79 protein-coding genes, 3 pseudogenes and 1 riboswitch (1 of these 83 cut by a window edge) are annotated in these 88,550 nt (G+C 63.1%); of the genes and pseudogenes, 38 read left to right on the top strand and 44 right to left on the bottom strand.

What is annotated here, in order from left to right; genetic code table 11:
• Positions 1–24: 24 nt before the first annotated feature.
• Genes LB568_RS19040 through LB568_RS19030 form a run of 3 tightly spaced genes read left to right on the top strand, consistent with a single transcriptional unit; the run spans position 25 to position 4,442 of the window.
• A complete protein-coding gene (locus tag LB568_RS19040) occupies positions 25–510 on the top strand; it encodes an endonuclease domain-containing protein (RefSeq protein ID WP_224730980.1) in 486 nt (161 codons plus the stop codon).
• The gene (locus LB568_RS19035; protein ID WP_224730975.1) at positions 507–3,077 is read left to right on the top strand and encodes a GcvT family protein; all 2,571 of its coding nucleotides are present in this window, start codon (positions 507–509) and stop codon (positions 3,075–3,077) included. Before LB568_RS19040 ends, LB568_RS19035 begins: the two co-directional genes overlap by 4 nt.
• 9 nt (positions 3,078–3,086) lie before the next feature.
• Positions 3,087–4,442: a M24 family metallopeptidase gene (locus LB568_RS19030; RefSeq protein ID WP_224730974.1), complete on the top strand. Its 1,356-nt coding sequence runs from the start codon at positions 3,087–3,089 to the stop codon at positions 4,440–4,442.
• Here LB568_RS19030 and LB568_RS19025 read toward each other — a convergent pair.
• Complete coding sequence (locus tag LB568_RS19025; protein ID WP_224730973.1) at positions 4,407–5,234, bottom strand: phosphate/phosphite/phosphonate ABC transporter substrate-binding protein; 828 nt, start codon at positions 5,232–5,234, stop codon at positions 4,407–4,409. The two genes, LB568_RS19030 and LB568_RS19025, sit on opposite strands and share 36 nt — an antisense overlap.
• Before the next feature lie 85 nt (positions 5,235–5,319).
• Positions 5,320–6,330: a fatty acid desaturase gene (locus tag LB568_RS19020; RefSeq protein ID WP_224730972.1), complete on the bottom strand. Its 1,011-nt coding sequence runs from the start codon at positions 6,328–6,330 to the stop codon at positions 5,320–5,322.
• A gap of 229 nt (positions 6,331–6,559) precedes the next feature.
• On the opposite strand from LB568_RS19020, the gene LB568_RS19015 reads away from it, so the two are divergent.
• Both LB568_RS19015 and bmt read left to right on the top strand, forming a co-directional pair.
• A complete protein-coding gene (locus LB568_RS19015; RefSeq protein ID WP_224730971.1) occupies positions 6,560–7,417 on the top strand; it encodes a helix-turn-helix domain-containing protein in 858 nt (285 codons plus the stop codon).
• Positions 7,418–7,547: 130 nt separating this feature from the next.
• Positions 7,548–8,570 (top strand): betaine--homocysteine S-methyltransferase, encoded by a 1,023-nt coding sequence (bmt, locus tag LB568_RS19010; protein ID WP_023763404.1) that lies wholly within the window; start codon positions 7,548–7,550, stop codon positions 8,568–8,570.
• Positions 8,571–8,585: 15 nt separating this feature from the next.
• On the opposite strand, the gene LB568_RS19005 is transcribed toward bmt, so the two are convergent.
• The 7 genes from LB568_RS19005 to LB568_RS18975 form a co-directional block, all read right to left on the bottom strand.
• Complete coding sequence (locus tag LB568_RS19005; protein ID WP_224689917.1) at positions 8,586–8,855, bottom strand: hypothetical protein; 270 nt, start codon at positions 8,853–8,855, stop codon at positions 8,586–8,588.
• 135 nt (positions 8,856–8,990) lie between these two features.
• Positions 8,991–9,686 carry a glutamine amidotransferase-related protein gene (locus tag LB568_RS19000; protein WP_140576178.1) on the bottom strand — a complete coding sequence of 232 codons (696 nt, stop codon included), beginning with the start codon at positions 9,684–9,686 and terminating at the stop codon, positions 8,991–8,993.
• A gap of 158 nt (positions 9,687–9,844) precedes the next feature.
• Positions 9,845–12,001, bottom strand: coding sequence for a YfbK domain-containing protein (locus LB568_RS18995; RefSeq protein ID WP_224730970.1), 2,157 nt, complete (start codon positions 11,999–12,001; stop codon positions 9,845–9,847).
• 2 nt (positions 12,002–12,003) lie between these two features.
• Positions 12,004–12,564: an RNA polymerase sigma factor gene (locus LB568_RS18990; RefSeq protein WP_224730969.1), complete on the bottom strand. Its 561-nt coding sequence runs from the start codon at positions 12,562–12,564 to the stop codon at positions 12,004–12,006.
• Positions 12,565–12,633: 69 nt separating this feature from the next.
• Positions 12,634–13,371: a dienelactone hydrolase family protein gene (locus tag LB568_RS18985; RefSeq protein WP_224730968.1), complete on the bottom strand. Its 738-nt coding sequence runs from the start codon at positions 13,369–13,371 to the stop codon at positions 12,634–12,636.
• 105 nt (positions 13,372–13,476) lie between these two features.
• Entirely contained in the window at positions 13,477–14,157 is a 681-nt protein-coding gene (locus tag LB568_RS18980) for a hypothetical protein (protein ID WP_224730967.1), read from the bottom strand.
• A gap of 97 nt (positions 14,158–14,254) precedes the next feature.
• The gene (locus LB568_RS18975; RefSeq protein ID WP_224730966.1) at positions 14,255–15,829 is read right to left on the bottom strand and encodes a trimethylamine methyltransferase family protein; all 1,575 of its coding nucleotides are present in this window, start codon (positions 15,827–15,829) and stop codon (positions 14,255–14,257) included.
• 290 nt (positions 15,830–16,119) lie between these two features.
• On the opposite strand from LB568_RS18975, the gene LB568_RS18970 reads away from it, so the two are divergent.
• The gene (locus LB568_RS18970; protein ID WP_013894984.1) at positions 16,120–16,818 is read left to right on the top strand and encodes a corrinoid protein; all 699 of its coding nucleotides are present in this window, start codon (positions 16,120–16,122) and stop codon (positions 16,816–16,818) included.
• A 100-nt stretch (positions 16,819–16,918) separates the two neighbouring features.
• Here the strand turns inward: LB568_RS18970 and LB568_RS18965 are convergent, their stop codons facing one another.
• Entirely contained in the window at positions 16,919–17,053 is a 135-nt protein-coding gene (locus LB568_RS18965; RefSeq protein WP_013894983.1) for an entericidin A/B family lipoprotein, read from the bottom strand.
• 65 nt (positions 17,054–17,118) lie between these two features.
• On the opposite strand from LB568_RS18965, the gene LB568_RS18960 reads away from it, so the two are divergent.
• Complete coding sequence (locus LB568_RS18960) at positions 17,119–17,763, top strand: DUF1638 domain-containing protein (RefSeq protein WP_224730965.1); 645 nt, start codon at positions 17,119–17,121, stop codon at positions 17,761–17,763.
• Here LB568_RS18960 and LB568_RS18955 read toward each other — a convergent pair.
• Positions 17,760–18,683, bottom strand: a complete 924-nt coding sequence (locus tag LB568_RS18955; RefSeq protein WP_224730964.1) for an NAD-dependent epimerase/dehydratase family protein — start codon at positions 18,681–18,683, stop codon at positions 17,760–17,762. The genes LB568_RS18960 and LB568_RS18955 overlap by 4 nt on opposite strands.
• A 150-nt stretch (positions 18,684–18,833) precedes the next feature.
• Here LB568_RS18955 and LB568_RS18950 point away from each other — a divergent pair, with 150 nt between their 5' ends.
• The 9 genes and pseudogenes from LB568_RS18950 (at position 18,834) to LB568_RS18910 (ending at position 27,698) form a co-directional block, all read left to right on the top strand.
• Positions 18,834–19,409 (top strand): DUF4893 domain-containing protein, encoded by a 576-nt coding sequence (locus LB568_RS18950; RefSeq protein ID WP_140576169.1) that lies wholly within the window; start codon positions 18,834–18,836, stop codon positions 19,407–19,409.
• A gap of 114 nt (positions 19,410–19,523) precedes the next feature.
• A complete protein-coding gene (locus LB568_RS18945; protein WP_013894979.1) occupies positions 19,524–20,306 on the top strand; it encodes a formyl transferase in 783 nt (260 codons plus the stop codon).
• 305 nt (positions 20,307–20,611) lie between these two features.
• The gene (locus tag LB568_RS18940; protein ID WP_023763393.1) at positions 20,612–20,914 is read left to right on the top strand and encodes a virulence factor; all 303 of its coding nucleotides are present in this window, start codon (positions 20,612–20,614) and stop codon (positions 20,912–20,914) included.
• Positions 20,907–21,536, top strand: coding sequence for a methylenetetrahydrofolate reductase C-terminal domain-containing protein (locus LB568_RS18935; protein ID WP_224730963.1), 630 nt, complete (start codon positions 20,907–20,909; stop codon positions 21,534–21,536). The genes LB568_RS18940 and LB568_RS18935 overlap by 8 nt, the downstream gene beginning before the upstream one ends.
• On the top strand, positions 21,533–22,624 hold the full coding sequence (locus LB568_RS18930) for a methylenetetrahydrofolate reductase (protein ID WP_013894976.1): 1,092 nt from the start codon (positions 21,533–21,535) through the stop codon (positions 22,622–22,624). Before LB568_RS18935 ends, LB568_RS18930 begins: the two co-directional genes overlap by 4 nt.
• A gap of 81 nt (positions 22,625–22,705) precedes the next feature.
• On the top strand, positions 22,706–23,680 hold the full coding sequence (locus LB568_RS18925) for a methyltetrahydrofolate cobalamin methyltransferase (RefSeq protein WP_140576166.1): 975 nt from the start codon (positions 22,706–22,708) through the stop codon (positions 23,678–23,680).
• Positions 23,681–24,054: 374 nt separating this feature from the next.
• Positions 24,055–26,123: pseudogene (locus LB568_RS18920) on the top strand (ASKHA domain-containing protein).
• 177 nt (positions 26,124–26,300) lie between these two features.
• Positions 26,301–26,486, top strand: coding sequence for a hypothetical protein (locus tag LB568_RS18915; protein WP_224730962.1), 186 nt, complete (start codon positions 26,301–26,303; stop codon positions 26,484–26,486).
• 258 nt (positions 26,487–26,744) lie between these two features.
• Entirely contained in the window at positions 26,745–27,698 is a 954-nt protein-coding gene (locus LB568_RS18910; RefSeq protein WP_224730979.1) for an alpha/beta hydrolase, read from the top strand.
• Between the two features lie 26 nt (positions 27,699–27,724).
• Here LB568_RS18910 and LB568_RS18905 read toward each other — a convergent pair whose 3' ends face one another.
• Entirely contained in the window at positions 27,725–28,624 is a 900-nt protein-coding gene (locus LB568_RS18905) for a LysR substrate-binding domain-containing protein (RefSeq protein WP_013894970.1), read from the bottom strand.
• 223 nt (positions 28,625–28,847) lie between these two features.
• Between LB568_RS18905 and LB568_RS18900 the strand changes: the two genes are divergently transcribed.
• The 3 genes from LB568_RS18900 (at position 28,848) to LB568_RS18895 (ending at position 30,761) form a co-directional block, all read left to right on the top strand.
• Positions 28,848–29,033 carry a hypothetical protein gene (locus LB568_RS18900; protein ID WP_013894969.1) on the top strand — a complete coding sequence of 62 codons (186 nt, stop codon included), beginning with the start codon at positions 28,848–28,850 and terminating at the stop codon, positions 29,031–29,033.
• A gap of 339 nt (positions 29,034–29,372) precedes the next feature.
• Positions 29,373–29,507: a hypothetical protein gene (locus LB568_RS33520; RefSeq protein WP_013894968.1), complete on the top strand. Its 135-nt coding sequence runs from the start codon at positions 29,373–29,375 to the stop codon at positions 29,505–29,507.
• A 315-nt stretch (positions 29,508–29,822) separates the two neighbouring features.
• Positions 29,823–30,761, top strand: coding sequence for a GlxA family transcriptional regulator (locus LB568_RS18895; protein ID WP_412033919.1), 939 nt, complete (start codon positions 29,823–29,825; stop codon positions 30,759–30,761).
• 16 nt (positions 30,762–30,777) lie between these two features.
• On the opposite strand, the gene LB568_RS18890 is transcribed toward LB568_RS18895, so the two are convergent.
• The 15 genes from LB568_RS18890 to LB568_RS18820 form a co-directional block, all read right to left on the bottom strand.
• Positions 30,778–31,575 (bottom strand): ABC transporter ATP-binding protein, encoded by a 798-nt coding sequence (locus LB568_RS18890; RefSeq protein WP_023763384.1) that lies wholly within the window; start codon positions 31,573–31,575, stop codon positions 30,778–30,780.
• On the bottom strand, positions 31,572–32,345 hold the full coding sequence (locus tag LB568_RS18885; protein ID WP_013894965.1) for an ABC transporter permease: 774 nt from the start codon (positions 32,343–32,345) through the stop codon (positions 31,572–31,574). Before LB568_RS18885 ends, LB568_RS18890 begins: the two co-directional genes overlap by 4 nt.
• Positions 32,346–32,445: 100 nt before the next feature.
• Positions 32,446–33,396, bottom strand: coding sequence for an ABC transporter substrate-binding protein (locus LB568_RS18880; protein ID WP_224730961.1), 951 nt, complete (start codon positions 33,394–33,396; stop codon positions 32,446–32,448).
• Positions 33,397–33,558: 162 nt separating this feature from the next.
• Positions 33,559–33,897: a peptidase inhibitor family I36 protein gene (locus LB568_RS18875; protein WP_224730960.1), complete on the bottom strand. Its 339-nt coding sequence runs from the start codon at positions 33,895–33,897 to the stop codon at positions 33,559–33,561.
• Positions 33,898–33,990: 93 nt separating this feature from the next.
• Positions 33,991–34,839 carry a DUF1194 domain-containing protein gene (locus LB568_RS18870; RefSeq protein ID WP_224730959.1) on the bottom strand — a complete coding sequence of 283 codons (849 nt, stop codon included), beginning with the start codon at positions 34,837–34,839 and terminating at the stop codon, positions 33,991–33,993.
• 91 nt (positions 34,840–34,930) lie between these two features.
• Complete coding sequence (locus tag LB568_RS18865) at positions 34,931–37,492, bottom strand: GcvT family protein (protein WP_224730958.1); 2,562 nt, start codon at positions 37,490–37,492, stop codon at positions 34,931–34,933.
• Between the two features lie 148 nt (positions 37,493–37,640).
• Entirely contained in the window at positions 37,641–38,399 is a 759-nt protein-coding gene (locus tag LB568_RS18860) for an FkbM family methyltransferase (RefSeq protein ID WP_224730957.1), read from the bottom strand.
• Positions 38,396–39,628: a hypothetical protein gene (locus LB568_RS18855; RefSeq protein ID WP_224730956.1), complete on the bottom strand. Its 1,233-nt coding sequence runs from the start codon at positions 39,626–39,628 to the stop codon at positions 38,396–38,398. The genes LB568_RS18860 and LB568_RS18855 overlap by 4 nt, the downstream gene beginning before the upstream one ends.
• 22 nt (positions 39,629–39,650) lie before the next feature.
• On the bottom strand, positions 39,651–41,081 hold the full coding sequence (locus LB568_RS18850) for an aspartate aminotransferase family protein (protein ID WP_224730978.1): 1,431 nt from the start codon (positions 41,079–41,081) through the stop codon (positions 39,651–39,653).
• Positions 41,082–41,177: 96 nt separating this feature from the next.
• A complete protein-coding gene (locus LB568_RS18845) occupies positions 41,178–42,185 on the bottom strand; it encodes an NAD-dependent epimerase/dehydratase family protein (RefSeq protein ID WP_224730955.1) in 1,008 nt (335 codons plus the stop codon).
• Positions 42,182–42,649 (bottom strand): EamA family transporter, encoded by a 468-nt coding sequence (locus tag LB568_RS18840; RefSeq protein WP_224730954.1) that lies wholly within the window; start codon positions 42,647–42,649, stop codon positions 42,182–42,184. Before LB568_RS18840 ends, LB568_RS18845 begins: the two co-directional genes overlap by 4 nt.
• Positions 42,650–42,737: 88 nt before the next feature.
• The gene (locus tag LB568_RS18835; protein ID WP_224730953.1) at positions 42,738–44,087 is read right to left on the bottom strand and encodes an FAD-binding oxidoreductase; all 1,350 of its coding nucleotides are present in this window, start codon (positions 44,085–44,087) and stop codon (positions 42,738–42,740) included.
• Positions 44,088–44,089: 2 nt separating this feature from the next.
• Positions 44,090–45,523, bottom strand: a complete 1,434-nt coding sequence (locus LB568_RS18830; protein WP_224730952.1) for a UbiA family prenyltransferase — start codon at positions 45,521–45,523, stop codon at positions 44,090–44,092.
• 227 nt (positions 45,524–45,750) lie between these two features.
• A complete protein-coding gene (locus LB568_RS18825) occupies positions 45,751–46,014 on the bottom strand; it encodes a hypothetical protein (RefSeq protein WP_214470436.1) in 264 nt (87 codons plus the stop codon).
• A 145-nt stretch (positions 46,015–46,159) separates the two neighbouring features.
• Positions 46,160–48,649 (bottom strand): mechanosensitive ion channel family protein, encoded by a 2,490-nt coding sequence (locus LB568_RS18820; protein ID WP_224730951.1) that lies wholly within the window; start codon positions 48,647–48,649, stop codon positions 46,160–46,162.
• Between the two features lie 198 nt (positions 48,650–48,847).
• Here LB568_RS18820 and LB568_RS18815 point away from each other — a divergent pair, with 198 nt between their 5' ends.
• The 5 genes from LB568_RS18815 (at position 48,848) to LB568_RS18795 (ending at position 55,624) form a co-directional block, all read left to right on the top strand.
• The gene (locus LB568_RS18815) at positions 48,848–50,107 is read left to right on the top strand and encodes a sarcosine oxidase subunit beta (protein WP_224730950.1); all 1,260 of its coding nucleotides are present in this window, start codon (positions 48,848–48,850) and stop codon (positions 50,105–50,107) included.
• A 25-nt stretch (positions 50,108–50,132) separates the two neighbouring features.
• Entirely contained in the window at positions 50,133–50,429 is a 297-nt protein-coding gene (locus LB568_RS18810; protein ID WP_224689726.1) for a sarcosine oxidase subunit delta, read from the top strand.
• On the top strand, positions 50,426–53,449 hold the full coding sequence (locus LB568_RS18805) for a sarcosine oxidase subunit alpha (RefSeq protein ID WP_224730949.1): 3,024 nt from the start codon (positions 50,426–50,428) through the stop codon (positions 53,447–53,449). Before LB568_RS18810 ends, LB568_RS18805 begins: the two co-directional genes overlap by 4 nt.
• Positions 53,442–54,029, top strand: coding sequence for a sarcosine oxidase subunit gamma family protein (gene soxG, locus LB568_RS18800; protein WP_013894948.1), 588 nt, complete (start codon positions 53,442–53,444; stop codon positions 54,027–54,029). The genes LB568_RS18805 and soxG overlap by 8 nt, the downstream gene beginning before the upstream one ends.
• Before the next feature lie 152 nt (positions 54,030–54,181).
• The gene (locus LB568_RS18795; protein ID WP_013894947.1) at positions 54,182–55,624 is read left to right on the top strand and encodes an MFS transporter; all 1,443 of its coding nucleotides are present in this window, start codon (positions 54,182–54,184) and stop codon (positions 55,622–55,624) included.
• A gap of 22 nt (positions 55,625–55,646) precedes the next feature.
• Here the strand turns inward: LB568_RS18795 and LB568_RS18790 are convergent, their stop codons facing one another.
• Positions 55,647–56,351 (bottom strand): nitroreductase, encoded by a 705-nt coding sequence (locus tag LB568_RS18790; RefSeq protein WP_041164821.1) that lies wholly within the window; start codon positions 56,349–56,351, stop codon positions 55,647–55,649.
• A 166-nt stretch (positions 56,352–56,517) separates the two neighbouring features.
• On the opposite strand from LB568_RS18790, the gene LB568_RS18785 reads away from it, so the two are divergent.
• Genes LB568_RS18785 through LB568_RS18765 form a run of 5 tightly spaced genes read left to right on the top strand, consistent with a single transcriptional unit; the run spans position 56,518 to position 64,125 of the window.
• The gene (locus LB568_RS18785) at positions 56,518–57,117 is read left to right on the top strand and encodes a helix-turn-helix domain-containing protein (RefSeq protein WP_140576132.1); all 600 of its coding nucleotides are present in this window, start codon (positions 56,518–56,520) and stop codon (positions 57,115–57,117) included.
• A 21-nt stretch (positions 57,118–57,138) separates the two neighbouring features.
• Positions 57,139–59,592, top strand: a complete 2,454-nt coding sequence (locus LB568_RS18780) for a GcvT family protein (protein WP_013894944.1) — start codon at positions 57,139–57,141, stop codon at positions 59,590–59,592.
• A complete protein-coding gene (locus tag LB568_RS18775; protein ID WP_013894943.1) occupies positions 59,589–60,488 on the top strand; it encodes a homocysteine S-methyltransferase family protein in 900 nt (299 codons plus the stop codon). The genes LB568_RS18780 and LB568_RS18775 overlap by 4 nt, the downstream gene beginning before the upstream one ends.
• Positions 60,488–61,669: a pyridoxal phosphate-dependent aminotransferase gene (locus LB568_RS18770; RefSeq protein ID WP_013894942.1), complete on the top strand. Its 1,182-nt coding sequence runs from the start codon at positions 60,488–60,490 to the stop codon at positions 61,667–61,669. The genes LB568_RS18775 and LB568_RS18770 overlap by 1 nt, the downstream gene beginning before the upstream one ends.
• Positions 61,666–64,125, top strand: coding sequence for a GcvT family protein (locus LB568_RS18765; RefSeq protein WP_013894941.1), 2,460 nt, complete (start codon positions 61,666–61,668; stop codon positions 64,123–64,125). The genes LB568_RS18770 and LB568_RS18765 overlap by 4 nt, the downstream gene beginning before the upstream one ends.
• A gap of 148 nt (positions 64,126–64,273) precedes the next feature.
• Here the strand turns inward: LB568_RS18765 and LB568_RS18760 are convergent, their stop codons facing one another.
• The 7 genes from LB568_RS18760 to LB568_RS18730 all read right to left on the bottom strand — a co-directional run bounded on the left by LB568_RS18760 (position 64,274) and on the right by LB568_RS18730 (position 71,345).
• Positions 64,274–64,861, bottom strand: coding sequence for an NAD(P)H-dependent oxidoreductase (locus LB568_RS18760; RefSeq protein ID WP_013894940.1), 588 nt, complete (start codon positions 64,859–64,861; stop codon positions 64,274–64,276).
• Positions 64,861–65,442, bottom strand: a complete 582-nt coding sequence (locus LB568_RS18755; RefSeq protein ID WP_013894939.1) for an NAD(P)H-dependent oxidoreductase — start codon at positions 65,440–65,442, stop codon at positions 64,861–64,863. The genes LB568_RS18760 and LB568_RS18755 overlap by 1 nt, the downstream gene beginning before the upstream one ends.
• A gap of 286 nt (positions 65,443–65,728) precedes the next feature.
• Positions 65,729–67,132, bottom strand: coding sequence for an FAD-binding oxidoreductase (locus LB568_RS18750; RefSeq protein ID WP_013894938.1), 1,404 nt, complete (start codon positions 67,130–67,132; stop codon positions 65,729–65,731).
• Positions 67,132–68,433, bottom strand: coding sequence for a cytosine deaminase (locus LB568_RS18745; RefSeq protein ID WP_013894937.1), 1,302 nt, complete (start codon positions 68,431–68,433; stop codon positions 67,132–67,134). The genes LB568_RS18750 and LB568_RS18745 overlap by 1 nt, the downstream gene beginning before the upstream one ends.
• 237 nt (positions 68,434–68,670) lie before the next feature.
• Positions 68,671–69,516 carry an ABC transporter permease gene (locus tag LB568_RS18740; RefSeq protein WP_013894936.1) on the bottom strand — a complete coding sequence of 282 codons (846 nt, stop codon included), beginning with the start codon at positions 69,514–69,516 and terminating at the stop codon, positions 68,671–68,673.
• The gene (locus LB568_RS18735; protein ID WP_224730948.1) at positions 69,503–70,327 is read right to left on the bottom strand and encodes an ABC transporter ATP-binding protein; all 825 of its coding nucleotides are present in this window, start codon (positions 70,325–70,327) and stop codon (positions 69,503–69,505) included. The genes LB568_RS18740 and LB568_RS18735 overlap by 14 nt, the downstream gene beginning before the upstream one ends.
• Positions 70,328–70,340: 13 nt before the next feature.
• On the bottom strand, positions 70,341–71,345 hold the full coding sequence (locus LB568_RS18730; RefSeq protein ID WP_224730947.1) for an ABC transporter substrate-binding protein: 1,005 nt from the start codon (positions 71,343–71,345) through the stop codon (positions 70,341–70,343).
• A 266-nt stretch (positions 71,346–71,611) separates the two neighbouring features.
• Between LB568_RS18730 and LB568_RS18725 the strand changes: the two genes are divergently transcribed.
• Both LB568_RS18725 and LB568_RS18720 read left to right on the top strand, forming a co-directional pair.
• Positions 71,612–71,995, top strand: a complete 384-nt coding sequence (locus tag LB568_RS18725; RefSeq protein WP_013894933.1) for a RidA family protein — start codon at positions 71,612–71,614, stop codon at positions 71,993–71,995.
• A 55-nt stretch (positions 71,996–72,050) separates the two neighbouring features.
• Positions 72,051–72,854, top strand: a complete 804-nt coding sequence (locus LB568_RS18720; RefSeq protein ID WP_224730946.1) for a creatininase family protein — start codon at positions 72,051–72,053, stop codon at positions 72,852–72,854.
• Between the two features lie 4 nt (positions 72,855–72,858).
• Here the strand turns inward: LB568_RS18720 and LB568_RS18715 are convergent, their stop codons facing one another.
• Together LB568_RS18715 and cobD are read right to left on the bottom strand one after the other, a co-directional pair.
• Positions 72,859–73,368: a tyrosine phosphatase family protein gene (locus LB568_RS18715; RefSeq protein WP_140576116.1), complete on the bottom strand. Its 510-nt coding sequence runs from the start codon at positions 73,366–73,368 to the stop codon at positions 72,859–72,861.
• Positions 73,365–74,411: a threonine-phosphate decarboxylase CobD gene (cobD, locus tag LB568_RS18710; protein WP_224730945.1), complete on the bottom strand. Its 1,047-nt coding sequence runs from the start codon at positions 74,409–74,411 to the stop codon at positions 73,365–73,367. Before cobD ends, LB568_RS18715 begins: the two co-directional genes overlap by 4 nt.
• Here cobD and cbiB point away from each other — a divergent pair.
• The gene (gene cbiB, locus LB568_RS18705) at positions 74,410–75,378 is read left to right on the top strand and encodes an adenosylcobinamide-phosphate synthase CbiB (protein ID WP_224730944.1); all 969 of its coding nucleotides are present in this window, start codon (positions 74,410–74,412) and stop codon (positions 75,376–75,378) included. The genes cobD and cbiB overlap by 2 nt on opposite strands.
• 35 nt (positions 75,379–75,413) lie before the next feature.
• Here cbiB and cobO read toward each other — a convergent pair whose 3' ends face one another.
• The 4 genes and pseudogenes from cobO to LB568_RS18685 all read right to left on the bottom strand — a co-directional run bounded on the left by cobO (position 75,414) and on the right by LB568_RS18685 (position 77,538).
• Positions 75,414–76,028, bottom strand: coding sequence for a cob(I)yrinic acid a,c-diamide adenosyltransferase (gene cobO / locus LB568_RS18700; RefSeq protein WP_224730943.1), 615 nt, complete (start codon positions 76,026–76,028; stop codon positions 75,414–75,416).
• A gap of 1 nt (position 76,029) precedes the next feature.
• Positions 76,030–76,577, bottom strand: a pseudogene (gene cobU / locus LB568_RS18695) (bifunctional adenosylcobinamide kinase/adenosylcobinamide-phosphate guanylyltransferase).
• Entirely contained in the window at positions 76,570–77,343 is a 774-nt protein-coding gene (locus LB568_RS18690; protein ID WP_224730942.1) for a CbtA family protein, read from the bottom strand. Before LB568_RS18690 ends, cobU begins: the two are co-directional and overlap by 8 nt.
• 15 nt (positions 77,344–77,358) lie before the next feature.
• The gene (locus tag LB568_RS18685) at positions 77,359–77,538 is read right to left on the bottom strand and encodes a CbtB domain-containing protein (protein ID WP_013894925.1); all 180 of its coding nucleotides are present in this window, start codon (positions 77,536–77,538) and stop codon (positions 77,359–77,361) included.
• 35 nt (positions 77,539–77,573) lie between these two features.
• A riboswitch (cobalamin riboswitch) is annotated at positions 77,574–77,772 on the bottom strand.
• A gap of 143 nt (positions 77,773–77,915) precedes the next feature.
• On the opposite strand from LB568_RS18685, the gene LB568_RS18680 reads away from it, so the two are divergent.
• On the top strand, positions 77,916–79,139 hold the full coding sequence (locus tag LB568_RS18680; protein WP_224730941.1) for an aromatic ring-hydroxylating oxygenase subunit alpha: 1,224 nt from the start codon (positions 77,916–77,918) through the stop codon (positions 79,137–79,139).
• Between the two features lie 3 nt (positions 79,140–79,142).
• On the opposite strand, the gene LB568_RS18675 is transcribed toward LB568_RS18680, so the two are convergent.
• Positions 79,143–80,342 carry an MFS transporter gene (locus LB568_RS18675; RefSeq protein ID WP_013894924.1) on the bottom strand — a complete coding sequence of 400 codons (1,200 nt, stop codon included), beginning with the start codon at positions 80,340–80,342 and terminating at the stop codon, positions 79,143–79,145.
• 236 nt (positions 80,343–80,578) lie between these two features.
• Here LB568_RS18675 and LB568_RS18670 point away from each other — a divergent pair, with 236 nt between their 5' ends.
• A complete protein-coding gene (locus tag LB568_RS18670; protein ID WP_224730940.1) occupies positions 80,579–81,577 on the top strand; it encodes a heparan-alpha-glucosaminide N-acetyltransferase in 999 nt (332 codons plus the stop codon).
• Entirely contained in the window at positions 81,574–82,050 is a 477-nt protein-coding gene (locus tag LB568_RS18665) for a methyltransferase family protein (RefSeq protein WP_224730939.1), read from the top strand. Before LB568_RS18670 ends, LB568_RS18665 begins: the two co-directional genes overlap by 4 nt.
• Before the next feature lie 213 nt (positions 82,051–82,263).
• On the opposite strand, the gene LB568_RS18660 is transcribed toward LB568_RS18665, so the two are convergent.
• The gene (locus tag LB568_RS18660) at positions 82,264–82,650 is read right to left on the bottom strand and encodes a MerR family transcriptional regulator (protein ID WP_006203215.1); all 387 of its coding nucleotides are present in this window, start codon (positions 82,648–82,650) and stop codon (positions 82,264–82,266) included.
• Between the two features lie 433 nt (positions 82,651–83,083).
• On the opposite strand from LB568_RS18660, the gene LB568_RS18655 reads away from it, so the two are divergent.
• Both LB568_RS18655 and LB568_RS18650 read left to right on the top strand, forming a co-directional pair.
• Complete coding sequence (locus LB568_RS18655; protein ID WP_224730938.1) at positions 83,084–84,841, top strand: ATP-binding protein; 1,758 nt, start codon at positions 83,084–83,086, stop codon at positions 84,839–84,841.
• 162 nt (positions 84,842–85,003) lie between these two features.
• Positions 85,004–86,497: pseudogene (locus tag LB568_RS18650) on the top strand (putative bifunctional diguanylate cyclase/phosphodiesterase); the annotation flags it as partial.
• 200 nt (positions 86,498–86,697) lie between these two features.
• On the opposite strand, the gene mgtE reads toward LB568_RS18650, so the two are convergent.
• Positions 86,698–88,110 carry a magnesium transporter gene (mgtE, locus tag LB568_RS18645; RefSeq protein WP_013894920.1) on the bottom strand — a complete coding sequence of 471 codons (1,413 nt, stop codon included), beginning with the start codon at positions 88,108–88,110 and terminating at the stop codon, positions 86,698–86,700.
• A gap of 373 nt (positions 88,111–88,483) precedes the next feature.
• Here mgtE and LB568_RS18640 point away from each other — a divergent pair, with 373 nt between their 5' ends.
• On the top strand, positions 88,484–88,550 hold the 5' end (the start) of the coding sequence (locus tag LB568_RS18640; RefSeq protein WP_023779197.1) for a LuxR C-terminal-related transcriptional regulator. Its footprint extends 602 nt past the window's final position; 67 of the gene's 669 nt are visible here — the first part of the coding sequence; the start codon lies at positions 88,484–88,486; the stop codon falls past the right edge of the window.

Here is an 88,550-nt window from a genome sequence, read left to right as displayed (position 1 = left end):
CCTCTCCCTCCGGAGGGGGGAGAGGTGGCGCCGCGAAGCGGCGACGGAGTGGGGGAATCCGCCCGTGAAACCCGCAGCCGCCGCAAGATGGGCACCACTCAACGCGCGCGAAAGCTGAGGCAAGGCGGCAATCAGGCTGAAGCATTGCTCTGGCTCCAACTGAAAGCCCGTAAGCTTGCGGGCTATCGTTTCACCCGCCAATTCTCCATCGGCCCTTTCTTCGCAGACTTCGCTTGCCGCGAAAAATGGCTCGTCGTCGAGATCGACGGCTCACAACACGCCGGCAGTTCCTCTGACCGCCGCCGCGACGATTTCATGCGCGCCGAAGGCTATTCGATCTTGCGTGTCTGGAGCCACGACGTCCTGAAACATCGTACTCCCGTCTGTGAAACCATTCTTGCCGCGCTTGATGGCAGGCTGGCGGAAAACGTCGCCGTATCCGACCTACGCTTTGTCCTCACGCCGCGCTCACTCGATTCAATCTCTCTAAAAACGGACCTATCTTCATGAAATCCCATGTAAAAGCGGTTGTCATCGGCGGCGGCGTCGTCGGCTGCTCGGTTCTTTACCATCTGGCCAAGGCCGGCTGGACCGACATCATGCTGATCGAGCGCTCGGAGCTCACTTCCGGCTCGTCCTGGCACGCGGCAGGCGGCTTCCACACGCTGAACGGCGACCCCAACGTCGCCAAGCTGCAGGCCTACACCGTGCAGCTCTACAAGGAGATCGAGGAAATCTCGGGCCAGTCCTGCTCGCTGCATCTGACCGGCGGCGTGATGATGGCCGACACGCCCGAGCGCATGGATTTCCTGCGCCTGGCCCACGCCAAGGGCCGCTATCTCGGCATGGACACCGAGCTGATCACCCCTTCCGAAGCCAAGGCGATGTTCCCGCTGATGGACGAGACCAACTTCGTCGGCGCCATGTGGGATCCGGTCGAAGGCCATCTCGATCCCTCGGGCACGACGATCGCCTATTCCAAGGCGGCCAAGAAGCTCGGCGCGGAGATCGTGCTGCGCAACCGCGTCGTCGACCTGACGCAGCAGCCCGACGGCACCTGGAACGTCGTCACCGAACAGGGCACGGTCCACTCCGAGCATGTCGTCAACTGCGGCGGCCTGTGGGCGCGCGAGATCGGCCGCATGGTCGGCGTCGAACTGCCGGTGCTGGCCATGGAGCACATGTACCTGCTCACCGAGCCGATGCCCGAGGTCGAGGAATTCAACAAGTCGACCGGCCGCGAAATGATCGGCGTACTCGACTTCAAGGGCGAGATCTACACCCGCCAGGAGCGCAACGGCATCCTGCTCGGCACATATGAAAAAGCCTGCAAGCCGTGGTCTCCGGTCAACACGCCCTGGGATTTCGGCCATGAACTGCTGCCGCCCGATCTCGACCGCATCGCGCCGTCGCTGGAAATCGGCTTCAAGCATTTCCCCGGCATCGAGAAGGCCGGCATCAAGCAGATCATCAACGGCCCCTTCACCTTCGCGCTCGACGGCAACCCACTGGTCGGCCCGGTGCAGGGCCTGACCAATTTCTGGTGCGCCTGCGCCGTCATGGCCGGCTTCAGCCAGGGTGGCGGCGTCGGTCTCGCTCTGTCGAACTGGATGGTCCATGGCGATCCCGGCTTCGATGTCTGGGGCATGGATGTCGCCCGCTTCGGCGAGTGGGCCGGCCTGCGCTACACCAACGCCAAGGTGCGCGAAAACTATTCTCGCCGCTTCTCCATCCGCTTCCCCAATGAGGAATTGCCGGCGGCGCGCCCGGCGCAGACGACGCCGCTCTACGACACGATGCTGGCCAACAACGCCGTCATGGGCGATAGCTGGGGTCTGGAAACGCCGCTCTGGTTCGCACCGAAAGGCAAGGAGCCCAAGGATATCGTTTCCTTCCACCGCTCCAACGATTTCGGTCCGATCGGCGAGGAAGTGCGCGCCACGCGTGAGCGCGTCGGCGTCACCGAGATCGCCAATTTCGCTAAATACGAAGTTTCGGGCCCGGGCGCGGAAGAATTCCTCAACCGGCTGATGACCAACCGCATGCCGAAAACCGGCCGCATCGTGCTCACCCCGATGATCAACGAATTCGGCAAGCTGATCGGCGACTTCACCATCGCCAAGGCGGGAGACGACCGCTTCATGATCTGGGGCTCGTCGGCAGCGCAGAAGTACCATATGCGCTGGTTCGAAAAGCACCTGCCGAAGGACGGGTCCGTACGCATCCACCGCTTCGACCAGACGCTGGTGGGTCTATCGATCGCCGGCCCAAAATCGCGTGACCTCTTGCAGAAGCTTGTCGATGTCGACATCTCGACCAAAGCCTTCCGCTTCATGGATTTTCGCGAGATGGCGGTCGGCGGCGCGCCCTGCATGGTCAACCGCATCACCTACACCGGCGATCTCGGCTACGAAATCTGGATGGCGCCGGCCTATGAGCGGCTGGTCTACAAGGCGATCAAGGACGCCGGCGAGGAATTTGGCCTGGTCGATTTCGGCATGCGCGCCCTGCTTTCCATGCGCCTCGAAAAGAACTTCCCGACCTGGTTCCGCGAACTGCGCCCGATCTACGGGCCGTTCGAAGGTTCGATGGACCGCTTCATCAAGCTGGAGAAGAACGACTTCATCGGCCGCGAGGCCGCCGCCAAGGAACAGGCGGAAGGACCGAAGCTGCGCCGTGTCTCCTTCATCGTCGATGCCGCCGATGCCGACGTGATGGGCGACGAGCCGATCTGGGCCAAGGTCAGCAAGGATTTTGGCACGGTGGAAAAGCCGCACGGCTACGGCGCGCCGCGCTTCGACGACAAGGGCAAGGAAGTGCGTGGCTCCAAGGCCGCGGAAGGCGCCTCCGCCGTGCGCGGCATTGTCGACGGCGACTGGCGCGTGGTCGGCTGGGTGACGTCGGGCGGCTATGCCCACTATGTCCGGATGTCGATGGCGCAAGGCTATGTGCCGGCAGCCCTTGCCGAGGACGAAAGCGCCGGGCTGTTCGAGATCGAGATCCTCGGACACCGCCGGCCGGCACGCATCAATGTCGAGGCGCCGTTCGACCCGAGCGGCGAGAAGATGCGGAGCTGAGGTCCGACCATGGACAGCGCGGGGCCAAAAGGCGGCTTCGGCCGCCACCGTAAGATCATGCCCTTCGAGCCGGGCTCGATCGAGGCCCTGCGCGACGCCTCCCGCCAGAAGGCGGCTTCACTCAACCAGCATCTGCTGGGCTATGGCCCCCAGGCAGAGGCTGAATGGGCAGCGGCAGGCATTGCCGCGCCAGACCTGCCGGCGATGCGCCAATACCGGCTGGAATGCATCCGCGCCGAGTTGAAGCGCCGTGGCTATGCCGGCGCCCTGCTCTACGATCCGGTCAACATCCGCTATGCGACCGACTCGACCAACATGCAGCTATGGGTCGCGCACAACCCGACGCGGCATTGTTTCGTTGCCACCCAAGGTCCGGTGGTGCTGTTCGACTATTTTTCCTGCGAGCATCTGTCCGACCATTCCGGTGTCGTCGACGAGGTGCGGCCGGCGGTGTCGTGGATCTATCTCTACAGCGGCGAACTGACCGAGCAAAAGGTGCGCCGCTGGGCCGCCGGTATCGCCGACCTGGTCAGGGAACATGGCGGCGGCAACAACCGCATCGCGGTCGATCACATGAATCCGGAAGGCGTCAAGGAACTCGCTCGCCTCGGTATTTCGATCGGCAATGGCGAAGCGGTGATGGAAAACGCGCGGCTGATCAAATCGCCTGACGAAATCCTCGCCATGCGCCGCGCCATCGTTGCCTGCGAGGCCGCGATGGGCGAGATGGAACAGGCATTGACACCCGGTATCTCCGAGAACGAACTGTGGGCGGAACTGCATCGCGGCAACATTGCGCGCGGTGGCGAATGGATCGAGACACGGCTGCTGGCTTCAGGCCCGCGCACCAATCCCTGGTTCCAGGAATGCTCCTCGCGCAAGATCGAGGCGGGCGACCTCGTCGCCTTCGATACCGACCTGATCGGCCCCTACGGCTTCTGCGCCGACCTGTCGCGCACCTGGCTGTGCGGCGATGCAGAACCTTCGAACGAGCAGCGCGATCTGTTCCGCATCGCCGCCGATCAGATCCAGCACAACACGCAACTGATGCAGCCCGGCATCTCGTTCCGCGATCTTGTCGACCGCTCGGCGGTGCCGCCGGGAGACTGCTTCCCGACCCGCTATGGCGTGCTCTATCACGGCGTCGGCCTTGCCGACGAATACCCGACCTTGCCGCATGCCAGCGACTGGACTCCGGACACGCCGGATGGCGTTCTGGAGCCAGGCATGGTGCTCTGTGTCGAAAGCTATATCGGCAGGCTCGGCGGCCGCGAGGGCGTCAAGATCGAAGAGCAGATCCTGATCACCGAGACCGGGAACGAGCAGCTTTCAACCTACCCGTTGGATGCGAGGCTGCTCGGCTAACCCTACAAGGGCCTCACGCATTGCTTTGATCGTTTTTTCCGGTGTTGTCCTGGCGGTGATAAAGGGCAGGCCCTTGCGCCGTGCCGTCCAGCCGACGATCACGACCTTGCGCGCCGCCGGCTCGAAACGCTGCGCCAGCGCCCAGCTTTCACAGTCGATCGCCGCGATATCCGCCCTGCCCTCGGCCACAGTGACGATCGAGCCGCGATGGGCGCCGCTTTCGCTGCGCGACGAGAAGATGTCGAGGCTTTCGCCAGCTGCTTCCAGATCACGCGTCAGCGCGATGATGCCCGACATGGAATCGAGACTGTTGAAGGTGAAGCGCTTGCCGCGGATCAGATCGAGCGGCAGCAAGGCCTTGCCATCCGCCGGCGATCGCACTTCCGGCCCTTCACCTGTCCGCATCACCAGCGCGCTGGAATAAAGCTCGCCCTGCCCGCCCTCATAGGCGTCGTAGCTCGGCTGGCCGACCACCTGCACATGACGGGACAGGCCAAGCTCCATCGGACCCCAGCAGGTTTGCGCGAAGAGGAGCGCCGGATGCAGCCATAATTTATGGAAATCAAGCTCGTCCGCAGGCAATGTCGCCGGATCCGGCGCGATCAGTTTTCCCTCGGCGTCGCGGATGCCGCCCAGTACCGTCGGCAACTCGCCATTGCGACGAACGATCGTCGACGGCGCGTCGATGCCCCTCTGCCGGAAGACATCGCGCAACCCTGCCCACTGCGCGTCGACTTCGCCACGCACTTCCGGCCAGTCATACATCGGCAAGGCCGCAACCAATTCACTCATGCCGGTATCCGACCACTATGTCTGGGGCAGAAGGCAACTGACCATAGCCAGTCTAGCAGGCAGCCCAGGGCTGCCGCAAAAGAATTCATTCCTTGGGCGGCTCGGCGGGCACCGGCGCGGTGCCGAGCCCATTGATGTTGCGCGCCCGGATACGCGGCTTGAATGCCCTGCCCGGCTCCGGCGCGCGCCGCAGCACCGGGTGCACGATCGGCTCCTTGGCCTTGAAGGCATAGGCTTTGATCAGCGCAAAATAATTGGCGTAGGCATAGCCATTGTTCATCCGCAGCCATTCGTCACGACGCTCGCGGAACAGCTGAGGCAGTCTGTACCAGGCCACCGTCGGGGTCTTGTGGTGGACGAAGTGCAGATTGTTGTTGAGGAACAGGAACGACAATGGCGAGCGCTCGATGATGACCGTGCGGCCTTCCGGATGCTCGGACCATTGATGCTCGGCGAAAGTGCGGATCGCGATCAGCGACTGGCCGAGCCAGACCGGCGCCAGAATGTAGAGCCACAGCGGAATACCGAAGCCGAACTGCACGATCGGCGCCACGATGGCGAGGCCGACCGCATGCAGCAGCCAGGCTTTACGGATCGCCTTGTCGCCGGCAATCATACGCTTGGCGTCGTCGATGAAGAAGCCGATGCAGGACAGCCAGGGACCGAGGAAGAAACGGCCGACCATCGTGTTGTTGATCTTGAGCAGGAACTTCATCGTCGGCGGCAAATCGTCATGATGCCACAGCGCCTGATAGTAGCTTTCCGGATCGTCGAGTGGATCGGTTAGCCGCTCATCGGCGTGGTGGCGCAAGTGAAGCGTCTTGAAGCGGCGGAACGGCCAGACCAGACCGATCGGCAGGAAGACGAAGGCCTCGTTGATCGATGCGCTGCGCGACGGATGGCCATGCAGGACTTCGTGCATGATCGACGACTGCAGTGCCAGGATGAAGCCAAGGACGGCGAGTGCCAGGATGGGATAAGACGGCCAGAGCAGGAAACCGATGGCAAGCCATGTCCCGTAACAGAAGAAAGCGAGGACCACGGTTGGCCATTCGATGGCCGGTGCGTTGCGTCGCTTGATGCTCTTGCCTGTCATGCTATCGACCACTGCCCCTCAGTCGCCGGAACCCCCAATGGTTCCTGACAGCATAGTGTCAGGAGAAGCGATTCCACTCAACGAGACAAAGTGTACAAAATGTTGCCATTGCGCATTTTTGACCGCATATGTTATACATTGTAAACAGCATTACGGATTCATTTACGCCTGAGACGCCGGTTCGGCCGCTTTGGCGCAAATTTTTCCTCCTGATTCGCGGAGTGCAGCGATGGACAAACGGGACCTGTCAGCAATCTTTCGGGAGCGTCTGAAGCTGCTCCTGACACGCTCCGACCTCAACCAGTCGGCTTTCGCGACCGCTGTCGGCATCGATCGCTCGGCATTGTCGCAGCTGATGTCGGGCGCCTCGACGCGCCTGCCGCGGGCCGAGACGCTGCTCAACATCGCCGCCGAATTCAAGGTGTCGCTCGACTGGCTGCTGGGCTTAAGCCAGGACGAAGGCGTCACCGGTGAAATCCGCGAAAGCCTGGAGATCGAGGAGGCACCCGACGGTTTCGACCGAACGCTGCTCGCCAAATGGTTCGCCGAGGCCGCGGGCACCAAGATCCGCTATGTGCCGGCCGGCATTCCCGACCTCCTGCGCACGCGTGCGCTGGTCGACTATGAGGCCAATATCACCAACAGGAGCCGTCTGGCGCAGGCCAGCGAGACGCAATACCGCATCGAATACAACCGGCGCCCGGAAACCGACATGGAAGTCTGCATGCCGCGCCACACGCTGGAGATTTTCGCGCGCGGCCTAGGCGTCTGGGACCGCTTTCCGGAGGCTGACCGCCGGCAGCAGCTCGCCCATATGGCGACGCTGCTTGACGATCTCTACCCGACCTTCCGCCTGTTTCTCTATGACGGCCGCATGCGCTATTCGATCCCGCTCACCATCTTCGGTCCTTATCGCGCCGCCATCTATGTCGGCGACATGTATGTGGTGCTGAACGCCACACAGCCGGTCCAGGCGCTGACCCGGCACTTCGACAATCTGATCCGAGCCGCCGACATCAACCCGCATGAGGCAGCAAGCTTCGCGCGCAATCTGGCCGGCATGGCGTTCCCGTCAGGCATTGTCTGATCACAGCCACGCCGTGAGCGGGCCCATCGCCACCAGCAATTGCTACCGGCGGGCTCACCGCTATTTCATTGACTAGACATAAAGACTTCTTTATATCCTTATTCGAATTCGAAACACGAAAGCCAATCCAATGACGACGACCAACCCGATCGATGCGCTGCTGGCTGAAAAAGGCGTGCTGCTGGCCGATGGCGCCACCGGCACCAATTTGTTCGCCATGGGTCTGGAAGCCGGCGAGGCGCCGGAGCTGCTGAACGAGACGGCGCCCGACACCATCACCAGCCTGCACCAGAACTTCGTCGATGCCGGCGCCGACATCATCCTCACCAACTCCTTCGGCGGCACCCGTCACCGGCTGAAGCTGCATCATGCGCAGGACCGCGTGCATGCGCTGAACAAGCGCGCCGCCGAGATCGCCCGTGCTGTCGCCGACAAGGCCGGCCGCAAGGTGATCGTCGCCGGCTCCGTCGGCCCGACCGGCGAATTGCTGATGCCGCTTGGCGCCATGACCTATGACGAAGCGGTGGACGCCTTCGCCGAGCAGATCGAGGGTCTCAAGGAAGGCGGCGCCGAAGTCGCCTGGATCGAAACCATGTCGGCGCCCGACGAGATCCGCGCCGCCGCCGAAGCGGCGATCCGTGTCGGCCTGCCCTACACCTACACCGGCTCGTTCGACACCGCCGGCCGCACCATGATGGGCCTGCTGCCGAAAGACATCCACGGCGTCACCGACGGCTTGTCGCAATCGCCGCTCGGCGTTGGCGCCAATTGCGGCGTCGGCGCCTCCGATATCCTCGCCTCGCTGCTCGATATGACCGACGCGAAGCCGGAGGCGACGGTGATCGTCAAGGGCAATTGCGGCATTCCCGAATTCCGTGGCGCCGAGATCCACTATTCCGGCACGCCGGAGCTGATGGCCGATTATGTCCGTCTCGCCGTCGATGCCGGCGCCAAAATTGTCGGCGGCTGCTGCGGCACCTCGTTCCAGCACCTTGCCGCGATGCGCAAGGCGCTCGATGCGCATACCAAGGCGGATCGTCCGACAGTTGAGAAAATTGTCGAGCGCATCGGCCCGATGCGCAACAAGGTGGCGACGGAAAACACCGCCGAGACCAGCGAAGCCCGCCGCGAGCGTCGCCGCAGTCGCGCCTGACTTTGTCGGGTTCGATTATTCGCTGTTGTCGGCGTAGCTCGACTGCGCCGACTTGAAATCAACCACATTGTCGCCGTGCATCGTCATCAGCGCGCCGGATGCAGCCGGGTCGGTGATCTGCTCCAGCATGACGCGGAAGCGGTCGTTGGTCAGCGCCGACATGGCGGTGTTGCGCGCCTGCGCGACATCATCGCTGATGCGTCTGGATTCGGATGATGGGGCTGATGAAACCGCCGAAGCGTCCCGTGCCGGCGGTGTCGAGTTGGCGATAGTCCTGATCTGCAATTCCGGCTCCCTCAAGCCCCGTAGACATGGCCGATGTAACGTGAGGGGTGTTGCGATCCGGTACCGGAAATCGAGTGCAATTTAACGATCCGGCAGATAGTGCCAACCCAACGGCATCACCCTTCTCGAAGGCAGCTAAATCAATGGCGGAAAAAGCGTCCGCAGGAAGCCATTGAACCAGGCGGCTTGCTCTGCATCGTGCAGGCTCATGAGATGGTCCTGCTCCTCGCGCGTCTGTGCGCCCGGCTTGTCATAGTTCGCGCCAGGACGGTTCTGCACGCGCCCAAAACCGGTCGGTGTGACTTCCGCATGGAATTGCAGACCGTAGACCTTGTCGCCGATACGGAAAGCCTGATTGGGAAACAGGTCGCTCGAGGCAAGGTGCTGTGCGCCCTTCGGCAATTCGAAGCCATGCCAGTGTGACTGTGTCACATGGATCGGCGCGGGCAGGAAATCTTCGGCTCCCGCGGTCGGATAAAGTGGATAGCAGCCAAATTCATGCACCCCGCTTGTCGGCGGACCGACTTGGGCACCGCGATGCCAGGCTATCTCCTGCGCGCCCTGGCAGATGCCGAGCAAGGGGATATCGGCATTCATGCAGAAGTCGATAAATCGGTACTCATCCAGCAAGAACGGATGCAGCGACGTGTCGTAGACATTGTACATGCCGCCGTAGACGACGCCGCCTGCGACACCTTCATCGGCATCCAACGTCTCTCCTGCATAGGCTCGACGCAACACAGGCTCGTAACCGTTTTGTGAGAGATAGGCGAACACACGATCGTCAGCGGGTTCGTCGCTGTGCCGCACCAGAACAACGCGTTTCTTCATGGTTCTGCCTCCCCCGCCAGAATGGTTGGCGCAAGACCGTGGCGCAACCGAAAAAGGCCGGCAAGGGAATGAACCCCTCGCCGGCCTGCCTCACCCGCCCGTAGCCGGTTCCCCGTATCAGAACGACCCCCGTCTGAAAGGAACCGGCTGTATTGCCACTACCGGTTACCGCCCAGCGCCGAGGCAAGGCGCACAAGCGAAAGGAACTCGGACCTGTACCCAAACGGGTCGGCTCCTCGGGCGGTGGTGGCAATCTCCATGATCTTGTCGTAGCCGAACTTCGCGGTCGCATCCTCGTCGCGCAGTTTTTGGCCGAAGGCCGCGACGGCGACGGAGAAGCGCTGGTCGGTGCTGGCCTGGTCGAAGGACGCGACCTCGTTGGCCGAGGTCACCGGCGTGGTGATCAGCTTCGAGACGTCTTCGTTCGGCAGCTTGTAGCGGATCTTGACGAAGGCATACTCGTCCGCATTGGCGACGCCGCCATTGTTCACCCCCGCCTGCCCGTAGCGCAGCGGATCGATCTGCTCGCCGCCGCTGCCCTTGGGCGTGATCTCGTAGATCGCGGTGACCGAATGGCCAGAGCCGATATCGCCGGCATCGACACGGTCATTGTTGAAATCCTCGCGATTCAGCGCCCGGGTCTCGTAGCCGATCAGCCGGTATTCCGAAACCTTGTCGGGATTGAACTCGACCTGGATCTTCACGTCCTTGGCGATGGTGAACAGCGTCGAGGAGGCATCCTCGACCAGCACCTTTTCGGCCTCGGCCAGCGTATCGATATAGGCGGCCGTACCGTTGCCGTTCTGAGCGATGGTCTGCATCATCTCATCGTTCAGATTGCCGCGGCCAAAGCCGAACACCGACAGGAAAACCCCGGTCTTGCGCTCCTGCTCGATCAGCCGCTTCAGGTCGTCATCATCGGTCTGACCGACATTGAAGTCGCCGTCGGTGGCAAGCATCACGCGGTTGACGCCATCCTTGATGAAGGACTGCTGGGCAAGCTTGTAGGCTTCCTTGATGCCGGCCTCGCCGGCGGTCGAGCCGCCCGGCTGCAAATTGTCGATGGCATTGAGGATCTTGTCCTTCTCGGCAATTTTCGTCGGCATCAGCACGGTGCCGGCATCACCCGCATAGGTGACGATCGAGATGGTGTCGTCGGCCTTCAGCTTGCTGACCAGCAGCCGGAACGCAGACTTGAGCAGCGGCAGCTTGTCCGGTTCGTCCATCGAGCCCGAGACGTCGATCAGGAACACCAAATTGGCCTTCGGCTGCTCGGCCGGCTTGACGTCAAAGCCCTTGATGGCGACGTGCATCAGCTTGGTGTGCGTGTTCCACGGCGTCGGCATGACACTGACGGTCGAGTTGAACGGCGTCGTGGCGGAGTCCGGGCCCTTCCAGTCATAGGGGAAGTAGTTGATCATCTCCTCGACGCGCACCGTGTCGGCCTGCGGCACGAAGCCTTCCTTCAGCGAACGGCGCACGAAGGAATAGGAGGCGGTGTCGACATCGATCGAGAAGGTCGAGACCGGATCCTCCAGTGCCGCATGCACCGGATTGGTCTTGAAATCCTGGACGCGGTCGCGGTTTTCCTCATGCGGCGCGATCTGATCGGCCGGTGCGGTGGCAGGTTGTTGCGGCGTCATCAGCTTGGACTCGGCGGCAGGCATGCGGGCGATCCGTGACGTGGTGCCATCTGCCTGTGGAGGTGGCGTCAAGGACATGATTACTCTTTGGCCGCCGCTCCGCGCCGGTGCCGGTTCAGCCGGCGCAACCTGTCCCTGGGCATTCTGCTGCGCCAAACCTCCAGCAACAGTGGGTTCGGATTTCGGCGGCGATGCCGGTGCCACAAGGGCATCCGTCGCATCGCGGCTTTCCACATCCGCGTCCGCCTTCTTGTCTTTCTCCGGCGAGCTCGTTGCGAGCGGCCCGTTGACCGCCTGATCTCCCGGCGCCTGCTTGGCCAACGGCTTCACGGTCGCCGGCTTGTCGGCCAGCGTCTCGGTGATCTTCTCGTCGCCGCCGAATTCAGGCGGCTGTTCCCTCAGGAGATGGAAGGTGGCGTATCCGGCGATCGGCAGGGCGACGAGCCCGGCAAGGGCCGGCGTGGCAATGAGTTTCTTTTGCATGATCTCGCTCCAGAGCTTTTGTGCTCGCTCTGTGAGACGAAGACCGCCAGCCGATCCTTGGGTGACGGTGGAAATATTTTCCTGATCATAGGCACGCATGGCGGCTTCGAAGGCACGTGCCTTCGCGTTCTCGCTGGGCGCCGGTACTGCTGCATCGCGCAGTCTTTTGAGTTCGTTGTCGTCGACCATGGTCACACTTCCCCGGCCGAACGCATCAGCGTCTTCAGCCGTTTCTTCGCTTCATGGATGTGCCAGGAAACCGTCGTCTCCGAGATCGCCATCGCCTCCGCGGCGGCCGCGTGGTTCAATCCCTCGCCATAGACCAGCAGCACCGCGTCGCGCTGCTTGTCCGGCAGTTGCCGCACCGCTGCCCACAGAGCCTCGGCGGGATCCTCGCTCTCGGCCAAGGCCTCGCCGGAAATCAACGCATGAATGCCGTAGGCCTCGGTCTTGACCGTCTCGCGCGCGCTCTTGCGCATCATGTCGCGCGCGGCGTTCATCGTCACGGAATAGAGCCATGTCGTGAAGGCGCCGCCGCCGCGATAGTCGCGGATCGCCTTGCCGAGCCGCACGCAGACTTCCTGGGCGATGTCTTCAGCATCCGCCTTCTTGCCGCACCAACGATAGGCGGCCCGATAGACGAAGTCGTAGTGACGCTCCAGCAATGTGCCGAAAGCCCCCCTGTCTCCGCCCTTCGCCCGCCCGATCAATTCGGCGTCGGAGGCTTCGCTCTCATCCAGCATCATCGCCATCATTTGCCTGTTGGACGAAGGCTAATGGCTGATCCTTGGGGTGATGCAAAGATTTTTTTGGCCGCGGTCCTAGCCCAGCGTTTCCGCAAACAGGGTTGTCAGCCGTTTCCAATGCCGCTCCGCGCCGGCAGCATCAAAGACGCTGTGGTCCGGCACGCACCAGCCATGCGCCATGCCGACATAGTTCTCGATCGTATGATCGACTTCCGCTGCTCTGAGCGCCTCCTCCAGCCGCCCCGACTGTTCCGGCGGGAAACTCCTGTCGATACCGGCCGTGCCGACATAGACACGCGCCTTGATCGAGGCCGCCTTGCGATGCGGGCTGTCGGCGGCGTCGCTGGCCAGATTGCCGCCATGGAAGCTCGCTGTCACGGCGATGCGATCGGGGTAGCTCGCGGCCGCGTTCAGCGCCCGCGCGCCGCCCATGCAGTAGCCGATTGTCCCGACCGGCCCGGTGACGCCTTCCGCGGCGAGCGCATCGAGGAAGGCGCCGCTGTCGCGGATCGTCATCTCCTGCGTCGTGCCGCTGATCAGCGCCGTCAGCGCCGTCTTGGTATGCTCCACGGAAAAAGCGGTCTTGGCATCGAAGGGTCCGTAGGGTGCATTGCGATAGAACAGGTCGGGCACCAGCACCGCATAATCTTCGTTCGCCAGCCGCTCGGCCATGCCGTCGAGCGCTAGCCGTGGCCCGAACGCGTCCATATAGAGCACGACGCCGGCCTTGGCCCGAGAAGCGTCCGCCGGGCGGAACAGCGCTGCCTTGGCAATGCCATCCCCGGTTTTGATCTTAAGGTCCTGCTTCGTCATCGCCTGCTCCGCTCAGTGTCGAGCGATACATATCGGCGCCGGGCGGATGGGCAAGGCGCAACCAAGCCGGAGCGTTCAAGATTTCGTGCGGCATGCCGCCTGGATCTACAGGCGTGCAAACGCAGCCATGTGGAAGGCCTGGACTTCGGGAGGATAGCGATAGGACGTGCCATAGGGGCAGGCATTGCGGTCCAGGCAACCGCCGCCGCGGCACGGCCCGCCATTCGCTCCCCGCACATGCGCCAGGCAGGCCTGGTGGGCGAACCCTTCCGCGGAATAAGCGTCGACCGGACAGGATTTCAGGCACGGTTTCTCGACACAGCTGTCGCAAAGATGGATCGCGTCGTTGTGCTCCGGAAGCGCGATCTCGTCCTCGAACAGCAAAGCGCCGCGATAGGCATGCCAAAGCCCGTATTGCGGGTGCATGAGGATGCCGAGCGGCGACGGCTTCAGCCCCTCCGCCCGCATTGCCCATTGCTGGAATGGCAAATAAGGCTTGTCCGAGGGCGAAACAGCCCGAGCACCGAATGCCTCCGCCACCGCGCCGATCACCTGGCGCGACCAGGTGTCGAGCGGATTGGCGATTTGCCGTGGCTGCTGCTCGCACCAGCGCAGGAAATGCGGCCAAGGGGCCGCCCCCGCCTGCCCCACCAGCAGTACGGACTTTGCCGGCGCGCCCGAGACGCCATCGGGTGCCTCGTCGCTGTTCGCAAAGGCAAAGCCACCACGCAGGATGAGGCCATTGGCGCCAAGCGCGGCCGTGATCTCCTCGATCATGCCGCGCACAAGATCATTCCTTTTTGACCGGATCGGAGAACGCGCTCCGCCAGACTTCCTTGTGGATGATGTTGGCGACTTTAGCCCCGCCTGACTCGGGCTCCTTTCAGGTGAAGGCGTCGGGCATCGACCCCTTCTTCTTGGCGATGAAGTCCCTCAGAGCCTCGTCGATACTCGGATCGAGATGCGGCGCCTCGTAGCTTTCCAGCCAGCGGCGCGCGAGTTCGTTGGCGCGCTGCGGCGCGGTCTTCTCCCCCTCGGCCAGCCACTGCTCATAGGAATTGTTGTCGGCGATGTTGGAGCGGTAGAAGGCGGTCTGGAAATTCGCCTGCGTGTGGTCGCAGCCGAGATAGTGGCTGCCCGGCCCGACCTGGCGGATGGCGTCCATCGCCTGGCCGTTCTCCGACAGGTCGACGCCCTCGGAGAATTTCTGCGTCATGCCGAGCTGGTCGATGTCCATCATGAACTTCTCGTAGCAGGACGCCAGCCCGCCTTCGAGCCAGCCGGCCGAATGCAGCACGAAATTGGTGCCGGCCAGGATGGTCGAGTTCAGCGTGTTGGCACTCTCATAGGCCGCCTGTGCGTCCGGGATTTTCGAGGCGCAGAGCGAACCGCCGGTGCGGAACGGCAGGCCGAGGCGGCGTGCGAGCTGTGCCGCGCCGTAGGAGACCAGCGATGGCTCCGGCGTGCCGAAGGTCGGTGCGCCCGACTGCATCGAGATCGACGAGGCGAAGGTGCCGAACAGCACCGGCGCGCCCGGCCGGATCAGCTGCGTGAACGATGCGCCTGCGAGCACCTCTGCCAGGACCTGCGTCAGCGTGCCGGCAACCGTCACCGGGCTCATCGCGCCGGCCAGGATGAACGGCGTGACGATGCAGGCCTGGTTGTGGCGCGAATAGACCTTGAGCGCGCCCAGCATGGTCTCGTCGAACACCATCGGCGAGTTGGCGTTGATCAGGCTGGTCAGCACAGTATTGTTCTCGACGAAATCGTCGCCGAACACGAGCTTGGCCATGGCCACCGTGTCCTCGGCGCGCTCCGGCGCGGTCACCGAGCCCATGAACGGCTTGTCGGAATATTTGATGTGGCTGTAGACCATGTCGAGGTGGCGCTTGTTGACCGGCACGTCGACAGGCTCGCACACCGTGCCGCCCGAATGGTGGATCGACGGCGCCATATAGGCGAGCTTCACGAAATTCCGGAAATCCTCGATCGTCGCATAACGCCTGACGCCGTCGAGGTCGCGCACGAAGGGCGGTCCGTAGACCGGCGCGAACACCGTGGCATTGCCGCCGATCTGCACCGAGCGCTCGGAATTGCGGGCATGCTGGGTGTAGACGGACGGCGCGGTCTTCAGCAGCGAACGGCAGAGACCTTTCGGGAAATGCACGCGCTCGCCCTTGACGTCGGCGCCCGCCTCTTTCCAAAGCTGCAGCGCTTCGGCGTCATCGCGAAAAATGATGCCGATTTCTTCCAGCACCGTGTCGGTGTTCTTCTCGATCAGCGCCAGGCCCTCTTCGTTGAGCACCTCATAGACGTTGATCTTGCGCTTGATGTAGGTGAGCTGCGTGCCGGGGCCGCCGCCGGAGCGCGCCGCGCGCCTGGCCGCCGCTCCGCCGCTGGCGCCTCGCCCACGCCGCGCGTTTGACGCTTCCTGGTCGACTGCCGCGTGTTCGCTCATGATCGCTCTTCCCTGAATATGGCCGGGCCTCGATATGGACCGGTCCGTAGCCGTTGCGGCCGCATGGCGCGGCTTTCGCCGGATCGTAGCCATGCACCCTATTCGAAACGGCCCGTCCGCGCCAACGCCTGTCGCAAAATCGACAAGAAAACCAATAGATTTTCCAGTCGCTTTCCTTTTGCGGGAAGTCGCAAATCAGCTATGGATACCCGCCCCTAGCGGGTTAGGTATGGACGCAAATCTGTTGTGCCTTGCGACGCAGTCGCGATGCCGTGAGGAGTTGGATCAAAATGGCCGACGACGAGATCATCCTTTCCGAGCTTTCCGACGAGGAGTTGGTGCAGCAGATGCACGACGATCTCTATGACGGGCTGAAGGAAGAGATCGAGGAAGGCACGCGGATCCTGCTCGAGCGCGGCTGGGTGCCCTACAAGGTGCTGACCGAGGCGCTGGTCGAGGGCATGCGCATCGTCGGCGAGGATTTTCGCGACGGCATCCTGTTCGTTCCCGAGGTGCTGTTGTCGGCCAACGCCATGAAGGCCGGCATGTTCATCCTGCGGCCGCTGCTGGCCGCCACCGGCGCGCCCAAGCAGGGCAAGATGGTGATCGGCACCGTCAAGGGCGACATCCACGACATCGGCAAGAACCTGGTCGGCATGATGATGGAGGGCGCCGGCTTCGACGTCATCGACCTTGGCATCAACAACGCGGTCGAGAAATATCTCGATGCCATCGAGCAGCATCAGCCCGACATCATCGGCATGTCGGCGCTGCTGACCACGACCATGCCCTACATGAAGGTCGTCATCGACACGATGAAGGAAAAGGGCATCCGCGACGATTATGTCGTGCTGGTCGGCGGCGCGCCGCTCAACGAGGAATTCGGCAAGGCCGTCGGCGCCGATGCCTATTGTCGCGATGCCGCCGTGGCGGTCGAGACCGCCAAGGACTACATGAAACGCAAGCACAATGTGCGCGCTGCGTCCTGATTGGCCAATCCGGCATGGACAGTGGCCAGCATGGCCAATGGAAAGAGCCGCGCCTTGCAGCGCGGCTTTTTTGTTCCCAAATGACGGACGAGGCTGCCGATCAGTTGACGGTGTCCTTGACCGCCCTGGCCGTCGACTTGACGTCCTTGCCGACGCCGCGGACAGTGTTCGCGCAGGCTGTAAGGGCAAGTGCACAGGCAAGAATGGCGATTGGTGCGATGCGTAGCAGTTTCATGGATGGTGTCTCCCTCAATAGATAAATTTAACCCCGCAGCAACGAAGGCCGGCTCGGCTGGTTCCATGGCCAAAACACTGAAAACGAACCCGAATCAAGACGACAGGCTGCTCGTCATCGCCTGTGGGATGATTGCGCGCGAGGTGTTGGCCGTCAAGGAACAGCTCGGGCTCGATCACCTCGAATTGACCTGTCTGCCGGCGGAGTTTCATTTCTATCCCAACCGCATCGCGCCCGCCATGGACAAGGCGATCGAGAAGGCCAAGTCGGAGGGTTACAAGCACATCTTCGTCGGCTATGCCGATTGCGGCACTGGCGGCCTGCTCGACCGGGTCTGCGAGAAGCACGGCGTCGAGCGCATGGCCGGCCCGCATTGTTTCGCCTTCTACCAGGGCATGGACGCCTACGCGAAGGTCGCCGATGACGACATGATGTCCTTCTACATGACGGATTTCCTGTGCCGCCAGTTCGACGCCTTCTTCATGAAGCCGCTCGGCCTCGACAAGCACCCGGAACTGATCAAGGACTATTTCGGCAACTACGAGAAGCTGATCTATCTCGCCCAGACCGACGATCCGGAGCTCGACAAGGTCGCGGAAAAGGCCGCCACCCTGCTCGGCCTCGCTTATGAGCGGCGCGCGACCGGCTATGGCGACCTGACGGCCGGAATGGCGAAAGCCGCGGCTGCCGCCATGCCGCCACTACGCTAGACCGGCCCCTTTTCCACCCGCAGTGCAGCCAGCACGTCGGCGAAGCTCGTCTTGCAGACGAAACCCAGCCTGTCTCGCGCCCGCGACGGGTCGTAGACCCGGTCGATGGAGGAAAACATCGTCCAGCCCTTTCGCGCGTAAAGCGCCGGAAAGTCGGGGAAATAGCGCGCGACGACCGATGGCGCGTCCCTGATCAGCGCGCCGCAGTCGCCGGGCTGAAACGGGGTCGGCGCCGAGACGATGAATATATCGAAGCCAAGCTGCGGCGCCTTCTCCAAGGCCGCGACATGAGCCTCGGCCGCATCTTCAACCGTCAGCCGCCGGAACAGCAATTCATTCGCCTTGGTGTTGGCATCAGACTGTTCGATCGCATGCGCCATGTCGTCGGCTTCGGGAAAGAAGCGGGCCGTGCGCAGCACGACCACCGGCAGGCCGTGCTGAAGATGATAGAGACGGCAAAGATGTTCGGCCGAAAGCTTGGTGACGCCATAGATGTTGCGTGGCTCGGGCGACATCGCCTCCGTCAGCCAGGCGGCCTTGCGCGCACCGCCCCTGAACCCGTCGCGTATCCCCTGCGAGATCATTAGCGAGGTCGTCGACGTGAAGACGAAACGCTCCACACCGGCCGCCACCGCCGCATCGAGCAGGTTCAGCGTGCCCTGTACGTTGGTGGCCACGAAATCGCTGTTGGCGCGGCTTTCTATGTTGGGCTTGTGCAGCGCGCCGCTGTGGATGATGGCTTCGATGCGGTTGTCGCCGACCGTGCGCAGGACAAGATCACGGTCGGCGATCGAGCCGATCATCTGCGTTTCAACAGATGGAACGGGGTCGAGACCTATCACCTCGTGACCAAGGCCCCGCAGCCGCGGCGCCAGCGCGCCGCCCAGCCAACCCGACGATCCCGTGAGCAAGATTCGCATGCGCGCACCATGATTTTTGACGATGACGCTGTTAAGCACGGATGACAGGCGCGAGCGACCCGGTAAAGTCAGCCATCGGCCGGCGGCAGCACCGCTCCAGACATTAACTGCCATTTTTTATCGATTGACGTTTTATCCAGGGAGTTCCAGATGATCCTTCGTCCCCTTTTCGCCGCCATCGGCCTGCTCTGCTGCACCCTGCCCGCCCTTGCCGACGGCGAGGTGCAGAAGTTGATCACACCTGCCGACAAGGCCCGCCTCGACAAATATGGCGAGACGCGCAAGGCGGCACTTGCCGAGGCGAAGGCCGGCAACCCGGCCGAGGTCAAGCAGCTCGACGCCTTGGTTGCGACGCCCCTGGTGTCCTTTTCCGACAAGGACCTGACCGGCAACTGGCAGTGCCGCACCATCAAGGCGGGCGGAACGTCGGCGCTCGTCATCTATGGCTGGTTCAAGTGCAAGGTGACCGATGACGGCTCCGGCTGGCGGCTGGAAAAGGTGAGCGGTTCGCAGCGCACCAAGGGTCGCTTCTTCGACGACGGCGAAAAGCGTGCCATCTATCTCGGCTCCTTCACCGTCAACGAGGATCCGGCAAAGCCTTACGGCAGCGGTCCGCAGAGCGACCAGGTCGGCTATGCCTTCCGCACCGGCGCCAGCGAATGGCGCATCGAATTTCCCGCCCCCTACTATGAATCGAAGCTCGACATCCTCGAATTCAAGCGCTGACCCGGGTCCTTTCATGTCTTGCCTGGCGAGCTTTGGACACACCAACAATTAACCCGCCCCGCCTAGCATCCGGCCCATTGTCGAGAACGGGTCGCTTGGAGGGTGGCAAGATCCATGGCAGCATCGCAGTCCAGTCCGCGTCCGATCGTGGTCGTCACCGGAGGAGGCCAGCATGTCTGGGCCATGATCAACGCGATCGCGGACCGCGTCGGTCCTGTAAGCGTCGTCCTCGAAACCCCTGAATCCAAAAAGCAATTGCTAATTGGCCGGGCTCGTCGCCAAGGCTGGATCTCCGCCATCGGCCAGCTTGGCACGATGGTGCTGAGCAGGCTGGGGAAACGGTTCCTCGTCAGCCATGCCGCACGGTTGATCGCCGAGGAGAAACTCGAGACCGAGCCCAGGCGGGACCAGGAGATCATCCATGTTGCCTCGGCAAACGGGCCGGAGTGCCTCGAGGCGATCCAGAAGCTCCAGCCTGGCGTCGTCCTGCTCAACGGCTGCCGGCTGTTGTCGAAGGACATGTTGGCCAGGATGCCTTGCCCGGTACTCAACTATCACGCCGGCATCACGCCGAAATACCGCGGCATGAATGGCGGCTACTGGGCCCTGACATCGGGCGATCGCCAGAATTTCGGCACCACCGTGCATCTGGTCGATCCCGGCGTCGACACCGGTGCGGTGCTGAAACAGGTGCGCGGCCAGCCCAAACGGGGCGACACCATTTCCAGCTATGCGCTCCGGCAGACAGCATTCTCGCGCGACATCTGCGTCGAGGCCATCAGCGACGTGCTGGCCGGAAAGCTCACCACCTTCGACCCCGGCCTGCCGTCGCGGCAATGGTACCACCCGACGATCTGGTTCTACGTCTGGACAGGCATCAGAACCGGCATCTGGTAGCGGATTCCTCGTCCGGAGCCACGTGCCGCACGCCAGCTTTTTCGTCGCGCCGGGCTTGCCGCTGCCAGTGCCGGAAACGAATAAACGAACCTTTCATTTTACGACATCGAAATGCGTCGCTTTTGAATGCGCGCGCGTCGTCCCATAACAAGCGGGCCCACTGCGCATGCGGCAATGCTCGCAGTTGCTGCATCGTCCCGAAATCGGACCCGATCTTCGGAAAGCATGATGCAGCGAACTTGAAGTGGTAGAGCGTCCTTTGTGCGTCCAAGTGGAGGCACGGCGCTCTACGGGAGTGAGAATTCATGGCCGATCTGATCGTCGTCTACTGGCGCGACATCCCTGCCCAGGTCATTGTCAAGAAAGGCCGGCAGAATGCCAAGCGTGAGCTGCCTTTGCGCTTCACCGAGGCGATCGACATGTGCGCCATGCGCACCGGCGCCGGCGGCACGGACGACTATCTGGCCGAATGGCGCAAGGCCGATCCGGTCCCGGTCGGCGACGACCTCGAAGCCGAGGTCGAAAAGGCATTCAACGATATCGACGCGAAGTATGACCGTGAGCGGCTGGTCGCTCTGGTGAAAGCGGGCGGCAAAGAAAATGTCTGAGACCACTCCCGTCAACAAGGAAGCGGCGGCGGTCACCCAGGCCACGCTCAATAAGAAGGCGGCGCCGAAATCCGACTACAAGCCGGCCGACGTGTCGCCGCAGCGGCGCGTGCAGCGCTCGTTCGCGGTCAGGCTGTGGTCTGTGCGGCACTCGCGATTGCTCGAATGGTTCTACTCCAGGTTCGCCGACATGTTCCTGCTGCTGCATCCCTTGTGGAAAGGCATCGGCTACGGTCGCGTCGAGGCCCCGATCAAGTTCGTCGAGAAGCGCGTAAAAGGCTTCATGTTCGACTGCCGCATGTGCGGCCAATGCATATTGTCCTCGACCGGCATGTCGTGCCCGATGAACTGCCCCAAGCAGTTGCGCAACGGCCCCTGCGGCGGCGTGCGCGCCAACGGCAATTGCGAGGTCGAGCCTGATATGCCCTGCGTCTGGGTCAAGGCCTGGGAAGGCTCGCAGAACATGGTCAATTCCGACAAGATCCTGACCGTCCAGAAGCCGGTCGACCAGTCGCTGCGCGAAACCTCGGCCTGGCTGCGCGTCACAGCCCAGGCGGCGGCAGCCCGTCAGGCCGCGGCCGATGCCAAAACCGCAGATGCCAAGACCGGAGCCGCCGCATGATCGGCCGCCAGCGTGACGAAAACCCGGCCGGCATTCACCTGCCGCTCGACCCCCTGCCCGGCCACACCTCGCGTGGCCGGCTCGAGCGCGTGCTGCGGCGCGGCGAATTCGCGGTGACCACCGAACTCAATCCGCCCGACAGCGCAGACCCCGAAGACGTCTATAACAGGGCGAAGATCTTCGACGGCTGGGTCGACGCCATCAACGCGGTCGATGCGTCCGGCGCCAACTGCCACATGTCCTCGGTCGGCATCTGCGCGCTGCTGACCCGCATGGGCTATGCACCGATCATGCAGATCGCCTGCCGCGACAAGAACCGCATCGCCATCCAGGGCGACGTGCTCGGCGGTGCTGCGATGGGCGTGGCCAATATGCTGTGCCTGACCGGCGACGGCGTCCAGGCCGGCGACCAGCCCGGCGCCAAGCCGGTGTTCGACCTCGATTCCATGTCGCTGCTCGAGACCTGCCGCATCATGCGCGACAACGGCAAGTTCCTGTCCGGCCGCAAGCTCACCACGCCGCCGCAGCTGTTCCTGGGTGCGGCCGTCAATCCGTTCGCGCCGCCCTTCGATTTCCGCCCGATCCATCTCGGCAAGAAGATCGCCGCCGGCGCGCAGTTCGTGCAGACGCAGTATTGTTTCGACGTGCCGATGTTCAGGACCTTCATGCAGAAGGCGCGGGACTTGGGGCATACAGAGAAAGTGTTCATCCTGTGCGGCGTCGGCCCGCTCGCCTCGGCAAAGACCGCCAAGTGGATCCGCTCCAACGTACCGGGCATCCATATCCCGGACGCCATCATTAAGCGGCTGGAGGGCGCCCAGGACCAGAAAAAGGAAGGCAAGCAGCTCTGCACCGACATCATCAACGAGGTGAAGGAAATCCCCGGCGTCTCGGGCATCCATGTGATGGCCTACCGCCAGGAGGAGTACGTCGCCGAGATCGTCGATGAATCGGGCGTGCTCAAGGGCCGCCAGCCCTGGAAGCGTGAGATTCGCCGCGACGACCAGATGGTCGCCGACCGGCTCGACCACATCCTGCACGACGAGATTACCGAAACCCAGGTGGACATGGTGAAGACCGCGCATTGATCCGTGCGGAGAGCGACCATTCGCTTGATCAAGAAGAGATAACGATATAAAGAACTCTTTATATCACGACGGAGAGATTTCATGACCCGGACCATCGTCGCCTCGGCGACACGAGAAATCATCATCGGCTTCGACCAGCCCTTCTGCGTGATCGGCGAGCGCATCAACCCGACCGGCCGCAAGAAGCTCGCCGCCGAAATGATCGCCGGTAATTTCGAGACCGTCATCAAGGACGCGCTGGAACAGGCCGCTTGCGGCGCCACAATGCTCGACGTCAATGCCGGCGTGACCGCTGTCGACCCCAACGCGACCGAGCCGGCGCTGCTGGTGCAGACGCTGGAGATCGTCCAGGGCCTCGTCGACCTGCCGCTGTCGATCGACTCCTCCGTCACCGCCGCGATCGAGGCGGCGCTCAAGGTCGCCAAGGGCCGCCCGCTGGTCAACTCCGTCACCGGCGAGGAGGAAAAGCTCGAAGCCATCCTGCCGCTGATCAAGAAGTACAATGTGCCGGTCGTTGCCATCTCCAATGACGAGACTGGCATCTCGATGGACCCGGACGTGCGTTTCGCCGTCGCCAAGAAGATCGTGCAGCGCTGTGCCGATTTCGGCATTCCGGCGCATGACGTGGTCGTCGACCCGCTGGTCATGCCGATCGGCGCGCTGGGCGATGCCGGCCGCCAGGTGTTCGCCCTGCTGCGCCGCCTGCGTGAGGAACTCAAGGTCAACACCACCTGCGGTCTGTCCAACATCTCGTTCGGCCTGCCGCACCGCCACGGCATCAACGCCGCCTTCATCCCGATGGTGATCGGCGCCGGCATGACCTCGGCGATCATGAACCCGGTGCGTCCGCAGGAAATGGAAGCCGTGCGCGGCGCCAATGTGCTCAACGGCACCGACGAGAACTGCACCAACTGGATCCGCACCTACAAGGACTACAAGCCGGCCGAAGGCGGTCAGGCGGTCGCGGCGCCGACAGCGGTCAATGCGCCAGGCGAAGGCAACGGCAACGGTGGCCGCCGCCGCGGCGGTCGTGAGGCCCGGATGGGTCGAGGATAAGCGAGCCAGGACAAAGTCCTTGACAGATCAAGATCAAAAAAAGCTCGAAATGCCGCAGTGGCAGATAATTGCGAAAGTGCTTTTTTGCAGCTTTTTCATGGTCTTGGCCGGGGCTTACGCATTCGGCTATCTGAGTCACGAATACCTACGCTATTTTGACCTGTGCATCTGCACTACCTTGATAGCCTGTGTGCTGATGATATTGCCTCTATTGATCAGCACAATTCCTGTAAGAATCCTGGACCGGCAGAGTTTGGAGAGATTCTCCATATTTTGGGTGCGGTGGTACCCTTTGCCTCTCACCGCATCGTTCCTGGCAAGCCTCGCATATGTGAAATTTTTTCCTAGCGCTGGCTTAGTCGAGTAGTGAAAATATGAACTCACCTGCAAACATCACCGATCCGCTCGTGCTGTTCATGCCGTCGGGCAAGCGCGGGCGGTTTCCTGTCGGCACGCCGGTCCTGGATGCCGCGCGCCAGCTTGGTGTCTATGTCGAAAGCGTGTGCGGTGGGCGCGCAACGTGCGGGCGCTGCCAGGTCGAGGTGCAGGAAGGCAATTTCGCCAAGCACAAGATCGTCTCGTCCAACGAGCACATTTCGCCCAAGGGTCCCAAGGAAGAGCGCTACGAGCGCGTGCGCGGCCTGCCCGAACGGCGCCGCCTCTCCTGCTCGGCGCAGATTCTCGGCGACCTCGTCATCGACGTACCGCAGGATACGGTCATCAATGCGCAGACCATCCGCAAGGACGCCGACACCAGGGTGATCGCCCGCGATACGGCGATCCGCATGTGCTATGTCGAGATCGAAGAGCCCGACATGCACAATCCATCAGGCGACCTCGATCGGCTCAAGATCGCGCTGATGAAAGACTGGGGCTTCAAAAACCTCGAATTCGATTTCTACCTGCTGCCGCAGGTGCAGGGCATATTGCGCAAGGGCAACTGGACCGCGACCGCCGCCATCCACAAGGACGCCGACAGCGACATCGCGCGGGTCATCGCGCTGTGGCCGGGCCTCAAGAACGAGGCCTATGGTCTCGCCTGCGATATCGGCTCGACCACCATCGCCATGCACCTGGTGTCGCTGCTGTCCGGCCGTGTCGCCGCCTCGTCGGGCACGTCGAACCCGCAGATCCGCTTCGGCGAGGATCTGATGAGCCGTGTCTCCTACGTGATGATGAACCCGGACGGCCGCGAAGGCATGACGGTCGCCGTGCGCGAAGCAATCTCCAGCCTCGTCGACAAGGTCTGCGCGGAAGGCAACGTCCAGCGTAACGACATCCTGGATTCCGTCTTCGTCGGCAATCCGATCATGCACCATCTGTTCCTCGGCATCGATCCGACCGAACTCGGCGGCGCCCCCTTCGCGCTCGCCGTCTCCGGAGCGGTGCGCATCAAGGCCTCCGACATCGGCCTGAAGCTCAACCAGGGCGCCCGGCTCTACATGCTGCCTTGCATCGCCGGCCATGTCGGCGCCGACGCGGCGGCGGTGACACTGTCGGAAGGCCCGCACCGCCAGGACGAGATGATGCTGATCGTCGATGTCGGCACCAATGCAGAGATCGTGCTCGGCAACCGCGCGCGGGTCGTGGCCGCCTCTTCTCCGACCGGTCCCGCCTTCGAAGGTGCTGAAATCTCCGGCGGCCAGCGAGCCGCCCCCGGCGCCATCGAGCGCGTGCGTATCGATCCGGAGACGCTGGAGCCAAAATACCGCGTCATCGGCTCCGAACTGTGGTCCGACGAACCGGGCTTCCTCGACAGCGTGCAGGCGACCGGCGTCACCGGCATCTGCGGCTCCGGCATCATCGAGATCGTGGCGGAGATGTATCTCGCCGGCATCATTTCCGAGGATGGCGTCGTCGATGGATCGTTGGCCGCGCGCTCGCCGCGGGTCGTCGCCAATGGCCGCACCTTCTCCTATGTGCTGAAGGAAGGCTCTGCGTCAAAGGAAGATGGGCCCAAGATCACCATCACCCAGACCGACGTGCGCGCCATCCAGCTTGCCAAGGCGGCCCTTTATGCCGGCACCAAGCTGTTGATGGAAAAGCAGAACACCGAGCATGTCGACCGCATCCACTTCGCCGGCGCCTTCGGCTCCTTCATCGACCCGAAATACGCCATGGTGCTGGGCCTGATCCCCGATTGCGATCTCGACAAGGTCTCGGCCGTCGGCAACGCCGCCGGCGCCGGTGCGCGCATGGCGCTGCTCAATCGCGGCTATCGCCGCGAGATCGAGGAGACGGTGAGGCAGATCGAGAAGATCGAGACCGCGCTGGAGCCGAAATTCCAGGAGCATTTCGTCTACGCCATGGCACTGCCCAACAAGGTCGATCCGTTCCCGAAACTGTCGGCGGCGGTGAAACTACCGCCACGCAAGACAGTCAGTGAGGACGGCGTCGCCGGCGTTCACGCGAAGGCCACGCCGCAAGGCGCGGCCGCGAATAGGCGCGCCCTTACGCATTCAATTTCGTTTGTATGCAAATGTTTCCGGATCGCCCGATCCGGAAACCAAAACGCTGTTTTCGCGAAATCCATCCGATACATGGCAGGCGCATTTACCCGGCATCGCACGGCGGCCACGGACAAACCCTCGGCCGCCGCTGCTCTTCAAGGGAGATGAAAATGTCGATGTTCGAAAATCTCGGCCGCTTCGGTGCGACCATCAGGCAGGCCCACGCCAAGAACAGGGCGAGCCGCGCGCTGAACAGCCTGCCGGCGCATGTCCAGAAGGACATTGGTTGGCCGGCATCGCCGCAGAATGACCCGCAGGCCGCGCTCACCTCGCTGCTTCTGGGTACGCCACGCTGATGACCTTCGCCGAAAAATGCAAATTGCTCGGCATCCGCCGGAGACCTCGCATGTCCCCGGCGGCCACCAGCAACCGATTGCGCGCAGCACTCTTGCCGCGCCGCTGACCGCGCTGCTTATCGCGGTTCAGCGTCCATGCGGGCGGATCACACCACCGTGTGGCACACGGCGTAAATCTTGACATTTTCGGCCAGCACCCGATCTTCAAAAAAGAGGGGAATTCTCTTAGTCGGCTGCCGCCGAAGTTCGTGTATCCGCATGCCAAGTTTGAAAAGCCACGTTGTTTCCTTCGTGCTCAGGCACAGCCGCAAGAAGGCGTTTTCCAGCCCGGAAAACCTGCAGCGCTGGATCGCGGCCGCGCGCAAAACCGAAGATCATCATCCGCCGGCCTCGCTGCAGCAGCGCCTCAACATCCAGACAAGTACCGTCGACGGCTTTCCGGTCTACGAGATCGCCCCCAGGGCCGGCGAGCGAAAGCGGATTCTCTACCTGCACGGCGGTGCCTATGTCTTTGAAATCACGCCGTATCATTGGCACCTGATTGCCGACATGGCCGACCGTCTGGGCTATGCCGTCACCGTGCCGATCTATCCCATCGCTCCCGAGCATGACTTCCACGCCATGTTCGGCATGGTTGGCGACGTTTATCGCCGAATGCTCGACGAGACCGACCCCGAGGACATCGTCTTCATGGGCGATTCCGCCGGTGGCAACATGGCTGTGGTGCTGACCATGATGGCGGTCGAACAGGGTCTGCCGCCGCCATCGCGCCATGTTCTGATTTCACCAGGGCTCGATGTTTCGCTTGCAAACCCCGAAGTGTTCGAAGCGGAGAGGAACGATCCCTGGTTGGGCATTGCCGGCGGACGGGAGGCGATCCGGCTCTACAGTGCCGGAATGCTTCCCACCGACTGGCATATCAGTCCGGTCTATGGCGATCTCTCGGTGTTGCCCAAGACATTGCTTCTGACGGGCTCGCGCGATCTCCTCACACCCGACAATCTGATCTTCGCGCAAAAAGCGCGCGCAGCCGGCGTTGATGTCGAGCTCGTGTACGAGGAAGGCATGTTTCATGTCTGGCCGCTGATCGACATGCCGGAATCGCGCCGCGCGCGCCAGCACATCGTCACGTTCCTCAACGACGTCGGTGCACCGATCAGCCAAGGCACCAGAACAAGCTTCGAAGCTCCCTCCGCCGAGGCGGCGGAGTAGCGCTTTCAGTCCCACACGCTGGCGGATCAGAACTTGCCGGTTTCCCGGAACACTTCGAAGGTGGCACGGATGTGGTCGGCGACAGCCTTGACCGGAGCGCTGGCGTCCGGCGCCACCACCATGGCCAGATTGTAAGTGCCGATGTCGGGCATGCCGTCCTTCGGGCAGAGTTCGACCATGTCGTTGCCGAGGAAGGACTTCGGCAGCGGCGCCACGGCGAGGTCGGACATGATGGCGGCCCGCTGGCCGGCCGTATGGGCGCTCATATAGGCAATGCGGTAATTGCGCCCTTCGCGGCTCAGCGCTTCGAGCGCGCCGGCGCGCCAGGCGCAGCCCTCTTCCCATAGCGACACCGGCAAGGGCTCGCGCAGATGCGCGCAGCCGCCCTTGGCGCCGGCCCATACGATCGGCTCGGTCAAGAGCACCTCGGCGCCGAGCGCGCTGGTCTTGTAGGAATTGGTCAGGAGCGTGATGTCGAGCGCGCGGTCGTCCATGCGCCGGCGCAGGTTGCTGCTCTGGTCGATGGTGACGTCGACCGCGATCGAGGGATGCGACTGCGCGAAGCGCTTCAGCACATGCGGCAGCACGCGCTCGCCATAGTCATCCGGCGAACCGAGCCGCACCACGCCGACGATATCGGGGATGATGAACTTCGACACCACCTCGCGGTTGATCGACAACAGCCGGCGGGCATAGCCCAGCAGCATCTCGCCGTCCGTGGTGAGCGTCACCGAACGCGCGTCGCGCGCGAACACCGAGCGGCCGAGAATGTCTTCCAGCTTCTTGATCTGCATCGACACCGCGGACGGCGTGCGGAAGACGGCGTTGGCGGCGGTGGTGAAGCTGCCGGTCTCGGCAATCGCCACGAAAGTGCGCAAAACGTCGAGATCGAGCAGCGGCAGCGGATGATTGAGTGGGGCGTTCATGGCGATCGACCTTCAATTTTTCTGATACAAAGCATCATTCCATTTCGTTTGATTGAACATCAGTTTGGGAGGATAGTCAATCTTGTCGAAGCAGGATGCTGCCAGATGCAATCATGAAACCAACACGACACAGATCCGCATTCGACATGAAATGAAGCTGAAACAGACATGACGTAACCAGCCACTGCCTGGCACCCCTGTCCGGCACATAAGGGAGAATGAAATGTCTATCCTGTCGTCCCTCGGCCGCATCGCGACCGAATTCAGCGAGGCCCGTGCCCGCTACCAGACCGAACGCGCCATCCGTTCCCTGCCGATCGAACTGCAAAAGGATATTGGCTGGCCTGAAGCCTCCGACGCCAAGGCCGGTATTCGCAACGGCATCGGATCCTGGGCTGGAGCAAAGTAAATCGTGTGTATCAAATGCTGAAGGCCTGCCGCGCCACCCGCCCGGCAGGCCTTCTCTATTTTATTTGCATTCAAATGAATTCACGAGCCATGCTGCCGCTGCATGGCGCATATGAACAAGCCGCATAGCATCCCGAATTTTGAACTAACCGGCTGTAAACAATAATAGATTCTGAGCATCCTGCCCAAATTTGTCGCATCTGATGTCGCTTTTCATATCAAGCGCTTCGCTTTTGCGATTTAGTTTCTGCTTACACAAGCCTATATCACCGCCAGCAAACGAGCTGCCCCACTCCATCAAGCGAAGGCGACCCGTCTGAGCAACCGAATGGAGATGATCATGAAGCTTTTTGCCCGCCTCTTCGCCCGCCGCGAAATGAACCTGACGACCGCTCTCGAGCGTCAGCGCCTCGCCAACACCATGCCCGGCCAGACCGGCGCCATGGCTGCTGCACGCCTCGGCTTCGTCGCCTGAAGATTTCTTCGGGGCAGCGCGTCCGTGCCGCTGCTCCCATGACTGCAACGCCGCCCGGCCTTGGCCGAGGCGGCGTTTTTGTTTCCACCTCACCCGCTCCTGCGGGGTTCATCGATCCCATTGCCCATTTGCGACCCATGTCGCAAATTTAATCGCGTCCAGGCGGCGTAGCCGATTGACAAGCATGGTTTTTCCTGATGACGCTATGCTATTCGCGACATCCTGTTCGCGTCATGGCTGTGTGAGGTTCCCTTGAACGCCGTAAAGCATCCGATCAAGCGATCGTTTGTGTTCTTCCTTGTCCCCGACTTCACCATGATCGCTTTTGCGACCGCGCTCGACCCGCTGCGCTCGGCCAATCGCATGCTCGGTTACGAGGCCTATCGCTGGCGCCTGGCCAGCATCGACGGCAAGCCGGTGCGCGCCTCCAACGGTGTCGAATGCGCCGTCAACACCTCGCTCGAGGAGGAGCGCAAGAAGATGGCGGGTCCTGAACGGCCCAACATGGCCATCGTCTGCAGCGGCATCGATGTCGAGCGCTACCATAACAAGTCGGCCTTCGCCTGGCTGCGCGAAGAGTACAATCGCGGTGTCGCCGTCGGCGGCCTGTGCACCGGCGCGCATATCCTCGCCGCCGCCGGTCTGCTGTCCAACAAGCGCTGCGCCATTCATTGGGAAAACCTGCCGGGCTTTTCCGAGGCGTTTCCCAAGGCCAATGTCTTTGCCGACCTCTTCGAGATCGACCAGAACATCTACACCTGCGCCGGCGGCACCGCAGCACTCGACATGATGCTGAAGCTGATCGGCGACGATTTCGACGAGAGCCTCGTCAACCGCGTCTGCGAGCAGGTGCTGACCGACCGCGTGCGCAGCCCGACCGACCGCCAGCGCCTGCCGCTGCGTGCCCGCCTCGGCGTGCAGAACTCGAAAGTGCTGACCATCATCGAGCTAATGGAAGGCAACCTCTCCGAGCCGCTGTCGCTGATCGAGATCGCCGACCATGTCGACCTGTCGCGGCGCCAGATCGAGCGCCTGTTCCGCACCGAGATGGGCCGCTCCCCTGCCCGCTACTACCTGGAAATCCGGCTCGACCGCGCCAGGCACCTGCTGATCCAGTCGTCGATGCCGGTGGTCGAGGTGGCTGTCGCCTGCGGCTTCGTCTCGGCCTCGCATTTCTCCAAATGCTACCGCGAGCTTTACGCCCGCTCGCCGCAGCAGGAGCGCGTCGACCGCAAGCAGCTGCTGGCCGCCTGACCCGCAATTCCGCCGGTCAGGCCTCGGTCGGCTGCGCCTGCGCCGTCCGCATCGCCTCGACGCGGATATCCTCGGTCAGCCGCGCCTTCAGCGCGGAGAATTCCGGACTGGTTTTGAGCGTGTAATGGCGCGGATGCGGCAGGTCGATGGCGACATCCGACTTGATGCTGCCGGGCCGCGCCGTCATCACGATCACCCGCGAGGCCATGAAGATCGCCTCCTCGATGTCGTGTGTGACGAACAGCACCGTCTTCTTGCGCCGTTCCCAGATGCCGAGCAGCAATTCCTGCATCAGCCCGCGCGTCTGGTTGTCGAGCGCGCCGAACGGCTCGTCCAGCAACAGGATCTCGGGATCGTTGGCCAGCGCCCGGGCAATCGCCGTGCGCTGCTGCATGCCGCCGGAAAGCTGCTTCGGCCAATGGTTCTCGAACCCTTTCAGCCCGACGAGATCGACATAGGAAGCGACGACCTCGTCGCGCTCCTTTTGCGCCATGCCGCGTTCGCGCAGGCCGAAGGCGATATTCTCGGCGACCGTCAGCCACGGAAACAGCGTGTAGGACTGGAAAACCATGCCGCGATCCGGTCCCGGCCGCGTCACCGCCTTGCCGTCGAGCAGCACGCGGCCTTCGCTCGGGGCTTCGAGGCCGGCGACGATCCTGAGCAGCGTCGACTTCCCGCACCCGGACGGCCCCAGAATGGTGATGAAATCGTTGGCGGCAACCGCCATGTCGACCGGCATCAGCGCCCTGACCGGCTGTCCGCCGCGCACGCCTGCAAAGGTGCGCGAAACGCCCTCGATAAGAAGCTTGCTCACGCCAGGCTCCACGGAAAGAGCCAGCGGTTGAACGCCTTGAAGGCGAAGTCGGACAACAGCCCGATCAGCCCGATGACGATGATGCCGAAGATGATCTGCCCGGTCGCCAGCCGCGACTGGCTGTTGATGATCATATAGCCGATGCCCGACGACGAGCCGATCAACTCGGCGACGATGACATAGGTCCAGGCCCAGCCGAGCACCAGCCGCAGCGTCTCGGCGATCTCCGGCGCATTGGCCGGCATGATCACCCGCTTGACGATGCCGTTGTTGGTCGAGCCCAGCGTATAGGCGGCTTCGACCAGGTCGCGCCGCGTCGACCCCACCTTGACGGCAATGATCAGGATGATCTGGAACACCGAGCCGACGAAGATGACGAGCAGTTTTTCCAATTCGCCGATGCCGGCCCACAGGATGAGCAACGGAATGAAGGCGGATGCCGGCAGGTAGCGGGCAAAGGAGACGAAAGGTTCGAGAAACGCCTCCACCGGCTTCCAGGCGCCCATCGCGATACCAATCGGCACGGCAACGACCGACGCCAGCACAAAGCCCCCAAAAACCCGCCAGATGGTGATCAGTATGTCGAGCCAGAAACGGTCCTCGACCAGCAACCGCCAGCCATCCCGAAGCATAGACAGTGGGTCGGCGAGGAAGATGCGGTTGACGTGCCCGCCAAGCGTGATCCACGCCCAGAACGCCACAAACAGGACGAAGAAGGAGATGCCGAGCACGGTTCGGAGGCCCGGCGCGACCGGATGCAAGGGGCGCATCGTCAGATCGTCCGCATCGTCATTTCGTCCCCATGCTCAAATTTGTCCGTGAGAAAGCGGCGGCGCAGGCGCCGCCGCGTGATGGGCAGAGACCCGACGGTCAGTTCGCCACCGCGCTTGTGTCGGCCAAAGTGGCGACGTCGGGGGCTTCCTTGATCAGCCCCATCTGCAGCAGCAGATCGCCGGCGGTCTTGGAAAAGTCCTGGAATTCCTTGGTGAAGAACTGCTTGTTCTCGGCCTTGTCGGCCCATTTCAGGTACTTCGCCGAATCCTCGAACTCCTTGGCCGACTGTTTCACATCGGCGCCCATGATCTCGTAGGATTTCTGCGGATCCTTCTTGATCAGGTCGAGCGCGTCGAAATAGCTGTCGGCGAGCGCCTTGGCGGCATCCGGGTTGGCCTTGAGGAATTCGGGCGTGCAGCCGACCGTGTCGAGGACCATCGGATAGTCGAGCGTGGTCGCCAGGATATGGCCCTGGTCGGCCTTGTCGCGCACCGCCGAGATGAACGGCTCATAGGTGACCGCGGCATCGTTCTGGCCGGCAAGGAAGGCTTGCGCCGCTGCGTCCGGCTCAAGATTGACGACGGTCACATCCTTGGTCGACATGCCGTTCTTGTTCAGAACCCAGGCGAGCATGAAATAGGGTGACGTGCCCGGCGCCGAGGACGCGACATTCTTACCTTTGAGATCGGCGACGGTCTTGATGTCGTTGCGCACGACGATGCCGTCGGCGCCGTAGGATTTGTCGAGCTGGAAGATCTGCTTGGTTGTTACCCCGCTGGCGTTCCACACCAGCCACGTCTCGACCGTGGTGGCGGCGCATTGCAGGTCGCCGCTGGCGATGGCGAGCGGACGGCTGGCCTGCGGCACCTTCTTCAAGGTCACGTCGAGGCCGTGTTTCTCGAAGAGGCCTGCCTGCTTGGCAAGCGTCAGCGGCGCGAAGCCGGTCCAGCCGCTGATGCCGATGGTGACCGACGTGGCGGCCATCACCGGCGCGGACAGGCCGGCGACAAGTGTCAATGTTGCGGCGAAAATGGCGATTCTGTTCATGTCGGTTCCCCTTTTGTTTCTCTTGGGGGAAATAGTTCACAGACACCGGCGACCTTGTCAATCAACAGCATGGTGAAGCGCGTGTCGGGTTGGCCTGAGACACGCAGCCGGCCCGGCAGCCAAATGACCCAATGGCTACCTGCTGCCTGAATCCAGGATATTTTAACCGTCGCAGACGCACTCGGCGGACGAGATGCGATCGTTCCAGTTGCCTCCGAGATAGCGGGCTCTGCGGCCGATCTCTATCGAACGGCCGCCCATCCGCGTATCCTCATAGGCCACGAGCGTGCAGCCGCGGCTGACGAACACCGAAGAAAGACGATCGTTCCAGAACTGACCACCGCGAAAGCTCACCGAATCGTCGGGCGCCATTTCGATCGACCGCCCGCGAAAATTCGCGTGCTCGAACATGACGCAGGCCGGCTGGTCGTTGTATTGGGCGCTGGCGCCATCTGCAAAAAGCACGGACGCGACAGCTGTCAGGACGGCAAGGCGCTTCATCTGATGTTTCCTCGGTTCGACCGTGCCCCCCACCGGCTGGATAGCGCGGGCCGATCAGTTTGCCAATGCCTCCTCCCACCTGCGCCTGGGTCTCTAGCGGCTGTCCGGCATCCAGCTCCGGTTGCGCCACATTTTCTCGCCGATCTGGCAATCGCTGGCGGGCTTTTCCTGCGCCAGCACGACTGGCGGACGATCCGCCTTCTCGGCCGCCCATTGCGGTGACGCCGGGCCGGCAAGCTCCAGCACCAGTTTGCGGCGGATGGCTTCGGGAAATTGCGTCCAGTCGTTGACCGGGATCATGAAGGCTCCTGGGCCGCCGATAACGCAGTCGCTGTAGTAGCGGTCGAGATCGTTGACGTCGTAGGCGCCGGAAAAGCCGCCGCGGGTCATCAGCGGCAGGCCGTTGATGACGATGCCTTGGCTGACCACCCCGTCACGGGTGAGGTTGACCGGCGCGCCCTGGTTGTTGGGCCCGTCGCCGGAAATGTCGATGACCCGCTTGGTCCCCTGGTAGCCGCTTTCGGCGAAAAGGTCGCTGCCGAACTCCAGCGCGCCGGATATCGAGGTGCGCCGCGCGCTGTCGGGCGGATGCGCCGACATTTGTGCGACCACCCGCTCGGCATCGTCACGGTTGGCGATGACCGTCCAAGGCACGATGACACGCTGCCAGCTGGTGCCGGCCCATTCGACATAGGTGACGGCGATCTTGCCATAGGAGCCATTGGCGATCGCCTGCAATACATTGTCATGTGTCAGCGCCGCTGCGTAGCCATGGCGCTGGATTTCGAGCTCGTCCGCCGACATCGACAGCGAGACATCGACCGCCAGCACCAGCTCGACATCGACCGGCTCGTCCGCGCGCGATCCCGGCGTCAGCCAGAGCGTCAGTGCCAGCGCGGCGCAGCCGGAAAGCAGATGTCTTGCACACGGGAAAGCAGACATGCCGCAAGGGTAAGCGAAAACCGCTCGGTTAAAAAGACAAAAGCCCGCCTCGAAGGCCAGGCTTTTGCAATCGCTCCGTTCTGCCCGGCAATCAGCTGCGCGGCTTCAGATTCTCCGGATCATAGAGCGGCTTGTAACCGACAGCCGCGACTTCGACTGGGTATGTCTCGCCGAAATATTCGACAGCCAGCTTGCGGCCTTCCTGGGCATATGCCCAGGGCAGATAGGCGAGCGCGATGTTCTTGCCGATGGTCGGGCCGTAGGCGACCGAGGAAGTGAAGGACCGGCGGCCGAGATCGTCGACCAGCGTTTCGCCCGTCTTGGGGTCCATCACCGGCATGATGCCGACTGGATAGCGGGCGACGCCCTTGGAATCGGTGTTCTCGGTCATCACCAGCGTGCACAGCATGGCCGGCTGGTGCTCGCGGGCGCGGTATTCCAGATGCTTGGCCCTGCCGCAGAAATCATTCTCCTTGACCTTCGGACGCGCGAGATCGGCTTCGAGCAGATTGTACTCGGTCAAGAGGTCGGCGTTCTGCAGTCGCAGGCTCTTTTCCATGCGGCGCGTGTTGGCATAGGTCTCGACGCCGAACGGCATCACGCCGGTCGAGCGCAGCGCATCCCAGACGGCGAGACCGTCCTCGTAGCGCATGTGCAGTTCCCAGCCCTGCTCGCCGACATAGGAGATGCGGAAGGCGGTGACGTCCTTGCCGCCGATCCTGACCGGCTTGATCGCCGCGAACGGAAAATTCTCGAGCGAAAGACCCTCGGGGTTCTCGACCACTTTCTGCAGGGTGGCACGGGCATTCGGACCCCAGATGCCGATGGTGACGAATTTCTCCGTCACGTCGGTGATGGTGACATCAAAAGCTTTGTCCTGCGCTGTGCGGCGCATGTACTGGAAGTCGCGCGGGCCGGCGTCCGCGCCGTCGATCAAACGACAGCGGTCCGCCATGCGGATGACGGTGAAGTCGGCGCGCACCATGCCTTCCTCATCGAGGAAGTGGGTGTAGATGCCCTTGCCGATATTGTTGTCACCGCCGATCTTGGCCGCGCAAAGCCACTCCAGCAACGCGACGTGGTCGGGTCCCTCGATGTCATACATCGAGAAATGCGACAGGTTGACGATGCCGCAATCCTCGCTCATCGCCAGATGTTCGGCGTTGGAGACACGCCAGAAATGGCGATTGTCCCATTCGTTCTCGCGCACCGGCACGCGGTTGCCGTATTTCTCCAGCAGATGCTCGTTGGCGGCATAGCCGTGAGCACGCTCCCATCCGCCCAGTTCCATGAAGTAGCCGCCGAGCTCCTTCTCGCGCTCCCAGAACGGCGAACGCCTGATGTTGCGGGCCTTGGAAAACGGCTCGCGCGGATGCACCGCGGGATTGTAAACCTTCATCGCCGTTTCGGTGCAGCGGTCCCAGATGAACTGTTCCTTCGTCTGGTGCGGATAGAAGCGCGTATAGTCGATGGCGTGGTGGTCGATTTCCGTGCGGCCGTCCGTCATCCAATCGGCGATCAGCTTGCCCATGCCGGGGCCGTCCTTGACCCAGATGGCGACCGCATACCAGAGCCCCCTCACCTTCTGGCTTTCGCCCATCGACGGTCCGCCATCGGCCGTCACCTGCAAGAGGCCGTTGAAGGAATGGCTTTCATTGTAGCCGAGCTCGCCCAGGATCGGCGTCAGTTCCATGGCGCGCTCGAGCGGTGCCAGGATCTGCTCCATGTCGAGGTCGCGCTGCGATGGCGATAGCCGGGCCTGGTCCTTCTCAAGCAGGTCGCGCGGATGGCAGAGGCGCGGATTGTTTTCTTCGTAATAGCCCCACTCGATCTGGCCGCCCTCGGCGGTCTTGGGATCGCCGGTGTCGCGCATGTAGGCCGAGTTGCCCTGGTCGCGCAGCAGAGGCCAGCCGATCTCCTTGCCGGTGCCGGCGAACTCATTATAGGGACCGAAGAAGGTCAGCGGATGGTCGATCGGCATGACCGGCAGATCCTCGCCGACCATTTCCGCGATCAGACGGCCCCAGATACCGGCGCAGACGATGACATAATCGGCTTCGATGGTGCCGCGATCGGTCACCACGGCGCTGATCCGGCCGTCCTTGACGACGAGCGACCTGGCCGGCGTGTTGGCGAAGGATTTGAGCTTGCCCGAAGCTTCCGCCTGGTCGACTAGCTTGCCGGCGACAGTCTGCGAACGCGGGATCACCAGGCCCGCATCGGGATCCCAGAGCCCGCCCTGCACCATCCCTTCTTCGATCAGCGGGAATTTTTCCTTGATCTCGGCCGGTTCGATCAGGCGTGCACGTGTGCCAAAAGCCTTCGCAGAAGCGATCTTGCGCTTGATCTCGTCCATGCGGCCGTCGTCGCCGACGCGCGCGACTTCAAGGCCGCCGATGCGCGCATAGTGGCCCATCTTCTCGTAGAAATCGATGGAATAAAGCGTCGTCCAGCAGGACAGGAAGTCGTGGCTGGTCGTGTAGCAGAAGTCGGAGGCATGCGCGGTGGAACCGATATCGGTCGGGATGCCCGACTTGTCGATGCCGACGATGTCGTCCCATCCACGCTCGATCAGATGATGGGCGATCGACGCGCCGACGATGCCGCCGAGGCCTATGATGACGACCTTCGCCTTTTTCGGAAACTCTGCCATTGCCCGCGACTCCAAAAGCGTTTGCGGGCAGCGTCGGCGCCCGTTTGATCGGCGCACAATATGCAGGCGACAGCGACCACGCTACCGCCTGTTTGCGACACGCCGCTGGTGCGGCGCGACCCCTACATGATCTGGAGAATCGTGACCCTCAGGCGAAGGCCCAGACATCCTCGGCCTGGAACCCGACCTGGTAGCCCGCCGTCTTCAGCTTGACCACGACCTGGCCGATCTCCGAGGCCGGCAGTGCGCCGACCTCGACCTTGATCATGCCCGGACGATAGCGCTTGAGATCGAGCTGTTCGAAGACGACCCAGTCGGCGCCTTCGCAATCGACGAGGAAGGCGTCGATATGGCTGATGCCGTTGCGATCGAGCAGCGTCTGCAGCGTTTCCGACGGCACCTCGATATTCCGAAGGTGCGGTGCGAACTTGTTGAAGTTGGCGTCGGCCTCGCCCCAGGCATTCTTGCCCGACATCAGATTGGTGTCGGTGACCGACGAGCAGCCGATGAACTCGATCGGCAGCGTGCCGGCTTCGAGCGCCGCGGCATCGAAAGTGTGAACGGTGATCGTGCCCTTGGCTTTTGTGACAGCCACGGGCTCGATGATGAAGCGGCCCGTGTCGGGATAGTTGGCGCGCAGCCGCTTCTGATTGTACGGGATCGGCTCGACCAGCATGGCGCGCGCGCCGGCAATCCTGTGCAGCCAAGGCGTCACGTCATCGAACAGCGCGCCGTCGCAGGCGCCGACATTGACCATCTGGAACGGCCGTCCTGCCCCGCCGAAGCGTGCTTTCAGCGCCGCCTTGGCGAGGAATTTCGTGCCGCGCAGCGACGGTCCGCGATCGAGCAGACCTGCCGGAAGACCGAGCGACAGCGCGATGCGTGCCAGGCTGGATAGCGAACTCATGGCTTGTCTCCGGGAACGATTTGCAGCGCCTCGCGATGCTGGCTGCGGGCAATAGCTGCCCACAGTGCCATGAACGGCGTTGCCAGCAGCAGGAATGGCGGGATCAGATGCGGGAAATAGATCCGCGTGTCGTGGATCGGGAAGACGGTGAACTTCGCCAGCGCGCCAAGCACCAGTGCGGCGAACAGGATGCCGGCACGGCGGTCGAGGTGGAAGCCGGCACGGCTCGCCGCATACCAGCCCGCCAGCGCCAGCACCGAAACGCCGACCCAGCTGTTCAGGTTGACGGCGCGCAGCAGCGACGCGGCGAACGCCCTGAAATAGGCGATGACCGAGAAGGTCGGCTCGAACCCGTCCATATCATAGTGCTGCTCGATGCTGGAGAACCAAAGATGCGGCCACCAGCCGGGATGATGGGCCCAGTGTGAAATGGCGAAATAGGCAATGAAGGACGCGGCAAAGCCGGCCAGCGCACCCCATGCCTTCTGCCGGAAGACGACCAGCAGCACCGCGAAAACAGCAAGGAAAACAATATTGTCCGGCCGCACCATGAAGGCGAGAAAGAGCAGGATCGCCGTCGCTGCCTCGCGGCCTCTGATGTAGGCGTAGAGCCCGCCGAGCAGCAGCGCCGACGTCAGCAGGTCCGGCGTCGAGGCGCGCGCCGCATCGCCGAAATCGGCCATGATCAGCACCACGCCGACCACCGGCGCCAGGGCCAACGCGTTTTGCGAACGCAGCCAGAGCAGCGCGATCGCGCCGAACAGCAGCACCGAGAACACTTGCACCAGGCGCATCGCCTCGACCGGCGACATCACCGAGCTCAGCGTCGACAGGATCTCGGCATAGAGGAACTTGATCCGGTACATGCCGAGCAGCGAATGGAAGTCGGCGGCATTCTCCGTCATGTGGCTGCGGAAGCCGCCGCCATCGTCGGTCAGCGTCTTGTAGTCGCCGGCCGATACGCCGGATTTGACGGTGCTGTAGGCATAGTCATGCAGTGCCTGCGCATCGGGATAGGTGCCTTCCTCCGATATTGCGAGATAGGGCAGCATGTCCCAATTGGCGTCGGGCATCACCCATGCCGTGAACGCAGTCAAAAGGATGTAGAGCGCGAAGGCCGCCGCGCCGATGGGTGCGGCGAGCCTTGCATAGGTCCCCTCGCCCCACGCCAGGCCGGCCTCGGTGAGCCGGTCGAGCTGGTTTTGCGGAGCGGGCGACTTGGTCAGCATGGTCTACTCAGCGAGCTTCGTTTTAACGGACTTGGCTTTTGACGAAATCCTTCACGATTCCCACGATGCCGCGCGACAACAGGCTGTCGAAGGCATCAACGAAGCGGTCGACATGCTCGCGCTGGCAGATCAGCGGCGGCTCGAGCCGGATGACGTTGCGGTTGTATTCGGTGAAGGCGACCAGCACATCGTAGTCGCGTAACAACAGCGCCCCGACGAAGCCGGACAGCGACCCCTTCAGCTTGTCGTCGAGCACGCTGACGATCGGGCGCAGCACCATCGGCAAAGTCTGGGAGAAGTCGTGGAACTCAAGCCCGACCATGAAGCCCTTGCCACGCACATCCTTGATGATCTTGGGATATTTGTCCTTGAGCGCTTGCAGGCGCGTGAGCAAATAATCGCCGATGATGGCGGCGTTGTCGATCAGCCCCTCGTCATAGAGCACGTTGAGCGCCTCTATCGAGGTGACGCAGGCTTCACCCATGCCGCCGAAGGTGGCCATGGCATGGATCATTGCCGTCTTCGGCGTGCCGTAGGCCTTCATATAAACCTCGCGGCGCGCGATCATGGCGCCGACCGCCGCCTTGCCGCCACCGAGCGACTTGGCCAGCGCCGTCACGTCGGGCACCACGCCGTAATGCTCGAAGGCGTAGAACCGGCCCGAGCGGCCATAGCCGCACTGCACTTCGTCGGCGACCCACAGCACGCCGTGCTGGTCGCACAGCGCGCGCAGCTTCTGCCAATACTCGGCAGGCGCCTGAATGATACCGCCACCGCCCTGGATGGTTTCGAGCACGATGACGCCGACCTCCGGATCGGAGCGGAACAGGCGCTCGACCGCATCGATGTCGGCAAAGGGAATGCGCACCGTATTGTCCGCCATCTTGAAGTCGGCGCGGTAGAGCTGACCGTCGGTGATGCCGAGCACGCCCTTGGTCTTGCCGTGGAAGGAATTCTCGGCATAGACGATCTTCGGCCTCTTGGGGCCGGCGGCGCGCTCGGCGAGTTTCACCGCCGCTTCCATGGCCTCCGAGCCGGACGAACCCAGGAACACCATGTCGAGATCGCCGGGCGAGCATTTGGCGAGGTTGTGCGCCAATGCCGCCGCATATTGCGACATGAAGGCGATGGCGATTTCCTGGCGCTTCTCCTCCTGGAATTTTTTGCGCGCCTCCAGGATGCGCGGATGGTTGTGGCCGAAGGCCAGCGACCCGAAGCCGCCGAAGAAATCGAGAATCTTGCGGCCGTTCTGGTCGATGTAGAACATGCCCTCGGCGCGCTCGATCTTGATCTTGTGGAAGCCGAGCAGCTTCATGAAATGCAGTTGGCCGGGATTGAGATGCGCCTTGAACAGGTCGGTCATTGCCGCGACATCCATCGCCTTGGCCTGCTCGACGCTGATCAGGTCGGGCTTGGCGATGGTGGCGGGCGACAACGCCGGCGCATTGACCATGGTGCGCGCATTCGTCTGTTCGGGCTTGGCCATGACGGTCATTTCAATCTCCTGTCCGCGCTGACGACCATTGTCGTGCGCCATAAAACTGTTCGGCTATTCGGCGGGCACATGGTTGGTGGCGACGGCATGCCCGGCCTTCTTGGCGCGGTACTCGCTGTAGGCGGCGATCAGCATGTCTTCGTCGCGATATTGCGGCACCCAACCGAGCTGCCGCTCGGCCTTGGACACGTCGAGCACGCATTCCTCGTCGGCGATCAGATACTGCTCCGGATCCATGATCGGCATATTCATCAGATCGAGCAGGTCGAGCGTGCGCTTGACCGCCCAACCCGGCGTCGGGATCAGGATCGATTTCGAGCCGGCATGCCTGATCAGGTCGCCGAGCAATTTCTTCACCGGCGGCGGATTGAGCGAGCCGAGATTGTAGGCCTCGTTTGGCACGCCGGCTTTCCAGGCCGCGCGGGCAGCTTCGGCACAATCGAAAACAGAAATGAACTGATAGGGGTTTCTGCCCGAGCCGATCATCGGCACCGGAAAATTCCAGTCGATCAGCTTGAACAGTTTTTCCAGGATGCCGAGCCGGCCGGGCCCGATGATCAGGCGGGGGCGAAACAGCGAGATCGACATGCCGCGCATGCGCCAAACGGCTGCCAGTTCCTCGGTCTTCTGCTTCGACCAGCCATATTCGCCGAGCGGCGCGACCGGATGGTCCTCGGTCATCGGCTGGGTGACCGTGTGGCCGTAAATCATGTCGGTCGTGTAGTGGACGAGCTTGGGCGCGCCGGCTCTGTCCATGGCCTGTATGATGTGTTCGGTGCCGTGAAAATTCACCGGAAAGAAGAAATCGTGCCGCTTGGCGCGCACCTGGATCGGCGACAGCATCTTGGCCGACAGATTGTAGATCATGTCGTCGGCCTTGAGCCCGACCGCGGCGACCGACGCCGGATCGGTGACGTCGCAGGTGACGAAGCGGACGTTGCGGTAGTGCGCAAGGTCGCTCCTGGCGATGTCGGCAACGACAACCTCTTCGCCATCGGCCACAAGCTTCGGGGCAAGGTGGCGGCCGACGAAGCCGTCACCACCGAAAATAACATGTCTCATCGAACGGTCTCGCTGTGAATCCTGTCGGACGAAAGGGAAGCCGTTTCCTCTTCGTGCACGCGACCACTCTGCGCGATCAGCACCGTGCCGACGCAGATGAAGGCGATGCCGGCGATGCGCCAGCCGTTGAGGTCCTCGCGGAAGACGAAATAGGCGAAGATGGCGACGGCGACATAGGCGAGGCTGAGGAAGGGATAGGCAAAGGAAAGCTCGACCTTGGACAGCACATAGAGATGCGAGGCCATGGAAATCACGAAAGTGCAGAGCCCCAGGAACACCCAGGGGCTGAAGACGATCTGCAGCAGCTTGACCAGCGGGTTGGCACCCTCGAACGAGATCGGCCCAAGCGACATCATGCCCTGCTTCAGCATGAGCTGCGCAGCGGCATTGGTCATCACCGTAAATAGAATGAAGACGATATATTTCATGTCAGCGCGCCCGCCCCGTGACCTCGAGTAATACAAACCCCAAAAGATTTCGTGAACTCACAAGCATGTTTTGAGTAAATCTTGTCGTTAAGCATTCGATAACCATGAATCATTTCAATTTTAGCTATTCGGCAGCCTCGGCGCCACGCCGCCGCAGGTCGATGCTCCCAGCCGTGCGCGCCCAGAAGTCAGACATGAAGAGAGGGTCGCGCAGCGCTTCCAGCCGCGGCCAGTCCGGGAAGGAGGCGGCGAAGGTCGCAGCCGCCATGCGCGCATCCTTGTAAGGGTTGACCGCCCCTCCGGCCGCGATGGTGATGCGGTCGAGCTCGCCGAGCAGGGCAAGCGTCGCCGCCCCCCTGTTGGGGAAATCCAGCGTCAGCGTATAGCCCGGCCGCGGGAAAGACAGCAGCGCCGGCGAGCGGACCGCGCCGAAGCGCTTCAGCACGGTCAGGAAGGATCCCTGCCCGGCCCGCCTGGCGGCGGCGAGCAATTCCGGCACGACGATCCGCGCGGCCTCCTCCGGCACCACGCTCTGGTGCTGGAACAGTCCATTGGGGCCATAGAGCCGGTTCCAGTCGCGCACGCCATCGAGCGGAAAGAAGAAACCCTGGTAACCGGTCTGGCGCGGCGCTGTCGCCCGGCCCTTCTTCCACCGATAGGCGGCGTTGAAAACGGTCAGGAACGGCCGGTTGAGCACGTTGAACGGCGGCTGGAACGGCACCGACAGATTGCCGCCGGCCCGCGCGGCCGTATGCGAGCCATGCTCGGCGTGGTTGCCGGCAAACAAAAGGCCGCGTCCACTCCGGCGGCCGCCCGCGAGCTGATCGATCCAGGCCACGGCATATTCATTGGCCTGGTCCGCCGCCTCGGCGATATCGAAGAATTCGCCGAGGTCGCGAAATGGCGTTGCCTTCTCGACGATGTCGAGCGAAGGAACCCGCATCAGCCTGATCGAGGCCGACAGGATCAGGCCGGTCAGCCCCATGCCGCCGATGGTCGCCGCAAACAGGCGCGGATTGTCGGTGGCCGAGCAGCGATAGGTCTTTCCATCGGACCGCAGCAGCGTGAAACTCTCAACATGGCAGCCGAACGTGCCGCGCCGGTGATGGTTCTTGCCATGCACGTCATTGGCGACGGCGCCGCCAAGCGTGACGAATTGCGTTCCCGGAACCACTGCCGGAAAGAAGCCATGGGGTGCTGCGTGCGCGATGATTTCGGACAACAACGCGCCGGCATCCGCTTCGAGCACGCCGGTCATGGCGTCGAAGCCGCGAATGCGGTTCAGGCATCGCATGTCGACCACCGCGCCGGCCTGGTTCTGGCAGGAATCGCCATAGGAACGGCCATTGCCATAGGCAAGCAGCGAGGCTTCGCCGGCCTGACCAGCCTTCAGCAACGCGATGGCATCGTCGGCCTGGATCGCCCTTGGCGCCGGCGGCGTGGCAAGGCCAAAGCTGCGGAAGCGTTCAGCCATGCCTACCAGCCCCCGATGACCAGCAGCACCGCGCCGATCAGCACCACGATCTGGCTGCGCCAGTCGCGGATGATGAAGACGACCGGATCGTCATGCATTTCGTCGCGGCGCGCCAGGATCCAGACCCGCATGGTGAGGTAGAGCACGATCGGCGGCAGCGGCCAGATCAGCCATGGGTGCGGATAGAGTTCGCGCACCGCGACACTGTCCATGTAGAGCGCCAAGACGAGTGCCGAGGAAAAGGCTGACGCCATGCCGGCCTGGGCGACGATCTCCTGGTCCTCGGTGCGATAACCCCGTCCGGCAATGCGCTCGCCGGGCGGAATGGCGGTGGTGCGCAATTCGACAAAACGCTTCACCAGCGCCAGCGACAGGAAGAAGAAGATCGAGAAGGCGAGCAGCCAGAACGAGACGTCGACGCCGGGCGCGGCCGCGCCGGCGATCACCCGGATCGTGTAGAGGCCGGCAAGCGTCAGCACGTCGACAAGCAGCATGCGTTTGAACGACAGCGAATAGGCAGTCGTGACCACCATGTAGCCGCCAAGCACAGCCAGGAATTCGAGCGACAGGAAGAACCCCGTGCCAATGCCGATCGCCAGCAGCACCGCGATCGCGCCAAGGCCGAAGGGGATCGACAGCGCGCCGCTGGCGAACGGCCGGTTGCGTTTGGTGGCGTGCTTGCGGTCGAGCGCCAGGTCGAAGAAGTCGTTGAGGATGTAGATCGCCGACGCCACCGCACTGAACGAGACGAACGCCAGCAGGCATTCCCAGATCATGTTGGAATTGAAATATTCGTGCGACAGCACCATCGGCACGGCGATCAGCGAGTTCTTCAGCCACTGGTGCACGCGCAGCATCTTGACGACGGTCCGCAATGTCGGCTTCGGCGCCGGCATCGTTTCGGCGCCACGCGCCGCCTGCCAGCGCGCGGCATGGCGGTCGGGTGCGACGACAATCGCATTGCGGGCAGCGTCGAAGACCTGGAGGTCATGGCGGCTGTTGCCGGCATAGTCGAAACCGCCGTCGCCATAGGCTGATATCAGCGATGCGCGCTTCCTGCCCGCGGTGAGATTGTCGGAGCCGTCGGTGGCCAGCACCCGGTCGAAAATACCGAGATGGGCCGATATGGCGTCGGCGAATTTGCGCGGCGTGCCGGTCGCCAGCACGATCTTGCGGCCCTCGGCATGTTCAGCGCGAAGGCGGTTGAGCAATAGCTCACGATAAGGCAGCGACGCGGGATCGATATCGATGCGTTGCGCGATCGCCTGCTTCAGCCGCGCCGGCCCGCCAGCCGCCCAGAACGGCACGAAAAAAATATAGAGCGGGTTCTTCTTGAGAAGGATGAACAGTCCTTCCCACAACAGGTCGGTTGCGATCAGCGTACCGTCGAGATCGACCGCAAGCGGTATTGCGTTCCTGTCCGACCGCGCATCCATGTACGTCCTGCCCCTGCCGCCATTTGATCCGGGAAACCGGAATCTCGTTGAGCGCCGTGTTCCGGCGTCTTGGGGCTGGTATAGCGGGGTATGGCGTAGCGAACGTTAAAACGCACGGTTGTGGGCGGCTGTCGCGGTGGTATTTCCGGCGTCATTGTTAAGCAACCGCTACCGGAAACGATAAAAGGCCGGACAAACGCCCGGCCTTTCCAATCACGCCGCCAGGATTACTTGATGCGGGCGACGCCGCCGGATATCTCGACGGTTTCCGAACCCGTCAGCGCTTCGAGGTCGCCATTGGGCAAGGTGACGAAGCAGCCATTCTGGCAGAATTCGACGGTTTCACCGCCGGCCAGCGCAAGGTCGGTCTTGCTGCCGCCTTCCGTCACGATCAGCGTGCGGGTCTCGGCGTCCTTGTTGACCGCGCTTGCGGCATGGGCCGAGCCGCTCACGGCGAGCAAGGCGACGGCAGCGACGAGAGACTTCCACATTTGCAATATCGGTGTTCCCACCGCCTCTGTTGCATTACGCAAGGCATTTTCGCCTTTGCATGGGAGCTTATATGAGATGGAAGCTGAACCGCAACTGAATGCCGCATTCATGCCGCAATTGGCTTCGGCTTCGCCGGCTTCCGGTCTAATCAGGATCCGGCTTGCGCAGCTTGCGTCCTGATTTGACGAGCTTTTTCGCCTCGGCCGCGGCCTCCACCTTGGCCTGTTCCTGTTCGGCGAAGTCGGCCTCGATCTTGTCGTCGTCGGTCGGCCAGGCCTTGGGCTTGTGGACCTCGACGACGGCACGCGGTGTCGAGGGGATTTCGATATGCTCGCCGTTGAATTTTTCCAGCACGGCGAAACGAATGTCATTCTGCACAACGCTGCCGTTCATAATATCGGCCAGGAACACCCGGATTTCGAATTCCAGCGCGGCGGCACCGAAGTTGGAAAACAGCACGAAGGGCTCGGGATTCTTGAGCACCAGCGGATGGCTGCGAGCGATCTCCAGCAGGACGGCATGCACCTGCTTGACGTCGCTGCCATAGGCGACACCGACCTTGACCTCGACACGGCCGAGCTTGTTGCGGTGCGTCCAGTTGCCGACGGCGTTGTTGATCAGGTTGGAATTGGGCAGGATCACCGACTGCCGCTGGAAGGTCTCGATCTCGGTGGCGCGCACGCTGATCTTCTTGACGGTGCCGCTGACATCGCCGGCGACGATCCAGTCGCCGACCTTGAACGGCCGCTCGGCCAGCAGGATCAGGCCGGAGACGAAATTGGACACCACATTCTGCAGGCCAAAGCCGATACCGAGGGAAAGCGCACCCGCGACCAGCGCCAGGCTGGAGAGGTCGATGCCGGCGGCCGAGATGCCGACCAGCGCCGCCAGCGCGACGCCGGCATAGCCGACCGCCAGCCGGATCGAGTTGCGCACCCCGGTATCGACCTTGCCGCGCGCCATGACCGAGCCGTCGAGCCAGCCCTGGAACCAGCGCGTCAGGAAATAGCCGATGACGAAGACGACGATGCCCGAAAGGATGCCGGTGACCGAAATCGTCACCGAGCCGATGTTGATCCCTGTCGCGAGCTTGTAGGCCCAGGCCTGGATGTCGCCGGGCTGGAACCCCCACATCAACAGGATCAGCGGCAGGAACACCAGCACGATCAACAGGTTGATGGCGATGCTGACAACGAGGCCGAGCTGGTCGAGCGCGGTGTCGTCGTAGCTGGAATTGGCCGACAGCCAGCGGCCGACGAATGTATTGGCGAAAGCGCCCTCCTCGCCGATCGCCTGCGCCGACAGGAACCCGATATAGGCGGTGATCAAGGCTGTGCCGGTGACCACCACCTGCAGTGAGACGAACAGCGCAAGGCCAATATAGCCGAGCAAGGCGGCTATGATGGTGAACAGGCCAAGGCCCAGCGACAGGTAACGCAGCCATGCCGGCCACGGCCGCCAGCTTCCGTCGCGCGCCTTGAACGGCCGCAGCATCGCCATCAGGATCAGGATGATGCCGACGACAATGGTGGCGACAAAACTGCGGGCGATGGTCAGCGACAGCGGCGAGCCCATCTTGTCGTTGATCACCGACAGGAAGGTGTTGACGCTGATGACCACGGCCATGGCGGTGGCCAGGCGCACCAGCCAGCGCGCCGGCCCGGTTTCGACCGGGATCAGGCGCCAGTTCGGCAGCCGCGGCTCCAGCGCCGCGTTGGTCAGGCGGTTGACGCAGAACACCACGCCGATGACGGTCGCCAGCGCGTTGAGGAAGAGCCCAATGTCGCCGCGCAACACATTGTAATAATTGAAAAAGAAAATTGTCGATCCAAGAAAGGCGGCGACCGCCAGCGTCGGCAGCAAGGTCGACCAGAAGGCCACCGACAAGCGACTGAGATAGGATGGGTCCTCATTGGTGGGGTCGGCTTCGAACACCCGCCCGAAAAGACGCCTGCCGCCGACCAGCAGCACCAGCGCCAGGCCGAGCGCCACGAAGGTTGCCGCCAGGATCGCCTGGAACTTGAACTTGAAGGCAAAGCTCAGCCAGGACGACACCGCCTTGTAGAAATTGCCGAACTCGTCGCGGGCGTCGGAAAACACCTGCGGGCTCAGCGCGTCCGACAGCACGTAGCGCTTGGTCAAAAGATTGCGGAACAGCTCGCTGCGCATGTTGCCGATCTTGTCGATCAGCCCGCTGATGCGGATCGACAGGGCCTGGGCCTGCGAGATGACAGCGTTGATCTCGGCCTTTTCGGATGTCAGCGCCTGGCGTTCGGCACTGACGATATCGGGCTCTTCCGGCTGGCCGGCGGCGGGGGCCGGGCCAAGCTGCTCCAGGCGGGCGTTGATCTCGCCAAGACGTGTGCGGAAGGCCAGCGCGCTGTTAAGCGATTGCCGTGACAATTCCTCCAGCTGCAGGCGGATATCGACAAGGCTGCTATCGTCCTCGCCATCCTGCTGGGTCTGCTTTTCGAAATTGTCGGCCTTGGTGGTCAGACCCTGGATGATCTTCTGCTGGTCGGCGACCAATCCGGCGGGCGCCTGGCCGACGCCCTGCGCCATCGCCTCAAACGAAGGCGGCGCCGAGACGACCAGCGTGAGGACCATAATGAGGCGAAGCAATCGGAAAAGCATGATTTGTGGGCGACTCATGGACGGCAAAGGCAATTTGAAAGCCTGTCCTTGATAAAGACGGCCATATCATGGGGCAAGTCGTCGCGTCGGGGCGTTGACAAAGGCGTCGGCCAGTCGAAAGGCCATGGCGCAATATTGGCTTTGCACGTGCGGCCTGCTCTATAGTCTGCCGCATCGCCCGAACCGGACAACTTGCACATGGCAGAGTACTCGGCCCTTTCGCTGCTCGCGAACGCGCTCAAGGGAAACAAGGACTGGAAACCGGCTTGGCGCAAGCCGGACCCGAAGGCGTCCTACGATGTCATCATCGTCGGCGGCGGCGGCCATGGGCTGGCAACCGCCTACTACCTTGCCAAGGAGCACGGCATCACCAATGTCGCGGTGCTGGAAAAGGGCTGGCTCGGCTCCGGCAATGTCGGCCGCAACACGACGGCCGTGCGCTCGAACTACCTGCTGCCGGCCAACACCCGTTTCTACGAACATTCGATGAAGCTGTGGGAGAACCTCTCGCACGAACTCAACTACAACGTCATGTTCTCGCAGCGCGGCTGCCTGAACCTGGCGCACACGCCGGCCCAGTTCGACGACTACGCAAGGCGCGGCAACGCCATGCGCCATCTCGGCGTCGATGCGGAGCTGATGACGCCGGCCGAGATCAAGCGCCTGATCCCGGCGCTCGACATCTCCGGCGATGCGCGCTTCCCCGTGGTTGGCGGCCTGATGCAACGGCGTGCCGGCACCGCCCGCCACGATGCCGTCGCCTGGGGCTATGCGCGCGGCGCCGACCGGCGCGGTGTCGACATCATCGAGAATTGCGAGGTCACCGGCTTCCTGCGCGATGGCGACCGCATCACCGGCGTCACCACCTCGCGCGGCGACATCCGCGCCAAGAAGGTGGCGGTCGCGGTGGCCGGCAGCACGGGCCGGGTCATGCAACTGGCCGGCGTCGAGACGATGCCGATCGAAAGCCATGTGCTGCAGGCCTTCGTCACGGAATCGCTAAAGCCCTTTATAAACACCGTCGTGACCTTCGGCATGGGGCATTTCTACATGTCGCAGTCGGACAAGGGCGGCCTTGTCTATGGCGGCGACATCGACGGCTACAACAGCTACGCGCAGCGCGGCAACCTGCCCGTCGTCGACGAGGTGATGAGCGAGATGCTGGCGCTGTTCCCGGGTCTTGCCCGCGTGCGCATGCTGCGCTCCTGGGGCGGCGTCTGCGACATGTCGATGGACGGCTCGCCGATCATAACCACCGGCCCCCTGCCCGGCATGTATCTCAATTGCGGCTGGTGCTATGGCGGCTTCAAGGCGACGCCGGCCTCTGGCTGGACCTTTGCCTGGACCATCGCCAAGGATGAGCCGCACGACTTCAACGCGCCGTTCACGCTCGATCGTTTCCACCGTGGCCTTGTCATCGACGACAAGGGCCAGGGCGCGAACCCCAGGCTTCATTGAGCAAGGCTGCATTAGGTAGAATTGAATGCTGATCACCTGCCCCTATTGCGGCCCGCGCGACGTCATTGAGTTCACCTACCAGGGTGATGGCAACCGCGAACGTCCCGATCCCGCCTCGCAGAATTTCGAGGCATGGAACGCCTATGTCTACGACCGGCTGAACCCGGCCGGCGACCACAATGAGATCTGGCAGCATTCCGGCGGTTGTCGTGCGCATCTGCGCGTCGTGCGCAACACGCTGACGCATGAGATTTCGAGTGTCGCCTTCGTACGCGGCGACCACGGTTCGGCCGCCCGCCGCAAGGCCGAGGACAAAGCATGAGCCCGCGCCGCACCGACACTGGCGGCCGCATCGACCGGCTGAAGACCATCCGTTTCACCTTCGACGGCGTTGCCTATACCGGCCATGCCGGCGATACGCTGGCTTCCGCACTGCTGGCCAAGGGCGTCACTCTTTTCGGGCGTTCGTTCAAGTATCACCGCCCGCGCGGCCTGCTGACCGCCGGTGTCGAGGAGCCCAATGCGCTGGTGACGGTGCTGAAGGGCGAGGTGCGCGAGCCCAACATCCCGGCCACCATGGTCGAGATCCATGACGGCCTGGTCGCCGTCAGCCAGAACCGCTTCCCCTCGCTTGCCTGGGACATCCACGCGGTCAACCAGCTCGGCGGCAAGATCCTGTCGGCCGGCTTCTACTACAAGACCTTCATGGGACCGGTGGTCGGCCCGCTCAAGGGCACGCGCTTCTGGATGTTCTGCGAGCACTTCATCCGCCGTGCCGCCGGCCTCGGCAGCGCCGGATCGGCGAAGGACCCGGCCCGCTACGAACGCATGAACGCCTTTTGCGATGTGCTGGTGGTCGGCTCCGGCCCTGCCGGCCTGATGGCCGCCAAGGCAGCCGCCGATCAGGGCGCCCGTGTCATGCTGGCCGATCTCGAACCGCGTTTCGGCGGTTCGGCCAACTGGTCCGATGAAATCATCGATGGCGCGCCCGCCGCCGATTGGGCGCGGCGCACCGTCGCCCAGCTCGCAGGCCGCGACAATGTCCGGCTTCTGCCGCGCACCACGGTCTGGGGCTACTACGACAACAATACGCTTGCCGCGCTCGAACGGGTCAGCGACCACAAGGAGCAGCCCGCCAAGGGCGAGCCGCGCCATCGCTACTGGGCGATCCGCGCCAGGTCCGTCGTGCTGGCCACGGGTGCCTTCGAACGACCGCTTGTCTTCCCGGGCAATGACAGGCCGGGCGTCATGCTGGCGCATGCGGCCGAGCGCTATGCCAATGAGTTCGGCGTTCTGCCGGGCGAACGGGTCGCCCTGTTCACCAACAATGACAGCGCCTATCGCGCAGCGGTCGCCTTGAAGAAAGCGGGCGCCGCGATCATTGCCATCGCCGACGTCAGGCCCGAGCTTTCGGCCGAGATGCGCAAGCTCGCCGCGGAAGCCGAGGCCGAACTGTTAACGGGCCATGCCGTCGTCGCCACCGAAGGCGGCAAGGCGCTCTCGGGCATCAAGGTTCAACGTTTCGACATGATCACGGGCACGCTGAGCGACGATGCGCGCTCGATCCACGCCGACTGCCTGCTGGTGTCGGGCGGCTGGTCGCCGACCATTCATCTCGCCAGCCAAGCCGGCGCCAGGGCGGAATGGAACGCAGCCCGGCAGGCCTTCCTGCCGCCGAAGCCCACACAGAAGGGGCCGGCACAACAATGGCCAACACAACAATGGATCGGTGCCGGCGCCTTTACCGGCAGTTTTTCGACGGCCGAAGCCATCGCCGAAGGCCGCGCTACCGGGCTCACGGCGGCCGGTGGAACAGCCACGCCGCCGCCGTTGCCCACTGTTGAGGCCGCACCTGGCGATCCCGATCCGGCGCCTGTTTTCGAGATCAGGGCCAAGGGCAAGAGTTTTGTCGACTTCCAGCACGACGTGACCGCGGAGGATGTGCGGCTGGCGCATCGCGAAGGCTTTGTCTCGGTCGAGCACCTCAAGCGCTACACCACGCTTGGCATGGCGACCGACCAGGGCAAGAGCTCCAACGTCCCCGGGCTCGCCATCATGGCCGAGGCGCTGGGCAAGCCGATCCCGGAGGTCGGCACGACACGCTTCCGGCCGCCCTTCGCGCCGGTGTCGATCGGCTCGCTGGCGGCCGAGCGTTTCGGCGACCTGAAGCCCGAACGGCTGACGCCGATGCATGACTGGCATCTCGCCAACGGCGCGACCATGTATTCCGCCGGCCTCTGGTACCGGCCGATGATCTACGGCCATGCCGGCGAGACGGTCGAGCAGGCCTATGTACGCGAAGCCAAGGCGACGCGCGAAAGCGCCGGCATCGTCGATGTCTCGACGCTGGGCAAGATCGCCGTGCAAGGTCCCGACGCAGCCGCTTTCCTCGACCGCGTCTATACCAACATGTTTTCGACACTCGCCGTCGGCAAGGCGCGCTACGGGCTGATGCTGCGCGAGGACGGCTTTGCCTTCGACGACGGCACCACCTGGCGGCTTGGCGAGCAGGATTTCCTGATGACCACCACCACGGCCAATGCCGGCAAGGTGATGCAGCATCTGGAATATTTCCTCGACGTGGTCTGGCCGGAGCTGAAAGTGCACGTCACCTCGGTGACCGATGAATGGGCCGGGGCCGCGATCGGCGGGCCGAAGGCGAGGCAGATCCTTGCGGCTTGCGTCACCGGCACCGCTGTCGACAATGCGACGCTGCCCTTCATGGGCATCGTGCGTGGCGAGATCGCCGGCGTCCCGGTGATGATCTGCCGGCTGTCCTTCTCCGGCGAAATGGCCTTCGAGGTCTATTCCGGCGCCGGCCATGGCACGCATGTCTGGGAAGCGCTGATCGAGGCCGGCAAGCCGTTCGGACTGGTCACCTACGGGCTCGAGGCGCTCGGCACGATGCGCATCGAAAAGGGCCATGTCACCGGCGCCGAGATCGACGGCCGCACCACGGCACGCGATCTGCATCTCGACTGGATGCTGTCGAAGAAGAAGCCGTTCATCGGCTCGGCGATGATGGACCGCGAAGGCCTGATCGCGGTCGACCGGCTGGAACTGGTCGGCTTGATCGCGCTGGACAATCGGCCGCTCAATGGCGGTGCGCACATCGTCGAGGAGGTTGACGAGGCCAATCCGCACGGCTCGATCGGCCACATCACCGCCTGCTGCTACTCGCCGGCGCTCGGCAAGCATATCGCGCTGGCGCTGGTCAAGGGCGGCAAGGCAAGGCACGGCACGCGTGCCCATGTCTCCGATCCGCTGCGCAATCGCTTCGGACCGGTCGAGATCGTCTCCAACCATTTCTACGATCCGGAAGGGACCCGCATGCATGGTTGAGCGCCAATCCCCCCTTGAGCCGGAGTTTCACACCGGCTCGCATGGCAATTTCGAGCACGGCGTCGAGATCCTCCTGACCGAGACAAGGCCGGGCTCGATCGTGCAGCTCGCCGCATGGCCAGGCGAGGAGAAGAAGCTGATCGCTGCCATCCGCACGGTCACCGGCCTTGCACTGCCTGACGGTGCCGGCGGCGGCTTGAGCGACGGCGTGAAGTCGGTGTTCGGCTTCGCGCCGGGAAAGTTCACCGTGGCCGACGAAGCCGAAGGGCTGGCCGACGCCTTCGCCAAGGCGGTGACACCGGTCATCGGCACGGTGACGGACCTGTCGCATGGCCGCACCGCCATCCGCATCGCCGGGCCGAAAGCCGAATGGGTGCTGGCGAAATTCTTCGCCATCGACTTCGCGCTGCCGGCCTTTCCCATAGGCGCCGGCCGCTCGACCGCACATCACGATGTCTTCGCCCAGATCCAGCGCACCGGCGCCGACGAGTTCGACATCTATGTCTTTCGCTCGTTCGCCCGCTCGTTCTGGAAGGCGCTCTGCCACGCCAGCGAGGAAGTAGGCTACGAGGTGCAGTAGAGCAATTGCTTCTGGCATCAACGCCAGCCGGTTCTGCCGCTAGAGAATCGCGCCGCCAGCGGCCATGGTAGGAAAAACGTGGTCGCCAGATCGACCCAAGGGATAAAAATCCCGTCTCAGACTCGGCGCATTCGTTTGGTTCGAACATCCCCATGACCGCAGAACTATCCGCCGGCGCCACGGATCGCGCCGATGTGTCGGCCCGGGCCTTGCTCCTGCTACCGCTGACGGTCGCCTGCGGCGTGTTCATGACCAGCCTCGACCAGAATGTCGTGGTGACGGCACTGCCCGGCATCGGCGAAAGCCTCGGTCGTCCACCGAGCCAGCTCGGCCTGCTGATCACCGTCTATGTCGCCAGCCTGATCATCTCCATGCCGCTCGGCGGCTGGGCCGCCGACCGCTTCGGCCTGCGCAACGTCTACTGCTTTGCCTTGCTGGTGTTCGCCACCTCGTCGGCGCTCTGCGGCCTGTCCGATGATATCTGGACACTGGTCGGCGCCCGCGCGCTGCAGGGCTTCGGCGGTGCGCTGATGGGCACGCTCGGCCAGGTCGTCATCCTGTCGAGCTTTCCGCGCAGCCGCACGCTCAAGATCAACATGTACATCTCGCTGGCCAGTCAGTCCGGGCCATTGGTCGGTCCGCTCGTCGGCGGCGCGCTGACCACCTACATTTCCTGGCGCTGGATTTTCTTCATCAATGTGCCGTTCGCGCTGGCGGCGACAATCCTTGCCGCCTCGCTGTTCCCGACAGTGACCAAGCCCGTTCGCACGCGGTTCGATTTTCCCGGCCTTCTGCTGGTCGGCAGCGGCATGATCCTGCTTGTCTTCGGCATGGATGCGCTTGCCGCCAAGGATGCCGCCGGCGGCATGATTGCCGGCGGACTGGCACTGGCGGTCATCATCCTGTCGATCGCCTCGCTCTACTGCCTGCGCGTGCCCAATCCCCTGCTCGACCTCAAGCTGCTGCGCATCCGCACCTTCCGCATCTCGTTTCTCACCGGCGGCGGCCTGGACACGATCGGCCTCAGTTCCGTCGCCTTCCTGCTGCCGCTGATGTTCCAGCTCGGCTTCGGCATGAGCGCTGTGGAGGCGGGATCGCTGACCTTCGTTGCCGCGCTCGGCTCGGTGGTCATGCGTTTCTTCATGCCTCGTGTCCTCAACCGCTTCGGCTTCCGCCGCGTGCTGGTCGTCAACACGCCGATCGTCGCCGCGATGGTTGCGGGCTTCGCCCTGATGCAGGCGGCGACGCCGGTCTGGATCGTGCTTAGCTACATCTTCGTTTTCGGTGTCTTCCGCTCGGTGCAATGGGCCTCGACCGGAAACCTCGCCTATTCCGACATCGCTCCCGACCAACTCGCCCGCTTCAGCGCGCTCTATTACATCCTCTGGCAACTGGCGGTGGCGATCAGCGTCGGTCTTGCGGCGGCCATGCTATCGTTCCTGGCCGGCGGCGGGTCTGCCGTGACCAGCGATTTCCGGATCCTGTTCGTGATCGAGGGCGTCATCACGCTCTGCGCACTATCAGCCTATCTCAAGCTGACGCCACAGGACGGCGCCCATGTCAGCGGACATGGCGCGCAGATGAATACGGAATAGTGCCGCAGCCCGTCGCGGCCGGCTATTCGCTGAACGTAACCCATTCCTCGAGCGGCACGCGGTCGGTGCGGAAGGCGTTCTCGGGCTTGGAAATGTCCTCATAGCCCAGCGCCATGCCGCAGACGACGATCTCCTCGTCGGGAATGTTGAGCACCGGCCGGATCTGCCGGTGATAGGGCGCGAAGGCCGCCTGCGGACACGTGTGCAGACCCCTGCCCCGCGCCGCGACCATGATGTTCTGCAGGAACATGCCGTAATCGATCCACGAGCCCTGGTTGAGCCGGCGGTCAATGGTGAAGATCATACCGACCGGCGCGTCGAAGAAGACGAAGTTGCGGTCGTGCTGGGCACGCATCTTGTCGACCTCGCGGCGACCGATCCCGAGCGCGCCATAGAGGCCGAACCCGTTGGCGCGCCGGCGGGTGAGATACGGTTCGAAGAACTGCGTGGGATAGTAACGGTACTCGTCCCAATCGGCCTTCTCGGCACGGATGCCGGAATTCAGGATGGCATCCGATATCTGTTGCTTGGTCTTGCCCTTGGTGACGTAGACCCGCCATGGCTGCATGTTGGTGCCGGATGGAGCGCGTGCCGCAACCGTCAGAATGTCCCTGATCGTCTCGTCGTCGATCATGTCGGGCAAAAATGCGCGCACCGAACGGCGCGATAGGATCGCATCGTCGACGATCTCGGCCTCAACCGCGATTCGAGCCTTACTTTCCAGCATGGGCCGTCCCTTAGCCTGTATCTCGATCGGACGTCCCCACTCGCCGCTCGCGGCGGAGCCTTTGCATGAACCGTCAAAGTCCTGCAAGCAAATCTTGAGCATTGGTGAAAATCTACTTGATTTTTTCATGAGCTTGATTTCTCATGAAATTCGGATGGGAATTTTCATGAAGAGCGCTTTGCCCGCCACGGCCGCACGAACATTTCAGGGGTCCGACGAACGCGTGCTGGCCAGCGACATCAGAGCCTTGCGTCGCGTTCGCGGGCTGACGCTGGCCGAGATCGCGCTGAAACTCGGCCGTTCGGTTGGATGGCTCAGCCAGGTCGAACGTGGCCTCTCGACGCCATCGGTCGGCGACCTCAGGGCTTTCGCCGAATTGTTCGGCGTGCCGATCAGCCTGTTCTTCAGCCATGAGGTGCCTGTCGAGAGCGAGCGCGGCGTGGTGGTGCGTGCCGGCAGGCGCCGCTCGCTTGGCACCAGCGAATCCGGCTTGGTGGAAGAACTCCTGTCGCCCGATCTCAGTGGTAGTTTTGAAATGGTGCGCTCGATCTTCGCGGCGGGCGCGGAGATGAAGACCGAGCAGCTGCGGCCGACCGAGGAAGCCGGCTATATCGCCTCGGGCATTTTCGAGATCGAGATAGCGGGCGTCTGGCACCGGCTCGGCGAAGGCGATTCCTTCCGCTTCGAAGGCAAGCCCTATCGCTGGCGCAATCCAGGCACTGAGCCGGCGGTTGTCATCTGGGTGGTTTCGCCACCGGTCTATTAAGTTTCAAGTCGGGAGAAGAACATGGCGGGTTTGCCAAGCACGGCGCGCGTGGTGATCATCGGAGGTGGCGTGGTCGGTACTTCCGCGCTCTATCATCTCGCCAAGGCTGGCTGGACCGACTGCGTGCTCGTGGAGAAGAACGAGCTGACCTCCGGCTCGACATGGCACGCAGCCGGCAATGTGCCGACCTTCTCCTCGTCCTGGTCGCTGATGAACATGCAGCGCTATTCGACCGAGCTTTACCGGGGCCTGGCCGACGCCGTCGACTATCCCATGAACTATCACGTCACCGGCTCGCTGCGGCTCGCCCATTCGAAGGAGCGCATGCAGGAGTTCCAGCGCGCCAAGGGCATGGGCCGCTACCAGGGCATGGACATCGACGTGGTCGGCGTCGACGAGATCAAGCGCCGCTATCCCTTTATCGAAACGCATGACCTGGAAGGCGCGCTCTACGACCCCAGCGACGGCGACATCGACCCGGCGCAGCTGACCCAGGCGTTGGCCAAGGGCGCGCGCGACATGGGGGCCAAAATCATCCGCTTCTGCCCCGTCACCGGCGTGCGCCGCGAGAACGATGAATGGGTGGTCCAGACGGCGCAAGGCGAAATCCGCTGCGAAATCGTCGTCAATGCCGCCGGTTATCGTGCCGCCGAAGTGGGCCGGATGTTCGGCCGCGAGGTGCCGATGATGGTGATGAGCCACCAGTACATCCTGTTCGAGGAAATCCCCGAACTCGCCGCATGGTCCAAGGAACAGGGCAAGAAGCTGCCGCTGCTGCGCGATGTCGACACGTCCTACTATCTGCGCCAGGAAAAGGCCGGCATGAATCTCGGCCCCTATGAGCGCAATTGCCGCGCGCATTGGGCTGATCACAACGATCCGATGCCGGACGATTTCTCTTTCCAGCTTTTCCCCGACGATCTCGACCGGCTGGAACATTATCTGGCCGATGCCGTCGCCCGCGTGCCGATCCTGGGCACCGCCGGCCTGTCCAAGGTCATCAACGGACCGATCCCCTACGCGCCGGACGGCAACCCGCTGATCGGCCCGATGCCAGGCGTTCCCAATGCCTTCGAAGCCTGCGTCTTCACCTTCGGCATTGCCCAGGGCGGCGGCGCCGGCAAGGTGCTCGCCGAATGGGTTACGCAAGGCCAGACCGAATGGGACATGTGGTCGTGCGACCCGCGCCGCTTCACCTCTTTCGCCGCCGCACCCGACTATTGCGTCGCCAAGGGCATGGAAATCTATGGCAATGAATACGCCATCCAGTTTCCGCGCCACGCCTGGCCTGTAGGGCGCGATCGCAAGCTGTCGCCGATCCACGATCGCATCAAGGCGCTGGGTGCCCGCTTCGACGCTTATAATGGCTGGGAGCGCGCCACATGGTACGCGCAGGACGGCGACGACATCTCCGAGGAAGCCACGCTGACCTTCCGCCGCGACGGGCCGTGGCAGCATCGCGTGCGCGAGGAATGTCTCGCCGTGCGCGACGCCGCCGGCATTCTGGACCTGCCCGGTTTCTCCCGCTTCAACCTTGAAGGCCCAGGCGCGGCCGAATGGCTGAGCCTGCAGGTCACCGGACTGGTGCCGAAGCCCGGCCGCATCGGCCTCGTCTATTTCGCCGACGATAAGGGCCGCATCGTCACCGAAATGTCCGTGGTCCGCCACGACGAGAATCTGATGACGCTGATCACCGCAGCGGTGGCGCAGTGGCACGATTTCGAGTGGCTGAAATCGCGTATGCCGGGAGATGCGACCTTCAAGCTGATCGACCGAACCGAGGAATTCTCCACGCAGATCCTGGCCGGACCCAATTCGCGAAAAATCCTCGCAGAAGTTTGCGACGCCGACCTGACGCTGCCATGGCTGACGCATCAGGAAACGAAAATCGCCGGCCGTTGGGCGAAGCTCGTGCGCGTCTCCTTCGCCGGCGAACTCGGCTGGGAAATCCACACCAGGGTCGACGACACGGCCGCCATCTTCGATGCCATCTGCGCGGCAGGACAAAACCATGGGCTGAAACCGTTCGGCATGTACGCGCTGGATTCGCTCAGGCTCGAAAAAGGCTACCGCACCTGGAAAGGTGACCTGTCGACCGACTATTCCATCCTGCAGGGCGGGCTTGAGCGCTTCGTCAAATGGGAAAAGCCAGACTTCCGCGGCAAGGCCGCACTGCAGAACGAGAAGCAGCAAGGCGTGAAGAAGCGCTTCGTCACGCTGGTCGTCGAAAATCCCGGCGATTGCGACGCACCCTACATGTCGACGCTGTGGCACGATGGCCAGATCGTTGGCGAGACCACGTCGGGCGGCTGGGGCCATCGCATCGACAAATCGATCGCGCTCGGCATGCTGCGCGCCGATTTGACCGAACCCGGCACCGCCGTCGAAGTCGAAATCTTCGGTGATCGCGTCAAGGCGATCGTACAGAAGGACGAACCCCTGTGGGATCCGAAGAACGAGAGGCTGCGCGCATGAAGACGGTCATTCTCACCGATGGCGGCATGGGCCAGGAACTGGTGCGGCGCAGCAAGTCCGAGCCGACGCCGCTATGGTCGGCAAGGGTGCTGATCGACGAACCGGACCTCGTGCGCGGCCTGCACGCGGAATTCATCCGCGCCGGCGCGCGCGTCATCACAATCAACACCTATTCGGCGACGCCCGAACGCCTGGCGCGGGAGGGTGCCGAAGACCTGTTCAAGCCACTGCAGAAGCGCGGCATCGAATTGGCCAGGCAGGCCCGCGATGCAGCCGGCGATGCGACCATCGCCGGCTGCCTGTCACCGCTTTTCGGCAGCTACGCCCCGGCGCTGACCATTTCCTATCAGGAAACGCTCGACATCTACCGCCGCATCGTTGCCGAGCAGGCGGATGGCGTCGACCTCTTCCTGTGCGAGACGATGGCCTCGTCCGACGAAGCGCGCGCGGCGGTTACCGCTGCATCGGAAAGCGGCAAGCCCGTGTGGGTGTCATGGACACTTGCCGACCATGGCGCGCCGCGTTTGCGCAGCGGCGAGACGATAGCCGGCGCGTCCAGCGCGCTTGATGGCCTGACCGTCGCGGCGCGGCTGCTCAATTGCTGCCGGCCGGAAGCGATCGCCGCCGCCTTGCCTGAACTGATCGACCTCGGCGGCCCGGTCGGCGCCTATGCCAATGGCTTCACCTCCACCGAAGCGCTCAAGCACGGCGGCACGGTGGATGTTCTGCACGCCCGCCATGACCTTGGCCCTGATGCTTACGCCGACCAAGCGACCGGCTGGGTCGAAGCCGGCGCTACTATCGTCGGCGGTTGCTGCGAAGTCGGGCCACCGCATATCGCCGCCCTGCGCGACCGGCTCGAGCAGGCCGGCTATGAGATTTCGGGAGTTCAATAATGCCAAGACCATCATCGCGCATTTCCGGTATCGTACCTTCCGGCAAGGATGGCTGGGAGGTTCATTTCGCCGCCTGGACACGCAAGGAAGCTGGCGAAGACATCATCATGCTGTCGGTCGGCGATCATGATTTCGACACGCCCTCGGAAACGATCGAAGCCTGCGTGACCGCGGTTCGCGGCAGCAATCACCACTATACCCCGCTGCCCGGCCTGCCGCGCCTGCGCAAGGCGATGGCCGTGGCATCGAGCGCCTGCACGGGCGTGGAGACGGTGCCGGATCAGGTGATCGCCACGCCGGGCGGCCAGGCCGCCCTTTACGCGGCCGTGCAGGCCGTGCTCGACCAGGGCGACCACGCCATCGTCGTGGCGCCTTACTACGCCACCTATCCCAACACATTCAGCGCCGCCGGCGCCAGTTTCACCGTCGTCGAGACGCCGGCCGAGGATGGCTTCCAGCCCCGCGCCGACATGATCCGCGCGGCGATCAGGCCCAACACGCGCGCCATCCTGATCAACACGCCGAACAACCCGACAGGCGCCGTCTATTCGCGCGAACGGTTGGAACAGCTGGCCGAGATTTGCCGCGAGCACGACCTCTGGCTGCTGTCGGACGAGGTCTACTGGACGCTCGGCGGCGGCGAGCACGTCTCGCCGCGCTCGCTGCCCGGTATGGCCGAGCGCACGCTGGTCATCAATTCCATGTCCAAGAGCCATGGCATGACCGGCTGGCGCATGGGCTGGCTGACCGGTCCCAGCGAGATGATCACGCTGCTGATCAACCTCAACCTGGTGACGACCTACGGCCTGCCGGCCTTCATCTCGATCGCTTGCGCAGAGGCGCTGGAGAACCGCTATGGCGTCAAGGACATCGCCGAGCGCTACGCGGCGCGCCGCACCGTCTTCATCGAGGCCGTGCGCGGCATGAACGATGTCACCGTGCGCGGTTCAGAGGGCGGCATGTATGTCATGCTCGACATATCCAATGTCGAACCCGACGACGAGAAATTCGCCTGGGCCTTGCTCGACAAGGAGAATGTCGGCGTGATGCCCGGCTCCAGCTTCGGCGAGGCCGCCGCCGGCCACATCCGCATCAGCCTCTGCCAGCCTGAGCCCGTGCTGCGGGAAGCAGCGCTGCGGCTGCGCCGTTTTGCTTCCAGCTATCGCCGCGAGGCCGCATGACGACCATCCTCACCAAGGCCATCCCTGCCAAGGCAAGGGCGGTCATCATCGGCGGCGGCGTCTCCGGCTGTTCGGTCGCCTATCACCTCGCCAAGCTCGGCTGGACCGATATCGTGCTGCTCGAGCGCAAGCAGTTGACGTCGGGTACGACATGGCACGCCGCTGGCCTGATCGGCCAGTTGCGCGGCTCGCAGAACATGACGCGGCTGGCGAAATATTCGGCCGACCTCTACGTCAAGCTGGAAGCCGAGACCGAGGTCGGCACCGGCATGCGCCAGGTCGGCTCGATCACCGTGGCGCTGACCGAGGAGCGCAAGCACGAGATCTATCGGCAGGCCTCGCTGGCCCGCGCCTTCGATGTCGACGTGCGCGAGATTTCGCCCAGCGAAGTCAGTGAGATGTATCCGCATCTCAATGTCTCCGACGTCGTCGGCGCCGTGCATCTGCCGCTCGACGGCCAGTGCGACCCCGCCAACATCGCCATGGCGCTTGCCAAGGGCGCGCGCCAGCGCGGCGCCACCATCGTTGAGAATGTGAAGGTGACGAAGGTCCACACCAGGGACGGTCGCGTCACCGGCGTATCCTGGGCGCAAGGTGACGAAACAGGCATGATCGAGGCCGACATCGTCGTCAACTGCGCCGGCATGTGGGCGCGTGAACTCGGCGCCCAGAACGGCGTCACCATCCCGCTGCACGCCTGCGAGCATTTTTACCTTGTCACCGAACCCATCCCCGGTCTCGGCCGCCTGCCGGTGCTGCGCGTGCCGGACGAGTGCGCCTACTACAAGGAAGACGCCGGCAAGATGATGCTCGGCGCCTTCGAGCCGATGGCCAAGCCCTGGGGCATGGACGGCATCCGCGAGGATTTCTGCTTCGACCAATTGCCCGAGGACATGGACCATTTCGAACCCATCCTCGAAATGGGCGTCAACCGCATGCCGATGCTGGCCACCGCCGGCATCCACACCTTCTTCAACGGACCCGAGAGTTTTACCCCCGACGACCGCTATTATCTCGGCGAGGCGCCGGAACTGCGCGGCTATTGGATGGCGACCGGCTACAATTCGATCGGCATCGTCTCGTCCGGTGGCGCCGGCATGGCGCTGGCGCAGTGGATCAACGACGGCGAGGCGCCCTTCGACCTGTGGGAAGTCGACATCCGCCGTGCCCAGCCGTTCCAGAAGAACCGCCGCTATCTCAAGGAGCGCGTCTCCGAAACGCTCGGCCTGCTCTACGCCGATCACTTCCCCTATCGGCAGATGGCAACGTCGAGGAATGTCCGGCGCTCGCCGCTGCATGAACACCTGAAGGCGCGCGGCGCGGTGTTCGGCGAGGTCGCGGGCTGGGAGCGGGCCAACTGGTTCGCCCGCGAAGGTCAGGAGCGCGAATACCACTATTCCTGGAAGCGGCAGAACTGGTTCGACAACCAGCGCGAGGAACATCTGGCGGTCCGCGACAAGGTCGGCCTGTTCGACATGACCTCGTTCGGCAAGATCCGCGTCGAGGGCCGCGACGCCTGCGCTTTCCTGCAAAGGCTCTGCGCCAACGACATGGACGTGGCGCCCGGCAAGATCGTCTACACCCAGATGCTCAACAAGCGCGGCGGCATCGAAAGCGATCTCACGGTCTCGCGCCTGTCGGATACCGCCTACTTCCTCGTCGTGCCGGGCGCCACGCTGCAACGCGATCTCGCCTGGCTGCGCCGGCATGTCGGCGAGGAATTCGTCGTCATCACCGATGTGACCGCGGCCGAAAGCGTACTTTGCCTGATGGGTCCGAACGCCCGAAAGCTGATCCAGAACGTCAGCCCCAACGACTTTTCCAACGAGAACAATCCGTTCGGCACGTTCCAGGAGATCGAGATCGGCATGGGCCTCGCCCGCGCCCACCGCGTCACCTATGTCGGCGAACTCGGCTGGGAGCTCTATGTCTCGACCGACCAGGCCGCCCATGTCTTCGAGGCGATCGAGGAGGCCGGTACCGATGTCGGACTGAAACTCTGCGGCCTGCACACGCTGGATTCCTGCCGCATCGAAAAGGCCTTCCGCCATTTCGGCCACGACATCACCGACGAGGACCACGTGCTGGAGGCAGGGCTCGGCTTCGCGGTGAAGACGGCCAAGGGCGACTTCATCGGCCGTGATGCGGTGCTGCGCAAGAAGGAGGCCGGACTCTCACGCCGGCTCGTCCAATTCCGCCTGAAAGACCCGCAGCCGCTGCTCTTCCACAACGAGGCGATCCTGCGCGACGGCAAGATCGTCGGCCCGATCACCTCGGGCAATTACGGCCATCATCTCGGCGGTGCGATCGGGCTCGGCTATGTACCCTGTCCCGGCGAGAGCGAGGCCGATGTGCTGGCCTCGTCCTACGAGATCGAGATCGCCGGCGAACGTTTTGCAGCAGAGGCGTCGTTGAAGCCGATGTATGATCCCAAGGCCGAGCGAACGAAGATGTAGCGCCCTCTTCCTTCTCCCCGTTCCACGGGGAGAAGGTGGCCCGAAGGGCCGGATGAGGCCCCGCGCCAGCATTCGAAAGTTCGCGCTGCCCCTCATCTGCCTGCCGGCATCTTCTCCCCGTGGAACGGGGAGAAGGACGCTAATTCCCTCAAAACCTTTCCAGCTTCGCCCTCACCTTCCCCAGAAACGCCGCCCTCGATTGTGGCGTCGAGGCATCCATCAGATAATGCGCCAGGAAGAACGTCCGGCAGCGCGTCGCGCAGAGCGCCCGCATGCCGCGCAGCAGGGTCTTGCGCCCGGGTTGGCCGACTACGACGCTCCACCAGGTCGGCGCGCCGCAGGTGGTGATGACGCCGACCTTGGTTACATGCGTCATCAGCGATTTGATCCGCCCCTTGCCCACCGGCAGCTTGAAGGCGACATCGGTCGCCCAAACCCGGTCGAGCCAGCCCTTCAGCATCGCCGGCAGCCCGTACCACCAGGTCGGATAGACGAAGAGGATCGCCTCGGCCCAGTTGAGCAGCTCGAAATGCGGCTTCAGCGCCGGGTCCCGCGGCGCCTGGTTATTGTAGCCGCGCCGCTCGTCGCAGCCCATCACCGGATCGAATTTCTCGGCATAGAGGTCGAGCAACCGCACCTCCCAGCCTCTTTGCGTCAACACCTCGACAGCGGCATCGCGGATCGCGGCGCAAAAACTCTCCGGCACCGGATGGCAATAGACGACCAGCGCGCGCATCAGAAGGCATCCATGCTGGCCGCGGTCTTGGCCATGAAGGCCTTGCGGCTGTCGTCGGTCGACAGGTTCATCGCGTAATGCGCGAGGTATGTCACCGGCGCACCAGGTTTCACGGTGGCGCGCAGCATGCGCTTGATCAGCTTGCGCGGCGGATCGCCCATCAGCATGGCGCGGAAGCGGCTGCCGCCATAGGTGGTGACGGCGGCGACCTTCTTGATGTTGTGCAATGACGGCTGCACCTTGCCGTCGACCAGCTTGAACGACACGCCGGGCAGAAAGACGCGATCGAAGAAGCCCTTCAGGATCGCGGGAAAGCCGTAGTTCCAGACCGGATAGGAAAGCACCAGCGCATCGGCCCGCAACAGGCGCTCGACATACGGCGCCACCGCGTCTTCGGGGCCGCGCTGATTGTGATAATCCAGCCTCTCCTGGTGCGTCAGCCGCGGGTCGAAATCCTCGGCGTAGAGATCGCAGTCATCGACCGCATGACCCGCCGCCGTCAGCCGCTCGACGATCACCCGGTGCAGGCCGGCATTGAAGCTGGTCTCGACCGGATGGGCGTAGAGGACGAGGATGTTCACGGTGAAACATCCCCTATGTTAGCGCGAGGCGCCGCCCTCTGCCCTGCCGGGCATCTCCCCCGCAAGGAGGGAGATTGGCAGCTTGGCCGCTGCGGCCAACCTGCCACGCTGCCAATTAGCGAAAGCGTTGCGGCAGCCCGATCTCCCCCCTTGCGGGGGGTGAGGAGTGGTCCGCGCAGCGGACGGGAAGCCAATTGCTTGGCTTTCCTAGCGACGAACGCCCGGAGCGACAGCGAAGGGCCCGGTCCGGCAGGCCAGAGGGGGGTGTTCAAGCGCGAACCTCTCCTCATCCCACCCTCTGCAGCCCCCTGAACAAAAAAGTCCGCCCCGAACGATAGTCATAATCCGGATTTTCCCAGGCGATCATCTTGCCGGGATTGAGCAGCCCCTGTGGGTCGGTCTCGCGCTTGAAGGCGAGCTGCACCGCGTCGGTCTGCTTCATGCCGCCCTCTTCCAGCGTATAGCGGTGCGGGTTGAAGATCGGGCAGCCATTCTCCTCATGCAGGCGGATGATCCCGTCGAGCCGCGCTTCGGTGGTGAACTTGACCAGCGGCAGGCCGAAACAGGTGATGTTGCCGTCCAGCCGCACGAATTCGAGATGCGAAAACACCTCGCCGGGAAACATCGCATCCATTTTCTCGACCAGCGCCAGCTGCTTTGGAAAAGGATAGAGCGATTGCAGATAGGTGATCGAAGGGTCAACCCGCAGCGCTCTCAGCGTGGTGTGGTTCCAAGCCAGCTCATAGGCCGGCGGCAGACCCTTTTTCTCCTCCAGCGTTGCCGTCGCGGCATTGAAGATCAACTCGCCGCCGGCGCGGCGGGTGAAGGCGAGGAAAGCATCCAACCCATGCCGTGCCACCATGACGACGCAGATGCTCTGCCCTTCCCGTAGGAATTTCTGGTGCCGCTTGAAATAGAGCTGCGGCACGGGCGCGGCGATCGGCGTGATCAGCTTGGTCAGGATGCCGTCCTGGCACGCCAGGGCATTGCCGTAGCGCGCCGCGTCCATGAACTTGTCGAAGCCGACGATGACATCGACCCACTCATAGGCAGCGGTCAGCGGCATCTCGACTTCCGAGATGATGCCGTTGGTGCCATAGGCGTGGGTCACCTTGTGCAAATCCTCGCCGGTGAGTTCGAGCGCCTTCGGTTCGGCCTCCATGGTCACCACGCGCAGGCGCAGCACATTGCCGAAATCACGCAGGCCGCCGAAATTGATCGAGCCGACACCGCCCGAGCCTCCGGCGATGAAGCCGCCGATCGAGGCAGTGTTGTAGGTGGAGGGCGACAGCCGCAACTCCTGGCCGGAATGCGCCCGCGTCGCCTTGTCGATATCGGCCAGGATTGCACCCGGTCCCGTCACGACACGGCCCGGCGCGATCGACTTGATCTCGTTCATCTCGGCAAGATTGAGCACCACGCCGCCGGACAGCGGCATCGCCTGGCCGTAATTGCCGGTGCCGCTGCCGCGTGGCGTCACCGGCACGCCATGCCGGTGACAGGCGGCCAGCACGCGGATCAGTTCGGCCTCGTTCTTCGGCGTCACGATGAGATCGCCGGTGACATGGTCGAGCTGCCGCTTGAGCACCGGGCTGTACCAGTAGAAATCGCGGCTCTTCTGCTGGACGATGGCCGGATTGTCGTCGATCTTCAGCCCTACGAGATCGCGTTTGAGCGCCGAGACGTCCATCATTCCACCATCAGTCCATCAAGTTCGGCATAGTCGGGCAACTGCCGGTCGATCGCGCGCCCGCCGCGCACGACGATGCGATCCGATTCGGGCCGCGACAGCAATTCGGTCCAGCTCCTACCTTTGAACAGGATGAAGTCGGCATCGCCACCGTCGGCAAGCGTGCCGAACCCGTCGAGCCGCATCACGTCGGCCGGCGTTGCAGTGACCGTCCGCGGCCAATCCGCGACCGGGTGATCGAAATGCAGGATGCGCGTCGCCATGCGGTAGACCTCCAGCATGTCGAGGTCGCCATAGGCATAGAAGGGATCACGCGTGTTGTCTGAGGCGACGGCCACCGGAATGCCCCTCGCCTTCATCTCGTGCAGCAGCGTCACGCCACGCCAGCGCGGCGTGGTTTGATCCGTGCGTCGATCCTGCAGATAGAGATTGCACATCGGCAGCGACACGACGGCTAAGCCGGCCTTCGCCACCTTGTCCAACGTGTCCAGCACGTCGAGATCGAGCTGCCGCGCCAGCGAACAGCAATGGCCGACAAGGATCTTGCCCTCGAAGCCGTTCCACAGTGCCGCCTCGGCGATCTTCTTCAGCGAGATCGCGGCGGCATCGTCCGTCTCGTCGGCATGGAAATCGAGGTCGAGGCCATGCTTGATCGCTTGCGCGAAGACCTGGTCGAGCAGCTCTTCCAGGTCCGGCACCATATAGGTGACGACGCCAAGCACCCCCTTGGCCGCTGCAACCCGTTTCGCCAGCCTGTCGAACCATTTTCTGTCGCGCACGCCCTCGATGCCGAGCAGGCAGGCGCCCTGCAATTCGATGCGGCCACGCCATGTCTCGCGCATCGTCTCGAATACCGGCCAGGAAATCTCCTCCTGCGGCGCGACGCTGTCGATGTGGGTGCGCAGCGCCCTTGTGCCATGCGCGTAGGCAGAGCGCAGCGAGAAATCCATCCGGCGCGCCACGTCCTCGGCGCTCCAGCGGGCTGTGCGGTCGGCGCCGGTGGCGTTCAGCGCGCCCATGAAGGTGCCATCCGGATTGGGTTTTCGCGGCCAGATATGGCCCTTGTCGATATGAGTATGGCAGTCGACGAAACAGGGCAGGATGATGCGACCGCCGAGATCGACGCCATCGGCTGGTGCCGCTGCCTGGTCATGCGCGGCAATGCCCGCGATCTTGCCATCGGCGACAGTGATGTCGGCCAGCGCAAAGCCATCGCTGTCGAAGACGGCGGCGAAGCCGGGCGTAACAGACTGATGAACACGTGCTTTGGCAAGGTGGTAGGAACCAGAGGCTGGTATCAAGGCCCGCCCCCCTGTGCCCTGCCGGGCATCTCCCCCTCAAGGGGGGAGATTGGCAGCGTCGGCGCCGGCTCATTTTTTTCAATATTGGAGATTGGCGAAGATCGTGACAGCGGCCAATCTCCCCCCTTGAAGGGGAGATGTCCGGTCCACCCTCCGCAGCTGCAGCGCAGCTGCTGCGGAGGACGGGCAGGATAGAGGGGGGCGCCTCGCACCAACATATCAATCACGTCACACACCCTACCGCTCCTGCTTCAGTGCGCTCTCATGCCAGCGCCGCAGAATGAGGTGCGAAATCAGCGACAGCACGAGGAAGATCAGGATGCCGGTCAGCGAGATCAGGAACAGCGCCGCGAACAGCCGCGGCGCGTTGAGCCGGTAGCCGGCCTCGATGATGCGCGAGGCAAGCCCCGACGACTGGCCGGTGGTGCCGGCGACGAACTCGGCCACCACGGCGCCGATCAGCGACAGGCCGCCGGCGATCTTCAGCCCGCCGAGGAAATACGGCATCGCCGCCGGCAGCCTGAGATAGCGCAATTGCTGCCAGCGCGTCGCGCCGTTGAGCTTGAACAGGTCGCGCAGATTGCGGTCGACGGAGTTGAGGCCGAGCGTGGTGTTGGACAGGATCGGGAAGAAGGCGACGATCCAGGCGCACAGCAGAAGCTTGGTCGTCTGGTTGTCGACATAGATGTTGATCAGCGGAAAGATCGCCACGATCGGCGTCACCTGCAGCACGATGGCGAACGGAAAGAAAGACATCTCGACCCATTTCGACTGCGCGAACAGCACCGACAGGCCGACACCGCCGATAACGGCCAAGGCCAGGCTGAGGAAGGTGATGCGCAAGGTGACCAGCAGCGACGAGAACAGCAGGCCGGCATCGTTGTAGAGCGTCCACAGCACCACGCCGGGACGTGGCAGGATATATTGCGGGATACCGTTCCAGACGCAGATGCGGTCCCAGAGCCAGATCGCCAGGATCATGATCGCCAGCGGCAGCACCCAGCGGCCGATCCGCTCGAACCGCTCCTGGCGCACGCGCCGCGCTTCCTCGGGGTCAAGTTTGAGCTCGTCAATGGCCGTCATGATGCGCGCCTGCTGTTGAATTGATGGCATTGACCAGCACATCGGATGCTTGTCGGCACAAAGCGGCATAGTCGGGAGAGGTCCGAAATACCTCGTCGCGCGGATAGGCGGCCTCGATGGCGAGTTCGTCGAACACCCTGCCCGGCCGTGCCGCCATGACGACGACGCGATTGGAAAGGAACACGCTCTCAAAGACGCTGTGGGTGACGAAGACGACGGTGAAGCGTTCGTCCTGCCACAGCTCCAGGAGGTCGTTGTTGAGCTTGAAACGGGTGATCTCGTCGAGTGCGGCGAATGGCTCGTCCATCAAAAGCACGCGCGGCTTGGTCACCATGGCCCGCGCGATCGAAACGCGCATCTTCATGCCGCCAGAGAGTTCGCGCGGCACCGCGTCCTCGAAGCCGGTCAGGTGCACCCGCGCCAGCATCTCCGATATCGCCGGCGCCGCCTTGGCACGGGAAATGCCTTTCAGCCTAAGCGGCAGCCAAACATTGTCGAAGACGCTGGCCCAGGGTAGCAATGTCGGCTCCTGGAAGACGAAGCCGATGTTGGCGCGGTCGAGCGAGCCGCCGCCGCGCCAATCGAGCACGCCGGAAGTCGGCGTCGACAGGCCGGCGATCAGCCGCAGAGCCGTCGACTTGCCGCAGCCGGACGGTCCGAGCAGGCTGAGAAAATCGCCTTCCCGGATCGTCAGGTCGACATCGCTCAGCGCAGTCACGCCGTTGGAAAAGACCTTGCCGACGCCACGCAGCGCCAGCAAGGTCGGAGCGACGTCCAAGGCCGGCGCTTGCGCCACCTTTTCCTTTATCATTGCCGGGACCGGCCTATTTCTTCAGCTCGAGCCCGACGCCCTTGTTGACGAAGGCCAGCGTATAGGCCTTCGTGATGTCGATGCCGCCGGGCGTGACCTTGGCCTTGACCATCTTGTCGTAAAAACTCTTGATCCGCGCGTCGGTCATGGCGCCGATGCCGAGCTTCTCGGTGTCGCCGGAATCGGCGAGGCCGAACTTCTTCATCTGTTCGATCGAGAAGGCGATCTGCTCGTCGCTCATGTCAGGATTGTCTTTCTTGATCATGTCGTTGGCGGCCTTGTTGTCGCCGTAGAGATATTTGTACCAGCCCTTGGCCGAGCCATCGACGAAGCACTGGACCACCTCCGGTTTCTTGTCGATCGTGTCCTGCATCACCTCGATCGTCGTCGAATACGTATCCCAGCCATAGTCGGCCAGCAGGAACTGGTTTGGCACGAAGCCGCCTTCCTTCTTGACCGCGAACGGTTCCGACGTGACGTAGCCCTGTTGGATCGACTTCTTGTTGGCGAGGAACGGAGCGGTGTTGTAGGTATAAGGCGCGCGCTTGGCGGCGTCGAAGCCCAGCGCCGTGACCATCCACTGGAAGAAGGTCTGCACGCCTTCGTCGCCCAGGATGTACTGGTCGGCGTTCTTCAGATCCTCCCATTTGTCGAGCCCCTCGCCGGGGTGGGACATGATGACCTGCGGATCCTTCTGGAAGTCGGCGGCCACCACGCGCATCGGAATGCCCTGCTGGACTGCATCGAAGGCCGACAGCAGGTTGCCGCCCATGTAGAAATCGATCTTGCCGGCCAGCAGCATCGGCCGGCCGCTGACCTGCGGGCCGCCCTGCATGATGGTGACGTCGAGGCCGCAGGCGGCATAGGTGCCGTCCGCCACGGCCTGGTAGTAGCCGCCATGTTCCGGCTCGGCCAACCAGTTGGTGCCGAAGGTGACTTTTTCATTCGCCGCCGCCCCAAGCGTGCCGGCGGCAAGCAAGGCCACCACCGCCACCGAGATCTTCTGTTTTGCGTACATCGACACCACCCTTTGTTTGCTCCGGCGCGACACGCGCCAGGCTCGACACCGAAGATTCAAGAAGCAAGACACATGCCACCAGCGCCTCGCGCCGAGACCCGCCCGCCTGCACCACAGCCATCTGCGAAAGCCGGAAAGGTCGTGCTGCACTGGAGGCATCGTGCCTATTTTTTGAACGCCTGTCCACAATCGCACCGGCAACATGCACCGCCATCTTGATGCTGCAATGCATCCCGCCTTACGCTGGCGGTATCCAGGAGATTGCCATGTTCAAATTCCTCACCCCGAAGTCGATCAAGCCTCCCTTTGCCCGCTACAGCCACGGCGTCGAGGTGCCCTCGGGCAAGCGGTTGGTGCTGTGCTCGGGCCAGGTTGCGATCACCGCGGATGACCAGATACCCGAAGACGCCGGCGCCCAGGCCGAGCTCTGCTTCCGCAACATCGCGGCGATCCTCGGCGAGGCGGGGCTTGGACTTGGGGATATCGTGCGCATCAACGCCTATGTGACCGACCGCGCGCATCTGCGGCCCTATATGGACGTCCGCGACCGGCTGTTTTCCAGCCCGGCGCCGGCCTCGACGCTGATGATCGTCAGCGGATTTGCGCGGCCCGAATTCAAGGTCGAGATCGAAGCCATCGCGGCCGGGTGATCGACAGGCCGCCCGTCCCGCGCTAGGTCTGGCCGGTTCATCGAAGAGGCATGACATGACCGTTGCAAAAAGACGCGTGTGGTGGGGCGATTACCGGACCACCGAATACGCTTCGATCGATCCCGAGGCGACCATCGCCGTGCTGCCGGTGGCGGCGATCGAGCAGCATGGACCGCATCTGCCTGTGTCGACCGACACCTCGATCATGAACGGCATGCTGGACACCGTCATTTCGCGCCTGCCCGACGATCTCGACATCCGCATACTGCCGGTCCAGGCGGTGGGCAAGTCGAACGAGCATCTGCACGCGCCGGGTACTCTTACCCTGCCGGCAACGACGCTGGTCGAGGCCTGGACCGAGCTTGGCCTGTCGATCGCGCGCGCCGGTGTGCGCAAGCTCATCGTCGTCAACTCGCATGGCGGCAATGAAGAGATCATGGGCATCATCACGCGCGAATTTCGGGTGCGCGAGGAGATGCTGGCGGTGAAGACCAGTTGGCAGCGCTTCGGCCGCCCTGCCGGCATGTACACCGAGCTCGAGGATCGCCACGGCATTCATGGCGGCGATGTCGAGACCTCGCTGATGCTGCATTTCCGGCCGGATCTCGTCTACATGGGCAAGGCCGACAATTTCGTCTCCAACGTCGCCAAGGCCGAGCAGGAGTTTTCGCTGCTGCGCCACACCGGCACCCACGCCTTCGCCTGGATCGCCAGTGATCTCAACCCGAACGGCGTGGTCGGCGACGCCAGCATCGCAACGGCGGAGAAAGGCCGGCTGACGGCTGAATATCAGGCCGATGGCTTCATCAGCCTGCTCAGGGACGTGCGCAAGGCGAAGTTGGCCGAGTGGCTGAAATAGCCGCCTAAACGTCGATCTTCAGCGCGAATGGCGTGCCCTCGAACGCATCCGCACCGCGCCCGATCGATTCGATCGCCTCGATCATGCGGCCATTGCGGTTAAGCAGCGCATCGGCCACCGCGATCAGCCGCGGGTTGGGCGTCGCCGATGGCGACAGGGCACGCAGCGTCTGCGCCAGTTCGGCCTCGTCGCGTTTCGGCGCCAGTGCGGCGGCGATGATGTAGGCCGACGCCGTCGAGCGGCTGATGCCGGCATAGCAATGCACGAGCATCGGCTTGGCCCGATCCCAGCGGCGCGCGAAATCGAGCAGGTTGCGCACATGCTCCTCGCCCGGCATGGTCATGCCGTCCTGCGCCACCGCGATGTCGTGCATGACGAGATGCAGATGGTTTTCCCGCGATATCGAGGACGGCCGAACAACCTCGGTTCCCGCTGCCAACAAGGACAGCATGCGGTCGGCGCCGGTTCTAGCCACAGTTTCCTCGATCTTCGCCAGTGAACAGACGTGGATCATCGCGCGATCTCCCTGGCGCCATCGTCGCGCCGTGACGCCCAGCCGGCAAGAGCCGATTCGAGCCGCCGCCACTCTTCCTCGCTCCCCGGCAGGCCGGCGCGCAGGACATGCGGCCGGTCGGAGAAATGCCGAAGCAGGATGCCGCTCTCGCCAAGTGCCGAAAACAGGCCGGCGGCATCCGCCAGACTGAGATAGCGAAACAGCGTGGTGCCGCCGGCGACAGCAACGCCGAAGCGGCCGAACAGGGCGTCCAGCCGCGCCGATGCCTCTATAAGGGAAGCCCGCATATCCTCCTGCCAGCCGATATCGGCAAGCGCGCGAATGCCGTACTCCAGCGCCGGGCCGGCGACAGCCCATGGCCCGAATTGCGTCTCCAGCAATTCCACCGTCAGCGCATCGGAAAGCGCAAACCCGAGCCGTAGGCCGGCCAGGCCAAAGAACTTGCCGAACGAGCGCAAGACGACGATGCCGCCCTGTCCGACATCGCCGGCAAGACTATGTTCGCGCGGACCGACATCCATGAATGCCTCGTCGACGACCAGCAGCCCGCCCTTGGCGCGCAATTGCACTGCCAACGCCAGCAACCGATCGCGCTCGATGATGCGCCCGTCCGGGTTGTTCGGATTGACGATGATGGCAAGGTCAGCTTCGGCCAGCATGGCAAAATCGCTGACTTCGCTCACCCGATGCCCGGCGATCGCTGCTGCGCGGGCATGTTCGGCGTAGGTCGGCCCCAGCACCAAAGCCTTGCCGGGCCTGGCCAGCGCCGCCACCCGCGGCAGCAGGATCTGCGTGCCCGGTGCCGCCATGACATGGGCTGGCGACGGCGCGCCGTAAGTGCTGGCCGCGATCGCTGCCAGTTCGCGCCCGCGCGCGGCCTCCGGCAATCGCGACAGCGAGGTGGCGGGCAGATCGAAAAGCGGGTAGGAGTGCGGATTGATACCGGTCGAGAGGTCGACGAAAGGCAGTACGGCGTTGGGGAAAAGCACCCTCGCCCGGCCAAGACTTCCACCATGGTCCACCGCTCCATCAAGAAGCTTCATGTCAGTCCTGATCGCTTTCCTGTCATTGGCCATCGAATTTTTTCTGGGTTATCCAGACTGGCTGTTTCGCGCCATCGGTCATCCGGTGACGTGGTTCGGCAGGCTGATATCCTTTCTCGACCTAAGGCTCAACCGCGCTACTGATCCCGACGCGCTGCGTCGCCAACGCGGTGTCCAGGCGCTGCTGGTCATCGTGCTGGTGCCGGCGGTGATCGGTCTCTGCGTTCAGATCCTGCTCTGGTTCGTTCCCCTAGGGCTGTTCGTCACCGCGCTCCTGGCGACATCGCTCCTGTCGCAGAAGAGCCTTTACGAACATGTCGAAGCCGTCGCCGATGCGCTGGACTCAGGCGGTCTCGCCATGGGTCGCGTCGCCGTCTCGCGCATCGTCGGCCGCGATCCGGAAACGCTGGACAGGGCCGGTGTCTGCCGTGCGGCGATCGAGAGCCTGGCCGAGAATTTTTCCGATGGCATCGTCGCCCCCGCCTTCTGGACCGGTGTCGGCGGACTCGCCGGCGGCGCCGCCTACAAGGCCGCCAATACCGCCGATTCGATGATTGGCCACCGCACCCCGCGCCACGAAGCCTTCGGCTGGGCGGCGGCGCGCTTCGACGACTGGATCAACTTGCCGGCGTCGCGGCTGACCGCTCTGCTGATCGTGCTGGCGGCTTTCCTGGTCAAGGAAGCCGATCCGAACAATGCCTGGCAAGCAGTGCGGCGCGATGCGAAAAAGCACCGCTCGCCCAATGCCGGCTGGCCGGAAGCGGCTATGGCCGGCGCGCTTGGTCTGGCACTCGCGGGACCGCGCAGCTATGGCGGCGTGCTGGTCGACGATGTCTTCATGGGAGAAGGCGGCCGCCGCGAAGCCGACAGCCTCGACATCAGGCGGGCGCTGAAACTCTACCGCGTCGCCGATTATCTGCTGATCGGGCTGTTCGGGTCGGTCGCGGCGATCGCAATTGTGGCGTGATCTCACCCTCCCCCTTGTGGGGAGGGTAAGGAACATCAGAACTCGATCCCCTGCTGCGCCTTCACACCTGCCGAAAAATGGTGCTTGGTCACGCCCATCTCGGTGACGAGGTCGGCTTCTTCGACAAGCGCCGGCTTGGCGTTACGGCCGGTGACGACGACATGCAGGCCCTCGCGACGAGCTTTCAGCGCGGCAACCACCTTGCCGAGATCGAGATAGTCGTAGCGCAGCGCGATATTGAGTTCGTCGAGCACGACGAGGCTGATCGACGGATCGGCGATCAACTCCAGCGCCTTGGCCCAGGCAGCTTCGGCCGCGGCGATGTCGCGCTTCAGATCCTGTGTCTCCCAGGTGAACCCTTCACCCATCGCATGCCAGACGACACGATCGCCGAAAGCGGCGAAAGCGTCTTTCTCGCCGGTGTGCCATTTGCCCTTGATGAACTGGACGACGCCGACCCGCTTGCCATAGCCAAGCATCCGCAGCGCCAGGCCGAAAGCGGCCGTGGTCTTGCCCTTGCCAGGTCCGGTGTTGACGATCAGCAGGCCCTTCTCGACCGTCTTGCTTGCCACCTCGGCGTCCTGCACCGCCTTGCGCTTGGCCATCTTGGCGCGGTGGCGCTCTTCATTCTTGTCGTCGATGTCGGTCATCTCACTTCACCTTGAGCGGCAGCCCGGCCACCATCAAAAGCACCGTATCGGAAATCGCCGCGACCTGCTGGTTGAGCCGGCCGGCGGCATCGCGGAACCGACGTGCCAGGGCATTGTCCGGCACGATGCCTTGCCCGACTTCGTTGGACACCACGAACCAGGACCCGCGCGGTCGCAACAGCACGTCAGTCAGCCGCCGGCATTCCTGCTCGATATCGTGTTCGGCCAGCATGTGATTGGTCAGCCACAGAGTGAGGCAGTCGACAAGCACCGGCTGATTGTCCGGCAGGGCCTCGAGCGCGCCGGCGAGGTCCAGCGGCGCATCGATGGTCGACCAGCCCTCGCCGCGCCGCGTCCGGTGCAGCGCGATGCGCTCACGCATCTCGTCGTCATAGGCTTCAGCCGTGGCGATATAGGTCCATGGCGAGGGCAATGCCGTCGCCAGGATTTCGGCGTGGGGGGGGGGGGGGGGGGGGGGGGGGGGGGGGGCGCGCTCTTGCCGGAGCGCCCGCCGCCAATGATGAAAGTCAGCTTGCCTTGATCAGGCAAAGCTGTCGCGCAGGCTGGTCGCGGTGCCGGTGAAGCGGCCGCGCACCACGCCGACGACCGCGCCGAGCACCAGCCAGAACACCAGATTGGTTACGGTCACCGCCACCACGAACTGATGATGCAGGCCTTCCGGGATCGGCGTCTCGAAACTGTCGGGCTGCGGCGCGCCGACAATATGCGGGGCGACGATCAAAGCCACGCCGAGGATCGCGAGCGGCAGCGATTTGCGGAAGGCGATCAGCCCAAGACCGATCGCCGTGGCCGCCACCGTCGAGACCCACCAAATCTGGCGCGGCAGCAACTCGGCCGCCGGCATCGCCGGCAGTTCCGGCGGCAGGCCGAGGCCAGGCGCCAGCGTGAACACGGCAAAACCTGCCAGGCCCCAGAACACGCCCTGGCGCCAATTGCCGATGCCGCCGGCGAATTCCGAGACCGCGACCAGGACCAGCGCGAAGCCGATGCCGGTGACGATGTTGGCAAGCACGCTGAAGCCGAAACGCTCGAAACCATCGGCCGGCGTCCAGCCTTCGTCCTCCGCCGCCGGAGCAGCGGTTTCTGCCGGCGCCGGTGCGGCGGTGCTCATGGCATTGGCATCCGCGGCAGTGGGTGCGGCATGGTCATGATGGTGGCCGCCACCGGCCTGCTCGTAGACTTCGGCCTTGAGGATAAGCGGCACGGTGGCATAGGCCTGCATGCAGGCGAGAACGACGCCGGCCACGAGCCCTGCGATCGCCGCGATGAACACGACGTTGCGAAACAGGTTCATGATGTCAAATCCTCGTCAGTGGCAGGGAAACGCCATCGAATGACGATAGTCGTGGGCGGCATTGTGGACCGCATCGATATGCGAGAAGCCGACAAAGCCGACAACGAAGATGCCGAGCAGCGCGGCGAGCGCGAGCTGCATGAAGCGCGACTGCGAGGAGACCGAGGTGCCGAGGGAGACGGAAGCGGTATTCATGTCTTGTCCTTTCACCCTCCACCCGAGGGCATCGAAGTCAGTTTCCTGTCGCCGGCAGGTCTCCTGGCTCGCGGATAAGCGCCCTTCTCCACCTTCCCGAAGAAAAATCTTCAGTGGCATATGGAGAGGACTACCGCACACAGTTGCGGGGGCAGCCACGGCATTGGGCAACGATTGAGCCCGCACCGCATTCCCTCTTGGCTCCAAAACGGAACCGACGACAGCGGGACTATACGGAAAATCATGACACGCGGCAAACCAAATTCCGCCGGCAACCAGCGCGATTGCGCCATGCCGGCGACATCGGCGGTTCTCGGCACCACAATTGACAATTATGCTGGCCGGGTATCGGCTGGCCATTTCACAGGAAGCCAGCCATGCAGCCTCCAGCCCTGCAGCCACCAGTCCTGCAGCCCAATGCCAGCGAGCGCGATCGCTACAACGGCCTGACCCGGGCTGAAGCGACGTTGCCGTCATCGGCCTATTGGGACGGCGAGAGCTATCGGCGCGACCTCGATGCGATCTGGTATCGAAGCTGGCTGCTCGTCGGCCGCGAGGCCGATCTTGCCCAACCGCTGGCGTTCCGCACTTTCCGCGTCGGCACGCAGGAAATCGTCGTGCTGCGCGACGAGACCGGCGAACTGCGCGCCTTCCACAACACCTGCCGGCATCGCGGCTCGCAGCTTTGCCAGGAAAGCGAAGGCCGGCTGAAGGCGCGGCTCATCACCTGCCCCTATCACGCCTGGTCGTATTCGCTGCGCGGCGACCTCGTGCGCGTGCCGTCGAAATCGCTGCCCGAAGGCTTCGACAAGGCCGACCATCCGCTCTATCGCGTCGCACTGTCGGTATGGCGCGGCTTCGTGTTCGTCAATTTGCAGGAGGACGCGAATTTGCAGGAGGACGCCGCCGGCTCGGCGCAGGCCTCCTTCGATCCCGCCTCCGGCGATCTCGGCAATTGGCCGCTGGAAACGCTGGTATCAGGCCATGTGCTGCGCAAGGTGATGAACTGCAACTGGAAGATTTTTTGGGAAAACTTCAACGAATGCCTGCACTGCCCCGGCGTTCACAAGGACCTGTCGCGGCTGGTGCCGATCTATGGCCGCGGTCTGATGAGCCGGCATGACGACCCCGAATGGGTGCGCCACGCCGACAATGACGCGCCGGAATTTTCGGGTGGCCTGCGCGCCGGCGCCGAAACCTGGTCGCGCGACGGCAAGACCCATGCACCGGTCTTCGCGGGCTTGACGCCAGCCGAGCGCACCGCCGGCCAGACCTACGCCACCAGCATGCCCTCGATGTTCATCGTCGGTCATGTCGACTATGTCAGGACCGTGCGGCTGGTGCCGCTCGGCCCCGAACAGACCGGGCTGGTCGCGGAATGGCTGTTCGCGCCCGAAGCGCTCGATGCCCCGTCGGCCGACATCGACAACATCGTCGCCTTCGGCACGCAGGTGCTGGAGGAGGACGCGGCGATCTGCGAGGTCAACCAGAAGGGCCTGCGCTCCATGCGCCACAAAGCCGGCGTGCTGATGCCCGAGGAATATGATCTGCACCGCTTCCACAACTGGGTGCGCGAGCGCCACTCGGCGCTTTCGCCGTGACCGTCACAGTGACTTCGGCAGATACCGCCAGGTCACGAAGCCGCAAACCGCGGCCAGCAGGCTCAGCGTGACGAACACCGAGCCGAGCCCGAAGAAGATCAGCACCACGGAATAGACCAGCGGCGGCGTCAGCTCGGAAAAATCGAGATAGGTGCGGTAGACGGCTGCCATCTGCGCGCGCTCGTAGGAGCGTACCGAGCGCATGAAGGCCGTCGAGCCCAGCGCATCGAGCGCGATGGTGAAGAACGCGCCGCCAAGCAGGAAAGCGCCGGTCACCAGCGGAGCGGTCGCTCCCACCGTGCCCGCGGCCAGCAGCATCGCCGACATGGCGAAATAGGCAAACGTCATGGTGCGCCGGCCGCCAAAGCGTTTTCCAGCCTTGCCCCAGAAGATGGCCATGAACAACAGCGCGTTGCCGGCCGAGACGAGCAGGCCGCCGGCGATATCGCCCTGCCCGGTGATGACCATGAACAGTGGGCCGTACACGAAGAAGGTCGTCCAGAAGCAGGAGCGTCCGAAAGCGATCAGCCAGGCCAGCCTCAGCCTCGGCTGCGCGACGAAGCGGCCGATATTGGCGAGTGGGTTGACCGGTCGTGTCTTGCCCGGCTGGATCGACTGGTTGTCACCAAGCCGATAGAACCAGAACAGCGCCAGCAAGGCCACTGCGAACACCGCCACCGCACCATGCGCGGCCCAGATGCCGAAATGCGCGTAGAGGAAGATGCCGAGCGTCGGCCCGCCGGTCCAGGCAAACATCGACCACGCCATGCGAAGCGATTCGGCCTGCATGAAGTCGGTCTTGCGGATGTGGTCCATGATGTAGAGGTTGAGCGTGATCGACAGCGCGCTGGCGCCCATCACCCGGCACAGCATCCCCGCTACTTGTCCGGCAAGCGTGTGGGTGACGAAGAACAGCGAGCCGATGGCGAGCAGGCAAGCCCCTGCGGTATAGACCCAACGCCGCGCAAAGCGGCGGATCAGCATCGGCATGAACAAGGTCACCGACAGGCCGAGCAGCGCCACGATGGTGTAGAGGATCGAGACCATCTGCTCGTTGTGGAGGATTTCGTAGGCCTGGATCGGGATGACGCTCGACACCGTGGCGCGCGCGAAGGATTCGACCGCATAGAGCGAGGCGAAGGTGCGCGCGTCCGCGGCCTTGAGGGCCGGGAGCCAGATCGGATGGCGCACATGGGTCGACATTGCTTCCCCAAAGCAGAATCACCGGTGAAATCTGCCTTGGTCGTTTCCGGGCCATTAAGAGGAAACCGACGCGCAGGTGGCGAAAAGCGGGTTGGTCAAAGCCTTTCCGGCGCTGGCCCAAAGCGGCATCCGACGAGGCCTGCGCCCACGCGGCGCCGTGCCGAGGAACCCGGTCTTCTTCTGTCCCGGCCAACCGTGATAGTCCTCAAGGCGGGGCTGAATCAGATCGCGAGACCATGACCATTGAAACGCCGACCGCACCCATCCAGGATCAGCCCAAGCGCATCGTCGCCATAGACATCCTGCGCGGCATCGCGCTGCTCGCCATGGCGAGCTACCACTTCACCTGGGATCTGGAGTTCTTCGGCTACACCGACCCCGGCCTCACCGCCTTCGGCTGGTGGAAGATCTACGCCCGCTGCATCGCTTCGACCTTCCTGTTCCTGGTCGGCGTCAGCCTGTATCTCGCCCATGGCCGGCAAATCCGCTGGAACGGTTTCTGGAAGCGGTTCGCCATGGTTGCCGGCGCCGCGGTGGCCATCTCGGTCGTCACCCGCATCGCCACGCCGGACGGCTTCATCTTTTTCGGCATCCTGCACGAGATCGCGCTCGCCAGCTTGCTCGGCCTCGCCTTCCTGCGCCTGCCGGCGTTGCTGACCCTGCTTGTGGCGGCACTGGTTATCGCGGCGCCCGTCTATCAGCGCTTCGAGGCCCTGGATCATCCCTGGCTGTGGTGGATAGGCCTGTCGGCGATCAATCCTCGTTCCAACGACTATGTGCCGCTGTTTCCATGGTTCGGCGCGGTGCTTGTCGGCATCGGTGTCGCGAAACTTGCCTCCGCTTCCGGCATACGGGCGCGCCTGGCAAGCCTGGCGGCCGGCCGCTGGGCCAATCCGCTGGTCTTCATCGGCCGACACAGCCTCGCCTTCTACCTGATCCACCAGCCGCTGCTGATCGGTTGCGTCTGGCTGTTCTCGCAGGTGATGCCAGCCAAGGTCGAAACCCCTCAGGTGAATTTCCTGAAAACCTGCCAGATCTCGTGCGAACAGTCGCGCGACGCCAAGTTCTGTTCGAGCTATTGTAGCTGCATGCTCGACACGCTGGAGGGTGAATCCTCGCTTGATCGGCTCTACAACAACGATCAGACTGCGCAATGGCAGGCACATCTGGGCGATCTGGCCGGCACCTGCACGGCCCAGACCGACGACAAGATGACCGAGGGGGGACAGCAATGACCGACAGCCAACCGAAGCCAGGGGGGATACCGTGGCCGCCGGTGATCTACACCGCCGCCATCGCCATCAGCATCATCCTCGGCATGCTCTATCCCCTGCCCTGGATCGGCGACCTCCTGGGCGACATCCTGTTCGCCGCCGGCTGGGTGGCGCTGTTCGGCGTCGCGGCACTCTGGTTCACCGCGATCCGCACGATGGTCCGGGCCAAGACGACGCTCAATCCCAATGCGGTGCCCGACCATCTCGTCACGTCAGGCCCCTTCGGCATCACCCGCAACCCGATGTATCTGGCCAACACGCTGCTGTTGATCGGCGTCGCCTTCGTCACAGGCATCGTCTGGTTTCTGCCGATGGCGTTCATCGCGGCTTTCGCCACGCAGAAGGTCGCCATCGAGGGCGAGGAAAAGGTGCTGGCCGCGAAGTTCGGCAAGAAATACCGGGATTACGCAAAGAGAGTGCGACGCTGGATTTGAGCCGGGGCCTGTATTCCGCGGCGCACAGATTTTGACAGCTCTTGGCCGATGGGGCGGCATACCTCGGCGATTGGCCGAACGCCTATCCCGTCGTCATCCACGGGCGGAGCAAGGAGCGCAGCGACGCAGCGCAGACCCGAGGATGACGAAGTTCGAAACGCTCCGGCCAATCACGAACGTTTGTCGCTCAAACGCGCGATAGAATCTGGCCCCTCAGGTATTGACCCCAAGTTCCACCAGCCGCTCCACACAGGACTCCTCGGCCTGGTCGAGTTCGGCCAGCGTCTCCTCGAGATCGCGGCGCTTTTGCCGGAGATCCTCGCGCTTTTCCTCGATCCGCTTGATCATCAGCTTGAGTTGCCCGACCTCGCCGGGCGGCTCCTTGTACATCTGGATGATTTCGCGGATCTCGTTGATCGAGAAGCCGAGCCGTTTTCCCCGCATGATCTGCCGGATGAGGTGGCGGTCGGAGGGACGAAACAGCCGCGTGCGGCCACGCCGCACGGGCTGCACCAGCCCTTCGTCTTCATAGAAACGCAGTGTCCGCGTCGACACGTCGAATTCGCGGGTCAGTTCGGTGATCGAATAATATTCCCGCATTGTCACTCCGTGCCGGAACCCCAGGCGATCGCCGTGCGTCACCTTTCGTCGGAACCAAACCCTTGCCGCGCCGGAATCGACACGGCACCCCGCGCGAGCGTCGCATGGCATTTACGTAAAAGTCAATTGAGGCCGCCCGGAGCAGTAACGATCCCTCGCCACGCGCAAGCCTCCTTGCTGCACCGTGAAGAGTTCGAAAAACCGGGCATCCGGGCCAGGCACTACAATGCCCGGAACTGCTCCCGGGATCGTTTATTCTTCGTTAGTCACAATTCTAAGTGAGACAAAAACATAACCGGTAAAAAACGATTCCATGGCACCGTGATCTGTGAGACGTGACTGCAGGGGGCCTTTTACCTTGACTGCCAATTCTTTCTCTCCGTCCCGCTCCAGCGGCGATGGTTCGGTAACGTCAGTCGGACAGGTTCTGTCCGTGCGCGGATCCGAAGCGCGCATTGGCCTGCCGGTTCCCGCGACGAAGGTCGACAAGCGGACAACCGTCGGCAAGTTTCTCACGATCGATGCCGGATCGAACACGATTGTCGGCATGATTACGGAAGTTTCGGGAGGTTCGGCCGAACAGACGCATCCGTCGAACCATAAGTCCGTCGCGCGAATTGATCTGGTGGGCGAAATCTGCCGCAACGCCGATGGCATATCGCAATTCAAGCGCGGCGTCCGAGAATACCCGGCTATCGGGGATGCTGCCAGGATTGTATCCAATGAGGAGCTGCGACTGATCTATGCGCCGTCGGATTCGCGCGCGATTTGCATTGGCCAGCTCAACCAGGACCCGACTATCCCCGCCTATGTCGATGTCGACAGCCTCCTGACCAAACATTTCGCGGTTCTCGGATCGACCGGTGTTGGTAAGTCGAGTGGTGTTGCCGTAATTCTCGGCGAGCTCATGAAAGCACGGCCGAATATGCGGGTACTGCTGCTCGACGGTCACAACGAATATAGCAAGTGTTTTGGCGACAAGGCCAACGTGGTCAGTGCCCGGACTCTGAGACTGCCGTTCTGGTTGTTCAATTTTGAAGAGATCACCGACGTTGTCTTTGGCGGCCGGCCGGTTGTTCCCGAACAGGCCGAGATACTCGCCGAACTCATCCCGATGGCAAAGGGCGCATACTCCAACTCCAGAGCGGCCGCGACCCGGTCGACCTTGAAGAGGAAGGATTCGAGGATCTCGGGTTTCACCGTCGATACGCCGGTTCCCTATCTCCTGCAGGATCTCTTGTCGCTCATCGACGAGCGGATGGGAAAGCTGGAGAACCGCTCCTCGCGCATGACCTACAACCGCCTGATGCTGCGCATCGAGAGTATCAGGAATGATCCTCGCTACGCCTTCATGTTCGAGAGAGCGAATGTCGGCGGCGATACGATGGCGGCTTTGCTCAGCGACTTGTTCGGTTTGGAATCACACGACCGTCCGATCACCATCCTTCAGCTTGCGAGTCTTCCGGTGGAGGTCGTGGACGCGGTGGTATGCGTGGTATCCCGGCTGGCTTTCGATTTCGGCTTGTGGAGCGATGGCACGATGCCGTTGCTTTTGGTCTGCGAGGAGGCCCATCGTTACGCCTCGGCCGACCATTCTCTGGGCTTTGGTCCGGCACGGCGGGCCTTGTCACGCATTGCCAAGGAAGGGCGCAAATATGGTGTGTGTCTCGGACTCGTGACGCAACGCCCCGCCGAGCTCGATCCGACCATCATCTCCCAGTGCAGCACCTTGTTTGCGATGCGCATGGCGAACGACCAGGACCAAACCTTGCTGCGCTCGGCTGTTTCGGACGCCGCGGCCGATCTGCTTGCTTTCGTTCCGTCTCTGGGAACTGGCGAGGTCGTCAGCTTTGGAGAAGCCGTACCGCTGCCGACCCGTCTGACTTTCAAGGAATTGCCGGAGAGGCTGGTACCGCGCAGCGATTCGGCCAACCCCCTGCGGGACGAAAAATCGAATATGAGCCGTTTCGATTTCGTCAGGTCGGTTGTCGATCGCTGGCGTGAAGCGACGACGAACCGGTCGGCCTGGATGGATGATGCTCCAGCAGCTCTCGAAACGCCCCAACTGCAGTCGGAGTATCCGAACGAACCCCCTCCCGAAGCGCACGCCGCGGGGGAAGCGCACGAGACGCCAGCCTCTGCCGGCTCCCGCCGGATCGAAGAGGCACGCTATCGACTCCTGCGACGCTAGTGCATGGCATCCAAGGCCAAACGGCGGTTTTTGGAAAAACACGTGCATGAAAACGAAGGCTTGGAGTACATCGACCAATCCCTTGGACGCAACGCACCTTGGAACTACGGACAAGCTATGTCTTCGCCGCGATATTCAAATCGAATTGAAGTGGACTGATTGATGACCGTCGCCGAAAAACAGCCACTGCTCGCCGACCTTCTTCAAGCTGCACCTTTCGGATTGACTGTCCTGTCGCAGGCTGGCGACATTGTCTACGCAAACCGGGCGGGAACGATCGCGGCGGGTAATATCACGCCGGCAAAGGATCTGATCGTAGATGGCCGGGTTATCCGCACGTTGCGTTTCGACGTTGCCGATCAGGAAGCGCCCCTGACCGTAGCCTTGTCGCTTGACGTTACCGACCAGTGCGAACTTGAGAATGACCTGTTCCAGCAGGCCTTTTTCGACGAGCTGACCGGTCTGCCGAACCGCGCCCTCATGGAGCGCAGTTTTACCGACTTGATCGGCGCGGACAGTGCTCCGTTTGCCTTGGCTTTCATCGATCTCGACGGCTTCAAGCACATCAACGACTATTATGGCCATACGGTTGGAGACTTGCTTCTCGGTAAGATTGCAACGCGTCTCTCGGGATACCTACGCCCGACCGATATGCTCGTGCGCATCGGCGGCGACGAGTTTGTGCTGCTGATATCTCCAGTCGGGGCGATGGAAGAACTGGCGAGCGACATCGAGCGGGTATCGCAGAGCCTCAAGGAACCGTTCTATGCGGATGGCTTCGAAATCTTTTCATCGGCGTCGATCGGCGTCAGCCTTTATCCGAAGGACGGAACGACCTTTGACCTTCTGCGCACGAATGCCGATAGCGCGATGTACCGGAGCAAGGGCAGCGCCAAGGGCAGCGTGAAATTCTTCGATCGGAGCATGGAGCACGCCATTGCCGAGAGAACGCGGCTCGAACAGCGTCTGCGCTTCGCCATTCGCGACAAGCGCCTGTGCTGCGCCTATCAGCCGAAAGTCGATTTCCGTTCTGGAACGACCGTCGGTGTCGAGGCTCTGTTGAGATGGCGCGACGAGGACGGAGTTATCCAGGCGCCGGGAGATTTCATCGAGCTTGCGCTTGAACTGGGGCTCATGAACGAGGTGACGCATCTGATCCTGACCGAGACCATCGACTCGGTCGATCGGATCAATGACGCATTCGGGCATGAGGCGTCGATCAGCATCAACGTAGCGGCAAAACAGGCAGGCGATCCGCGGTTCATGCGCTCGCTTATCGATTCCATCGATGCAACCGGATATCCCGATCGCTTCATGCTGGAACTGACGGAGGAAGCCTTTCTCGCAAAGAGCAGCTTCCAGGATCGTATCCTGCCGATGATTCGCGAGATAGGCGCCCGGGTTTCGATCGACGATTTCGGCGTCGGCTATTCCTCGCTGTCGGCGCTAGCCGACATCACGGCCGACGAAATCAAGGTGGATCGCTCCTTTATTACGGACGTTCATAGGCGCCCGCGAAGCCAATCCATTCTCAAAGCGATTGAATCGCTTGGCCAGTTGCTCGGCATGTCTGTCATAGTGGAGGGGGTCGAGACCTTTGAGGAACTCACCTATCTGCTGGCCGCAACCCGGATAAGCTGCGCGCAAGGCTATTATTTCGGCAAACCGCTGCTGCTGGAGGATTTGAAGCCGGCGTATGGCCTAGGAAACGATTCCAGAGCGATACTTCCTACGCGCGGCACGCCAGTCACGCGAATTGCCAGCGCACGGGCAAGCCATTCGCGATAGGAGGAGATCGGCCGACAGGTCTGCAAGCTGACAGTGCCGGCTGCCTTCTGTTTCGTGGCGACGCGCTTTTAGCGGACGCCGAACCACCAAGTGGCAAGGCCGAGGAAGGCAAAAAAACCAACGACATCGGTAACCGTGGTGACGAAGACCGCCGACGCCACCGCAGGATCGATCTTGAACCGGTCGAGCAGCAGCGGGATCAGGATGCCGGCGAGTGCGGCGACGAACATGTTGATGATCATCGCCGCAGCGATGATGCCGCCCAGATTGGCATCGTGGAACCAGGCGGCCGCGACGATGCCGATCAGGATGGCGAAAACGATGCCGTTGATGAAGCCCACCCCCATTTCGCGGCGGATGATGCGGCCGGCATTGTAGATGTCCAGATCCCTGGTCGCCAGCGCACGCACGGTGACGGTCATGGTCTGCGAACCGGCATTGCCGCCCATGCCGGCCACGATCGGCATCAACACGGCGAGCGCCACGATCCGCTCGATCGTGTGATCGAACAGGCCGATCACCGAAGCCGCCAGGAATGCGGTCAGGAGGTTGACCAGCAGCCAGGGAACGCGCGAGCGCGAGGTCGAAAGGATGCTGTCGGAAAGCTCTTCGTCGCCGACGCCGCCCATGCGCAGCAGATCTTCCTCGGCTTCCTGCTGAATGACGTCGACGACATCGTCGATGGTCAGCACGCCGACCAGTCGCTCGTTCTCGTCGACGACGGCGGCGGACAGAAGGTCATACTGTTCGAATTCCCGCGCCGCCTCTTCCTGGTCCATGGTGGCCGGGATGGCATGGCGGGTCTCGTGCATCACCTCCTCGACCTTGACCGTGCGCTTGGTGCGCAGGATCTGGTCGAGGTCGATGGCGCCGAGCAGCTTGAAGCTCGGATCGATGACGAAGATCTGGCTGAAGCGGTCGGGAAGGTTCTTGTCCTCGCGCATGTAGTCGATGGTCTGACCGATGGTCCAGAACGGCGGCACCGCGACGAACTCGGTCTGCATGCGCCGCCCGGCGGTCTCCTCCGGATAGTCGAGCGAGCGGCGCAGCCTGATCCGCTCGGTGAACGGCAGCTGCGACAGGATCTCGTCCTGGTCTTCCTTCTCGAGGTCTTCGAGAATGTAGACCGCGTCGTCGGAATCGAGTTCCTGCACCGCCTGCGCGATCTGCGCATTGGGCAGCTGATCGACGATCTCCATGCGGATCGCCTCGTCGACCTCGGTCAGCGCGGAAAAGTCGAAATCGGCGCCCAGGAGCTCGACCAGGGTCCGCCGCTGCTCGGGATGCAGCGCCTCGATCAGGTCGCCGAGTTCCGACTGATGCAGGTGGTCGACTTCATGCTTGAGCGTCGGCGTATCGCGGTCGGCGATCGCGGTCCCGATCTGGGCAAGGAAGGACGAAAGCACTGCGCCATCCTCGCCATAGATGTCGGCGTGGATGTCGTCAGCCGCCTTGGCGGAGGTCGTCTGCTTGTCCTCCATCAGCGCCTCCCGCCGTCCCGAAAAATTCTGTCTTAGGTCTAGAGCATAGAACCTTAAAGCGAAAACCGGTTTCGCGGAAATCCGTTGCATCTCGCTTGAAGACGCGATTCGATTTGAGAACTTATCGCCCTAAGGCACGGAATATCAAACGAAACGCTTGTTCCACGCCACCCGGCGAGCACATCGCCTATGCCCGACCTGGCAATGCCTATCCCATCAAAACCAGCGAATCCCGGCTTCAGACGGCGCGACAGCCGATGTCGCTGGGGAAAGAGCACCCCGGCGCGATTGCGGCAGAATTGTCATGATACGGGTCCGGCCTCAAGCCTGGCCTCCGAGTTGCGGCACGATCAGCCCAGGACAAAAACCGCCCTTGAACAGCAAGCCCGGGAAAACGAGCAAGGCAGTTGGCGACCGGCGCGTTCGCGTTGTCGTCGCCG

The sequence above is a fragment of the Mesorhizobium sp. B263B2A genome (genome assembly GCF_020165775.1).
In the GTDB taxonomy this organism is placed as follows: Bacteria; Pseudomonadota; Alphaproteobacteria; order Rhizobiales; family Rhizobiaceae; genus Mesorhizobium; species Mesorhizobium opportunistum.
The sequence above is the reverse complement of the archived record's forward strand: the minus strand, read 5'-3'. Positions and strand labels throughout refer to the sequence as shown.

Bases quoted from the DNA above. Each gene is read 5' to 3' on its own strand.
- LB568_RS18715 (WP_140576116.1), bottom strand. From the start codon at position 73,368: ATGATCCACGTCTGTTCACTGGCGAAGATCGAGGAAACTGTGGCTAGA.
- soxG (WP_013894948.1), top strand. From the start codon at position 53,442: ATGGTTGAGCGCCAATCCCCCCTTGAGCCGGAGTTTCACACCGGCTCG.
- LB568_RS18895 (WP_412033919.1), top strand. From the start codon at position 29,823: ATGATCGCTTTTGCGACCGCGCTCGACCCGCTGCGCTCGGCCAATCGC.
- LB568_RS18965 (WP_013894983.1), bottom strand. From the start codon at position 17,053: ATGAAACTGCTACGCATCGCACCAATCGCCATTCTTGCCTGTGCACTT.
- LB568_RS18945 (WP_013894979.1), top strand. From the start codon at position 19,524: ATGGCAGCATCGCAGTCCAGTCCGCGTCCGATCGTGGTCGTCACCGGA.
- LB568_RS18935 (WP_224730963.1), top strand. From the start codon at position 20,907: ATGTCTGAGACCACTCCCGTCAACAAGGAAGCGGCGGCGGTCACCCAG.
- LB568_RS19030 (WP_224730974.1), top strand. From the start codon at position 3,087: ATGGACAGCGCGGGGCCAAAAGGCGGCTTCGGCCGCCACCGTAAGATC.
- LB568_RS18985 (WP_224730968.1), bottom strand. From the start codon at position 13,371: ATGACGAAGCAGGACCTTAAGATCAAAACCGGGGATGGCATTGCCAAG.
- LB568_RS33520 (WP_013894968.1), top strand. From the start codon at position 29,373: ATGAAGCTTTTTGCCCGCCTCTTCGCCCGCCGCGAAATGAACCTGACG.
- LB568_RS18670 (WP_224730940.1), top strand. From the start codon at position 80,579: ATGACCATTGAAACGCCGACCGCACCCATCCAGGATCAGCCCAAGCGC.
- LB568_RS18830 (WP_224730952.1), bottom strand. From the start codon at position 45,523: ATGGATGCGCGGTCGGACAGGAACGCAATACCGCTTGCGGTCGATCTC.
- LB568_RS18690 (WP_224730942.1), bottom strand. From the start codon at position 77,343: ATGAACCTGTTTCGCAACGTCGTGTTCATCGCGGCGATCGCAGGGCTC.
- LB568_RS18735 (WP_224730948.1), bottom strand. From the start codon at position 70,327: ATGATAAAGGAAAAGGTGGCGCAAGCGCCGGCCTTGGACGTCGCTCCG.
- LB568_RS18730 (WP_224730947.1), bottom strand. From the start codon at position 71,345: ATGTACGCAAAACAGAAGATCTCGGTGGCGGTGGTGGCCTTGCTTGCC.
- LB568_RS18815 (WP_224730950.1), top strand. From the start codon at position 48,848: ATGGCAGAGTACTCGGCCCTTTCGCTGCTCGCGAACGCGCTCAAGGGA.
- LB568_RS18780 (WP_013894944.1), top strand. From the start codon at position 57,139: ATGGCGGGTTTGCCAAGCACGGCGCGCGTGGTGATCATCGGAGGTGGC.
- LB568_RS18805 (WP_224730949.1), top strand. From the start codon at position 50,426: ATGAGCCCGCGCCGCACCGACACTGGCGGCCGCATCGACCGGCTGAAG.
- LB568_RS19000 (WP_140576178.1), bottom strand. From the start codon at position 9,686: ATGAAGAAACGCGTTGTTCTGGTGCGGCACAGCGACGAACCCGCTGAC.
- LB568_RS18930 (WP_013894976.1), top strand. From the start codon at position 21,533: ATGATCGGCCGCCAGCGTGACGAAAACCCGGCCGGCATTCACCTGCCG.
- LB568_RS18995 (WP_224730970.1), bottom strand. From the start codon at position 12,001: ATGGTCGACGACAACGAACTCAAAAGACTGCGCGATGCAGCAGTACCG.
- LB568_RS18675 (WP_013894924.1), bottom strand. From the start codon at position 80,342: ATGTCGACCCATGTGCGCCATCCGATCTGGCTCCCGGCCCTCAAGGCC.
- LB568_RS18845 (WP_224730955.1), bottom strand. From the start codon at position 42,185: ATGAGACATGTTATTTTCGGTGGTGACGGCTTCGTCGGCCGCCACCTT.
- LB568_RS18860 (WP_224730957.1), bottom strand. From the start codon at position 38,399: ATGAGTTCGCTATCCAGCCTGGCACGCATCGCGCTGTCGCTCGGTCTT.
- LB568_RS18955 (WP_224730964.1), bottom strand. From the start codon at position 18,683: ATGCGAATCTTGCTCACGGGATCGTCGGGTTGGCTGGGCGGCGCGCTG.
- LB568_RS18900 (WP_013894969.1), top strand. From the start codon at position 28,848: ATGTCTATCCTGTCGTCCCTCGGCCGCATCGCGACCGAATTCAGCGAG.
- cobD (WP_224730945.1), bottom strand. From the start codon at position 74,411: ATGAAGCTTCTTGATGGAGCGGTGGACCATGGTGGAAGTCTTGGCCGG.
- LB568_RS18905 (WP_013894970.1), bottom strand. From the start codon at position 28,624: ATGAACGCCCCACTCAATCATCCGCTGCCGCTGCTCGATCTCGACGTT.
- LB568_RS19020 (WP_224730972.1), bottom strand. From the start codon at position 6,330: ATGACAGGCAAGAGCATCAAGCGACGCAACGCACCGGCCATCGAATGG.
- LB568_RS18725 (WP_013894933.1), top strand. From the start codon at position 71,612: ATGTTCAAATTCCTCACCCCGAAGTCGATCAAGCCTCCCTTTGCCCGC.
- LB568_RS18795 (WP_013894947.1), top strand. From the start codon at position 54,182: ATGACCGCAGAACTATCCGCCGGCGCCACGGATCGCGCCGATGTGTCG.
- LB568_RS18775 (WP_013894943.1), top strand. From the start codon at position 59,589: ATGAAGACGGTCATTCTCACCGATGGCGGCATGGGCCAGGAACTGGTG.
- mgtE (WP_013894920.1), bottom strand. From the start codon at position 88,110: ATGGAGGACAAGCAGACGACCTCCGCCAAGGCGGCTGACGACATCCAC.
- LB568_RS18760 (WP_013894940.1), bottom strand. From the start codon at position 64,861: ATGCGCGCGCTGGTCGTCTATTGCCATCCGGTGCCGGAGAGTTTTTGC.
- LB568_RS18865 (WP_224730958.1), bottom strand. From the start codon at position 37,492: ATGGCAGAGTTTCCGAAAAAGGCGAAGGTCGTCATCATAGGCCTCGGC.
- LB568_RS18880 (WP_224730961.1), bottom strand. From the start codon at position 33,396: ATGAACAGAATCGCCATTTTCGCCGCAACATTGACACTTGTCGCCGGC.
- LB568_RS18785 (WP_140576132.1), top strand. From the start codon at position 56,518: ATGAAGAGCGCTTTGCCCGCCACGGCCGCACGAACATTTCAGGGGTCC.
- LB568_RS18910 (WP_224730979.1), top strand. From the start codon at position 26,745: ATGCCAAGTTTGAAAAGCCACGTTGTTTCCTTCGTGCTCAGGCACAGC.
- LB568_RS18850 (WP_224730978.1), bottom strand. From the start codon at position 41,081: ATGGTCAATGCGCCGGCGTTGTCGCCCGCCACCATCGCCAAGCCCGAC.
- LB568_RS18720 (WP_224730946.1), top strand. From the start codon at position 72,051: ATGACCGTTGCAAAAAGACGCGTGTGGTGGGGCGATTACCGGACCACC.
- LB568_RS18950 (WP_140576169.1), top strand. From the start codon at position 18,834: ATGATCCTTCGTCCCCTTTTCGCCGCCATCGGCCTGCTCTGCTGCACC.
- LB568_RS18750 (WP_013894938.1), bottom strand. From the start codon at position 67,132: ATGGACGTCTCGGCGCTCAAACGCGATCTCGTAGGGCTGAAGATCGAC.
- LB568_RS18915 (WP_224730962.1), top strand. From the start codon at position 26,301: ATGTCGATGTTCGAAAATCTCGGCCGCTTCGGTGCGACCATCAGGCAG.
- cbiB (WP_224730944.1), top strand. From the start codon at position 74,410: ATGTCAGTCCTGATCGCTTTCCTGTCATTGGCCATCGAATTTTTTCTG.
- LB568_RS18835 (WP_224730953.1), bottom strand. From the start codon at position 44,087: ATGGCTGAACGCTTCCGCAGCTTTGGCCTTGCCACGCCGCCGGCGCCA.
- LB568_RS18940 (WP_023763393.1), top strand. From the start codon at position 20,612: ATGGCCGATCTGATCGTCGTCTACTGGCGCGACATCCCTGCCCAGGTC.
- LB568_RS18990 (WP_224730969.1), bottom strand. From the start codon at position 12,564: ATGGCGATGATGCTGGATGAGAGCGAAGCCTCCGACGCCGAATTGATC.
- LB568_RS18960 (WP_224730965.1), top strand. From the start codon at position 17,119: ATGGCCAAAACACTGAAAACGAACCCGAATCAAGACGACAGGCTGCTC.
- LB568_RS18855 (WP_224730956.1), bottom strand. From the start codon at position 39,628: ATGCTGACCAAGTCGCCCGCTCCGCAAAACCAGCTCGACCGGCTCACC.
- LB568_RS18885 (WP_013894965.1), bottom strand. From the start codon at position 32,345: ATGCGCCCCTTGCATCCGGTCGCGCCGGGCCTCCGAACCGTGCTCGGC.
- LB568_RS18740 (WP_013894936.1), bottom strand. From the start codon at position 69,516: ATGACGGCCATTGACGAGCTCAAACTTGACCCCGAGGAAGCGCGGCGC.
- LB568_RS18870 (WP_224730959.1), bottom strand. From the start codon at position 34,839: ATGTCTGCTTTCCCGTGTGCAAGACATCTGCTTTCCGGCTGCGCCGCG.
- LB568_RS18765 (WP_013894941.1), top strand. From the start codon at position 61,666: ATGACGACCATCCTCACCAAGGCCATCCCTGCCAAGGCAAGGGCGGTC.
- LB568_RS18820 (WP_224730951.1), bottom strand. From the start codon at position 48,649: ATGCTTTTCCGATTGCTTCGCCTCATTATGGTCCTCACGCTGGTCGTC.
- LB568_RS18825 (WP_214470436.1), bottom strand. From the start codon at position 46,014: ATGTGGAAGTCTCTCGTCGCTGCCGTCGCCTTGCTCGCCGTGAGCGGC.
- LB568_RS19025 (WP_224730973.1), bottom strand. From the start codon at position 5,234: ATGAGTGAATTGGTTGCGGCCTTGCCGATGTATGACTGGCCGGAAGTG.
- cobO (WP_224730943.1), bottom strand. From the start codon at position 76,028: ATGACCGACATCGACGACAAGAATGAAGAGCGCCACCGCGCCAAGATG.
- LB568_RS18680 (WP_224730941.1), top strand. From the start codon at position 77,916: ATGCAGCCTCCAGCCCTGCAGCCACCAGTCCTGCAGCCCAATGCCAGC.
- LB568_RS18970 (WP_013894984.1), top strand. From the start codon at position 16,120: ATGGCCGACGACGAGATCATCCTTTCCGAGCTTTCCGACGAGGAGTTG.
- LB568_RS18790 (WP_041164821.1), bottom strand. From the start codon at position 56,351: ATGCTGGAAAGTAAGGCTCGAATCGCGGTTGAGGCCGAGATCGTCGAC.
- LB568_RS18810 (WP_224689726.1), top strand. From the start codon at position 50,133: ATGCTGATCACCTGCCCCTATTGCGGCCCGCGCGACGTCATTGAGTTC.
- LB568_RS18925 (WP_140576166.1), top strand. From the start codon at position 22,706: ATGACCCGGACCATCGTCGCCTCGGCGACACGAGAAATCATCATCGGC.
- LB568_RS18685 (WP_013894925.1), bottom strand. From the start codon at position 77,538: ATGAATACCGCTTCCGTCTCCCTCGGCACCTCGGTCTCCTCGCAGTCG.
- LB568_RS18875 (WP_224730960.1), bottom strand. From the start codon at position 33,897: ATGAAGCGCCTTGCCGTCCTGACAGCTGTCGCGTCCGTGCTTTTTGCA.
- LB568_RS18770 (WP_013894942.1), top strand. From the start codon at position 60,488: ATGCCAAGACCATCATCGCGCATTTCCGGTATCGTACCTTCCGGCAAG.
- LB568_RS18660 (WP_006203215.1), bottom strand. From the start codon at position 82,650: ATGCGGGAATATTATTCGATCACCGAACTGACCCGCGAATTCGACGTG.
- bmt (WP_023763404.1), top strand. From the start codon at position 7,548: ATGACGACGACCAACCCGATCGATGCGCTGCTGGCTGAAAAAGGCGTG.
- LB568_RS18665 (WP_224730939.1), top strand. From the start codon at position 81,574: ATGACCGACAGCCAACCGAAGCCAGGGGGGATACCGTGGCCGCCGGTG.
- LB568_RS19015 (WP_224730971.1), top strand. From the start codon at position 6,560: ATGGACAAACGGGACCTGTCAGCAATCTTTCGGGAGCGTCTGAAGCTG.
- LB568_RS19035 (WP_224730975.1), top strand. From the start codon at position 507: ATGAAATCCCATGTAAAAGCGGTTGTCATCGGCGGCGGCGTCGTCGGC.
- LB568_RS18975 (WP_224730966.1), bottom strand. From the start codon at position 15,829: ATGAGCGAACACGCGGCAGTCGACCAGGAAGCGTCAAACGCGCGGCGT.